The sequence below is a fragment of the Halorubrum salsamenti genome, assembly GCF_007671685.1.
GTDB classification, from domain to species: domain Archaea; phylum Halobacteriota; class Halobacteria; order Halobacteriales; family Haloferacaceae; genus Halorubrum; species Halorubrum salsamenti.
The window spans coordinates 273,072-388,414 of sequence record NZ_VCNL01000002.1; the positions used below are offsets into that span (position 1 = coordinate 273,072).

The 115,343-nt window shown below is 58.9% G+C and carries 103 protein-coding genes, 2 tRNA genes and 4 pseudogenes (2 of these 109 cut by a window edge); 65 read left to right on the forward strand and 44 right to left on the reverse strand.

Features of this window, described 5'->3' with window-relative positions; translation table 11 throughout:
- Nucleotides 1–120, forward strand: partial view of an MmgE/PrpD family protein gene (locus FGL94_RS05995; RefSeq protein WP_144922135.1) — the 3' portion only. The gene continues 1,263 nt to the left of window position 1, outside the view; only the last 120 of its 1,383 coding nucleotides appear in the window; its start codon lies off the left edge, out of view; it ends in the stop codon at nucleotides 118–120.
- A 71-nt stretch (nucleotides 121–191) separates the two neighbouring features.
- Entirely contained in the window at nucleotides 192–968 is a 777-nt protein-coding gene (locus FGL94_RS06000; protein ID WP_144922138.1) for an IclR family transcriptional regulator, read from the forward strand.
- Nucleotides 969–1,949: 981 nt separating this feature from the next.
- Here the strand turns inward: FGL94_RS06000 and pdxS are convergent.
- Nucleotides 1,950–2,858: a pyridoxal 5'-phosphate synthase lyase subunit PdxS gene (gene pdxS / locus FGL94_RS06005; RefSeq protein ID WP_144922140.1), complete on the reverse strand. Its 909-nt coding sequence runs from the start codon at nucleotides 2,856–2,858 to the stop codon at nucleotides 1,950–1,952.
- A 153-nt stretch (nucleotides 2,859–3,011) separates the two neighbouring features.
- On the opposite strand from pdxS, the gene mobA reads away from it, so the two are divergent.
- Nucleotides 3,012–3,701 carry a molybdenum cofactor guanylyltransferase gene (mobA, locus tag FGL94_RS06010; protein ID WP_144922143.1) on the forward strand — a complete coding sequence of 230 codons (690 nt, stop codon included), beginning with the start codon at nucleotides 3,012–3,014 and terminating at the stop codon, nucleotides 3,699–3,701.
- 26 nt (nucleotides 3,702–3,727) lie between these two features.
- Here mobA and FGL94_RS06015 read toward each other — a convergent pair whose 3' ends face one another.
- Entirely contained in the window at nucleotides 3,728–4,297 is a 570-nt protein-coding gene (locus tag FGL94_RS06015; RefSeq protein ID WP_144922145.1) for a J domain-containing protein, read from the reverse strand.
- Between the two features lie 103 nt (nucleotides 4,298–4,400).
- The gene (locus tag FGL94_RS06020) at nucleotides 4,401–5,126 is read right to left on the reverse strand and encodes a hypothetical protein (RefSeq protein WP_241659136.1); all 726 of its coding nucleotides are present in this window, start codon (nucleotides 5,124–5,126) and stop codon (nucleotides 4,401–4,403) included.
- 100 nt (nucleotides 5,127–5,226) lie between these two features.
- On the opposite strand from FGL94_RS06020, the gene mutS reads away from it, so the two are divergent.
- Nucleotides 5,227–8,088, forward strand: coding sequence for a DNA mismatch repair protein MutS (mutS, locus tag FGL94_RS06025; protein WP_144922148.1), 2,862 nt, complete (start codon nucleotides 5,227–5,229; stop codon nucleotides 8,086–8,088).
- Entirely contained in the window at nucleotides 8,078–9,811 is a 1,734-nt protein-coding gene (mutL, locus tag FGL94_RS06030; RefSeq protein ID WP_144922150.1) for a DNA mismatch repair endonuclease MutL, read from the forward strand. The genes mutS and mutL overlap by 11 nt, the downstream gene beginning before the upstream one ends.
- Before the next feature lie 99 nt (nucleotides 9,812–9,910).
- Here mutL and FGL94_RS06035 read toward each other — a convergent pair whose 3' ends face one another.
- On the reverse strand, nucleotides 9,911–11,152 hold the full coding sequence (locus tag FGL94_RS06035; RefSeq protein ID WP_186313341.1) for a mechanosensitive ion channel family protein: 1,242 nt from the start codon (nucleotides 11,150–11,152) through the stop codon (nucleotides 9,911–9,913).
- Between the two features lie 91 nt (nucleotides 11,153–11,243).
- Nucleotides 11,244–12,533 carry a DUF7115 domain-containing protein gene (locus tag FGL94_RS06040; protein ID WP_144922153.1) on the reverse strand — a complete coding sequence of 430 codons (1,290 nt, stop codon included), beginning with the start codon at nucleotides 12,531–12,533 and terminating at the stop codon, nucleotides 11,244–11,246.
- 160 nt (nucleotides 12,534–12,693) lie between these two features.
- On the opposite strand from FGL94_RS06040, the gene FGL94_RS18200 reads away from it, so the two are divergent.
- The 3 genes from FGL94_RS18200 (at nucleotide 12,694) to FGL94_RS06055 (ending at nucleotide 13,984) form a co-directional block, all read left to right on the forward strand.
- A tRNA-Met gene (locus FGL94_RS18200) sits at nucleotides 12,694–12,847 on the forward strand.
- A gap of 115 nt (nucleotides 12,848–12,962) precedes the next feature.
- Nucleotides 12,963–13,457, forward strand: coding sequence for a CBS domain-containing protein (locus FGL94_RS06050; RefSeq protein ID WP_144922155.1), 495 nt, complete (start codon nucleotides 12,963–12,965; stop codon nucleotides 13,455–13,457).
- 62 nt (nucleotides 13,458–13,519) lie between these two features.
- The gene (locus FGL94_RS06055; protein ID WP_144922157.1) at nucleotides 13,520–13,984 is read left to right on the forward strand and encodes an OsmC family protein; all 465 of its coding nucleotides are present in this window, start codon (nucleotides 13,520–13,522) and stop codon (nucleotides 13,982–13,984) included.
- A gap of 32 nt (nucleotides 13,985–14,016) precedes the next feature.
- On the opposite strand, the gene FGL94_RS06060 is transcribed toward FGL94_RS06055, so the two are convergent.
- Nucleotides 14,017–15,153 (reverse strand): zinc-dependent metalloprotease, encoded by a 1,137-nt coding sequence (locus FGL94_RS06060; protein ID WP_144922160.1) that lies wholly within the window; start codon nucleotides 15,151–15,153, stop codon nucleotides 14,017–14,019.
- Nucleotides 15,154–15,298: 145 nt separating this feature from the next.
- Between FGL94_RS06060 and FGL94_RS06065 the strand changes: the two genes are divergently transcribed.
- From FGL94_RS06065 to FGL94_RS06075, 3 genes are all read left to right on the forward strand, one after another.
- A complete protein-coding gene (locus tag FGL94_RS06065) occupies nucleotides 15,299–16,363 on the forward strand; it encodes a M20/M25/M40 family metallo-hydrolase (protein ID WP_144922162.1) in 1,065 nt (354 codons plus the stop codon).
- A gap of 121 nt (nucleotides 16,364–16,484) precedes the next feature.
- Nucleotides 16,485–16,559: transfer RNA gene (locus tag FGL94_RS06070), tRNA-Glu, on the forward strand.
- A 244-nt stretch (nucleotides 16,560–16,803) separates the two neighbouring features.
- The gene (locus FGL94_RS06075; protein ID WP_144922165.1) at nucleotides 16,804–17,904 is read left to right on the forward strand and encodes a tyrosine-type recombinase/integrase; all 1,101 of its coding nucleotides are present in this window, start codon (nucleotides 16,804–16,806) and stop codon (nucleotides 17,902–17,904) included.
- 12 nt (nucleotides 17,905–17,916) lie between these two features.
- On the opposite strand, the gene FGL94_RS06080 is transcribed toward FGL94_RS06075, so the two are convergent.
- Nucleotides 17,917–19,029 (reverse strand): tyrosine-type recombinase/integrase, encoded by a 1,113-nt coding sequence (locus FGL94_RS06080; protein WP_144922168.1) that lies wholly within the window; start codon nucleotides 19,027–19,029, stop codon nucleotides 17,917–17,919.
- Between the two features lie 678 nt (nucleotides 19,030–19,707).
- Between FGL94_RS06080 and FGL94_RS06085 the strand changes: the two genes are divergently transcribed.
- Entirely contained in the window at nucleotides 19,708–20,061 is a 354-nt protein-coding gene (locus tag FGL94_RS06085; RefSeq protein ID WP_144922171.1) for a hypothetical protein, read from the forward strand.
- Between the two features lie 99 nt (nucleotides 20,062–20,160).
- Here the strand turns inward: FGL94_RS06085 and FGL94_RS06090 are convergent, their stop codons facing one another.
- The 3 genes from FGL94_RS06090 to FGL94_RS18550 all read right to left on the reverse strand — a co-directional run bounded on the left by FGL94_RS06090 (nucleotide 20,161) and on the right by FGL94_RS18550 (nucleotide 22,596).
- Complete coding sequence (locus FGL94_RS06090) at nucleotides 20,161–20,808, reverse strand: ribonuclease HI family protein (protein ID WP_144922175.1); 648 nt, start codon at nucleotides 20,806–20,808, stop codon at nucleotides 20,161–20,163.
- Nucleotides 20,809–20,974: 166 nt separating this feature from the next.
- Nucleotides 20,975–21,523 carry a hypothetical protein gene (locus FGL94_RS06095; RefSeq protein WP_144922178.1) on the reverse strand — a complete coding sequence of 183 codons (549 nt, stop codon included), beginning with the start codon at nucleotides 21,521–21,523 and terminating at the stop codon, nucleotides 20,975–20,977.
- Nucleotides 21,520–22,596 (reverse strand): hypothetical protein, encoded by a 1,077-nt coding sequence (locus FGL94_RS18550; protein ID WP_241659137.1) that lies wholly within the window; start codon nucleotides 22,594–22,596, stop codon nucleotides 21,520–21,522. The genes FGL94_RS06095 and FGL94_RS18550 overlap by 4 nt, the downstream gene beginning before the upstream one ends.
- Nucleotides 22,597–23,034: 438 nt before the next feature.
- Between FGL94_RS18550 and FGL94_RS06105 the strand changes: the two genes are divergently transcribed.
- The 4 genes from FGL94_RS06105 (at nucleotide 23,035) to FGL94_RS06120 (ending at nucleotide 26,841) form a co-directional block, all read left to right on the forward strand.
- Complete coding sequence (locus FGL94_RS06105) at nucleotides 23,035–23,868, forward strand: hypothetical protein (RefSeq protein WP_144922181.1); 834 nt, start codon at nucleotides 23,035–23,037, stop codon at nucleotides 23,866–23,868.
- Nucleotides 23,869–23,932: 64 nt separating this feature from the next.
- Nucleotides 23,933–25,303, forward strand: a complete 1,371-nt coding sequence (locus tag FGL94_RS06110; protein WP_144922184.1) for an Eco57I restriction-modification methylase domain-containing protein — start codon at nucleotides 23,933–23,935, stop codon at nucleotides 25,301–25,303.
- A 337-nt stretch (nucleotides 25,304–25,640) separates the two neighbouring features.
- Entirely contained in the window at nucleotides 25,641–26,333 is a 693-nt protein-coding gene (locus FGL94_RS06115; protein WP_186313342.1) for a nucleotidyltransferase domain-containing protein, read from the forward strand.
- A complete protein-coding gene (locus FGL94_RS06120; RefSeq protein WP_144923714.1) occupies nucleotides 26,326–26,841 on the forward strand; it encodes a HEPN domain-containing protein in 516 nt (171 codons plus the stop codon). The genes FGL94_RS06115 and FGL94_RS06120 overlap by 8 nt, the downstream gene beginning before the upstream one ends.
- 17 nt (nucleotides 26,842–26,858) lie before the next feature.
- On the opposite strand, the gene FGL94_RS06125 is transcribed toward FGL94_RS06120, so the two are convergent.
- The 3 genes from FGL94_RS06125 to FGL94_RS06135 are packed head-to-tail and all read right to left on the reverse strand — an operon-like array spanning nucleotide 26,859 to nucleotide 28,667.
- Nucleotides 26,859–27,767: an ADP-ribosylglycohydrolase family protein gene (locus FGL94_RS06125; protein WP_144922187.1), complete on the reverse strand. Its 909-nt coding sequence runs from the start codon at nucleotides 27,765–27,767 to the stop codon at nucleotides 26,859–26,861.
- 43 nt (nucleotides 27,768–27,810) lie between these two features.
- Nucleotides 27,811–28,080 carry a hypothetical protein gene (locus tag FGL94_RS06130; protein ID WP_144922190.1) on the reverse strand — a complete coding sequence of 90 codons (270 nt, stop codon included), beginning with the start codon at nucleotides 28,078–28,080 and terminating at the stop codon, nucleotides 27,811–27,813.
- Between the two features lie 56 nt (nucleotides 28,081–28,136).
- Nucleotides 28,137–28,667, reverse strand: coding sequence for a DUF7342 family protein (locus FGL94_RS06135; RefSeq protein ID WP_144922193.1), 531 nt, complete (start codon nucleotides 28,665–28,667; stop codon nucleotides 28,137–28,139).
- A 287-nt stretch (nucleotides 28,668–28,954) separates the two neighbouring features.
- On the opposite strand from FGL94_RS06135, the gene FGL94_RS06140 reads away from it, so the two are divergent.
- The 6 genes and pseudogenes from FGL94_RS06140 to FGL94_RS06165 all read left to right on the forward strand — a co-directional run bounded on the left by FGL94_RS06140 (nucleotide 28,955) and on the right by FGL94_RS06165 (nucleotide 33,731).
- Nucleotides 28,955–29,170 carry a hypothetical protein gene (locus tag FGL94_RS06140; RefSeq protein WP_144922196.1) on the forward strand — a complete coding sequence of 72 codons (216 nt, stop codon included), beginning with the start codon at nucleotides 28,955–28,957 and terminating at the stop codon, nucleotides 29,168–29,170.
- Nucleotides 29,171–29,237: 67 nt separating this feature from the next.
- On the forward strand, nucleotides 29,238–29,927 hold the full coding sequence (locus FGL94_RS06145; protein ID WP_144922199.1) for a P-loop NTPase family protein: 690 nt from the start codon (nucleotides 29,238–29,240) through the stop codon (nucleotides 29,925–29,927).
- Nucleotides 29,927–30,208 (forward strand): hypothetical protein, encoded by a 282-nt coding sequence (locus FGL94_RS06150; protein ID WP_144922202.1) that lies wholly within the window; start codon nucleotides 29,927–29,929, stop codon nucleotides 30,206–30,208. The genes FGL94_RS06145 and FGL94_RS06150 overlap by 1 nt, the downstream gene beginning before the upstream one ends.
- Nucleotides 30,192–32,399, forward strand: a complete 2,208-nt coding sequence (locus FGL94_RS06155) for a type B DNA-directed DNA polymerase (RefSeq protein WP_144922205.1) — start codon at nucleotides 30,192–30,194, stop codon at nucleotides 32,397–32,399. The genes FGL94_RS06150 and FGL94_RS06155 overlap by 17 nt, the downstream gene beginning before the upstream one ends.
- Nucleotides 32,400–32,495: 96 nt before the next feature.
- On the forward strand, nucleotides 32,496–33,125 hold the full coding sequence (locus FGL94_RS06160; RefSeq protein WP_206664912.1) for a DUF7437 domain-containing protein: 630 nt from the start codon (nucleotides 32,496–32,498) through the stop codon (nucleotides 33,123–33,125).
- Nucleotides 33,126–33,318: 193 nt separating this feature from the next.
- A pseudogene (locus tag FGL94_RS06165) lies at nucleotides 33,319–33,731 on the forward strand (winged helix-turn-helix domain-containing protein).
- An 86-nt stretch (nucleotides 33,732–33,817) separates the two neighbouring features.
- On the opposite strand, the gene FGL94_RS06170 reads toward FGL94_RS06165, so the two are convergent.
- Together FGL94_RS06170 and FGL94_RS06175 are read right to left on the reverse strand one after the other, a co-directional pair.
- Nucleotides 33,818–34,327 (reverse strand): hypothetical protein, encoded by a 510-nt coding sequence (locus tag FGL94_RS06170; RefSeq protein WP_144922207.1) that lies wholly within the window; start codon nucleotides 34,325–34,327, stop codon nucleotides 33,818–33,820.
- Nucleotides 34,328–35,201: 874 nt separating this feature from the next.
- On the reverse strand, nucleotides 35,202–36,335 hold the full coding sequence (locus FGL94_RS06175; RefSeq protein ID WP_144922210.1) for a serine hydrolase domain-containing protein: 1,134 nt from the start codon (nucleotides 36,333–36,335) through the stop codon (nucleotides 35,202–35,204).
- 544 nt (nucleotides 36,336–36,879) lie between these two features.
- On the opposite strand from FGL94_RS06175, the gene FGL94_RS06180 reads away from it, so the two are divergent.
- Nucleotides 36,880–37,692, forward strand: coding sequence for a hypothetical protein (locus FGL94_RS06180; protein WP_144922213.1), 813 nt, complete (start codon nucleotides 36,880–36,882; stop codon nucleotides 37,690–37,692).
- A gap of 469 nt (nucleotides 37,693–38,161) precedes the next feature.
- Here the strand turns inward: FGL94_RS06180 and FGL94_RS06185 are convergent, their stop codons facing one another.
- From FGL94_RS06185 to FGL94_RS06230, 12 genes are all read right to left on the reverse strand, one after another.
- Nucleotides 38,162–39,565: an ATP-binding protein gene (locus tag FGL94_RS06185; protein WP_144922216.1), complete on the reverse strand. Its 1,404-nt coding sequence runs from the start codon at nucleotides 39,563–39,565 to the stop codon at nucleotides 38,162–38,164.
- A gap of 215 nt (nucleotides 39,566–39,780) precedes the next feature.
- Nucleotides 39,781–39,945, reverse strand: coding sequence for a hypothetical protein (locus FGL94_RS18205; RefSeq protein WP_186313343.1), 165 nt, complete (start codon nucleotides 39,943–39,945; stop codon nucleotides 39,781–39,783).
- 154 nt (nucleotides 39,946–40,099) lie between these two features.
- Nucleotides 40,100–40,273, reverse strand: coding sequence for a hypothetical protein (locus FGL94_RS18975; protein WP_394348593.1), 174 nt, complete (start codon nucleotides 40,271–40,273; stop codon nucleotides 40,100–40,102).
- 149 nt (nucleotides 40,274–40,422) lie between these two features.
- On the reverse strand, nucleotides 40,423–40,803 hold the full coding sequence (locus tag FGL94_RS18870) for a DUF433 domain-containing protein (RefSeq protein ID WP_321168821.1): 381 nt from the start codon (nucleotides 40,801–40,803) through the stop codon (nucleotides 40,423–40,425).
- The gene (locus FGL94_RS06195) at nucleotides 40,700–41,104 is read right to left on the reverse strand and encodes an HVO_A0114 family putative DNA-binding protein (protein WP_144922220.1); all 405 of its coding nucleotides are present in this window, start codon (nucleotides 41,102–41,104) and stop codon (nucleotides 40,700–40,702) included. Before FGL94_RS06195 ends, FGL94_RS18870 begins: the two co-directional genes overlap by 104 nt.
- A 23-nt stretch (nucleotides 41,105–41,127) precedes the next feature.
- Entirely contained in the window at nucleotides 41,128–41,433 is a 306-nt protein-coding gene (locus tag FGL94_RS06200; RefSeq protein ID WP_144922223.1) for a toxin-antitoxin system TumE family protein, read from the reverse strand.
- A 98-nt stretch (nucleotides 41,434–41,531) separates the two neighbouring features.
- Nucleotides 41,532–42,386, reverse strand: a complete 855-nt coding sequence (locus tag FGL94_RS06205; protein WP_186313344.1) for an HNH endonuclease — start codon at nucleotides 42,384–42,386, stop codon at nucleotides 41,532–41,534.
- A 175-nt stretch (nucleotides 42,387–42,561) separates the two neighbouring features.
- Nucleotides 42,562–43,215 (reverse strand): ribonuclease H-like domain-containing protein, encoded by a 654-nt coding sequence (locus FGL94_RS06210; RefSeq protein ID WP_241659148.1) that lies wholly within the window; start codon nucleotides 43,213–43,215, stop codon nucleotides 42,562–42,564.
- Between the two features lie 14 nt (nucleotides 43,216–43,229).
- Nucleotides 43,230–44,168, reverse strand: coding sequence for a hypothetical protein (locus tag FGL94_RS06215; protein WP_144922232.1), 939 nt, complete (start codon nucleotides 44,166–44,168; stop codon nucleotides 43,230–43,232).
- Between the two features lie 433 nt (nucleotides 44,169–44,601).
- Nucleotides 44,602–45,453, reverse strand: coding sequence for a hypothetical protein (locus FGL94_RS06220; RefSeq protein ID WP_241659139.1), 852 nt, complete (start codon nucleotides 45,451–45,453; stop codon nucleotides 44,602–44,604).
- Entirely contained in the window at nucleotides 45,450–45,734 is a 285-nt protein-coding gene (locus FGL94_RS06225; protein ID WP_144922235.1) for a hypothetical protein, read from the reverse strand. Before FGL94_RS06225 ends, FGL94_RS06220 begins: the two co-directional genes overlap by 4 nt.
- A complete protein-coding gene (locus FGL94_RS06230; RefSeq protein WP_144922238.1) occupies nucleotides 45,731–46,675 on the reverse strand; it encodes a hypothetical protein in 945 nt (314 codons plus the stop codon). Before FGL94_RS06230 ends, FGL94_RS06225 begins: the two co-directional genes overlap by 4 nt.
- A gap of 680 nt (nucleotides 46,676–47,355) precedes the next feature.
- On the opposite strand from FGL94_RS06230, the gene FGL94_RS06235 reads away from it, so the two are divergent.
- The 15 genes from FGL94_RS06235 to FGL94_RS06305 all read left to right on the forward strand — a co-directional run bounded on the left by FGL94_RS06235 (nucleotide 47,356) and on the right by FGL94_RS06305 (nucleotide 65,171).
- A complete protein-coding gene (locus FGL94_RS06235) occupies nucleotides 47,356–47,586 on the forward strand; it encodes a helix-turn-helix domain-containing protein (protein WP_144922241.1) in 231 nt (76 codons plus the stop codon).
- A gap of 86 nt (nucleotides 47,587–47,672) precedes the next feature.
- Nucleotides 47,673–48,311 carry an IS6 family transposase gene (locus FGL94_RS06240; protein WP_144922243.1) on the forward strand — a complete coding sequence of 213 codons (639 nt, stop codon included), beginning with the start codon at nucleotides 47,673–47,675 and terminating at the stop codon, nucleotides 48,309–48,311.
- A gap of 215 nt (nucleotides 48,312–48,526) precedes the next feature.
- Entirely contained in the window at nucleotides 48,527–50,701 is a 2,175-nt protein-coding gene (locus FGL94_RS06245; protein WP_144922246.1) for a DEAD/DEAH box helicase family protein, read from the forward strand.
- 98 nt (nucleotides 50,702–50,799) lie between these two features.
- On the forward strand, nucleotides 50,800–51,003 hold the full coding sequence (locus FGL94_RS06250) for a DNA modification system-associated small protein (protein WP_144922249.1): 204 nt from the start codon (nucleotides 50,800–50,802) through the stop codon (nucleotides 51,001–51,003).
- Between the two features lies 1 nt (nucleotide 51,004).
- On the forward strand, nucleotides 51,005–52,993 hold the full coding sequence (locus FGL94_RS06255) for an AAA family ATPase (protein WP_144922251.1): 1,989 nt from the start codon (nucleotides 51,005–51,007) through the stop codon (nucleotides 52,991–52,993).
- Nucleotides 52,993–53,469: a hypothetical protein gene (locus tag FGL94_RS06260; protein WP_144922254.1), complete on the forward strand. Its 477-nt coding sequence runs from the start codon at nucleotides 52,993–52,995 to the stop codon at nucleotides 53,467–53,469. The genes FGL94_RS06255 and FGL94_RS06260 overlap by 1 nt, the downstream gene beginning before the upstream one ends.
- Nucleotides 53,470–53,758: 289 nt before the next feature.
- Nucleotides 53,759–55,264: a DNA phosphorothioation system sulfurtransferase DndC gene (gene dndC, locus FGL94_RS06265; protein WP_144922257.1), complete on the forward strand. Its 1,506-nt coding sequence runs from the start codon at nucleotides 53,759–53,761 to the stop codon at nucleotides 55,262–55,264.
- Nucleotides 55,264–57,345, forward strand: coding sequence for a DNA sulfur modification protein DndD (gene dndD, locus FGL94_RS06270; protein WP_144922260.1), 2,082 nt, complete (start codon nucleotides 55,264–55,266; stop codon nucleotides 57,343–57,345). Before dndC ends, dndD begins: the two co-directional genes overlap by 1 nt.
- Nucleotides 57,338–57,724 (forward strand): DNA sulfur modification protein DndE, encoded by a 387-nt coding sequence (gene dndE, locus FGL94_RS06275; RefSeq protein ID WP_144922262.1) that lies wholly within the window; start codon nucleotides 57,338–57,340, stop codon nucleotides 57,722–57,724. Before dndD ends, dndE begins: the two co-directional genes overlap by 8 nt.
- A 12-nt stretch (nucleotides 57,725–57,736) precedes the next feature.
- Entirely contained in the window at nucleotides 57,737–58,918 is a 1,182-nt protein-coding gene (locus FGL94_RS06280) for a cysteine desulfurase family protein (protein WP_144922265.1), read from the forward strand.
- 432 nt (nucleotides 58,919–59,350) lie between these two features.
- Nucleotides 59,351–60,571, forward strand: coding sequence for a transcription initiation factor IIB family protein (locus FGL94_RS06285; RefSeq protein WP_144922268.1), 1,221 nt, complete (start codon nucleotides 59,351–59,353; stop codon nucleotides 60,569–60,571).
- 4 nt (nucleotides 60,572–60,575) lie between these two features.
- Nucleotides 60,576–62,564: a DEAD/DEAH box helicase family protein gene (locus tag FGL94_RS06290; RefSeq protein WP_144922271.1), complete on the forward strand. Its 1,989-nt coding sequence runs from the start codon at nucleotides 60,576–60,578 to the stop codon at nucleotides 62,562–62,564.
- A gap of 3 nt (nucleotides 62,565–62,567) precedes the next feature.
- Nucleotides 62,568–62,765, forward strand: coding sequence for a hypothetical protein (locus tag FGL94_RS06295; RefSeq protein ID WP_144922274.1), 198 nt, complete (start codon nucleotides 62,568–62,570; stop codon nucleotides 62,763–62,765).
- Nucleotides 62,749–64,707, forward strand: coding sequence for a coiled-coil domain-containing protein (locus FGL94_RS06300; RefSeq protein WP_144922277.1), 1,959 nt, complete (start codon nucleotides 62,749–62,751; stop codon nucleotides 64,705–64,707). Before FGL94_RS06295 ends, FGL94_RS06300 begins: the two co-directional genes overlap by 17 nt.
- A gap of 2 nt (nucleotides 64,708–64,709) precedes the next feature.
- Nucleotides 64,710–65,171, forward strand: a complete 462-nt coding sequence (locus FGL94_RS06305; protein ID WP_144922280.1) for a hypothetical protein — start codon at nucleotides 64,710–64,712, stop codon at nucleotides 65,169–65,171.
- Nucleotides 65,172–65,443: 272 nt separating this feature from the next.
- Here FGL94_RS06305 and FGL94_RS06310 read toward each other — a convergent pair whose 3' ends face one another.
- Together FGL94_RS06310 and FGL94_RS06315 are read right to left on the reverse strand one after the other, a co-directional pair.
- Complete coding sequence (locus tag FGL94_RS06310; RefSeq protein ID WP_144922283.1) at nucleotides 65,444–66,397, reverse strand: O-methyltransferase; 954 nt, start codon at nucleotides 66,395–66,397, stop codon at nucleotides 65,444–65,446.
- Nucleotides 66,398–66,399: 2 nt separating this feature from the next.
- Nucleotides 66,400–67,722, reverse strand: a complete 1,323-nt coding sequence (locus FGL94_RS06315; protein WP_144922286.1) for an ATP-binding protein — start codon at nucleotides 67,720–67,722, stop codon at nucleotides 66,400–66,402.
- Nucleotides 67,723–67,816: 94 nt separating this feature from the next.
- Here FGL94_RS06315 and FGL94_RS18555 point away from each other — a divergent pair.
- Nucleotides 67,817–67,992 (forward strand): annotated as a pseudogene (locus FGL94_RS18555) (CopG family transcriptional regulator).
- A 54-nt stretch (nucleotides 67,993–68,046) separates the two neighbouring features.
- Here FGL94_RS18555 and FGL94_RS06325 read toward each other — a convergent pair.
- Nucleotides 68,047–68,793, reverse strand: a complete 747-nt coding sequence (locus tag FGL94_RS06325) for a hypothetical protein (RefSeq protein ID WP_144922289.1) — start codon at nucleotides 68,791–68,793, stop codon at nucleotides 68,047–68,049.
- A gap of 499 nt (nucleotides 68,794–69,292) precedes the next feature.
- Nucleotides 69,293–71,332 (reverse strand): amylo-alpha-1,6-glucosidase, encoded by a 2,040-nt coding sequence (locus FGL94_RS06335; protein WP_144922292.1) that lies wholly within the window; start codon nucleotides 71,330–71,332, stop codon nucleotides 69,293–69,295.
- Between the two features lie 162 nt (nucleotides 71,333–71,494).
- Between FGL94_RS06335 and FGL94_RS06340 the strand changes: the two genes are divergently transcribed.
- Genes FGL94_RS06340 through FGL94_RS06360 form a run of 5 tightly spaced genes read left to right on the forward strand, consistent with a single transcriptional unit; the run spans nucleotide 71,495 to nucleotide 77,055 of the window.
- The gene (locus FGL94_RS06340; protein WP_144922295.1) at nucleotides 71,495–72,904 is read left to right on the forward strand and encodes an ABC transporter substrate-binding protein; all 1,410 of its coding nucleotides are present in this window, start codon (nucleotides 71,495–71,497) and stop codon (nucleotides 72,902–72,904) included.
- Nucleotides 72,904–73,824 (forward strand): carbohydrate ABC transporter permease, encoded by a 921-nt coding sequence (locus FGL94_RS06345; protein ID WP_144922298.1) that lies wholly within the window; start codon nucleotides 72,904–72,906, stop codon nucleotides 73,822–73,824. Before FGL94_RS06340 ends, FGL94_RS06345 begins: the two co-directional genes overlap by 1 nt.
- Nucleotides 73,821–74,717: a carbohydrate ABC transporter permease gene (locus FGL94_RS06350; protein ID WP_241659140.1), complete on the forward strand. Its 897-nt coding sequence runs from the start codon at nucleotides 73,821–73,823 to the stop codon at nucleotides 74,715–74,717. The genes FGL94_RS06345 and FGL94_RS06350 overlap by 4 nt, the downstream gene beginning before the upstream one ends.
- 3 nt (nucleotides 74,718–74,720) lie before the next feature.
- Nucleotides 74,721–75,896 carry an ABC transporter ATP-binding protein gene (locus FGL94_RS06355; RefSeq protein WP_241659141.1) on the forward strand — a complete coding sequence of 392 codons (1,176 nt, stop codon included), beginning with the start codon at nucleotides 74,721–74,723 and terminating at the stop codon, nucleotides 75,894–75,896.
- Nucleotides 75,889–77,055, forward strand: a complete 1,167-nt coding sequence (locus FGL94_RS06360; RefSeq protein WP_144922301.1) for an ABC transporter ATP-binding protein — start codon at nucleotides 75,889–75,891, stop codon at nucleotides 77,053–77,055. Before FGL94_RS06355 ends, FGL94_RS06360 begins: the two co-directional genes overlap by 8 nt.
- Nucleotides 77,056–77,108: 53 nt before the next feature.
- On the opposite strand, the gene FGL94_RS06365 is transcribed toward FGL94_RS06360, so the two are convergent.
- Nucleotides 77,109–78,170, reverse strand: a complete 1,062-nt coding sequence (locus tag FGL94_RS06365; protein WP_186313346.1) for a TrmB family transcriptional regulator — start codon at nucleotides 78,168–78,170, stop codon at nucleotides 77,109–77,111.
- Between the two features lie 300 nt (nucleotides 78,171–78,470).
- On the opposite strand from FGL94_RS06365, the gene FGL94_RS06370 reads away from it, so the two are divergent.
- Entirely contained in the window at nucleotides 78,471–79,232 is a 762-nt protein-coding gene (locus tag FGL94_RS06370) for a hypothetical protein (RefSeq protein WP_144922307.1), read from the forward strand.
- A gap of 213 nt (nucleotides 79,233–79,445) precedes the next feature.
- Here FGL94_RS06370 and FGL94_RS06375 read toward each other — a convergent pair whose 3' ends face one another.
- A complete protein-coding gene (locus FGL94_RS06375; protein ID WP_144922310.1) occupies nucleotides 79,446–80,681 on the reverse strand; it encodes a hypothetical protein in 1,236 nt (411 codons plus the stop codon).
- A 119-nt stretch (nucleotides 80,682–80,800) separates the two neighbouring features.
- Between FGL94_RS06375 and FGL94_RS06380 the strand changes: the two genes are divergently transcribed.
- Nucleotides 80,801–81,226, forward strand: coding sequence for a DUF6884 domain-containing protein (locus FGL94_RS06380; RefSeq protein ID WP_144922313.1), 426 nt, complete (start codon nucleotides 80,801–80,803; stop codon nucleotides 81,224–81,226).
- Nucleotides 81,227–81,445: 219 nt separating this feature from the next.
- Here FGL94_RS06380 and FGL94_RS06385 read toward each other — a convergent pair whose 3' ends face one another.
- Nucleotides 81,446–81,913 (reverse strand): RING finger protein, encoded by a 468-nt coding sequence (locus FGL94_RS06385; RefSeq protein ID WP_144922316.1) that lies wholly within the window; start codon nucleotides 81,911–81,913, stop codon nucleotides 81,446–81,448.
- A gap of 351 nt (nucleotides 81,914–82,264) precedes the next feature.
- Between FGL94_RS06385 and FGL94_RS06390 the strand changes: the two genes are divergently transcribed.
- The 3 genes from FGL94_RS06390 to queC all read left to right on the forward strand — a co-directional run bounded on the left by FGL94_RS06390 (nucleotide 82,265) and on the right by queC (nucleotide 84,304).
- Nucleotides 82,265–82,726: a 6-pyruvoyl trahydropterin synthase family protein gene (locus tag FGL94_RS06390; RefSeq protein ID WP_144922319.1), complete on the forward strand. Its 462-nt coding sequence runs from the start codon at nucleotides 82,265–82,267 to the stop codon at nucleotides 82,724–82,726.
- The gene (locus FGL94_RS06395) at nucleotides 82,726–83,502 is read left to right on the forward strand and encodes a 7-carboxy-7-deazaguanine synthase QueE (protein WP_144922322.1); all 777 of its coding nucleotides are present in this window, start codon (nucleotides 82,726–82,728) and stop codon (nucleotides 83,500–83,502) included. The genes FGL94_RS06390 and FGL94_RS06395 overlap by 1 nt, the downstream gene beginning before the upstream one ends.
- Nucleotides 83,503–83,614: 112 nt before the next feature.
- Complete coding sequence (queC, locus tag FGL94_RS06400; RefSeq protein WP_144922325.1) at nucleotides 83,615–84,304, forward strand: 7-cyano-7-deazaguanine synthase QueC; 690 nt, start codon at nucleotides 83,615–83,617, stop codon at nucleotides 84,302–84,304.
- 142 nt (nucleotides 84,305–84,446) lie between these two features.
- Here queC and FGL94_RS06405 read toward each other — a convergent pair whose 3' ends face one another.
- Nucleotides 84,447–84,965: a hypothetical protein gene (locus tag FGL94_RS06405; protein ID WP_144922328.1), complete on the reverse strand. Its 519-nt coding sequence runs from the start codon at nucleotides 84,963–84,965 to the stop codon at nucleotides 84,447–84,449.
- A 216-nt stretch (nucleotides 84,966–85,181) separates the two neighbouring features.
- Between FGL94_RS06405 and FGL94_RS18560 the strand changes: the two are divergent.
- Nucleotides 85,182–85,250: pseudogene (locus tag FGL94_RS18560) on the forward strand (CopG family transcriptional regulator); the annotation flags it as partial.
- 80 nt (nucleotides 85,251–85,330) lie between these two features.
- Here FGL94_RS18560 and FGL94_RS06410 read toward each other — a convergent pair.
- On the reverse strand, nucleotides 85,331–85,699 hold the full coding sequence (locus FGL94_RS06410; RefSeq protein ID WP_144922332.1) for a hypothetical protein: 369 nt from the start codon (nucleotides 85,697–85,699) through the stop codon (nucleotides 85,331–85,333).
- Nucleotides 85,700–85,826: 127 nt separating this feature from the next.
- On the opposite strand from FGL94_RS06410, the gene FGL94_RS06415 reads away from it, so the two are divergent.
- Entirely contained in the window at nucleotides 85,827–87,389 is a 1,563-nt protein-coding gene (locus FGL94_RS06415; protein WP_144922334.1) for a hypothetical protein, read from the forward strand.
- Nucleotides 87,390–87,558: 169 nt separating this feature from the next.
- On the opposite strand, the gene FGL94_RS06420 is transcribed toward FGL94_RS06415, so the two are convergent.
- Both FGL94_RS06420 and FGL94_RS06425 read right to left on the reverse strand, forming a co-directional pair.
- On the reverse strand, nucleotides 87,559–89,448 hold the full coding sequence (locus tag FGL94_RS06420; RefSeq protein WP_186313347.1) for an ATP-dependent nuclease: 1,890 nt from the start codon (nucleotides 89,446–89,448) through the stop codon (nucleotides 87,559–87,561).
- Nucleotides 89,449–89,500: 52 nt separating this feature from the next.
- A complete protein-coding gene (locus FGL94_RS06425) occupies nucleotides 89,501–89,713 on the reverse strand; it encodes a KTSC domain-containing protein (protein ID WP_144922340.1) in 213 nt (70 codons plus the stop codon).
- Between the two features lie 70 nt (nucleotides 89,714–89,783).
- Between FGL94_RS06425 and FGL94_RS06430 the strand changes: the two genes are divergently transcribed.
- The 7 genes and pseudogenes from FGL94_RS06430 to FGL94_RS06460 all read left to right on the forward strand — a co-directional run.
- Entirely contained in the window at nucleotides 89,784–90,101 is a 318-nt protein-coding gene (locus FGL94_RS06430) for a hypothetical protein (RefSeq protein WP_144922343.1), read from the forward strand.
- Between the two features lie 102 nt (nucleotides 90,102–90,203).
- On the forward strand, nucleotides 90,204–91,721 hold the full coding sequence (locus FGL94_RS06435; protein ID WP_144922346.1) for a metallophosphoesterase family protein: 1,518 nt from the start codon (nucleotides 90,204–90,206) through the stop codon (nucleotides 91,719–91,721).
- Nucleotides 91,718–94,429, forward strand: coding sequence for an AAA family ATPase (locus FGL94_RS06440; RefSeq protein ID WP_144922349.1), 2,712 nt, complete (start codon nucleotides 91,718–91,720; stop codon nucleotides 94,427–94,429). The genes FGL94_RS06435 and FGL94_RS06440 overlap by 4 nt, the downstream gene beginning before the upstream one ends.
- Complete coding sequence (locus FGL94_RS06445) at nucleotides 94,429–95,694, forward strand: DNA double-strand break repair nuclease NurA (protein ID WP_144922353.1); 1,266 nt, start codon at nucleotides 94,429–94,431, stop codon at nucleotides 95,692–95,694. Before FGL94_RS06440 ends, FGL94_RS06445 begins: the two co-directional genes overlap by 1 nt.
- A 73-nt stretch (nucleotides 95,695–95,767) precedes the next feature.
- The gene (locus FGL94_RS06450) at nucleotides 95,768–96,433 is read left to right on the forward strand and encodes a hypothetical protein (protein WP_144922356.1); all 666 of its coding nucleotides are present in this window, start codon (nucleotides 95,768–95,770) and stop codon (nucleotides 96,431–96,433) included.
- The gene (locus tag FGL94_RS06455) at nucleotides 96,433–98,076 is read left to right on the forward strand and encodes an ATP-binding protein (RefSeq protein WP_144922359.1); all 1,644 of its coding nucleotides are present in this window, start codon (nucleotides 96,433–96,435) and stop codon (nucleotides 98,074–98,076) included. Before FGL94_RS06450 ends, FGL94_RS06455 begins: the two co-directional genes overlap by 1 nt.
- Nucleotides 98,077–98,098: 22 nt before the next feature.
- Nucleotides 98,099–98,215: pseudogene (locus FGL94_RS06460) on the forward strand (7-cyano-7-deazaguanine synthase QueC); the annotation flags it as partial.
- 90 nt (nucleotides 98,216–98,305) lie between these two features.
- On the opposite strand, the gene FGL94_RS18875 reads toward FGL94_RS06460, so the two are convergent.
- Nucleotides 98,306–99,352, reverse strand: coding sequence for a C2H2-type zinc finger protein (locus FGL94_RS18875; RefSeq protein WP_144922362.1), 1,047 nt, complete (start codon nucleotides 99,350–99,352; stop codon nucleotides 98,306–98,308).
- A gap of 708 nt (nucleotides 99,353–100,060) precedes the next feature.
- Between FGL94_RS18875 and FGL94_RS06470 the strand changes: the two genes are divergently transcribed.
- Entirely contained in the window at nucleotides 100,061–101,152 is a 1,092-nt protein-coding gene (locus FGL94_RS06470) for a site-specific integrase (RefSeq protein WP_186313349.1), read from the forward strand.
- 431 nt (nucleotides 101,153–101,583) lie between these two features.
- Here FGL94_RS06470 and FGL94_RS06480 read toward each other — a convergent pair whose 3' ends face one another.
- Complete coding sequence (locus FGL94_RS06480) at nucleotides 101,584–102,201, reverse strand: carboxymuconolactone decarboxylase family protein (RefSeq protein ID WP_144922368.1); 618 nt, start codon at nucleotides 102,199–102,201, stop codon at nucleotides 101,584–101,586.
- A 207-nt stretch (nucleotides 102,202–102,408) separates the two neighbouring features.
- Here FGL94_RS06480 and FGL94_RS06485 point away from each other — a divergent pair, with 207 nt between their 5' ends.
- Nucleotides 102,409–103,773, forward strand: coding sequence for a restriction endonuclease (locus FGL94_RS06485; protein WP_144922371.1), 1,365 nt, complete (start codon nucleotides 102,409–102,411; stop codon nucleotides 103,771–103,773).
- 1,664 nt (nucleotides 103,774–105,437) lie between these two features.
- On the opposite strand, the gene FGL94_RS06490 is transcribed toward FGL94_RS06485, so the two are convergent.
- A complete protein-coding gene (locus FGL94_RS06490) occupies nucleotides 105,438–106,655 on the reverse strand; it encodes a CaiB/BaiF CoA transferase family protein (protein WP_144922376.1) in 1,218 nt (405 codons plus the stop codon).
- A 307-nt stretch (nucleotides 106,656–106,962) separates the two neighbouring features.
- Entirely contained in the window at nucleotides 106,963–107,589 is a 627-nt protein-coding gene (rdfA, locus tag FGL94_RS06495) for a rod-determining factor RdfA (RefSeq protein WP_144922379.1), read from the reverse strand.
- A 444-nt stretch (nucleotides 107,590–108,033) separates the two neighbouring features.
- On the opposite strand from rdfA, the gene FGL94_RS06500 reads away from it, so the two are divergent.
- The gene (locus FGL94_RS06500; RefSeq protein ID WP_206664913.1) at nucleotides 108,034–109,548 is read left to right on the forward strand and encodes a phosphoenolpyruvate carboxykinase (ATP); all 1,515 of its coding nucleotides are present in this window, start codon (nucleotides 108,034–108,036) and stop codon (nucleotides 109,546–109,548) included.
- Between the two features lie 265 nt (nucleotides 109,549–109,813).
- Here the strand turns inward: FGL94_RS06500 and FGL94_RS06505 are convergent, their stop codons facing one another.
- A complete protein-coding gene (locus FGL94_RS06505; RefSeq protein ID WP_144922382.1) occupies nucleotides 109,814–110,065 on the reverse strand; it encodes a hypothetical protein in 252 nt (83 codons plus the stop codon).
- Nucleotides 110,066–110,131: 66 nt separating this feature from the next.
- On the opposite strand from FGL94_RS06505, the gene xacR reads away from it, so the two are divergent.
- On the forward strand, nucleotides 110,132–110,887 hold the full coding sequence (gene xacR, locus FGL94_RS06510; RefSeq protein WP_144922385.1) for an HTH-type transcriptional regulator XacR: 756 nt from the start codon (nucleotides 110,132–110,134) through the stop codon (nucleotides 110,885–110,887).
- 253 nt (nucleotides 110,888–111,140) lie between these two features.
- Here xacR and xacF read toward each other — a convergent pair whose 3' ends face one another.
- A complete protein-coding gene (gene xacF / locus FGL94_RS06515) occupies nucleotides 111,141–112,589 on the reverse strand; it encodes a 2,5-dioxovalerate dehydrogenase (protein WP_144922388.1) in 1,449 nt (482 codons plus the stop codon).
- A gap of 142 nt (nucleotides 112,590–112,731) precedes the next feature.
- Here xacF and gfo6 point away from each other — a divergent pair, with 142 nt between their 5' ends.
- The 3 genes from gfo6 to FGL94_RS06530 all read left to right on the forward strand — a co-directional run.
- On the forward strand, nucleotides 112,732–113,817 hold the full coding sequence (gfo6, locus tag FGL94_RS06520; RefSeq protein ID WP_144922391.1) for a D-xylose 1-dehydrogenase Gfo6: 1,086 nt from the start codon (nucleotides 112,732–112,734) through the stop codon (nucleotides 113,815–113,817).
- A 96-nt stretch (nucleotides 113,818–113,913) separates the two neighbouring features.
- Nucleotides 113,914–115,152, forward strand: a complete 1,239-nt coding sequence (locus FGL94_RS06525; protein WP_144922393.1) for a mandelate racemase/muconate lactonizing enzyme family protein — start codon at nucleotides 113,914–113,916, stop codon at nucleotides 115,150–115,152.
- Between the two features lie 141 nt (nucleotides 115,153–115,293).
- Nucleotides 115,294–115,343, forward strand: the start of a protein-coding gene (locus tag FGL94_RS06530; RefSeq protein WP_144922396.1) for a fumarylacetoacetate hydrolase family protein. The gene runs 826 nt beyond the window's last position; only the first 50 of its 876 coding nucleotides appear in the window; it begins with the start codon at nucleotides 115,294–115,296; its stop codon lies off the right edge, out of view.

The following is a 115,343-nucleotide window of genomic DNA, read 5'->3' on the forward strand; positions in this document are numbered from 1 at the left end:
CTGGCGCACGGACTCTCCGGTGATCAGGGAGATAACGCCCGCGTCGACGAGGCGCTCGACGCCCTGGACGCGGTCGCCGAGCGCCCGATCCGAGAGACGGTCGCCGCGCTTCGGCCGTAATACTGAACAAACGTTTTGTCAAGCCGAACACACTCGGTAGATATTTCACTCGAGCGCGCGTTCCACCGAGTATGGCACGCGACGACACACCGAACGCGGCGTCGGTCGGGACGACAGAACGATCGTTCCGTATCCTCGAACGTCTCGGCGATCGGGAGGGGTGCGGCGTCTCGGAGCTGGCGGACTCCCTATCGATCTCGAAGAGTACGGTCCACAACCACCTCCAGACCCTCCGGGAGCTGGGATACGTCGTTCAGGACGGCGACGAGTACCGGCTCGGGCTGCAGTTCCTCGGGCTCGGCGATCGAGCACGCCAGCACCACGATCTGTACCACGTCGCCAAGCCCGAGACGGACAGCCTGGTCGAGGCGGTCGGCGAGCGCGCGCAGGTGATGGTCGAGGAGGACGGCGTCGGGATCTACGTTTACCAGTCGCTGGCGGACCAAGCGGTGCGGACGGACTCGCACATCGGGACCGTCGTCGACCTCCACGCGACCGCCGTCGGGAAGGCGTACCTCGCGCACTTCCCCGACGACCGCCTCGACACGGTGCTCGACCGGCTGGTGTTCGACGAGCAGACGCCGCAGACGCTCACGGACGCGGAGGCGCTGCGGACCGAACTCGACGAGATCGCTGAGCGCGGATACGCGTTCAACGACGAAGAGCGGACCGTCGGCATGCGAGCGGTCGGTGCGCCGATCCTGTCGGCGGACGACGGGCATGTCCTCGGCGCTATCAGCGTCTCAGGACCGACAACGCGGATGAACGGGACATGGTACCACGAGGAGGTCCCCGAGATGGTCGCGCAGTCCGCCCAGATAATCGGTATCCGCGCGACGTACTCGTAGGCGTTTTGCTCTGCAGAACTGCCGTTCGTCTCTACGTCCGATCGTGCGAGGCGTCGAAGTCTCCTCGTCAGTACGGCACGTCGGGAGTACGTATCATTACGGTAGTAAGATTGTAACGGAGATCGGCAGCGGACGCCGATCGGCTTCGGGGGAGACTCGAAGCGCTGTCGACGATCGATGACCGTAATGACCGCACGCGATCCGAATAATACCAATATATAGTATATGATCGAAATCCGGTAGATAGTGGTCTCTGAGATCGAACGCCCGCGTGATCGAGCGCAAACGATCGAGCGGAGACGACCGAGCGACGGTCACCTATGATGACCGTCTCGATCGCGTCGCAATCTCACCCACGGCGGCCTGTTCCGACGTCGAAAAGCGCTGATAGCGCGGTATCGACGCTCTTGAGCATCGACATCCCGCCGCTCGCGTCTCGGCCGACGTGCGCGGCTCCGACTGGGGTCCGCCCGTATCGATCGAGGAATGCGACCTCACAGACGTCCACAGCAGTCACCGATCTCCACACAACGAACGGTAGAAGGACTATCTCCCGTCAACACGGCATTTCTTCCAGTTACAGTGACAATTCTGAACGAACGCGCCGTGTGGACCACGTCCCGCCTCAAAGTCCGCGGCGATCGGAGGCTCTACTATATTTAAGAATAAATTCATATACCATAAATACTCAGTATTCAAACTATTCAAGTGCGCCGGCTCGCGGACCACAGGAACGCGGTTCCAGGCTTGCGCACCGATCCGGGCGGTCGAGGGGACCTGAAGTCCCGTTTCTGCCGCCGAGAAGGGTAAATATATAAATGTGTTTGGGAAAAGCTCCGATCCGAGATCGTATATTTAAGCAGCCGTCCCTGAGTGCGCCTCTCAGAGACGGTACCGGGTCTCAGTCATCAAACGGCTTACGTCGCCCGTCAGAGTCCGCCGTGAGTCACCGTTCGAGTCCGTTCGCTTATAACTCGGCGTTCAAACGCCGCGGCCCTGCAGTTTCTCCTCGTCGTCCATGTCCTCGTTCGACTGGCCCTTCATCCCCTTCCCGATGCCGGATGCGATATCGGCGAGTTCGTCGGGGTCGTCCCAGTTGTTGACGGCCTCGACGATCGCCGTGCCCATCGCCTCGGGGTCCTCCGCGCCGAAGATACCGGAGCCGACGAAGATGCCGTCGCAGCCGTGGTGCATCATCAGGGCGGCGTCGGCGGGCGTCGCGATGCCGCCGGCCGCGAAGTTGACGACCGGGAGCCGGCCCGCCTCGGCGGTCTCGTGGACCAGGTCGCGGGGAGCGCCGTGCTCGCGGGCCCACTTCTCGCGCTCCTCGTGGTTGAGTCCGGTGAGCGTCCGGATCTGGGTTTTGATGGTTCGCTGGTGTTTGACCGCTTGGTTGACGTCGCCGGTGCCGGCCTCGCCCTTCGTTCGGATCATCGCCGCGCCCTCGCGGATGCGCCGGAGCGCCTCGGGGAGATCGCGAGCGCCACAGACGAACGGGGACGCGAAGTCGCGTTTGTCGGTGTGGTACTCGTCGTCGGCGGGGGTGAGCACCTCGGACTCGTCGATCATGTCGACGCCGAGCGACTCCAGGATCTCCGCCTCCTTGCGGTGACCGATCCGCGATTTCCCCATCACCGGGATCGACACCTCGTCGATGATCTCGGTGACGTTTTCGGGGTCGGGCATCCGCGCGACGCCGCCGCGCTTGCGGATGTCGGCCGGGACGGCCTCGAGGGCCATCACCGCGACCGCACCGGTATCCTCCGCGATCCGAGCCTGTTCGCGGGTGACGACGTCCATAATGACCCCGCCCTTCTGCATCTGTGCGAAGCCGCGCTTGACTAGGTCGGTCCCCCGCTTCAGCTCCTCCAGATCCGTGGCCTCTGCCATATCGGAATGCTGGACCGCCGGCCACTTAACGAGTCGCTTTGCCGGGAGTTGGGGCGCCGTTCCCGACTCGAAACACCGGCTCTCCGCTCGCGGCTACCGCAACCGCGAGATCCGACCGCAACCGCGAAGTCCCTCGACGCAGAGATATGACCCGTGACAACCGGAGCCATCCTCGCCGGGGGGCGCTCGACCCGCTTCGGCGACCGAGACAAGGCCGTCGCCCCGCTCGCGGGCGTGCCGATGGTCCGCCGCGTCGCGGACCGGCTCGCCGGCGACGACGACCCCGTCCCGCCGGGCGCCGACCGCGCCGCCGGCGGCGACCCCGTCGTCGACGAGCTCGTGATCAACTGTCGGCCCGATCAGCGAGACGCGATCGAAGGCGCGCTCGACGGACTCTCCCTTCCCCTCCGCTGGGCGGTCGACGACGAGCCCGACTTGGGACCGGTCGCCGGCATCCGGAACGCCTGCCGGGCCGCCGCCGGCGAGTACGTCGCCGTCGTCGCCTGCGACATGCCGTTCGTCGACCCGTCGTTTCTCGACACCCTCCGCGGGGACGCCGCGGGCCACGAGGCCGCGATCCCCCGGCTGGACGACCGCTGGCTCCAGACGACGCAGGCGGTGTACCGCGCGGAGCCGACCGCGACCGCCTGCGAGCGCGCCCTCGCCCGCGGCGACCGGAAGGTGCTGGCGCCGATCGACGACCTCGACCGCATCGTCGTCGGCGACGCCGAGATCCGCGAGCGCACCACGGAACGGACGTTCACCAACGTCAACACGCAGGCGGAGCTCGCGGAGGCGGAGACCGCGATCCAGGAGGCGCTCAACGGCGCCGGCACTCGGTGATCGGATGGGTCCCGAACGGATCGCGGTCAGTCTCTCAACAGCTCGTACGCCTCGTTCAGCTCCTTGAACGCCGCCTCGTCGCCGCGCTCCCCGTCCGGGTGGAGCCGCTTCGCCCGCTCCCGGTAGGTGGACCGGATCGTCTCGCTGTCGGCGGTCCGATCGAGTCCGAGCGTCTCGTACGCCTCGCGTTCGGACATCCCGCTCGTCGGCGGCGCGCGGTCGCGGGGATCGCCGGCCTCGGCGCCTCCGGCTCCGGACGCGGATCGATCTCCGCGACCGCGAGTGCCTCCCGTCGCTCCCCGGCCGAACCCGCCGTCCGTCGCGCCGGCCGAACGGTACGCGGACCGGCGGTGTTCGGTGGCTCGCGCGCGCTGACGAGCCCGCGCGCGCTCTCCGGGGCCCACCTGCGCGGCCTCGCGTCGGACGCGGTCGCGGAGCCGACCGCTGGCGTGGTACCAGAGGAAGTACGAGACGATACCGAACGGAACGGCGACCGCCAACAGGACGGGGGAGACGACGACTCCGGCGACGAGCAGGAGGGCCGTCAGTCCGATGAACGTCGCTGCCATGCCGACGACGATCGCGCGGTTCGTCACGGGCTCTCTCGGGGCTCCAGCGTTGTAAGCGCTCGGGCGAGAGCCGAGCGCTCCCGTCGGATATCGGGAGGACGGAGGTCGTCCGATCGCGTGGGGCGTCCGGTCAGGCGAGCACGTCGTTTCCGCCGGAGCCGTTCCCGGAGTGACGGACGTACTGGACCGCGATCCCGGCGACGAAGACCGCCGCGAACGCGGCGTTGGAGAGCGCAGCCTGCTCGACGAACGCCACGGGTTCGCCGGCGGCGACGGCCCGCCAGACGGGGACGGTCATGGCCACGAGCCCGGACCCGAGCGCGACGAGCGACAGCGTGATGATGTAGTCGTAGTACCGCATCGCCAGCAGTCCGGCGACGGCGCCGACGACGACGGCGATCAGCAGGAACTGCTGGAACTCGGGCTGGGAGAGCAGCGACGACTCGACCGCGGCGTCGACCGCGACCGCGTCGAGCCCGGACGCCTCGGGATCGTAGAACCGCCGCAGGAGCGATTCGCCGGCGGTCATCACCAACACCGCGAGGGTCGCGAAGACGAACGCCGCGATCGACACCGCGAACCGCGCCGCCAGCGGGATCAGGATCCGGCCGAGCACGGTGCCGATCAGCACGGCCGCCCCGGCGAGGACCACCCGCTGTCCAGCGGCCGGCGGGGCCGCCATGAACTCGGGGAGCACCACCCAGCCGACGAACCCGCCGACGATCGCGCCGCCGAGCCAGCTGATCCACCCGAGCACGTGGTCTTTGAGGTCGTACGCGCTGACGACCAACACGGCTCCGACGAGGGTGTTCACCGCGAGCACCGCAAGAGATATCGGATCTAGTGAAAGTGACATACGCTGACACCATTCGTCGACCGACTTAGTTGTGCGGATTCGGGCGATTCCACCGCCCGGCTCCGCACCGTTTATGCCCGCGGGCGACCGGATCCGTGGTATGCCGACTGCGGACCGCGAGACGGTGACCGGGCTCCCGCCGGGGATCGCCGCCGCCCGCGAGGAGCTGACGCCGATGCTCTCGCAGTACGCCGACCTGTGTGCGGCCCACGAGGACGCCCTCGTGCTGTTCCAGGTCGGCGACTTCTACGAGGCGTTCTGCGAGGCCGCCGCGGCGGTCGCCCGCGTCTGCGAGGTGACGCTGACGGAGCGCTCCGACTCGACCGGCGACTACCCGATGGCGGGGATCCCCATCGACAACGCCGCGCCCTACCTCGAATCGCTGCTCGACGCGGGCTACCGCGTCGCGCTCGGCGACCAGGTCGAGGACGCCGAGCAGGCGTCCGGCCTCGTCGACCGCGCGGTGACCGAGGTGATCACCCCCGGGACCGTCGTCGAGGACGAGCTGCTGGAGGCGGGGACGACGAACTACGTGGCGGCGGTGGCGGCCGGAGATAGGGACGGTGGAACCGCCCCCGAGCCGGACCCGGTCGGCCTCGCCGCCGTCGACGTTTCCACGGGCGAGTGTCTCGTCACGTCGGGCGACCGCGACGCGGTAGCGGAGGAGCTCGACCGGATCGCGCCCGCGGAGCTGATCGCGGGACCGGACGCCCCCGACTTCGAGCCCGCCGACGCCCAGCACGGGTGGACGACCCACGCCCACGACCCCGGCGCCTTCGAGCGGCGGGCCGCGACGGAGCGGCTGGAGCCGTACCTCCCGGCCCCCGACCGCCGGTTCGACGGCGACGCGGAGCTCCGCGCCGCCGGGGCGGTGCTCGCGTACGCCGAGTACACGCAGGGCGACGACGGTCCCCTCTCGTACGTCACTCGGATCCGGCGGTACGACCCCCGCGACCGGCTCCGGCTCGACGCGGCCGCCCAGCGCAGCCTCGAGCTGTTCGAGAACCGCGGGCTGGGCGCGAGCGACACCCTGTTCGACGCCCTCGACGAGACGAGTTGCGCGCTCGGCCGGCGGTGTTTAGAGCGGTGGCTCCGTCGCCCCCTCGTCGACGCCGACGCGATCCGGAGCCGCCACGACGCGGTCGGCGAGCTGGCCGACCGCACCCTCGTCCGCGAGGGGCTCGCCGACGCGCTCGGAGCCGCCTACGACCTCGAACGCCTCGTCGGCCGGATCTCTCGGGGACGCGCCGACGCCCGCGACCTGCGCTCGCTGCACGCGACGCTCGCGGTCGTCCCGGAGCTGAAGGCGACGCTGGCGGGGGCGGAAGACGGCGCGGGAGGACCGGAAACCGACGGTGACGCCGACCTCCCCCGCACCGACCACCTCCGCGATCTCCGCGACCGCCTCGACGAGCTGACCGAGGTCCGGGAGCTGATCGACGACGCGATCGCGACGAATCCCCCACCGGAGATCACCGAGGGCGGCGTCATCCGCGAGGGGTTCGACGACGACCTCGACGAGCTCCGCGCCACCGAGCGCGAGGGGCGCGAATGGGTCGCCGACCTGGAAGCGAGCGAGCGCGAGCGCACCGGGATCGACTCGCTGTCGGTCGGCCACAACCAGGTCCACGGCTACTACATCGAGGTGACCGACGCCAACCTCGACCGCGTCCCCGACGACTACCGCCGCCGACAGACGCTGAAGAACAGCGAGCGCTACTACACGCCGGAGTTGAAGGAGCGCGAGGAGGAGATCGTCGGCGCCGCGGAGCGCGCGGACGCCCTCGAGTACGAGCGGTTCGTCGACGTCCGCGAGCGCGTCGCGAGCGAGACGGAGCGGATCCAGGGGCTCGCGGACGCGGTCGCGGAGCTCGACGCGCTCCGCTCGCTGGCGACCGTCGCCGTCGAGGGCGACTACGTCCGCCCGGAGATCGTCGACGACCCCGACGCAGGCGTCGAGATCGAGGGGGGTCGCCACCCGGTCGTCGAGCGCGCCGAGGAGTCGTTCGTCCCGAACGACGCCGACCTCCCGCGCGGGTCGATCGCGGTGATCACGGGCCCGAATATGAGCGGGAAGTCGACGTACATGCGGTCGGTCGCGCTCGCGGTCGTGCTCGCGCAGACCGGCTCGTTCGTCCCCGCGCAGGCGGCCTCGCTCCCCGTCTTCGACCGGCTGTTCACCCGCGTCGGCGCCTCCGACGACATCGCGGGCGGGCAGTCGACGTTCATGCGCGAGATGAGCGAGCTGACGGAGATCCTCCACGACGCCGGGCCGAGTTCGCTCGTCCTCCTCGACGAGGTGGGGCGCGGCACCGCCACGACCGACGGGCGCGCCATCGCCCGCGCCGCCGCCGAGTTCATCCACGACGAGCTGGGCGCGACCGCCCTGTTCGCCACGCACTACCACGACCTAACTGACCTCGCGGAGGAGCGCGAGCGCGCCTTCAACCTCCACTTCACGGCGACCCGCGAGGACGGCGACGTGACGTTCCTCCACCGGGTCGTCCCCGGTGCCTCCTCCTCCTCGTACGGCGTCGAGGTCGCCGAACTCGCCGGCGTACCGGCCCCCGTCGTAGATCGGTCCCGAAACCTCGTGGCCGCGGAGACGGGCGACGCGGAGGCCGCCGACGCCGAAGGGACCGATACCGGGACGAACGGAGCCGATCCCGCGGCCAACGGCGACGGGGGGGACAACGCCGACGGGGGCGACGACGCCGACGCCTCGCTGCGGGAGTTCCTCGCGGAAGAGGAGGGGACGGAGAGAGGAGAGGAAGACGAGGGCGACAGAGCGTCCTCTCCCGACGCGCCCGCGAGCGACGACGACACCCATACCGACCGGTCGGCCGGTTCCGCGGTCGACCTGACCGCCGCCCTCCGCGACCTCGATCTCGCCCGGATGACGCCGATCGAGGCGCTGAACGCCCTCCACGACCTTCAGTCGCGAGTCGACGATGACGGGTGAGGAGCGCCCGGTCGGCGGGAGCGAGCGAGAACCGGACCGCGTCCGCCGGCTCGACCCCGCCACCGTCGACCGGATCGCCGCCGGCGAGGTGGTCACCCGCCCGGCCCGCGTCGTCGGCGAGCTGATCGACAACGCGCTCGATGCCGGCGCCTCGCGGGTCGAGGTCGCGGTCGAGGGCGACGGCACGGACCGGCTTCGGGTTGCCGACGACGGTCGCGGGATGAGCCGCGAGGACGCCCGGATCGCCGTCGAGCGCCACGCGACGAGCAAGCTCGCGCCCGACGGCGACCCCGTCGGCGTCGACTCGCTCGGCTTCCGGGGCGAGGCGCTGGCGGCGATTTCCGAGGCCGCGCGGCTCGAACTCGTCACGAGCGACGGCGACGCGGTCGGGACGCGGGTCGTCGTCGACGGGACGACGAGCGACGGTGGTGCTGAGGGTCCGACCGTCAGCGACGCCGGGCGCGCCCGGGGGACCACCGTCGTCGTCGAGGACCTGTTCGCGAGCCGGCCCGCGCGCCGGGAGTCGCTCGCGGGGTCGGCGGCCGAGTTCGCGCGGATCTCCTCGTTAGTCGCCGACTACGCGCTGGCGAACCCCGCGGTGGCGTTCGCGCTGGAGCACGACGGGTCGCGGACGCTGTCGACGCCGGGGTCCGGGATCACGGAGGCGCTGCTCGGCGTGTACGACCGCGAGACCGCGAGCCGGTCGACGGAGGTCGCTGCGAGCGTCGAGATCGAGGGGGACGGGGGCGCGTCGACCGGGATCCGGGTGTCCGGTGCCCTCGCGTACCCCTCGGTGACGCGCTCCTCGCGCGACCACGTCCGGGTCTCGGTGAACGGACGTCCCGTGCGGAACGACCGGCTCGCGGCCGCGGTCCGGGCGGGGTACGGCCGCCTGCTCCCGGACGGTCGCGAGCCGGTGGCGGCCGTGGACGTGTCGCTGCCGCCCGCCCGCGTGGACCCGAACGTCCACCCGGCGAAGCGCGAGGTCGGGCTCCGCGACGCCGACGCGGTCGCAGACGCGGTCGAGTCGGTGGTCGCCGACGCGCTCACGGGCGCCGACCTGCGGCGGACGGCCGAGGTCGACACCGGACTCGAGGGTGCGCTCGGTCCGGTCGGCGGCGACGAGGGTGAGCGTCCGGCGCCGTTCACGGACGCAGAGCCGATCGGGACCTTCCGCGACCTCTACGTGCTCGTCGAGGCCGGCGACGAGCTGCTCGTGATCGACGGCCACGCCGCTCACGAGCGCGTGAACTACGAGCGGCTCGCCCGGGCGTTCGACGGCGAGACGGTGCCGACCGCCTCGCTCGACCCGCCCGCGACCGCCTCGCTGTCGGCCGACGAGGCGGCGGCCGCGGAGGCGCACGCCGACGCCCTCGCCGCGCTCGGGTTCGAGACGGAGCCGTTCGGCGGCGGGACCGTCAGGCTCCGGACCGTCCCGGCGCCGTTCGGGCGGGCGGCCGACGCGGACGCGTTCCGCGACGCGCTCGCGACCCTCTCTGACGGGGAGTCGCCGCGGGACGCCCGCGAGGCGCTGCTCGCCGATCTGGCGTGTCACCCGTCGCTGAAGCGCGGCGAGATCGGGGCACTGACGCGCGAGGAGCTGCGGTCGCTGCTCGACCGGCTCGGCGAGTGCGACCGCCCGTACGCGTGTCCGCACGGGCGGCCGACCGTCCTCTCGGTGGACGAGGCGACGTTCGCGGCGGGGTTCGGTCGGGACCGGTGAGCGGTTCACCCCTTCGGCGGCACCGGAGGCGTTCGGATGATAACCGCCGGGGACGACGACGGCCCGGGGACGATCGCCGGACCGACGACGCGGAGCCGGTCAGGTGGGGCGCTCGCTCGCGCGTCCGTCGCTGCCGTTCGAGCGCTCGTTGTCGGCGTCGAGACGTTCGACGCGCTCGACGGTCTCTTGCGTCTCCGTCGTCTCCGGCGGGTACGAGACGGTCCGCTGCGGGTAGGGGATGGAGATTCCGGCGTCGGCGAAGCGGTCCTGGATCATCTCGACGGCGGTCGCCTTCGAGCGCCACCGCGCCTGCGGGGTCGGCGGCTCGATCCAGAAGCGGAGGTCGAGTAAGATCGCGGAGTCGCCGAACCCGGAGGGGATCACGTACGGCTTCGGGTTGTTGGCGATGGTGTCGATCTCGGTGAGGACTTCCTCGGCGATCTCGCTGGCCGCGTCGGGGTCGTCGTCGTACCCGATCCCGACCTCCATGTGGATCCGGAGCCGACCCTCGCGGCTCCGGTTCGTGATCGCCTGGTTGGTGACCAGATCGTTCGGGACGACGACGTACTCGCCGTCGAAGTTCCGCATGTGGGTGTTCATGATGGTGATCTCGGTGACGAACCCCTCCTCGTTGCCGATCTCCACCCAGTCGCCGATCTCGAACGGGCGCGCGAACATCAGCACGAAGCCGGCGATCAGCGATCCGAGCGTCTGGCGGGCCGCCATCCCGAGCACGATCCCGAGGAACCCGGCCCCGACGAGGAGGCCGCCGAGGTTCACGCCCCAGATCCCGAGGACGGTTATCCCCGCGATCACCAGCACGCCGACCTGCATGATCCGGCTGAGCAGCTGCTCCTGGTGGGCCGTGATGCGGTCGCTATCGGCCGAGAGGTCCTCGACGTACTCCTCTAACACGTCGCTCGCGACGTAGGCTGTGCCGAGGAGCAGCAGGGAGAGGAACGCCTGCGCGCCGACCGTGAGCATGTTCTCCGCGACCGGCAGCACCGCCACGACGACCGCGAACCGCCCCCACAGCGCCAGTATCGCGACGGCGGCGAGCGCGAACAGCGCGAGCTGGAGGAGGCCGACGAGCAGCCGCAGCCCGAAGGAGACCGGGACGGCCTCCCGCATCGCCTCGATCGAGTTCTCGCCGCGTCCGTCGAGGAATCGTTCCAGCCAGCGCGTCGTGACCCGCTCACCGGCCCGGACGGCTCGGGGGAGGAGCAGCCAGCCGATCGCGAGCGTCGCGAGCAGGATCCCGGCGGTCACCGTGACGCGGGCCTCCGTGGTTCCGACGCTCCCCAACAGCGCGTCGAGTTGCGTTCCCAGTTGTGCGGTCACTGTCCGACGGTTTTCCCTCGCAGTTAAAAATGGTCCCCCGCGAGTATCGCCGGAGAGAACGGGTCGCGAAGCCGGAGTCACTGACCCCGGGTCAGCGGCCGCGACGGAGCTCCTCGATCAGCTGTTCGATGAGCGCGGACTGCCTGTCGAGCCGCTCGGACTGCTGTTCGACGGTGTGACGCAGCTCGGCCACCTCGGTCGCGAGATCCTCGCCCTCGACGCCGGCGCTCTCGAACGGCGAGCCGTCGAAGGCGTCCGCGTCGGCCGGATCGGCCGGAGCGTCGGAGTCGGTCGACCCGATCTCATCCGCCGTCGCCTCCCCCGCGGCGCCGCTTTCGAAGTCGGTCTCGGGCCGCGCGGTCCGATCCACGTCGACGCCCGGATCCGTTTCCGGGTTGTCGGCGAGCGGATCGTCGGCAAGCGAATCGTCGGCGAGCGAATCGGCGTCGCCCGCGCGGCCGGCGACCGGCTCCTCGACGGAGTCCGCGTCGCGAGCGTCTCCTGGATTCTCCGCGACCGACGAGGCCGACCCCTCGCCGCGCGTCGGCTCTCTCCCGGCCGCCGCCTCCTCTCCCACCGCCGGTTCGCCTCCGGACACCGGCTCCGTTTCCGGTACCGGTTCCGCTTCGGGTTCCGCCTCCGCGTCCGCGACCGGCGAGGCCGACAGCGGGTCCGGTCCCTCACCGAAGTCGGTCGTGCCGCCGGCATCTCCCGCGTCGGTGGCCGCGCCGTCGTCGCCCTCGTCGGCGACGGTCACGCGGAACTCTTCGAGGCTGTCGACGCCGTGGTACGCGCAGACGGCGTCGACGAGCGTCTCCCGGACCGCCCGGGCGGACTCGTTGGGCGCTTTGAACCGCTCGGAGCGCCCGTCGTGGGTCAACACGATCGCGGTCGCGACGGTCCCCTCCTCGAAGTCGAGGTCGGTGAGGTCGGCGTAGGAGAACTCCTCGAACTCCTCGTCCCAGACCGCGGATCCGACGTGTTTGACGAGGCGGTCGCTGGTGACGACGAGCGTGAGTTCGGAGAAGCGGAAGGTCTGAATGACGGACTCGCCGGGGTCGGTGACGCCCGTCGCCGAGAGAACGCCCGCCAGGATCGGGTGGAGCACGTCGTCGGCGCGCTTGGCCGGCACCGATATCGTCTCGTCGCCGTCGAGGCCGTAGCCGAGGGTGAGTTTCGCCTTGCGGCGACCCGTCGAAACCGCGATGCGCTCGACGTCGTGAGGGTACTCCGCGACCGACTCGTCCGAAAGCAGGCCGTCGCCGCGATAGACGAGCGTCTGCGTCGGTGTGACCGCGAGACGGTCGGCTCCCCCGAGCGGGACTTCGGCCACGATCTCCTCGTCGCCGACGGTCCCCGCGAGCAGTTCGGGAAGGCTCATATCCCGGATATCCGACCCGTCGGCCATAAATCCGCGGGGTCCGCGTCGGCGGCGGTCGCGGAGCGATCGGAGCCGGACTCTCGCGCCGACTCTGTCACGGATTCGCAACCTTCCGACGGATGGGAAGGTTAAAGGGTTTCATCGCGGTACGGGAAGGTGAGGCCGGGTGGCTTAGCTGGACATAGCGCCGCACTCATAGGGTTCGGAGATTCGGTGCGGTGACGCCTTGGAAGCGTCCGCGTCCTTCCCGTGGCTCCGCCGAGCCTCGGACCTGGGACATGCGGAGATCGTGGGTTCGGAGCCCACCCCGGCCACTCTACAGTTACTCAAGCCCCGAGAGGCGTCGACGTCCCGTCGCGAGTGACAGCCGATTCCCCGAACGCGGTGCCGGCCGAAACGCCTACCCATGAGCGACGCGACGGCGACCGTATGCAAGCGCGTGACCTGATGGAGCCCGACGTAAAGACCGTCGCTCCCGACGACGACGTGGCCGACGCGTTCAAGAAGTTCGCTCGGTACGACTTCAGCGGGTTCCCCGTCGTCGACGACGAGGAGCGACTGGTCGGCGTCGTCACCGAGTCTGACCTCGTGGACCTGTTCGAGCCCGACGACGAGACGCTGTGGATCCCGATCGGGCTCCCCCCGTTCGTCGACACGCTCACCTATCAGGTGAAGGCGCCGTGGGGCGACATCGATCTGGGCGTCGACATGCTCCGGAACGCCGACCGCCCGATCTCGGACGTGATGAGCATCGACGTGGCGACGGTGACGCCCGACACCGACGTGAACGAGGTGCTCGACCTGCTCGCCAGCGACGATCCGAACATCAACCGCGTGCCGGTCGTCGACGACGAGGATCGGATCGTCGGGATCATCGCCCGTCAAGACGTTATTCGGGCGTTCCGAGATAAGCGGCTGGCGTAGCCGATCTCTCGGCGTGAGAACGGTCCGGGGGTTTGATATTCAAATGACACGAATCGGCACGTATGAGCGACTCAAACCAAACTACGACGTTCGACGCCCGTACGGAACTCAAAGACGGCATGCAGGTCCACGCGGAGACCCGTCACTTCGAGTTCGTAGTCGACGAGCCGGAATCGCTCGGCGGCACGGACGCGGGGCCCAACCCGGTCGAATACCTGCTCGGCGCCTTGGGCGGCTGTCTGAGTATCACCGGACGCGTCGTCGCCGACGAGATGGGCATCGAGGTCGTCGAACTGAAGCTCGATCTCGAAGGCGATCTCGATCCGGCGAAGTTCCAGGGAGCTGATGTCGACGCCCGCGCCGGCTTCCAAGAGATCCGCGCGTCGGTCCAGGCGGAATTGCGGTCGAAAGACGGCGACCACGTCGACGACGACACCCGCGACGAGTGGCTCGATCGGGTCGAGCGGCGGTGCCCCGTGAGCGATAACCTCGCCGGAGAGACGCCGATCGCGCTCGATCGGTCCTAACTCGGTCCGGGGCTCTTTCGGTTCGACGGAGACTACGACGGATCGACTCGCACCAGCCACGCCGCGGGGTCGTCGAGTTCGGCGCGCGTCGGGAGGTTCTCCGGGCGCTCCCAGACGGCGCCCGCCGCCTCGATCCCGCGCGCGTCGACGACCTCGCGGAAGAAGGCGGCGCCCTGCTCGTACTGTCGGCGCTTCAGTCCCAGCCCGAGCAGCCGGCGCGCGATCCGCTGGACCGGACCGCCACCGCCCCGGCGCTCGTCGAGCTTCCGACGCAGGTCGCCGTACTCGCCGTCGAAGGCGCGGTCCATCAGCACCTCGGCGTACCCCTCGACCGCCGTCATCGCCGCCTGCAGCTCCGCGAACGGCTCGGTGTCGAGGGCGTCGACCGGGAGGCCGCCAGCGGTCAGCCCGCCGCGACCGGTCTCTCCCGCGCCGCCCGCGAGCCCCTCGATGCCGCGCTCGACCCGCGACTCGAGGTACTCGGGGAGCCACGGCGCCGCGCCGAACTCCGCCGCGTGCGTCACCTCGTGGAAGGCGATCCAGCGCCTGAACCGCGGAAAGTCGACGTCGAGCGACGCCGCGACCGCGACGATGTTCGGGTGGACGAAGTAGAGCCCGTGGTCGGCGTCGGGCTCGTCGGCCAGCAGGAGCGGGTCGTACTGGCCGAGCACGTTGCGCGCTAAGAATCCGAGCGTGAACGCCATCGACCCGGTGTTGGCGATCCGCGAGAGGTCCCGCGCGAACCCCCGCGTGAGGTCGCCGGCCGGGAGGTCCACGGGGCCGCCGGCGGGTTCGACGATCCCGCCGGTCGACCCGCCGACTCCACCGGCCGATTCGCCGACTCCGCCGACCGACTCCTCGTCGCTCCCGGTCGCGGCCGCCTCGATCGGCGCCATCACGTTCCGGAACGTGTCGACGCTGGCGTCGATCCAGTGGTGCCGGTTCTGCACCTCGATCGCGTCCGGCACGTCGAACTCGATCCCGGCCACCTCGCGGAGCCGGGAGCGCGCGTCGCGCACGTCGGTTGCGTACCCCGCCCGCTCGGCGTCGGTGAGCGCGAGCGACCCCGGATCGGTGCTCGCCTTCGCGGCCACCGCGGCCCGCTCCCAGTCGACGACGCCCGGCCCGCTGGCCTCGGAGACGGTCCGGAGGCTTCGGAGGATGTCCATACGAACCGGAGGAGGGCGCGCCTCAAGTCCCTTGTGTCGGTGGCGGGAGCAGCGCGGTGCCGCCCCACTGTCGACCCGCCACCGTTCGTTACCGCCCCGCCGACCGTATCGGCGGTTTCTTGCCGGCCGCCGGATCAGCCAGCGTATGCGCGACTCACAGAGGGCGTTCCTCGACGACCTGCTCGCGACCGCCAGCCCCTCCGGCTTCGAGACGCCGAGCCAGCGGGTCTGGACCGACTACGTCCGCGGCTTCGCCGACGAGGTCTCCGTCGACGCCTACGGCAACGCCGTCGCCGTCCACGAGGGCGATCCCGACGCGCCGACCATCGCGCTGACGGGCCACGCCGACGAGATCGGCTTCATCGTCCGCGACGTGCTCGACGACGGCTTCCTCCGGATCAGCCGGATCGGTGGCTCCGATCGCACCGTCTCGAAGGGCCAGCACGTCACCGTTCACGCCGACGAGCCCGTGCAGGGCGTGATCGGCCAGACCGCGATCCACCTGCGCGACCCCTCGGAGGACGAGTACGAGGAGATAGCCGGCCAGTTCGTCGACATCGGCGCGGCCGACGCCGAGGAGGCCCGCGAGCACGTCGAGATCGGTGACCCCGTCACCTTCTCGACCGAGGTGGAAGAGCTCGTCGGCGACCGGATCGCCGCCCGCGGGATCGACAACCGGACCGGCACGTGGGCGGCCGCCGAGGGGCTCCGGCGCGCCGCCGAACGCGACGCCGACGCCACCGTCTACGCCGTCTCCACGGTACAGGAGGAGGTCGGGCTTAAAGGGGCGCAGATGGTCGGCGTCGATCTCGACGCGGTGGACGCGTTCGTCGCCGTCGACGTCACCCACGCCACCGACAACCCCGACGTCGACGGCGAACACCGGGGGCCGGTCGAGCTCGGCGCCGGCCCCGTGATCGCCCGCGGCAGCGCGAATCACCCAGTCCTCGTCGAACTCGCACGCGACGCCGCGGCCGACGACGACGTCGACGTGCAGCTGCAGGCGGCGGGCTCCCGGACCGGCACCGACGCCGACGCCTTTTACACGTCCCGAGGCGGGGTCCCGTCGCTCAACGTCTCGATCCCGAACCGCTACATGCACACGCCGGTCGAGGTGGTCGACACCGGCGACCTCGACGCGGTCGCCGACCTCCTCGCCGCGATTGCGGACGGCGCGAGCGACGCCGCGCCCTTCACTGTCGACGTGTGAGCGACGCGATTCACCGACGATAGTGGAGCAGTTAGGCACGGTAAACCGGGGCATGGAAGGGTCGAAACGGAACTGTTTTACAATATCCTGCCATACCGGTAATTGCGTCGAACGGACGTGCGCTCTGGTGGTGTAGTCCGGCCAATCATATTGCCCTCTCACGGCAATGACCTGGGTTCGAATCCCAGCCGGAGCATCCTTTCCTCCCGCCGTCTTGTGGTTTTAGCCTGCGCTGTCACGTATGTTCGACTCAACGCGCAGACCACGTAAGTTCGAAGGATTCACACACAACCGTGCAGTCATGCGATTCCCCGGTTTGCGATACCTATCGGGTTCGCAGGACGCGGTCCTCTCCCCGTTGCTGTCGTGCGATTCGGGTATTTGGTTAGCGGGCGAAGTGCCATCCACTCACCGGGAGGCTCGGTCTCTGGAGGGGGCAGATGGACCTTGACGATTACCCGGTCGTCACCGAGCCGTCCGAATCGTATCTGAACGAGCGGCAGTTGCTGGATTACCGCTCCGAACGCGAGGAGTGTCTCCGGTGGCTGCTCACCTACGGGAAGGAGCCGGAGAAAGCCGAGGGGTACGCGAAGGGAACAGTCAAACCGCGGTCGTATCGCATCGACCGGTTCTACCGATGGGTGTGGGAGCAAGAGGGCGGCTACACGGTCAACCTCATGCACGACCACGCGGACGGGTGGATGGACCACCTCGCACATCGGGACGTGAGCGCCACGCACAAGGTGAACTGCCAGAAGTCGCTGAAGATGCTCTACAAGTGGCTTCACCACGAACGCGGCTCCGGACAGTGGGAGCCCGACATCACGTTCTCGGCGGACAACAGCTCGAACCCGCGGGACTTTCTGACGAAAGACGAGCGGAAGGCCGTCCGCAACGCGGCGCTCGAATACGGATCGGTGCCCAGTTACAACAACTTGACTCCGACCGAGCGCGAGCGGTGGAAACGCTACCTCTCTCAGCGGTTCGAAAAGCCGAAATCGGACGTGACCCCCGACGACTGGGACCGCGCTAACGGCTGGAAGATCCCGTCGCTGGTGTGGGTCAGTCTAGACGCCGGGCTCCGACCGACCGAGGTCAACCGGTCAACGATGGACTGGATCGACACCGACAACAGTCTCCTTCGCATTCCGAAGGAAGACAGCGCGAAAAACACCGATCACTGGCGAGTCGGCCTCAGCGATCGAACGGCGGAGATCCTCCAGAACTGGTGTGCGGAGCGACGCGCGTATCCAGCGTACGACGACACCGACGCGATTTGGCTGACACGGAAAAAGAATTCGTGGGACGTCTCTTCGCTCCGCTACCTGCTGCATCGCCTGTGTGACATCGCCGGCATCGAGACCGCGAACCGACAGATGAGCTGGTACGCGATCAGACACTCCGTCGGGACCTACATGACGAGAGAAGAAGACCTCGCGGCGGCGCAGGCCCAGCTCCGTCACAAGTCACCGGAAACGACCATGAAGTACGATCAGACACCGGTCGAAGACCGGCGAGACGCGTTAGACAGAATGGGGTAGACCGGTTCCCCGTCACATTAGTTCCGCCACTTCCTGTTTCCGCTCGGGAAGCGGGTGGATGTAACGATCCGCGGCGGCGAGACTGTTCTGCCGGAGCGCATCCGCCACGACCCGCAGATCCGTGTACTCGTGATAGACGTACGTGCCGACGCTGTGCCGGAACGAGTACCACACCAACTTGCGGCCGCGCTGGTTGATCCCCGCGTCCTCCATGAGGTTATCGAGTAAATCGTTCAGCGTCCCTGACCCGTACGGGTTGCCTTTCCGGGTGAGCCACACCTCGTCACGCCCGTCGTACAGCTCCATGTTCGACCGCTGGTCGAGCCAGTTCTCGAAGGCGTTCGCCGCCTCGGCCGAGAGTTCCTGGGTCCACGACGAGTCGTTCTTCGGTGCCTCGCCGGCCGGAATGTGAATCGCTTGGTCCTCCGGGTCGTACCATCCGACTTTCAGCCGCTCGATGAGGGCCGGCCGCCACCCGGCTTCGCGCGTGGTTCGAACGAGTGACGGGATCTTCCAGTCGTGGTTGAGTTCGTCCCAGTCGCTGGGCCGGACCTCGTCTTTCGGTTTGCCGAGTTCTTGCGCGATGTGGGTCTTCCACCGGTCCCGGTCCTCCGGAGTGAGGTTGTTGTAGCTGGGAACGCTCTTGTATTCGAGCGCGGCTTGCCACAACTGCCGGAGTTCGTCCTTCTGAAACGGGTCGGCGTGGTTTTCGCTCCGTTCGTCGGTGAACGTGTGTTCGGGCTCCCACTCGGTATCGCAGAATGCGAACCAGTTCCGCAACACGTCGTTGATTTTCCGTTTGCTGCCTGGCGCGTACCGCTTGCCGTCGAGGCGGCGGAGCCGGTCTTCGACTAGGGCTTCGTTGACTGCGTCGGCGGCTCCCGTCGTGAGTTCCGTCGTCACCGTCTCGTTGTCCCAGACCCACTTCACCGCTCGGTGGAGCCGTGAGATGCGTTGAGTGACGTTGCTGTAACCGAGTTCTCTCTTCGGGTCTTTCCCTTCGGTCTCCAGATACGTTGCAAAGCGGGTTAGCTTCGCGCGGTACATCTCCCGTTGGCGGGCGTTGAGCGGCTTGAACTGGTGATCCGATAGGATTCGGCTCTCACTGTCGTCCGAGCTACTCATCGCTCACCTCCGTGGGCGCGACCACGACTCGGGTCGAATTGCGCTGGTCTTCCGACGGGGCACAGGATAGGGATAGATACGGCCCGCGTCTCCACGATTCTACGTCCCGGTGCGAAATCATCATTTAGCTCAACTGCACCGGCATAAGATCCTATTTAAAATAAATCTCTGCCTCAGCGGCGGTCAGAACTTTCCCCTAGAAAAGAAACATCCACACACAGCATACAGAGAAAAGACCGTTTTCCTCCTCCTTAGGGGTTCTATCAGAGGATGACGAGAACCCCGCTCCCGCAATCGGAACCCATCCGCGTAACGACCGCGCATCGAAAACACGCCTCTCGGACCCGGTTCGCTTGCAACGAAATCTACGTAATCACGGGACGGAAGTTGGTTCTCGAACCGCGATCGGCTCCGGTCAGCGACTAACTAAGATTCCGTTGTTCAGACCGTGCCGAATCACGATTCTCACTTGCTATCGATGGTGACACGTCCGCCGTCAGAGGATCGGGTGTTCTCATCGAAGGTGTCGAACACACACGATTCACTATCGAATCCACCACGCGGCATACTTCCACAGTGACACCGTTCTGGGCTCGCTCCGTCGCGGCGCGATCAGTCTGACCGCACTGCAATAAAGACGTGTCCGGCGTTCAAGTACGTAGAGCCCAACACGAAACCGTGACTGACGACGCGTTCGCTCCCGACAATACCGGTGTCCCAACCGTCTCCTGTACCCGGTGTGGCCGCGAGTGGGAGCTTGACCACGAACTGGACGACCTCCACGCCGGGAACCGCGCGGTCGAACAGTTCGCGCTCGATCACGAACGGCACACCGGTCACTACCCGGACGACGTGACCCCGTGGACCGTTCGGTGCCAGCACTGTCCGGACGGCGAGCAGTTCCTTTCAGAACGCCCGGCCCGACGCTGGGCGACCACCCACGCACGCCACACGCGCCACACCGTCCAGCTCGAAGGTCCAGACGAAACGGCCGACAGCATTTCGCCCGAGAGCAGCGAGTCGCAGCCGTAAACACCGACAGCAGCATCGCAGGCGAGATAACCGCTTCTCTGCAGACTGCGCTTTCATCACGCGCGAGTGCCGAATGTGCGACGGGAGAGTGTCTCCCTGTCATCCCGGGCCGAGCGCGGCGATATCGGCTCCGACCGCGGCCCGCGCGTCGGCCGGATTCGGTTCGTGATCGGCGAGATGCGTCCACTCACACGCTGGCAGCGCGGACAGGTGATCCAGGATCGCCGGGCGATACGGTGCCGCCGCAGCAACACCGTCACCGTCCCCCCAGATATCGTTAATCACCGTCATCGAATCGATACGGATCTCCACCGTGCCCGGATCACACCGCGAAGCGAGCGCCTCCAGCCCGAGGTGAAGCGCCGCGTACTCCGCGGTGTTGTTCTCCGCTCTCGAGCCGACCGGCCGCCCCAACTCCGCAAACGGCTCACCGTCAGCTCGGAGAACAGCGCCCGCACCGGCCGGCCCGGGATTCCCACGCGAACCCCCATCAACGTACAGCACAACGTCACTCCCGTCAATCTCACGGCGTCGTTCTCCTGTGGACGGCGGATCCCTAGCGAGTATCTCATCGATCGCCGTTCGAATCTCACCGTCAGTCGTCTCCGGATCAAACAACCCACCGAATCCGGAGACGGCCGCATCGATCGCGTCGATCGCAGCCCGAATCTCGTAGTCGTACACTGTGAGCACCTCATCGACCCGACTGGCAAGCGGCGACAGCGTCGCCGTCGGTAAGCGATCCATCTTACCTGTCGATCCCCCTCCACCGATCTTGCCAGTCCATCCTCACACTCACACTAGGTAGAACGGGGCAAAAACACGCGGGTCCCGACCGTCCAATGCTGAAGTCTGGAATACACACCAGACGCGACGCAGAATAACGCGAATCGCCCAACACGAACCGTTACACTCACTCTCTCCCGTATTTCTCGCCGAACGCCGCAAAGTGATCCACGAGGTCTGCCTGCGCCGCTTCCAGGTCATCGACTGACCCGATGTGTTTGTAGAACACCGTGTTCGAGTCGAACGGATTACTCGCGGTTGAAAGCGACCAGTCGCCCTCTTGGGTGCGATCAACAATCTCCTGGTCTACGTCTTCGGGAGCGCCTTTGACTTTGTACCCGAAGGCTCGAAGCGCGCCGTCAACGTCCGTGCGATCATACTCCGTCGGCGGCATCCAATACAGGTGCACATTCAGTCGCTGCGTCCGATCCACCGGGGCACTCGGACCCTCCATTTCGTGGTTGAGGCGGTGGATCGCAAGTGCCGATCCGGAGTTTTGATTTGTCTTTACGTTGATATTCGTCTCTGAATCGAACAGCTGAGGTTGTTCATCGACCAGTGCCTGATCGAACACGCGGAGCCGCGCCTCAATTTCGTCTTCGAACTGCGAGATCAACTGAATCGCTTTCAAGTACCGATCCGACTGCAGCCCCTCGGTCAGAAACTCATCGGTCATACGCTGACTCTCGCCCGGAGATACGTTAACTGTTCGTCAAGTGTACCCGAGACGGCGATCGGCCGCACCGTCTCAACAACACCTGCGGGATCGACCATTCTCTCGATCATCGGTTGCGGTTGGAAGCCTGCGACGTACTGTTCGATTGCCGCACAGAAGAGATACGCGTTGGCCGCCCAGTGGTCGTCAACGATATCCCCTCGCCGTAGTACCGACCGAACCGCTGCCGCGATATCCAGCCAGTACAGGACAGTAATCGGACCCGGGTCGTCCCACTTAACCTCCCGTCTCCCGTCCGCTGACGCCTCAATAGGCGGTGACACGATTGTCTCAAGACGCCCACGCTGCCGCTTCGGTAACAGCAGCACGTGGTCCCACTGCACATCGTCGAAATGTCGTTCGATGAGGGATGCCGTCTCCGGAGTTTTCCGATAGTTCTCGTCGCCGAGCTTCACCTCGATCGACACACCGTACTCGGGATGCCGGACCAAAATATCCGCTTGACGCCACCCGCCGTTCTGTTTCGGGAGCTGAACCTCACGGCGCACCTCGTCAGGCGGCGCTTCGATCGACTCATCAAATAACTCACTGACCAGCGCCGCAGACGGTTGCAGTAGCTGCGCGAGCCACTGCGACCAGTCTAATTCACCGTTCGGTCGTAACGGCCCTCTGAACCCTTGTGAACCCGAGATATCCGCGGCAAGTGGATCCGTTTCGAACGGTGCGTCCGATGCCGCCCACAACTCGTTCGACCGGTCGAGTAACTCACCGACTTCAACTGCTGTCTGGTGACCCGTCGCAGTGAATGTCTCCCACCACGGATCCAAGTCACCCCACCACTGAGTCACTCCACCTGGATTCGTCACCTGCAACGCGGCACTGCACACCACTGACGACGCCGGTTCCTCACCCGTCTGCGTCAGTGCGTCGATAGCCTCCCACTCTCGTTCCGTGTCACGCAGCACTCGCTGCCGATCGGAGCCGTACGCACTTACACCGCTCCCGGCGTCCAGATACGCGTCAACCCACGGATCGAGGCGCGCCCAGTCATCCGGTTCCACGTCAACAGTCACGCCCAGACCGACTCACCTAAATTATATAACTGCTTGGCAGGCGACCACGCCGATACACCGACGAACGCCACACTGTGCACACTTCTTATTCGAACCTTGCACATGCTCGGGCGGACAGATGCCACATGAGAGCGAGAGGATCCGGTGGCGAGTGTGTTCGTCGGGTCATGAGTGCTGGAACATGGAATGTACAGAACTCGGTACTGGGTCGCCGGCACACATTACGAGGTAAGCGGGTTACAGCGGAATTTGCTGGGACTGAAGCTGCGGAATTCAATTTTTTGCGGTGTACTTCGCTCGGACCGGGGTGGCCGGAAATCACTTCGTACACGCGTTTTCACGTCGATCCGCCACGGCACCGTGGGTTTCCCGGTATCCCGGTGAGAGTTCTAAGGCAAGTCTTCAAAAGTCGGTGGTTCAAGCTAAGTAGTTAGGGAAATGCCAGACCGCATTTCCACGACGGCGTTCACGAGAACCGATTCATCGACGCATTACGCGTCTCCAGCACCCGCTCAGTTCGATTCGACGGTCGGAGTTACAGGTCCGCGCGCGCCGATCAGCACGACTCCGCCGGAACTCGACGAGGGCAGTCCGGACGACCCGATACCGCCCCTGGAGGTTCATGCCGACATCGAGGCGCTCGAAGAGACGCTTACGGACGCGGCGGAGTCGTTCGCGGAGGCGTTCACCGCAGATGCGTCTGCGGAGCTCCGTTCACGAGCCGAGACGTGGGCTGTTGAGCGTGACTTCGACGACGACGTCATGAAGACGCCCGTTACGGAACAGGCTGCGCTCGCTGTCCTGTTGCGAGCGACGTTGTATGAGCCTAATCACGACGAAGAGTTGCCGCTTGAGAACGCAGAGGAGGCGTTTCGCGCGGCTGCGTCGAACACGACGAACTCGGCACCGGGCTGGTGTGTCCTCGATGACGTCGCGTGGCTCGCCGCCGACGCGGCACTCGCCCCAGTGATTCGCGCACGACACACGCTCCAGGAGTCAACGTGCCCGTCCGAAGACCTCGGACGGCTGTACGCCGCTATCGTCACGAGTACCGATCGGCAAACGCTCAGCCAGTTCCGCGCCCCTCGATGGGCTGGCCGCGCCATGCGGGTCTGGGCTGGCGGCGACGGCGATACCGTGCTTGACGCCGGCATCGGGCCGGTGCGTTGTCCACACCGTTACACCCCTCGTGGCAGGTCTGCGACGAACCCGCCGAAGTCATCGGGATCGACCGGAGCCCGCTGTCCGTGCTCCTCGGAACGACAGCGTTAGCGCTCACCAACCACACACCGTACTGCGAGGTGACTACCTTGACACCGAAGCTGACGACCTGCCGGTGAGCGTCGATGGAATGGTGTGTAACCCGCCGTACGCGCACATTCGCCTGTTGACGGAGCCGGAGAAAACGCAGTGGAACGATCAAGCGGAAGCGGAAGCCGGCGCTGACATCAGCAAGCAGTCGCCGCTGTACGTCTACTTCATGATTCACGCAGCGGAATTCCTCGATGACGGTGACAGAGCGGCGTTTCTGGTTCCGCAAGCGTTCCTCGGGACGCAGTACGGAATCGCACTCAAGCGGTTCCTGAAGCAGAACTTCGACATCAACGCGCTGATTCGAGTGGATCCTGACGGGGGCTCGCTGTTCGCCGACGCGGACACGGCAGCCGTGTTCGTGTTACTCGAAGCGGACGGTGATCCGGCCCCTGGAAGCAAAACTCGGTTCGTCACCGTCGATGATCGAGACTTCACTTCGGTTCGAGCTGCGATGTGTAGCACGGCCACCGGGGTAACGGACTGGGGCGAAGTCACCACCGTCGCGCAGGCGGCGCTCAATCCGGAACTCAACTGGCAGGCGCAGTTCGATCCGGTCGGCATTGACACGGGCCACCTCCCATCGCTATCGAAGCTCGGGGCGGTTCACGTGGCACCCCCAGCCGGGGAAGCCGGTGCGTTCTGCTTGACCGCAGGTACTGTCGAGCAGTACGGAATCAGCACGCAGCACCTGTCACGCGTAGCCCGTCACCCGGAAGACGTGCCAGGGTACGAGGTGCGGGAGGCCGACTGGGTAACGGCGCGCGAGGCCGGTACGGAAGTGTGGCTTCTTGACCCTGAGGACCTCCCCGTGCTCCCCGCCAGCAACGAGGCGTTCATCGAACAGTACGACGACGGAACCCTCACGGGAGACGCCGTCGATACTCCGCACGACAACCTCCTACGGTACCTGCGAGACAACAGCCGAGAGTACGATCTATCCAATAGCTCATGCACGGAGCGACAGCACTGGTTCCGGCCGTCGAGACACGCTCCGGCGCCGATCCTGTTGACGAACGCCAGCCAGGACCAGTTGCGGTTCATCGTGAACGAAGCCGCGCTTCGAGTCGTGAATAACTTCTACGAGGTCGAACTCGGACTGACAGGCGCTGAGCGAAACGCCGTGCTCGCGTACTTGAACAGCGGTGTCATGGGAGACGTGCTTCGACGATACGGTCGCATCCGAAGCGGCGGGATGATGAAAATCAGCGTCAGGGCTGCCGAACAACTCCCGGTCATCGACCCGTCACGCCTGCCCGAAAACCTCGTCCAGAGCCTCGCCGACGCGTTCGACTCCCTACGTGGAACCGATCGAAGCAGCGACTCACACGACCAGATCATCGACACCATCGACACGCTGGTTCACCGGGCCATCGAAGAAATGCGGCCGGCGTAACTAACTGTACGCGACAAATCCCACTCCCGGTGCTCAAATTAGTGACGAAGGCTTAGGTCCTGTCGGTATAGGAGGACTTTCAGGGCGGATCTTACTGCGTCTCTCGATGTGCGTTGCGAAGGGAACGGACACCAATCGACACTTCCTGAGGAACGCACGCGGGACCGCCAGACCCTGAATCAGGAGCGGTGGCTGCCAGCATGACCATATTGCGTTTTATGATTGTAACAGTTGAGACTCATGACTCTATTCTGGGATGGGCTTTCCTTGGTGTGATATAAATGAGTGACCAGATTTTATATGAACTTTAAGTGAATAGAGTAACGAATTGTTCTTTGTGAAAACTGAACCGAACACTGATACTGGCGCTGGCGCGAGCATCTTGCTTGATATTCCCGCGCAAGAGACGGGTCTGTTTAAAAGCCAGGCCGTTCACGATGTGCTTTCTTTCTTATCTCGATATCACGAAGATGAGTTCTCTATCACGGAATTGGCTGACGCGGTGGACTACTCTCGCCCAACGATCACAAAGGCGGTTGACACGCTCGTCGCTAACGACCTTGTCACCGATCGACGGGACGGGAACGCCCGATTAACCCAGATCAACCGGGGACGGTTGTCTCGCCCCGGCGACCCGTTACTCGAAATTCCTCAAGCCGAGTTTCACGCGCCAGTCCGCACTGCTCTCGAACAAGTACGTGACCAGTTAGACGGCGTCATCGGCGTCGTTCTGTACGGGAGTGTTGCGCGCGGGACCGCCGACCGGCGGAGTGACATTGACCTCTGGGTGCTCGTGACAGAAGACCGCATGGCGAATCAGCGAACCGCGAACACAATTCGGCAAGACCTCGAAGCACAAGAGTTCGACACGGGTCGCTACGCGTACGAGATCGACGTCGAAGCCCTGCCAGCCATTCCGAACTACACTGAGAACCTCCAAGAGATACTCAGCGACGGCATTGTCCTCCACGACACGGATAAGTTCGAAACAGTTCGAGGGATGGTGTTCCATGGTGACCTCGATGAGTAGAGACGCTGACCCACAGGCCATCACGGACGCGCTTGCAGCGGCGATCGATGCGTTCAACGAAGAAGGATACGGCATCCCCACGCGTGAGGACGAGATCGATTCAGACGCCGAGTGGAAAACCCAATTGACGAAAGCGTGCCGGTTGTTGGCCGCTATCGAACACATTTCTAGGCAAGGGTTCTACACCGCTGCGATTGAGTTGTGCTTCGGTGCGACCGAACGGTCCGTCGAAGCCTACGCGCTCGCCGAAGGCGGGGACGAGCTCAATGACTTCCACGATCATACCACGTGCTACGACCGAGCGACCGAACTCGGCTTGCTCTCTGACACGACCACGCGAGAGCTCCGGCGACTGTACGATACCAACCGCACCGATAGTTACTACGGCGGCCGCCGACCCACAGAACAACAAGCAGAAACGATGCAACAACTCGCTGAGAGCGTCCACGAGTACGTTACAAACCAAATCAGAGAAGGCGGTGTTTGCGTCTGCAACAATATCGACTAACAATCTCGCACCAGAATTCACTGTACTTTCACAAGCTGTGTCGCCAGTGATTCGAGTTCGTCCACTTCATCGATAGCAGCAAGCCACCGGTCCGGAAGGGTAGATGCTCCAAATCGCGCACCTGCGACTGCACCCGCAATCGCTCCGATCGTATCGGAATCTCCGCCACGACTCACCGCCGTCGCAATCGCTTCTTCGGCGCTCTCCGCGAATAGTCCGTCATGGAGCGCCGTCTGTAGCGAATATACGACGTACCCTGACGTTTCCAACGCGGCAGGCGTGTCGCCACGAGCGAGTGGTTCGAGCGCCGCTACGAGCTCGCCAGGCGCGTCTGCACTGATGTAGTCAAGCGCGTCCTGCAACGGCGTGTCTGCACCTTCAAGAAGGCCTGCCACCGTGAGATTCAGGACCGCACAGCCGTCCATACACCGCGGGTCGGCGTGCGTGATCTGCGATGACTGCCGACTGATTTCGGCGAGTCGGCCCCAGTCGGTGGCGTAGGGGACGGCGAGCGGCGCACACCGCATCACACTCCCATTCCCTGCGTTCTGCCCTTCTCGGCTCTGCTCCCACACGTGCTGTCCCGCCTCGTCCCACGCGTCGCCATGCTTGAGACGGTCGAGCGACCGCCTCGTCATCCCTCCAATGTCGAACGGACCGCTATCGAACCACGCGACGAACCGCTCAGCAACGTCCGCTGGATCGAACCCTTGCTGTTCGACGAGGCTTCGCGCGATGCACAGCGCCTGCTCGGTGTCGTCCGTGATCGTCCCGGCGGGCTGATTCCACGTCCCGTGCCCGATCATCTCGTCAAGCCGCCCGTGTTCACGCTGGATCGCGGGCGCAGACTGGAATTCGACCGGTCGGCCAAGCGCATCCCCACACGCCAACCCGAGCATGACTCCACGGGCACGATCCGGATTCATACACAACTCAACGATGACGTCCGAGAAAAGTGTAGGGTGGTCGTCACTCGTCGGGTTTCGATCCGGTACGGAGATTCTCCCGGTACGCGGCCCACGCTTGATACATCTCCACTCGTTCCGCCTCCGTCATCGTCTCGTGTTCGTCCGCATCGTAGAACGGGAGCTCCTCTTTTTCCGGCATTGCCATCACCTGTCTGAGCGGATAGAGTTGCTCGTAGTAGTTCTCTAACACCCAGTCTTCGCCGTGCTCGTCGACGGCTTTCTGGATGTACGGGGCAGCTTCCGGATACTCGTCAGCGAGCGTCTCAGTCATTAGGAGTCACGTTGTTGGTAGGGTATCTGGTTCGTGCGTCGCTTCCTCAACTTCCGTTACCCGGACTCAGCCCCGTCGTCGCCGTCGGTGACTTGCTGTAGGGCGCGTTCACACTGCCCCCGTTGTTCACGCGCGGTCGCCCAGTCACCGAGATCGACGCGTACCTCGTCGATCGACCGCTCACTCGTCTCCGTAACGGCGACGGCATCGACTGCGGCAGGTGACCCAGCGTCGTATCGCTCCTCGTACTCAACGATCCGCGCCGTTAGATCCTGTATACGGTCCCGTAGCTCCGCATCGGAGTTAGTCGCCGCCAGTTCATTGACGCGCCGCCAGTCGAAATACGCGTCATTCCGTGCGTACGTGACTTGCGGTCCGTCGTGACGGGTGACGATCCGTAACTCGGTGAACCAAGTCAGGAACTTCCGTGCGGTCTCCGGATCACAGTCGGCGGCATCAGCGATCGCTTCCACCGATGTCGGCTCACGAGCCTGTAGGATCGTACCGTAGACGCGTTGTTCAACGTCGTCACTGGCGACGGCATCCTCAAACGGTGGCGGCCCATCGGAACCGCTTGGATCGGGCACACCCGTTATTACGGCTCAACAGGCATAATTCCCATTTCAAAAATTCGTTCCGACGGTACCGTCGCTAGCAATCAACGTCGAAGACGGAATACGGCGAGTGCGAGACAAACTCGATTCACTGAGTAATCCAGCACCACCACCGGTAGGCAGTTAGTGCTCGTCAGAGTTCCACCCATCGCAGTACACTGGGAGTGAGTGTCAGCAAACTCCACAACGCAAACAGCCGTCTCAAACGAACCTGGAATCGGAATACAAACAGCCGAGTGGTCGTAACGTGAGATATCTAGATGGCAGAAAATAGTGGTTCCAACCAAGTGCCTAGCCAGCCAGTTGTTGTTCAAGAAGACACCCATCAGAACGAGATTCCAGAGAATATCGACTCAGAGCTGTACAAGACAGACAGCCCGACCAACTCGTTCCACGAATTCAGAATCGAGCCCGATGACGAGCTCGTTGAAGCACTTCGCAACAACGGTCACACGGTGAAATTCAGAGACCGGTAATTCCACTTCCAGTTTCACTCCGCGTGTATGGCTCACGCCTTTGACTATCACGTGGCAGGTAACGAGTATGAACACGTCTCAACGACAGCCACGCGTTGAGTTACCGGAACTGGATGCCGGACTCACGCTCGTGGACGTGGGTTCGGATCTCGGCGTAACGCCAGTCCAGTCCTTGCTGCTTGACTCCATCTTCGCCGGGGACGGCGACGCGTACTGGGTTGACGCGGCCGGCACGGCACAGACCACACGGCTTCGTGAACTCGCTCCCGATCGGCGGTACCTTCACCGGGTGCACGTCGCTCGCGGGTTCACCGCGTATCAACAAACGTCGCTGCTTGACCGGCTCACCGGTGAGCACGTCACGGCCCCAAGCGTCGTGGTTGCGACCGGGATCGACCGGTTGTATCGAGACACCGACGTACCGGCAACCCACGCGCAGGACCTGTTGGTCCGGTCAATCGCCGCACTCGCTCGCGTCGGGCGTGTCCACGACGTCCCCGTCATCGTGACGCGGTCGCGTGCCGACGAGTTCACGCAACCGCTCGTGAACGCGGCGCAGACACACCTTCGGTGTGAGGACACGCAGTTCGGACCGCGATTCACCGACGCGACCGGAGACGTTGATACGCTCGTGTATCACCTCGGCGACGGGTGGGTGCAGACGACGCTCGCGTACTGGCAAGAGGTCCTCACTCACCGAGCACGGATGCATGACGCCCCGGTCGTGGGTGAAGAGGCGACGTCGGGAGTCGTCTGATGGGCCGGACCAACCCGACGTACCGTGACACGCTGCGCGCGATCGAGGACCGCTGGGGCCCGTACCGCCGGACGCTGCGCCGCCGCGATCAACCGCGATTTGACCAGTTGTTCGTGTACGCCCGCAACCACGCTGATGCGGCCGGGATGTTGAATCACGAAGACCGGTTCGCACCTCTGCTGGTGAGCATCGCCATCGAACAGGAACGCCGGATCGACGAGCTCGAAGCTCGCATCACCGACCTCGAAGGCTCCACCAGTCCCGATGGTGCTGACCGTTGATTTCCACTCTGCTGGTGACGTCGTTCGCTGGTCACTCACCGATGACGGCGTCACCCGCACAGTCCATGAAGGGTACACGCCGACGCTGTTCGTCGGCGACGCAGCTCGTGATCTGTACGGGCGGCGCGGCGGCCCGACCCCGACACCACCGGACCGTGATGGACTGTCCGACTCGCTCACTGAACTCCAAGCGTTCCTCACCGGGCAGGACGCTGTCGCCAACACGGGATGTGAATCTTACCGGCAGACGTTTCGAACGGCACCGCGGCCGCTCCTCCGAATCGATGCGGCCAGCGTGGACGCGGTGCGGCAAATCGCACAACGCGTCCAGCAGTTCAACAGACCGGCCGAGTACACGTGTTACAACGTCGATCTGACGCGGCAGTTCCGGTACTGCCTCGAAACCGGGACGCCGGCGAGCCCCGACCAGTCTGTCCGGCCACTCCGCACACTCTCCCTCTCGATCCCACCACACAAATCAGGGCCTGACGCCCTGACGCACCTCACGATCGACGGTGACGCTGCCGGGCAGACACCCGAAGCTGCAGTCACCGCCGTTGACCGTGCCGTCCGCGAACGAGATCCCGACGTCATCGTCGTGTCCACAGCGGACCTCATCCCGCTGCTGTTCGACGCCGCCGACACGCACGACGTATCTGGTTTCGAACTCGGCCGCGAGCCCGGGTACACGAAACTCGCCGGGGAATCCACGTACACGAGCTATGGGCAAGTCGGGCATTCCCCGGCCCGGTACACACTCCCCGGCCGCGTCGTGATCGACGAGTCGAACACGTTCTTCTACCACGAAGCTGGGCTACCCGGCTGCCTCGATCTCGTGAACCGCGCCGGACTCCCGCTCGAAGAACTCGGGTGGGCGTCGATCGGACGCGTCCTCACCGCCATGCAGATCCGCGCCGCCCGCGACCGTGACGTCCTCGTCCCGTGGCAAGCGTGGCGACCGGAACTCTTCAAACCCGCAGCCACGCTGGACGCCGCCGACCGCGGTGGCACCACGTTCGCCCCCGCAGTCGGCGTTCACGAGAACGTCCACGAACTGGACTTTGCGTCCCTGTACCCGAACATCATTCGCACACGCAACATCTCCCCGGAAACCGTTCGATGCGGGTGCTGCGACACCGACGACGTTCCCGGCCTGGGGTACTCGATTTGCGACGCTGATGGGTACCTCCCGACGGTGCTCGGCCCGCTCATCGACGCGCGCAGCCGGATCAAAGACCAGATCGAGGAAACGACCGACGACGCCGAACGCGACCGGCTCGAATCAGCGTCGGCAGCGATCAAATGGATTCTCGTCTCGTGTTTCGGGTACCAAGGCTTCTCGAACGCGAAGTTCGGCCGCATCGAATGTCACGAAGCGATCAACGCGTTCGCCCGCGACATCCTCCTCGATGCGAAAACCGCGCTCGAAGCCGTCGGGTGGCAAGTGCTCCACGGCATCGTCGATTCCATCTGGGTCACCCCGGCCCCGGACCGTGACCAACGCCCGCTCGAAACCGTCGCCGCAGAGATCTCCGCAGACACCGGGATCGCGTTAGAATATGAGTCCGCGTTCGACTGGGTCGCGTTCTGCCCGATGCGGAACGGCGACAGCGGCGCACTCACCCGATACTTCGGAAAACGACGCGTCGAAACCACACCGTCCACTGGCGAGCTCGGTGACGCGATCAAAACGCGTGGCATCGAAACCCGGCAGCGAAACACCCCGCCGTGGGTGAGTACCGTCCAGGAAGACGCGCTCCGCGTGTTCGACGCCACGCGGTCACCTGACGCCGTGTGCGACGTGCTCCACCGGCACCTCACCGCACTACGCCGCGGCGACGTCGCAACGGACGACCTCATCGTCGCCAACCGCGTCTCCAAACGGGCGGACGCGTACACGCAGGAAACACTCACCGTCGCCGCACTCCGCCGCACCCAACACCACGGGTCAAGCCTCGCCCCAGGGCAAACCGTCCGCTACATCGTCGTCAACGCCGACGGACGCGGCATCGACCGCGTCCGCCTCCCGTTCGAAGACAGCGAGTCGTACGATGCTGACTGGTACGAAGACGCCGCGATCCGCGCCGTCGAAAGCATCGTCTCGTGTGTCGGCTGGGACCGCACAGACATCGACCAGTACCTCGCAGACACTACCGAAACCACTCTCGGGAGTTACAATACACAACCTTGAATTCAACCAGAGGCAGCAGCTCCGCCACCTCTCCGCTCCTAACCGAATCGTCGTCCGACCAAACTGCTTAGTTCGTAGTCCGCGTACCTCTGAGCCATGCTGGGCACTCCGGGTTCCATTCAGCCACTGGATGGGAGCCACACAGCCCGCCGGTTCTTCGCCGTCCAGGAATTACTGGGTACTCCGGAACTCGCCCGGTTTTACACGGACCTCCTGATCAACTCTCCGACGACGATCACGGCAGCGCGTGAGCGTCACGGTTTCTCCGAACGCACCGCGTACGAGTACGCCAATAAGCTTGAGGAGTTGGGCGTCGCGGAAGAACTGGACGAATACCAAGACGGGTCTGCACTCTGGCGTGCCGACCCAGTAAGCGGCGAGTGGACCGATGAGACCACGGTCGAATTCGGCCCCGCCATTATCGCCGTCTACGGGGCAACAAGCGTTGATGACGATCTCGAACGCTACGTGGACCGTCACGGAAAGGCGGCGCTGACACCCGCGGTGACGGCAACGATCAACTACCTACAGGGCGAGACGACCCGCCGCGGTATAGCCGACACCCTCAGAGTCCCACCTGTCGAAGCCATCGCAGTCACGCAAGCAATTGAACGGATCGTGGCCGTAGTGACAGACTTCGATCCGACGCTTAGCGACGTTACGTTCACCGTAGACGTTCACGACCGGGCAACCGAGCAAAGCCCATACCAACGTGTCGATGAGTGAGAACCTGAATGCCGGGAACCAACCGTCCCCGCCCAGTATCGAAGAAACGACGCAAGGACACCTCAAATGAGGTCGCGCGTGATCTCCACAGCCATGAGAGATTAAGACCGTCGCCAATGTTCACAAGCCGATGTTTTTGAGAAATTTCGGCTTGAGAACGCCTAAGCGTCTCTTCCCCGCACGGAACACTACGATGGCGACGAATCACTCGCAGACCGCCGGCGCAGCGTTCTCGGAGGACCCCGAAGACCTGCTGCCCGAGGACAGCGCCCTCAGCCTTAACGAGTACCTGGCGATGCACGCAGCGGTCGGGCACCGCATCAGATACGAAATCCTCTACCGACTCGTCCACAGCGGCGACATGAGCCCCACAGAACTGGCGGACGCGATCGACATCGACGACAGTACCCTCCACTATCACCTCAACAAACCCGCGACGTGGAACTCGTCGAAAAACGCCAACACACCGAGCGAGAAGCAGACGGCCTCTAGACGTACTACCGAGCGACAGTGCTCGGCGAGGTAACGCTCACGAGCGGCGTTGACGAACTGATCCGCGGCGAGAAAGACTTCGAAGCGATGTACGACAGTTCGACCGAGAACTGAGAGACATCGCCGAGGGTCTCGTCAACTTGTGTTCTGACTAGTACGGTTGAACGATCAGCGTGGTCATCGATGTACTGGCAGGCGCTCTACGCTGCGGGACCAGAGGAACTCGTCTCTTCTTCGTCGTCAGATCTGACTGTGATTGACACGTCGATGTCCTCTGACGGGTCAAGTCCCTCTACGAAGGCAGCTCCCATTCGAATACTTAACTCAAGCCCCGCAGGTTGGAACGCCTCGTACAGAAACGCCGAAATTCGGGCCCACAGAACAAAATCTTCCATCGCCTCATCAGGCGGGTCCTCTTCAAACACTTCTTCTTCCAAGAAGAGCCCCAAGATGGGTTCTTTATCGAACCAGTCCCACCGTTGAAGGATTGCGAGGTCTGTGAGCGATTTCTTCACGCCTTCTTCGAGGTACCACTGATAGGGTTCAGCTGGCGGTTCTTGCTCACCGTTCATCGAATCGAGGATCGACTGGACATCGTATCCATCCAAGAAACCACTCAGTTCATTCTGAGCTGATTCTCTCACACGCTCTTCGCTTAACTCATCGAGTATCGGAAACCCGCAATTCCCACAGTAATTCGCTTCGGCCATGGGCAGCTCTTCTCGGCAGCGGATACACGTTACCATACAACGCAGTATCTAGCTTAGAACATAAACCAAGACCCAGAAGAAATACGGAATTACGCTGACGATCCCACACGGTCACCAGTCCCTCCTCTACGGACTCGCTGCCAGTCAGCTGCCGTCCCATTCTTCGGGGAACATTCTAGGGTGTTTGTGATCCGGGGAAATCTCAGCGAGAACTTGTTTAATATCGCGTTCAGTCTCCTCACTGTGAGAACTGACGAACTCAACCGTCGCCATCCCGATGTTGTACGGATTCGCGCCGGCTACGTCTTTTTCGACACGCCGGAGTTTCCGTTTGAGTTGCTCTGTCCCCACATCATCGTAGACATACGCACGTAACCCGGTATCTGTCCGGTTTCGAACTGTCCCATCAAATTCTCCTCATATGCGTATAGCCACCACTGTGAAAAACGCTGCCTGGGAACGTCGCTAAAACCTCACTTTTGCCGCCGAACCAGCCCGAGCCGCGTGATATCATTCGCCGCGATAAGTCTTTCAACCCCGTCTCACGCCAGGCTCCTCCATAGTTTCCTGGCGAGTCTGCGCCGCAATTTCTGACCTCACACTACGCGTGGGACAGAAACCAATTTCCCAATACCACCGTGTTCATCCCGTAGAACACGGTTGTTGAACCCCTCACTCCGTAATCGTGTTCAACAGTCCTGCTGTATAGCGGGGCGCATATCTCACCCGAGACTGCGCCAGAATAGGAGTGTTCAACTCGGGACCGACAGGCGTGCGCCGTGGCGTCTTCGGTTCGTCTGCGCGGTCAGGTATAATTGCCACGTACAGATCGGTCGAAGATCTCTTCTCCCGGACCGTCAACTCCCACGATACGTTACTCGTGGAGCGCTAATCGGACGGCATCGGACATTCCACTGACGCGAGCGGCATGCTCCCACGATTCCTCGCGGATGCCGTTGGTGACGTATGCGAAGCCGACGTTCAGTTCCGGGTCACCCCAGCCGAAAATACTCCCGAGCCCGGCATGCCCGAACATCCGTTCGCGGCTGAACGATCCGAACATGTTGTTCGCTAACCCGCCAGTCCAAAACCCGAGCGCATACCGGGCCGACCGCGAGAGTGTCCCGTCAGCGTCTGTTTCGGCGTGGGTCCGCGTCGCTTCGGCAACCGTCTCCTCATCAAGCAGGCGTGTGCCATCGAGTTCACCGCCGTTGGCCATACACGCGTAAAACCGCGCCATGTCTCGCGCAGTACCGATCCCGTTTGCCGCCGGGATCACTGCACGCCGCACAGCTTCAGTGTTAAACGCGTCCGCGGATTCGGACGCCGGGATACCTAACCCTTCACCGGGATCCCGGCAGCGGTCGAACACCTCGAACCCGGCGAGAGTAGCGACATCGTCGTCGTCATCCGAGTCAAGCCCGATCGACGACCGATCCATTCCTAACGGGTCAAACACGTGTTCGGCGACATACTCATCGACGTGCTGCCCGGACAAACGGTGAATGAGTTCACCGACGACCCAGCCGTAGTTGAACGTGTGATACGCCGGTTGCTCACCCGGGTCGAACACCGGATCGATGTCTTCCATAGCCTGGACGACTGCGTCCCAGTCACCCCATTTTTCAGGCTGATCATCGAAGTCACCAAACGGAATCCCGGCAGTGTGGCTCAGCACCTGTCGAATAGTGATCTCGGCTTTCTGCGTCCCGTTGTCGGCGAACCCAGGCCAATGATCGACAACCGGGTCGTCGTACGCGGCCTCGCCCTGCTCGATGAGTTGCTGCAGGCCAACACCCGCATACGGTTTCGTACACGAAAAGATGAGATGACGCGTTTCTGCGGTGGTTTCACCGCCATCCGGGCCAGTTGTCCCGCCGGCGAAATCCACGACGAGATCCCCGTCAACGTAAACCGCGAGTTGCGCGCCATGATGCAGACCGACATCGAGGTGACGGTCAAATTCAGCTCGAAGTCGCTGTCGATCACTCTCGGTGAGTGCTACCATACCACTACTCACAAACAATTGTCAATTAAGATTCGGTGGCTTCGTTGAAGTCTGATTATCCAGACACATCATCGCCTGAAACAGCCAGTCGCTGAAGAGTGCTTGTTGATTACTGTAGTTTCTGCCAACTTGACGAGGTTATCTGGTGGCGGTGCGAGATACAAGGCGCGAATCGGTCACCGGACTCCCAATAAAAGTGTACACCTGATTTGATCAGTGCAGAAGAAGTAGTGATCACTGACACACAGCGTATTGTCAGCAGTATAAAAATCTTGCAAACAAATTATAGGAATAGTACCAACCTATGGTACCAATCCGATACCAATCTTAGGCCTCCTCCATAGCCGATCTCCCCAGCCATTCGCGGCTTCCAGCACACATGTCGATCATCATGGTTGCCATCTGCCGTGTAAAACCACTCTAACTCCAACTTAGCATCTATTCAACACAGCAAAAATATTATGTCGATTGGTTGCTTACTTTCATACAAGTTAGCATGTCCCACGATAACCAGATGCTGCCCAACTCTACTCGTCGGCAAGCGATGAAGACGCTGGGCGGGGGTCTAGGTTTCGCGGGAATGGGTGGAGTCGCGGGTGCCGCCGAGGACGTTGATCAAGGTCCGACTAGCTTGTTGCCCGTTGATGAAGCAGATTTTGCTGAACCAACAATAGAGAAATCAAGCATAGGGCCAGATACGTACGTTGCAACCCCAATCCGCGAAACAAGAGTTAGAGATAATGGCTATGCAGTGATCAATCTTCGTGGCAGGGTGGGTTGGGGTAAGGGCGAGTTGTCAATGGGAGGTACTGCTTGGCTTGACTCAATATGGGAGGCGCCCAGTACGGGTGAGTACAAACTAGAGGCTGAGTATGAGCATGGGGGCAGAAATAGCGACCAAATTTACAATTCTGCAGGGATAACTATTACTAGAGAGCCAAGTATTGCGGTTGAAAACGTCCGAACGGGAGAAATTGTCGGTTGGGATCCAAAAATTGGGAGTAGTCTTGTTTCGGCGGAAATTACTGAGCAGACTATCGAATTCCTTCTTACTCGGATCACGTCCTATCTCATTTTCCCCAGCGCAGGTTTTATTGCAAGAAGGTTAGCGAATCATATTCTGGGAGAAGTTTTTGATCATCTCATTGAGGTTCGTCCACAGGGAACTACCGGGAGGTGGCTAGATTCGGGCGCTACCAGCTTCTGGGCAGAAGAAGGTGAAAAATACCGTATTCGATTTGCTGTTGATAACAATTTATCAGGTCAATGCCAGAATGATGATTCTGCATTCGTGGGACATTCAGCTGTGTATTATCAACTCAACCAATTCCAGATCTCACCGGTCAATAGTAACTAAGGTATTCCGTGCAGAAACACCAAATCTGTGCAGCTGCACAAGCTGTCTCGGAAAGCAAAGTGACAAATTCTAGCCCCAGTCAAAATTAATAGAATTGAATAGTTGTCAATCGTAATCCATGGTATTCTCACACTGGGTGGGAGTATCGCGGCCTCAATCGTGTAAATGACCCGGAGTTAGTGCGATGGCAATATACTCCTGATTAACATTCCTATCTCATAAAAGAATAGAATCTACCTCCGTCATTCCGATGTGTCAGTATAAACGAATGTTGTTCAGTATGGAAGTAATCGAAAGAATCGAGACCAGTGTGCTGACTACACCCTCTGTATTCAGCAGCCGTATTCTGACAGCATCCAGAAATATCGATAATTGCTCCGGTAACTTGTTGCCCTGTACTGGCCGAGACTGGGTCAGAATCTGTCACTTGCTGAGGATTTCAACAGAGCCGCACTCCGGTAGTTGAACATCAGATCTCGGTCGGCCTTTCCAATATTCGGTTTATGCTGCCTACATCGAACAGGGACCACGAATCATCGACCTCCTGATCGAGTCCCTCCACAAATCCACTCCTCGAAAACAACGCGAATCGTTCAGTCCGCGAATTCGGTCCCCACTGTACGTGTTCGGCTTTCGCCCGGAGATCTTCGACGAGTCCCCGGCCAACCGGCTCTGAAGTCCACTTACACTCGGCAAAGAGAATTCTATCGTCAGCCGGCGAAAGCCCGACGATGTCGATTTCGTTCTCACTGTACCACCATCGACCGATCTCCGAGTACTGCTCGAACTCTCCGCGTCGAATTCCGTCCCAGATCGCCTCCTGACAGATGTCTTCGAACGTCTCGCCGACGAGGTTCGGGAGATCAGGTTCGATCGTGTTCTCGTACACGATCCCCGGTGCTTCCTCGATACTCGATCGGTTCGGCCCGACGTAGCGGAACCAGAACCGGAGGAACTCGTCTGCGACGTAGTACTTGGAGCGCTTCGACTTTTTCGCTGACGCAGTCACGGGAATTTCCCGCTCGATGAGCCGTAGTTTTTGGAGCTTGCGAAGGTATTTGGAGAGTGGTCCCGAGTCGATCCCGGTCGCTCCCGATATTTCGTTCGGTGTCGTGTGACCGAGGGCAATGGACTCCAAGATGCTCATGTAGCGTGCTGGACTTCGGAGCTCCGTCCGTAGCAAGAACTCTGGCTCGTTGTAGAGTACTGCTGACGGCGAGAGGATCTGCGATCGAATGTTGTCCGCGAGTGAGGAGTCGAAATAGTCGAACAGCGTGAGATACATCGGTGTTCCCCCGGTGACTGCGTAGGATCGGATGGCGTCCTCGATATCGTACAGGATGACCTCGCGTGCTTGCTGGAACGAGAATGGCTGGACGTCGAATTGCCCGGTTCTGCGACCATAGAGGGGGCTCTCGTGACCGAGCACTTCTGATTCCATCGTACTGATGCTCGATCCACAGAGAACGAGCATCGAGTCCGTTTCCTGCAGATGTTCGTCCACGAACGACTGGAGGTAGGACGGAAGTGAATCGTTCTCTTCGACGAGATATGGGAACTCGTCGATGGCGACGATGAGATCTTCGTCTGCGATCTTTTCGCCTAGGTACTCAAGCGCCTCGTCCCAGCCGTCGATTCTTGGTACGCGATCGTCGAAGTAATCCGCTACTTGTTCAACGAACTTCTCCCGTTGTCGTTCCTCAGCCTCCTGAGCGGAGAGAAAATAGATATGAGGTTGCTGTCGGCAGAACTCTTTCAGGAGTTCGGTCTTTCCGATTCTCCGCCTTCCATAGACCACGTAGAAATCGTGCCCTGGTGACTCGAATGCCGTGTTGAGTGTCTCCAGTTCATCGTTCCTGTTGTAGAAGGTCATTCTTCACCTAATGATTACTTGGATAATGACTTATTCGTTTTGGGCGGTTCTTTGGAATGTGGGTTGAGAGAACAATAGGCAGTTCAATTCCATTCTCAAAATAATCATTACTTAGATAATGAAGCCTCGATGGGAATTATCGACCTGGCGACCCCACTTCACTCTGCCCCGCTGTTTGGCCGTTCACCCACCCACTCAAATCCCCTTCAACGACGCTACATCGACCCGTCCCCGTTCACCAACTCACTCACATCACTGTACACCTCATCCGACTCCCCACCCCACGTCTCCACCCGCCCCAAGTCACCGTCCGGCACTTCACCGTCATTCCACGCCGCCACGACGGCTCCCGCCTCGTTCGACTCGGCATCACGTTCCACTGGCCGCCCACCACGATCGAATCCATTTGAACCAACCGGTCGATACCCCACCCGGAGATGACCACTCGGATCTATCGAATGCTCCCGAACAAACGCGTTTCACACCATCCACCGCTCAGCATCGGCGAGCTCCCGTCACGGAATGACTGATAGACTACACGTACTGAATCGACTGGTCGTCTTCGAATCGGTTCTGTAGGTGCTCATCAACGACTTTCACGACATCGCCAACCTGCCGTCCCGCCTGTTGTACATAAATCACGCCCCGATGTTCCAGCCCCTGTCCTTCGACGAGCGTCAAAAAATCGTCATCGAATGTCAGGAGCACCCACTCGTTTGCGACTGCGTACCGCAACTACTCGCGGTCTGGATCACCAAGCGTGCCTTCATCTCGGGCGGTGTGAACCGTCCACCCGCGTCTGCTGCGTCCGTCAGCAACCGGCAGCCAAATACTCTCGTCACAGTACAGCGGCCCTGTCATACGGATGCCGGTTCAGACAACGCCGACCGGAAATCATCGATGTGATCGTAATAGTACGCAAGCGCCCGATGCACATCACCAAGACTACAATCAGGGTACGGTTGCGTAATCTCGTCAGGATCGTACCCGCTGTGTTCGTACGCCGACGCGATATCTTTGACACGGATTCCCGTCCCCTCGATTGTCGGCGCACCGTCACTGTGTTCAGCGTCCTGGACGATACTCATACCACAAATTACCCGTGTACTAGCTTGAAACACGTGGGCGATCGGGTCACGGCGCTGCCGCGCCGACGTTCCCGTTTGAGGTCGCAAACGGAATCTCAATTTCGAGGCCATCGTAGGCCAGCATCGGTTTTTTGGCGTGACCCGATCCATCACCTTCAAACTCGATGACTCCAATATCGTCGAGCTCAGAGAGGTTTCGATGGACCTGTTTGTAGTCCCGATCCACCAGTCCGGCAGCTTCGCGGATACTGTCAGGGTCGTGCTCAGCGATCGCTTCTAGCAACTCCAAGTTCTTTGGACTGAGGAGCTGGCTGAGTTCAGCGTACGACCCGAAATTCAGTACCGGCTGGGCATCGTCGAGTTTCTCACCCTCCTGAGCGGCCTTAATACGACTGCGCGTCCGCTGATCGAGGCGGTCGCGTTCGCCGACGGTGACTTTGAGCGTGGGCATAGTATGGTACTCCTGGAGGCGTCCTATTCCGACCAGCCCCACGAGACGGGCGTCAATTCTTCAACTTCACGCTTGAAGCGGTCGTACAGCGCTAGCATTCCCGGAAATTGGATGATTTCAACATCACCCTGCGTGTGGCGCTCATGGCCGTTTGTTCGTTCGTGAGCGTTGTCATACCGGAGGATCGTGTCGCCGCCGACTTCCCCGAGATGCAGGCCGTAATCCCACCCGCTCGGGTACTGTTCATCCTCCGTCTGCCGGATGGTCACATCGATGACGTAGCCATCTTCGACATCATTCCACTCTTCGATAGTGGTGTCGGACGCCATCCACCAACCTATGTTATCAACTCCATAGACATAAGCCTATGGGCCCTACTACATAGGTTCAGCAGCGATCCACAATTGAGGGACTGAATTCCACACCCCTATTCTGACCCGTCCCCATTCAACAACTCACTCACATCCCCGTACATCTCATCCGGCTCCCCACCCCACGTCTCCACGCGACCTAAGTCACCGTCCGGCACCGCCCCATCATTCCACACCGGCACACCGTCCTCGCCCTCGCTCACCTCATCATCACTGCCGGCGGGCCGCCCGCCACGATCGAATTCGTCAAGCGGGAACGCGTACGCTGACGCCCTGTACTGCTTATGAAACGTGTTCCGCCGCGTCACCCCGAACACCGATGCGACGAGCTCCCGGTCACACCCGCGGTCAAGCGCGCGCCTGACGAGCTCGTCTTCAGCGCGTTGCAACGCTAACGCGCGGTCGCCCGGCACGTACCCGCGCGCCGACTCAGCCACGTCTTCCGGGAACCCCCACGCACCAGTCTTCGCATCCTGATCGACGAGCTGCTCATCACGCCCTGCCACTAACCGGTCTACCCCCATCAACACCCACAGGCGCTCCCGCACCGCCGTCTCCGACAACAACACTTTCACGCGAACGAACACGTCACGGAACGGCGCCGGCCCAACCTCATCGAGCACCTTTAGCAATAACACGTCATGCGGCAACAACACCCGCATATCTGCCTCCGTCAACTCAACCGGTGCATCGAGGCGGGTCGGGCGGTGGTGGAACCAGTTGTGACACGCCCGGCACGTCACCGCCAAGTTCACCGGATCGTCTTCCGCGACGTCACTCGGCTCCCGCTCAATATGGTGAACGTGCAGCGCCGCATCGCCGCGTGGCGGTCCACGCAACGCACACCACTGACACCGATTCCCCCTGTCACGCAGCATCACCGCGCGCGTCCCTGCATCCACCGTGTCCACCCCGCGACCCCACCGCCTCATAGCCGGACCTCCACAGCGCCTCGCACACTCACTTTCGATACGCCTCGCACACTGCGTCGCGTTCGTTGCTCACTCATTGGGTTCGTCAAACCGCGTTCACTTGCCGCGCTCCCCAGCACCTCGTGGCGTATCGCTTCAATCCCGATCTGCGCCGCTACTCGTTGAGCACCGTCGGCGTCAACGACTTGAGTTTGAAATCCGATTTCGAGCAGTACTGTTCCGCAAGCAGCGTCAGCGCCCGCGTCCGCAACGTATCCACTGCGTTATGCTGCACTAACGCCGCCGTCTGCCCCTCGTTGAACGCCGTCACCGCCTCCGCACTCTCCGTGAACGGATCCGCCGCGTTCACCCCGTCACCGACCAGCGCCGCGTACGCCCCCACCAAATCATCGCGCGACTCTCCATCTCGCGACGTGTTAAACAGCTTCTCCACCACCGGCAGCACGTCCGCATACGGTACATTCTGAAACGGCCACGCCACCCCGGTCGCCGCCAACCTGGTTCGAAGGAACGGTAAATCAAACCCGCCGCGCCACCGCTCCCTATTGTACGCCACCACCAACACGTCCTCCCCGTTAATCCGCTCCGCCGCAAACTCCCCGACCGCCCGCAACAACGCCGCCTCCGACGCGTGCACCGACAGCGACACGGCCTCGCCGACCGCGTCGCGCACCGTCGCCGCCACGCCCTCGGCGTCCATGCCCTCGTCTCCCCGCACGAACACGCGGCACCCGAGCGGCAACGCGAACCCGACTACAGTCACTTCATCCGTCACGTCAAATCCGGTCGTCTCAATATCGAACGCCACCACCTCAAGTGCCGTCACGACCCGTCACCTCGCCCCGGTACGCGATCCTCACCAGCCGGCCTGACCCGGAACTCACCGAACCCAAACCGCGAGTGCGTCCCAACACGCGTCACGCCATTCTTCGCCGTCCCGACCGGGTCGGTTCCAGTGTACGGCACCACGTGCCCGTGATCAACCGCCGCCAACTCGAACACCCCATCACTCGTCGCGAACCGCTCCTCACGCCGCCGCAACCCATCACCACTCACCGCTTCTGCCGACCGCGACTCGCCCCACCACGACGGCACCGACTGCCGATCTGCACCTGAAACCCCGCTTTGCAACACGAACGGCGACACGAGTTCAACAGTGTACGCGTCATGCCCGCGTAACCCGTCGAACGACACGTCATCAAGATCCACGACCAGAGTGTCCGCCACCGACAGCTCACCAAACCCGTAGTTCCGCTGGCCCCCAACTTGGACCCCGTCCAGTGCATCCGCCGACACGGGCAGTACCGAGTCGTCGCCCGGGGCGTGCACGTAACAGTGCAGGAACCACGAAACGCGGCGCTTCGAATTCCGATGATGGTCCGGCACCCCGAAGAACGACTCCGGCGCGAACGCCCACCGCCCACCGTGCGTCTGCACGTCGAGCGTATTCTGCGCATCTCTGGGGCGTGAGTCCAGCAACCACCGGTGCGCCGCATCCCGATACAGGAACAAATCCGCGTACGCCTCCACATCAGGCAACGACCCGCCGAGCTTCCCCGCATACCCAGGCGACGAATGCGCCGCCGGGAACTCACCATACTCCGACGGAACAAACACGCCGTGACTCACATGCACCGCGCCCCGCGCCGCATCACCAAGCCGATCCGCGAACGCGTTAAACAACGCATTCCCCGACGCGTGGTATGGCCGCCCCGCGTACGGCGACTCCAACTCGAACAACAGTTGCTGCAAGCGCGTCACGCAACCACCCCACCACTTCCACTGCAGATCGTGACATGATCACATACCACATGATCAACACGCCCCGTTTTCAGTGTTCTCCACGAGGCACTCTCTCCGGAGTCCACACACCTCGTTTCCAGTGTTCCGCGTGCGTCCCGACGGCAGGGTCGAAGCGCCACCACGCGTCCCGACCCGCACCACCGGTTTCCAAGCCGCGCGCCGGCCCCGCGTCGTCCCACCACGGACAACCCGGCACCAGACCCGCGACCCGCGTCACGCGCCCACCGTGACTGCGAGCCAACCACGACCTGCAGCCCCGCACCCACCCCACACTCGCGTCGCCCCACCACGAGCGACGCATCCCAACACTCCCCCACGAACACCACGCCCCGCACGCAGCGACCCACCACGGGCGCTACGTTCCCACGCCGCGCCCGCCCACCCGTCCGGATCACCTCCTCACCCCGTCACGCAACTCAACAGCCGCACCGCCCTCCACGACATCCTCCACGTATTGGAGTGCCGTCGAGAACGACCGGATGCGCCGCACCTGCGAATCTAGGACACGCAGCCACTCCCGTTCGAGGTTCAACGGTTGTTCTGTCAACCGCGACCACGTCCCCGCAAACGACCGGACCGGCCCCGGTCCCATCGACGCCACCGCCCCCGACAACGGCGGCTCACCCGTCACCCGCACCGCTAACTCCGACGTCCACAACACCGTCCGGCACGGCACCACCACATCCGCGGCTAGCGCCGCCCCCACCCGATCCCCATCCGACGGCGGGCGGCGCTCCGGCCGCTCCGCAACCACGAACAGGTCGTCGAACGCGTGCCCAGCTCGGTAATTATCCAGCAGCGCCGCGACCAGCAACGTGTGGTATTTCAGTGACGTGTACGGGAAATACACCGACTCGTTAAACCGCGCCGCCACGTCACTCGTCAACCACGTCGCGTGCAGCCGCTCCGGATCCGAACACCCCGGCACTACTAACTCACACACGTCACCCAGTGGTGCCGGCACCTCGGCACGCTCCGCGACCGTTGACCCAGTCACGAGCGAGAGGCGCGCCGGCGACGCGTGGTTCTTGACTGTTTGCTCCGGCTCCCCCTCCGGGCGACTCAACAACGCCGCATCCCCATCCGCCCCGCACGGCACCGACTCATTCACCGCCACTCCACACACCACCGACTCACCGGCCTCGTGCTTCCGCCCCCTGAGTTTGTGCACGTCATGCCGAAACGCCGCCACCAACACGTCCGACTCACCAGCAGGCTCCTGAGCGGACTCCGCCTCCGTCACGACCCGTCACCCTCCGACCCCGACTCACGCTCATCATCATCCGACGCATCCTCACCGCGACCCGCACGCACGCTATCCGGCGGCTCCTGCACCGGCTCTGTCGCCGTCGACGGCGGCCGTACCTCATTCAACTCCCCCTCCAACTCCGCACCGCCCTCGCTTTGCGCCTCCCAATCAATCGGGTCCTGCACCGGCTCCGTCGCCGTCGATGGCGGCCGCGGCTCATCGAGATCAACCGCATCATCCTCACCGTCACCCGGCTCGTCACTCGGACCCGTCACGCCGCATCACCGTCCGAGACTGGCGCGTCAGCATCACGCGCCGCCACACGCGCCTGCAGCGCCGCCACGAACTCTTCACCCACCGACTCCCGCCACACATCATCCTTCCACTGCATCCCCGACGTCGCATCCTGCGCGCGATTATACACCCGCTTGATCTCCGCGTCGGTATAGAGCGGGTTGATGACGCGCGCATCAACCATGCCCGCCCCGAAATTCCGCGCGCCACCCAGCTGCAACTCGAACTCATCACTGTGCGCATCGAGGTAATCGACCGCTTCGACGAGCAACCCAACGTACTCCGGCTTCAATTCTCGAAGCGAGAGTTTCCACGTGCCGACGAGGTTCCCGACGACGTCCCGCGACGCCATTCGGAGTGGTTGTCCGTCATCCTCGGCGTTCCGTGAGCGGACTTGGGTGTTCAACTGCCGGTAGTGCGCTTCCGCTTCGCCCTGCAACACGTCCACCTGCCGGCGAATCGGGGAAAACCCGATCGGGCGACGGACCAGGCGACCTGCCCGGTCGTTGAACCCGCCGAACAAATCATACAACATGCAGCCGGCGTCGCCATCCACGCACGACCCTTTCTCGTGATAGCCGGCATCGAGATCGCGCTCGTACACGTCCTCGAGCATGTAGTCCCCGTTCGCTGCGCCCGGATGGCACGCCGTGCCGCCAGCCGCTTGGACGACGCGCTCACACCCGTGCCGCAACCACCCCGACAGCGGGAACGGCGACACCATCCCCCCAATCTGATTCTGTGGGTCGTCTGCTTCGTACCGGTCAGCCGACGCGTGGTGTCTGTCCGTGACGATCCCATCGCCCGGCGCGAGCAACGGGATTTCAAGCCCCACGTACACATCCGGGAGCGTGAGTTCTTCGACGTCGTCCGGGAGTGTGAATTCGTGATCGAGGTGGTCAGCATCGAACTCCGGCAGCATCACTCACCACCCCCATCAGCCCGCGTTCGTTCGCGGACAGCTGTCAGGAGTGGAGTCGGTCCATCCCGGCGCTCAGCACTCTCAGTGTACTCAGTGTTCCCGCCACGCGACGCATCACCCACCGTGCGAGCCGAGCTCGACGACGCCACACTCACCACCACCGGCGACGGCTCAATGAACACCAACCACGACGACTGCGTCGACACATCCGTACAGAGACCAATGCGCCCGGTGACGACCAGTTCACGAACACCACGCGTAAACACCGATGGATGCTCGTGTTTGTCCGCCCCGCACATCACGTACCCAACCTCAAAAATGAGGTTGCCAGCCGCCCGGAAGGCATACGCCGTTACCCCATCGCCTTCCCGCAGCTCACACCCGCACACCTGACACATCGCGGCCCCTTCCCCGAGCGCAGTCCCATTTAAGTGGATTATATCTTCAATAAGCTTCTGGCCGGTACCGTCTTGACGCTGTAACCTGTTGGATCTCATGGGTTCTTGGTTGACTGTTTGGGAACCCAGTCCGGGTGTTCCAGCACCCGGGCATTTCTGATTAATACCAGTGGACTGCGTTCCCAACCATTAGTCGAACGTCTAATGGCATAAACCTTTGGCTGTTCGTCTAATGGATTGCGACCCAGCAGCCATTAGTTAGATGGCCTCAATTAGGCTAGTATGGGTGGGAAGAGTCGTGATGAAGATAGCGGTGAGTTTACTGAGACATATCCCTTAGAGGATTTTCTTGCTTCGTTGGAGGAGATTGGGCCTGCAGGAACTACTGATATTGCAGATCGTGTCGGCTGCGATCGGCGTACTGCATATATAAAACTGCAATCTCTCGAAGAAGAGGGAGTAGTACAGAGTCAAAAGATCGGCAATGCTCTTCTTTGGCAATTAACGGATTAGATCCACGAGATACTGTATAAACAATATTCCCTCTGGTGGCAGGTCGCGTTAAGTTAGAGAATGAGGCGGACGATTTCTGAGTGTCTATGGCAGAATTCGACCGCCTCAGCGAACGTATCGCGTGGATCGACTTGTCGTTTGTGGAGCGAGATCGAACTCCGCGTTGGGCGATTGAAGTAGGGATCCGCTGTCATTTGGCCGGTATGTCACTGCGTGAGGTAAGTAAACATCTCGAAAGGTTTGGGATCAAACGGAGTCATGTTGCCATCCATAACTGGGTTCATAAAGCCGATCTACAGCCGATCTCGACCGTCTCCGAGGATCAGCTCGCGGTTGACGAAAAGATGATCCGCCTCCACGGCCAGAAGTTCTGGCTGTACGGCGCGGTTGATCCACAGACGAACGAGATCCTTCACGTGAGCCTCTATCCGACCGCAAATAAACAGACGACGCGATGGTTTCTGACCGATCTACACCAGCGCTATCAGCTCGATAACGTGGAATTTCTCGTCGATGACGCAGACTATCTCGGATCAGTTCTCGCTGAAGACGGCTATCGATTTCAAGTCATTCAACATGGAAATCGGAATACCATCGAACGTATCTTTTGGGAAATAGAACGACGAACATCATCGTTTGCGAATAGTTTCAGCAATATCGAGCTAGAGACAGCTCAAAACTGGCTGGAAGCCGTCGCCGTCTACCACAATTCACGTCAAACTTAACGCGACGACGGTGGCATTCACTTTTTAGATTATATGATCACTCGTAGTCCAACTCAGACCGGCTAAAACACGATTTATGTAGATGAAATATCTAGACATACACCTGTTATACCAAAATTATGGATGAATACATACTAACGGGCCATTCTAATTGATTCGTTAGATGGTTACGGCGAAAGTTTTTGTCCCCTGCCCGGTCACTCATGTGGTATTGAATGCCCGATGATGACTCATCTGAGGCCAACCTAGCGTCTCTTTCTCTCAAGCGAAGCTATCGAACTGGTAGCGACCCGCTGAACGAATTCTATGTTCCGTGTCTATCTCGTGCCGTCAAATACGACCGAGCGGCCGGCTTCTTTGATAGTAAATCGTTGACAGTTGCTGCAAGAGGCATTGCGGGATTGATTCGGAATGGTGGATCGATGCGGGTGATCTGTAGTCCCCGCTTCAACGACAACGACTTCGATATACTCCAAAATTTGACTGAGGACGTGGGAGAAAGTGATGTCTTAGAGTCCGCACTCGCACGGGGAATTGATCCCGAAAATCCAGATGTCGAAGAATATCTACAGACAGACCGATTCAAATGCTTGGCGTGGATGGTAGAGAAGGGCCATTTAGAAATCAAGGTGGCCTATATGCCGGCAGATAAGGAGAAGAATCCGTATCGGATGTATCACGAGAAGCTCGGGATAATCACTGATGGGAGCGAAAACCGGGTCGCGTTCACTGGTTCACTTAATGAGACAGAATCTGGGTGGACTGAAAATTATGAATCCTTTGAGGTTTTTCGATCGTGGGTCGGAAATGAAGACGAGCGGATTCAGGACAAACAGGACGCGTTTGACCGATTGTGGACAGACCAAGACCCCGAAGTAGAGGTATATGACCTCCCAGAGGCAGTCGAACGGAGCGTTACTGAGCGAAGTCCCGAGACAGTGGATGGGAAGCCAGCGCTCAATCTGTTCTTGACTGAGGAAGGCTCTAAGACCGACGCCGATGAAATAATGGAATTGTGGCCACACCAGCAGGAGGCGATCGATTGGTGGCGCGATCACAATTATTGGGGTATCCTCGCGATGGCTACTGGCACGGGGAAAACGTACACAGCACTCCGCGCAGCACGACTTCAAGCTGATACAAGACTCACAATTATTGTCGTTCCAACAAAAGTGCTGATCGACCAATGGCTCGATGAATTGGTCGATGTGTTTGGTGAAGACACAGAGATTCTGGAGTGCACAGGGCGTGAAAATTGGCGTGAACAAATTCTCGAAGTTGTCGATCCGTTTCGACTGGGGGACCTTGATCAGATCGCAAAACGAGATCGAACCGTCCTCATCACAACACCACATACTGCATCTTCAGATGCCTTCCGACGCGCGGTGAAGCACATTCCGGAGAACCGCCTCCAGATGATCATTGACGAAGTCCACAATATTGGATCTGAACAATTCCGAAAGACACTCGAAATCGATGCTGGCCGTCGACTTGGACTATCTGCCACCCCAAACCGACAGTGGGACGAGGAAGGTACTCGAATTATTTATCAATATTTCGGTGGTCAAGACCCGTTCCGATTTACCACTGAAGAAGCAATTGAAAACGGATACCTAGCTGAATACGACTACAACCCGTTGTTGTGTGAGTTATCCACCGAAGAGTACGAAGACTATCTCGAGTATACGAAACAGTTGGGTCAAATTGAGGCACAACTCAAAAGTAGCAAATCCCCCCCACAGCGGCTGTTCGATCGCCGCGAGCAGATACTGCGTGACCGTGCACGAATCAAAAAGCGAGCGATCCGAAAACCTGCACGATTCGGAGCCTTCCTCGATAGTGAGCATCCAACACCAGCAATCGTCTTCTGTGAAGATAACGAACAGATCGATGAGCTGCAAAACGAACTAGAGAAACGAAACAAACGGTACGGTGTCTATGTCTCCGATCGGCCTGAGGAGCAAGCTAATGCATTTCATAAATTCGAGACAGGTGCCATTGACTACCTTCTCGCTATCCGATGCTTAGACGAAGGAGTTGACGTCCCCGACTGTCCGACTGCTGTAATTATATCAAGCTCGACAAATACACGGGAATTTATCCAGCGGCGTGGTCGGGTCCTCCGAACCTCGGATCGGAAGGATCACGCTGTCATCTACGATCTGTTTGTACTTCCTGGAATCAATGCTCAGCCGAATGATCCCGCGGCAAAAAAGATAATCAAACAAGAGCTCAGACGGGCGAAACTCCTGATGGACGCTGCTCGTAACGGTGATGAGGCCGAAGTCCAGTTAGCGAAGGACCTCGCCGAGTATGGGGATGGATTCAAATCGCTAGTATATGCTGTTAAGGCTCCAGACGCGTTTGAAGGCTCTCCTTTGGAGAGCTGATGACGCGACTACTTTGTTTCAAATAGCGTAGTTGACTCCAAAAAACCTGAATGCCAGAGTGGACAACATTTAGATACGCACCAGTTAATGTGCTAGTTATGAGCTATGCGGAAGGAGAGGTTGATGACGAAGAAATTCGGAATCTCATCGAAAAATATGCAGAGGAACATTCGGTCCCCGCAGAACTTCTCACCGAGATCTACAGGGCTGAAAGCCAGGTAGTTGGCATGGATCGCCGGTCTTCGATTCATAAAGACGTGCAGAAAGCGATCGAATCCTACGTTGAGGACGGAGAAGAATAGAATGAAAATAACTCAGATACTATTGCAAAATTTCATGCCCTTCAACGGGGAGGTGACTGTCAATCCATACACCGAGGAAGGTCGTCCGTTGGTTCTCGTAAAGGGAGAGAATGACACCGGGAAGACCTCATTGCATACCGCAATCAAATACTGTTTCCACGGGGTCGATGATCGTTCGCTGAGAGATGAATTCATTAACCGCCAAGCAGCCACTGAAGCTGACGGTATCTCAAAAGTCGCCATTTCGTTTGAGGCAGATGACGGTGATGTCTATACAATAAAGCGCGGTGTTGAGTTCAGCCAAGTAACCGAGGAAGACGATCGCTCAGCTGACAAATTCTTTCTTGAAGTGCTTGATGCCGAAGGAAATGAAGTGGTCAGTAGTGATGACCGACGTGACGAATACAGTCGGTTCATCAACCAATTCATCCCAGATAACGTGGCGGACTTCTTCTTCTTCGATGCAGAACAGCTGGAGAAATTCGAGGAAGCGAATGACGAAGAGGTCCGCGACGCGATCGAAACAGTGCTCGGAATTAAGGAAATTGAAAACTCGGTTGACGACCTCGAAAAGCGTGAGAAAGAGTATGAACGCGAATACTCAAAGATAGAGTCTACCGTCGCTGAAGTGCAGCAACTCCAAGAAGAGTTGAATGAAATTCTTGACGAAAAAGACAAGCTGAACGGAACTGAAGAGCAGAAAGGAGAGATCCAGACAAAGAAAGATAAGATTGAGACGAAACGTGAGCAGCTCGATGGCATTCAATCCGAGCTTGCAACGATTGAAGAGGGTGATGAGAAACGAGAGAAACTCGAAAAAGTTCAAGAGGACCTGGATAAGGTTAGTGGGACTCTAGATGACCGAATCGCAGAACGAGACGTTCTCCGGCGTCGTGCGGGACCCCTTGTCGCAGCTAACTGCGCGGGGACCATCCAGCAGCTGTATGATGTTGAAGGGACAGCTGACGAAGCTTCGGTGATTAATGATATTATCATGAACCGAGATGAATGTCTCTGCGGTCTTAATCTGGAAGATAACCCAGAGCATCGGGAGAAACTCACAGAGCGGTGGACAAAGTTGGGATCCTCAGAACGAAAAAAGATTGCAAGTCTTCTCGAGTTAGCAAACGAGGGTCTGAATATTGGAATTCGAAAAGAACTGGACAGGTATCAGCGACTGCAGTCGGATATCCGCTCTAAGAAGGCACGGTTGGAAGAACTGAGTGATGAGGAAGCGGGATTAAAGCAGGACCTCGAAGAGATTGAGCGGGCTCACCTATCGAACCTGAAAGATAGAGAAGAAGAAGTCGAATCGGAGCTTGAGAAACTTAAAGAGGAACGAGATGCGCTACAGACCCGGCTCGGCGAACTCAACAACGAACACGATCAGCTGAAAAGCCGGATCTCCAGTCAACAAGAGGCTTCATCTGAAGAAGAGAGCTATCAGAAACTTATTGACCTTACGTCACGGTGCCGTGCTGCGATGGAGGACATCCGGTCTGAGCTCGTGGAAAATCGACGAAAGACTGTCGAAAAGCATGCCTCAGATACGTTCTTAGAACTTACCAATCGCCCGAATTATTATCGCGGGCTCAAAATCACCGAGAACTACGAGCTTCGGGTGCTAACTGAGGAATCTGAGCGGTCGATTGCTGAGCAGCGCCCGAGTGAGGGTCAAAAGCAGATCATCGCATACGCATTTATCGCCGGGCTTAGTGAATACGCGACCCGGAACGCTCCAGTTGTTGTGGATACACCGATTGGTCGGCTTGACCCGACTCACAAGAATAATCTTCTGGACTACTATCACCGTTTCAGCGATCAAGTCATGATCCTCTATCAACCCAGTGAGCTCGAGGGAAGCGACATTGAACGGATACGCGAACGAACCTCGAGACACTTCCAGATTACATATCAAAAAGATAATCAGAACTCATCCACGATAGCTGAGATGGAACCGTCAGTAGATGCAATTGCGGGGGACGATTGATGGTCCGAACACTCAAAACATCACGCCAGGATATCTATAAACGATTAGTCTCATCATCAGCTGATGATGCAGAGGACGGTAGCGATGACACGGTATTCAAATATAACTACGAATTGTTCAGTCTTGGCGCCATTTACGGGTTCCTGAATGGAGAACGTCGGACAGATTACGATGCGATGAGCCAAGATTTCACTACGGTCTCAAACATCGGGAGTGACGAACACCGCCAGACTATCGATCTAGTCCATCAAATGGTGAAGATCGAAACGGGGAGGACAGATGAGTCAGAAATCTGGGAAGCAGTACTCGAGTACGCAGACGGTGGAGCTGAACTCATCAACGAATTGGTAAAGACGCAAGGCGATTTCGATCTTGTAGGTGTCGTTGAAGATGCCGAAACAGAAGCATGGGAGCCTCGATTAATTGATGCTGTTGGCGATCCTCAAGAATTAGAAGGAGTCCGACCACGTAGGTGAGCAGATCACTCCCGAGGAGTTATCGCCGCCTCGTTGTAACCGAAATAAGTTAACTCTGCGATCGATTAGCTAGTAGGCAACATTATTAATATCCCAACAGAAAGAGAAGAAAATAAACGTACAGAGGAAAGCTATGGCGCTCAGCTGTCTGATTCAGATATGATTATACCAGTTTTTGATGAATGAATAAATATCGGACTCAATATCTGCTGGAGGTCTATATTCGCAAGATCACGGTCGGTTCCTCAGGGATAGGTTCAAGTGTCTCCTCGACTACCGCCAAGACAACATGGGAACGACGAGTGGGGACCCCGAATCTGCCAGCTCCGATTCCGATTCGGGCCCTGATATTGATACCTCCGTCTTTGAGTATCGCGACCTCGAAGAGATACATAAAGAGATTCAGGAAACATACCTAGCCGATGACCGTCCGTGGGTGATTGGATACAGTGGAGGGAAAGACTCCACTACCACCCTCCAACTCATCTGGTATGCTATCTCCGAGCTCTCCAAGGAACAGCTGGACAAGCCCATTTATGTAATATCCAGCGATACACTCGTTGAGACCCCCAAAATTGTTAATCATATAACGTCAACCCTTGATAAAATAAATGAATATGCGGAAAAAGAGGATCTCCCATTCGAAGCGCACAAGGTATACCCCGATGTGTCAGATTCATTCTTTGTCAATCTTATTGGTCGCGGATATCCCGCCCCAAATCAGACTTTCCGATGGTGCACTGACAGACTAAAAATCGACCCAGCAGATAACTTCATATTGGATAAAGTATCGGAACATGGAGAAGTAATTGTTACTCTCGGCGCACGGAAGGCTGAATCGGCGACGCGTGAGCAGGTGATGAATCTCCACAGCATCGAGGGCTCGAACCTCTCTCGACACTCAAAATTTGCAAATGCATTTGTTTTCACTCCCATTGAAGATTGGATTGTCGATGACGTCTGGGACTACCTGCTCCAGGTAGAGTGTCCATGGGGGAAAGACAATCGAGACCTTGCAGCACTGTATCAGGAGGCGGATGATGAGTGCCCGATGGTGATCGATACGAGTACCCCGTCATGTGGGAACAGTCGGTTCGGCTGTTGGACGTGTACAGTCGTCGAGGAAGACAAAGCCATGGAGAACATGATCGACGCGGGTGACGACTGGATGGAGCCGCTGCTCGAGTTCCGGGATCTCCTCAAACGGACCCAAGACCCCGAAAAGAAGCCGAAGTTCCGTGAAATGAAGGGTAGACGGTTCGGCGATATCCGAGAAAAAACAAACGGTGGTGAGGGAATCATCCCCCGGACATACAAACTGGAGTTCCGAAAGCACCTGCTTCGTAAGCTCCTAGAGACAGAAAGAGAAGTTAATGAGCGCAAAGATCCTGATGAGGAGTACTTAGACCTCATCCGAGATGCTGAACTGAAAGAGATTCGCCGCCTCTGGCGGGAGGAGGAAGCAGATTGGGAGGACTCAGTTCCCCGCATCTACAATGATGTGATGGGGGAACATCTCGATTGGATTCAAGACGATCTGGGATCGTTCAGTGCGGAAGAAGCCGAGATTCTGGAAGAGGTGGCTTCGAAGCACGATGTTCCGCCAAAGTTGGTAAAACGCCTCCTCGACGTTGAACTCCGTCACCACGGTATGAAGCGCCGTGCGTCGATCTACAATAAGATCGATGGCGTGTTCAAAGAAGACTGGCGGACGACAGCGGAAGTCGTCGAGGATTTCGATGGTGAAGATGCTGATGACTGGGAATACGATATAAAGTATGAGGAGTTGATATAATGCGGATCCAGCGAATCGTCCTCACAGATTACGGTCCATATGGTGGCCACAACGAGATCAATCTTGAAACGACCAAAGACCGTCCAATCATTCTCTTCGGTGGACAAAATGGGTCCGGGAAGACAACCCTGTTTAATGCGATACAGATCTGTCTCCATGGACGAAGTGCTTTCGAGGAGACGCTGAGCCGGCGCGAATACGAGGAGCGAATGCAGGCCCTACTCCACGAGTCGGGCGGCCAAAAGGCCGAAGAGGCATCGATCCGCCTAGAGTTTGAATATACAGATTTCGGCCAAACAGAGCGGTATACCGTTGAACGATCGTTCCGTGACAGAGGCAAGAGTCTGGTCGAGGACGTCTCGATTCGTCGTGATGGAAGCGAGCTAAGTGAACTTGAGGAAGAGCAGTGGGAAGATTTTCTCAAGGAACTCATTCCACCGGGGATCTCACAGCTGTTTTTCTTCGACGGCGAGAAGGTCGAAAACCTTGCCAAGGCCATCGAGGACGACAGCAGCTTTACAGAGTCGCTGATGTCTCTACTCGGATTGGACTTGGTCGAACAACTCGAGAACGATATGACCGTGTATCGGTCTCACAAGCTTGATGAAGACGGTCATGAGGAGCTTGCTGCTGAGATTGATGAATATCGAGAGAATATTGAGCAGGCCGAAACCGAAAAGTCACAGCTCGAAGACAAAATCGAGCGCAAAACCAAAGAGTTCGAAAATATTGAGGCGGAGATCGAATCGGCAGAACAACAACTCGCAGAAGAGGGAGGGACCTTCGCGGAGAAGCGTGATGAATACAAAGAGAGACGCACTGAGCTCCGCACCGAGATCACCAGGCTAAAAGAAGATATACGGGATATTGCAACTGGCAGCTACCCGTTCGCACTTGCTCCAGGACTCTGCAGGGATGTGATTGAGCGGCTTGAAAACGAGAGCAAGATTTCCCAACAACAAGCGGCCCGCTCGGAAGCAGTCAACGCGCTTAGTGATGTTGCTGAGGATGACGCTGTCTGGGGAGACCTGGATGTCCCAGAAGGAGCTTCCACAGAGGTTGTCGAGCGTCTGCAAGATGCACTTTCCGAGCAACTTACTCCAGAGAATGTTCCAGAATACGAACTCTCAAGTGAGTTCTCTCAACGTGAGCAGCAGGAGATGACGAACGCTGTCAACCGCGCACTCAATGAAATTCCAGGCGAGCTTCAGGAGTTAACAGACGAGCTCGAAAAGAAGATGAGTGAGCTGAATGATGTGGAGGCAAAAATCTCGAACGCTCCCGATCAAAGCGTTATTGCTCCGCAGCTCAAGAAAATCAACGAGCTAAATAAAAAGCGAGGCGAGCTCGAATCGGAGGTTGAAAAGCATCGAGAACGGCTCGAGCAGGTTGAAAATAACCTGAGCCGACTTAATTCGGGTCTGGAAAACCGTCTTGATAGACAGGACGAATTCGATGATATCTCCCGTCGTGCTGACTTATCGATGAAGGTCCAGGAGACGATTAGGGATTACCGTGAGACACTCACTAATGAAAAATTAGATCGGCTTGAAGATGTTTTGACCGATCGTTATCTTGAATTGTCAAACAAATCTGAGTTCTACGAGCAAGTTATCGTAGACAAAGAAGATACGACAATCTACATCGAAACACAGGCCGGGGATACAAAACACCAATCCCAGCTCTCAGCTGGCGAACGGCAAATATTTGCAACGGCCCTCCTGTGGGCACTGGCAGATATCTCTGGAAGGCCACTCCCGTTCATCATTGATACACCACTGGGGCGGCTTGACAAAGAGCATCGATCCCGCCTCGTGGAGAACTTCTTCCCGAAAGCCTCCCATCAGGTGTTCTTGTTCTCTACTGACACGGAGATCACCGACACGTATCATGACGAGTTGCAACAGTACATCGCCGCTGAGTTCAAATTAGAGAATAGCCAGGAGACCGGTGAGACGACCATCTCTGCAGGTTACTTCAATATAGATTCAGAAGACGCGGTGCAGGATGAGAACCGATACAGAGTCTCGTCATCAGAGAATCCAAATCAAGTAGACATCGAGGGGTACACAGATGACTGACAAATTCAACCGGGTCAGCCTCGATTCGGATGTCACAAACAAACTGGAGCGAATCCAAGAAGTAACACAGCTGACACCCAACTTTATTGCTCGTATTGGGTTGTGCTATTCGCTTAATGAACCGCGTGCCCCAAACACGGCCCAGTACGACACTGAGGGCCAAACAATCAATCGGTACACGCTACTCGGCGAACACGACGCACTGTACATGGCACTGGTCCGTCAACGAATGCTAAATGAAGGGCGTGATCCGGATGAAGATCTTTATGACTATTTCTTAGCCCATCTGAACCGCGGCGTCGGGACATTATCCGGGCGGCTCAGTGGACTTGATGATCTTCAAGAGTTGATACCCGATGAACTGAAACAAGAGGAGTGAGATTGGGTCGATATGAGCGCGGATAACGCAGGAATCTATCTTGACCATCATGCGACGACACCTACGGACCAGCAAGTCGTTGATGTGATGGAATCTGCATTTACGACAGAGTACGGAAATCCCGCCAGTCGAACAAATCATAAAGCTGGCCAAGACGCCCATGAGCTGGTCAGTGCTGGGCGTCATCAGCTAATGGATGCGCTCGGGGCAACCCGTTCAGAAGAAATCATTTTTACGAGCGGTGCAACTGAGTCGGACAATCTCGCTCTCAAAGGAGCGATGCGAGAGGCTCAGAAACAGAACGAGGGAAACCACCTTATCACTGCTGCTACTGAGCATGAAGCGGTATTAGAAGCGTGTGAGTCCCTGAAAGAAGATGGATTCGAGGTGACGATCCTTCCCGTGGATGAGCATGGACTGGTCGATCCAGATGCCGTTGAGGCTGCTATCCGTGATGAGACCGTGCTCGTCTCAATCATGGCCGCAAACAATGAGGTTGGAACGATTGCTCCGCTTGAGGAGATCGGTCTTATCACCGACGAGCACGATGTACTCTTTCATACGGACGCTGTCCAAGCTGTCGGGTATGTCGATTTAGATGTCGATAGCCTGAATCTCGACATGATGTCTATTTCTGGACATAAGATCTACGGTCCCAAGGGAGTAGGTGCGCTCTATGTCCGGTACGGAGCCGCTCATCTTGAACCGCTATTCCACGGCGGGGGCCACGAACGGGGGTGGCGGTCTGGAACGCTGAATGTGCCTGGTATCACAGGGTTGGGCAAAGCGATCGAACTCGCAGTCGAAGAACGTCCAGCGCGTACAGAAGATGTTGGATCACTACGAGACCACTTTCAAGAACGACTCATTGACGAGGTTGATGATGTGCTTGTGAATGGCCATCCCGATCAGCGGTTACCCAACAACCTCAACATGAGCATCCTTGGGACGAATGACCAGCGTCTGGTTGCGAGATTGAGTGAAGACGGTGTCTACGCCGCAACGGGCTCTGCCTGTTCAACGATGGAAACGACAGAATCGCATGTGCTAACAGCCATGTTCGATGACCAGGACCGGATTCAATCGTCTGTGAGATTCGGATTCGGGAAAGAAAACACACTGAAAGAAGTCGATGAAGCAGTGGATATTGTCAAACAGAACGTGAACCGGCTGCGAAAGTTCAGTTCGTTTTGAGCGGGGAGAATCTTCAGAATCTCAGAGGCTCCAGAAACATTTATGCGGACCTAGTGGTTCCAACCGCGTCAGACAAAGGTCGATATGCTTCGGTGCCAACGTGGATGCGCGATCGTTGTCGTTACTGGTGCGATTTTATTCCAGCGAGCCTGTCGCAAACGCGGCCACGATGTCAAATTCGAACGACATAAAGATTAGAATAGAGCTGAGCGTTTTTGTGAGGTGAAACACAGAATTACCAATTTCAAATTCATTTAACAAAACCGAACAGAATTTGGAAATGAGTGACTCAGATCGTCGTCAGTGTATAGGGGCCGCTGACCTAAATATTGCCAATATCATTACCAAAAAAGTCAAGTATATTTACACTGACTTTATTCTCATGTTACTAACAACTACATACTCTGGCCGACTTGATGTCTTTCGCTGATCATGGACTCTACAGACGACATCAATCAGCAGCTGGATGATATGCTCCTTGACGATTTAGTCGACGCAGAGGAAGAATTGAATGACGGTGCCGGTGCTGGAACTCTGACACCTGGGCAAACCGTATACGAAGAGAGACGTGAGGAAATTGTCGATTCTGAGCTCGCGCGCCTCGCAGAGGAGCTGGGGATCGAAGAGTCCACTCGGACGACAGCAAAATCACTTTTCGATCAGTTTGCCAATGAGGAAGAAATCTATGGGCATGCGCTTGAAGTGCTCGCAGCTGCCTGCCTCTATACGGCGTGCAAAGTCGAGTCAATTCCTCTGAGTCCGGACGATTTTGCTGCGGTGCCCCAGACGGCCTGTACGCGAGTGATCTTGTTGCGGCGGGTCAAAGAAATCTCTCATACCCTGGGACTGGACCCTAGCGCGTTCTTCGATCCACATGGCTATACCGACCGGTACTGTGATGAACTCGGGTTGAGTGAGCAAACCACAGAGCGTGCACATGAGGTGATCGATGTAGCAGATAACGCCGGTATTGGTGGAGGGAAAAGCCCAACTGGTCGTGCAGCCGCCGCGATCTACAATGCAGTACTCGATCATAATCTTAAGGTGACACAGTCGGATATTGCAAACGTCGCAGACGTCTCCGAAGTAACGATCAGGAACCGATATCGAGAACAGCGCGAGTTGCTGACAGAAGTCACTGATTACCGCCCAAGTGGCGATTCGGTCGATGATTCGTCTGAAGACGATGGATCCACTCTCGATGATTCGTCTGAAGACGATGGATCCACTCTCGATGATTCGTCTGAAGACGATGGATCCACATCACACGGTGGCGAGTCTGGCAGCCCGACTGTTTCGGAATCAACCGAGACGGGTCAAAAAGAGATGTCTGTAGACTCGCAACAGGAGATGGCCCAGTATATCGGTGATGCTGTGGCGGAAAACATCGCAACTGCTCTCAGGAGGCTCGATGACACACCGGAAGAACTGGAGGCACAGACGTTGGATGCCTGTCAACGCATCAATGACCCGCAGCCGCAAAGGTGGTTCGGGACCGATGAGGTGACACTTGCGTTGGCGATTATTCGCTTTGCCAGCGAGGAGCTCGGAGACCCGATTTCGCGTGCAACACTTGAGGGCACGCTCGATGGTGGAAACTACCAGATATACCATGTTACAAAGACTGTGGCAGATAAGGTCAAACAACGGTAGATAGATGCAAGACAACCAGCCATCTCAGAGATCAGGGAGACTTCGCGACATCGAATATTCGCTCCTCTACGAGACAGCGACCGCAGACCTCATCGATGACTTCTACACACCGAGTTTAGAGGCCGCGAGTGAGTACAAGCGGGCAGTGGGCTACTTCACCAGCAGTTGGTTCGAAGAGGCAGCTGCTGGCATTGCAGCGTTTGCCGACAATGGCGGCACCGCAAAGTGGATTATCAGTCCAAAGCTCACCGAGGATGATTGGAGCGCTATCGAACACGGTGACGCCGCCAAACGAGATCCGTCACTGTACGAGCAAATGGAGACGCTCGTCGACGATCTAGAATCCAATCTCCAACAGGACACTCAGAACACAATTGCATGGCTCATCGCTGATGGGCTACTTCGCATCCGTATCGCCGTGACTGACGAGGCACTTGGTGGAGACTTCCACGACAAGTGGGGTATCTTCATCGACGGTGAAGACAAGGTCGCGTTCCACGGCTCGCAAAATGATAGCCGCAAGAGCCTCTCAAATTACGAGGCGAATTCCGTGTTCACTTCTTGGGGGGCGCCTATTGACCAGCAACGAGTCGCCCAACACGAAGACCGGTTCGACAATATCTGGGGCAATACAAAACCGGGCGTCCACTCGTTTAGTCTCCCAGATAGCATTTCACTCGGAATTGCCGAGCTTCGCAGTTCTGACCGACCATATAATGATCCTGGCGAGAAAACAAAGCTCACCAGCCCTTATCGCTGGCGCCATCAGGAAGAGGCCGTGGAGGCGTTTCTGGAGGCGAAGACAGGGTTGCTCGATATGGCGACTGGAACCGGCAAGACCCGGACGTCGCTGAAGATTATTGATCAGCTCCTGCGAGACGATGCGATCGGAACGCTGGTTATTGCCACTCGTGGAAACGACTTGCTGAATCAGTGGAATGAAACGGTACTTGACCACTTCTCTGCCGAGGAGATGTTTCTCTACCGGCAGTACAGCAGTCACAAAGAGCTTGGGAGTTACCTCATGAACGACAGCGAGCGGTTAGATATCCTGCTCACCTCCTATGCCAATCTGGAGGACGCAATTGACGGCGATATGGATGACAAGCTCGCCAAAGGGTTGTTGATCTGTGACGAGGTGCATAATATCGGCGCTCAAGGGAAACAGGAGGCGCTTGGTGGGAAACTCGATGTTTTCCCGTATCGGTTGGGCCTGAGCGCAACTCCCTTCGATCCGTATGATCCCGACCGGAATGAGTTCATCCGAAATGAGATGGGCCCGGTGGTGTACGAGTTCGGACTGGAGCCAGCGATCAAGCGGGGTATTCTGACTGAATTCGATTACACGCCGATTACCTACGAACTCTCGGAGGAAGACAAGGCCCGACAAAAAAAGCAATTTAAGAAGTTCGCTGGGCTGAAACGGCAGAATCCGTCCGTCCCTCAGAGCCAACTGTACATCATGCTTTCACGGGTCCGCAAGGAATCCGAAGAGAAGTTACCGAAGTTCCAGCGTCATCTCGAGCTTAACCCCGAGGTTCTTGAAAACGCAATCATCTTCGTCGCCTCGAAGGATTACGGCACGAAGGTTCAGGAGATTATCTACGATTATGTCGATGATTTCCATACCTACTACGGCGAAGATGACGAGTCCAAGCTCGACGAATTCTCGACAGGCAAACTGTCGACGCTCGTCACGAGCAAGGCCATTTCAGAAGGGATCGACATCCAGTCAGTCAAAAATATCATCCTCTTCTCCGCCCCCCGTTCGAAGGGGACAACGACCCAGCGCATCGGCAGAGCGCTCCGAAAAGATCCATCCAACCCAGACAAAAGGGCTAATGTGATTGACTTTGTAGTGAAAAATGATATTGAACAGAAAATAATGGACGACGACGACGGCGCCGATGGGGCAGGTGAAGACATGAAACCGCCGGACCGAGAGCGATACGAGTGGCTTACAAGGCTCAACAAGGTAACACAACAAGAGTAATACATGAGTGATGATTTCCCCTTTGAGGACATTGCCTCCGACGTTCTCAGAGAGCACGACCAGGATAACGCGTTTAAAACTCGCTTTGTTGGCTTTTGCGAGAACGCGATGCAAGGGAGTGCAGAAGACGGCGACTTGACCAGACTAATTAACAACGTGACACTCACCGAGGAGGATACAGCTGATGAATCTACGAATTGAGGAGATTCGCTACGAGAATATTCGTGATATCGGGAGTCTTCATCTTGAATTTACAAAGCCGGGCACGAGCGAGCCACGACATATCTCACTCGTGCAGATGCCCAACGGGACGGGGAAAACCACGACTATGGGGCTTATTCGGCATCTGATCCTTGGCTCAGAGCTCGACGACGAGACTGTGATGGGATATGAGCCCGAGACTGGTGCCTCAGAAGGTGAATTTACTATTGGCTTCGCCGCCGGTGATGATCGGTTCCGGATCCACATGGATCTTGATTACGACCTAGGGACTGTTGGTTACCGCCACTCGTACCCGCAGCGAGAAGATGGCGGAATGAACAGCGGCCACTTCCTACCGCTAGAATTAGAGAACATCCTTACAGAGGAATTTGTCGACCTCTTCGTTTTCAACGGCGAACTGACGGACGACTTCATCGAAACTGGTGAGAACAAAGCTGAGAATGCGCTGAAGATCGTAACCCGCTTAGACCGGGTTGAGGCGCAGCGAGCAGCTATCGAGCGTGTTGTGGAAGAACAGCAGGAAGAGGACGGAGCCAAGACAGAGCAGGGTCTGAAACAGGTCAAATCCCTGCTCGAAAATCGAGAAGATCGACTTGCTCGTCTCAAAGAGACTCGAGATCGTCTAGAAGACGAGATCAGTGAACACGACTCCACAATCGAGAGTCTCAAAGAAGAGCGTGAGAAGATCATCTCGAAAGATAAGGAAGCCCTCAAGAAATATCAGGAATACCAAGACGAAATCAAGGAGCTCGAGACAACCCTGCAGACCAACTCGGCGAGTCTGCTTGATGATATGCGAGTCCCCAGTAAACTCTCATCCAGCTTTCACGAGGACTTTACCACGCTTCTCGAGCACATGCGGGTCCTCAGATTGCCTAAATCTACGTCAAAGGAATTTTTCTCTGAGCTTGCTGAGCAGGATACCTGCGTCTGTGGGCGGGACCTCGATGAAAAACACCGCGATGAGATCCGAGAGAACGCTGAGCGGTTCCTCTCAGACGAAGACGTCGGCGTCCTTAATGCGCTAAAGGAACGATTGGGGAGTATTAGCGAGCCGGTGGCACTGGACGAGGAGTTAGAGGAACTGCGAGAGACTCGCAAAGAGCTCAAAAAATACCAGACGCAGCGCGATCAATTGGGCCTCAGTGATGAAAATCTTGAAGAGAAAAAACAGGATCTGACCAGGCAGATCGAGTCTGAAAAGACAGATCGTGAGAACAAAGAACGAAAAGTCGAGCTCCTCACCACCGACGACAAAGGTCTCAGACAGCGACATAATCTTGACTGGGAGAAGAATATCCCCGAGGCGAAGCGAGAGGTCACAAAGTACAAAGAGAAGGTTGAGGCTGCGACTGACACTGTTACGTTTAGCGCACAAGCAGAGAAGCTGGACATGATCCTCGATGATTTCGTCAGCCAAGCCGTCGCGGAGGTGAAGCGTGACCAGATCAACAAAACGAACCAGCGGCTCAGCCGGATTCTCAAGCGCTCTAGCGTACAGATTGACTCGATCGATGATTCGATAAATCTCAAGAACAAGAGCGGTTCCTCAGAAGGTCAATCGCTGGCTGTCGCCTACGCATATCTCTCAACCCTGTTCGAAGGATCGGCGGTAGACATGCCATTCGTCATCGATAGCCCGGCGGTGAGCTTGGACCACAAGGTTCGGAGCGAAGTCGCACCAATCATTTCGCAGTTGTTCGATCAAGTTATCGCGTTCATTATCTCGACAGAAAAAGAGGGATTCGTTGAGAATCTTGAGCCAGCCACTGACAACGATATTAACTACTACACCGTGTACAAAACAGACTCGCCCGGCGAACTGCGGATGCATGATGACAAGGACTTCTTCATGGATTTCACATCCGAGGAGGAGGAAGACGGCGATAGCCGGATGCAGTCCGCTACGGAGGGTGAGTAACGATGGCCTTCCGACTCAGTGATACCGCCCGCGAGTACTTCGATAATATCGAGGAGACAAGTTCCACAGGCGAATTCGACAGTATGTGGGACAAGTATTACTTCGCAGCGATGGTCGGAATCAAGGCTCGAGATCGTGAGGTCACTAACGATGAGCCAACGGCCGATCCATTCGTCGAAGGCGTTATTGAGGACTACCAGGACCAGAAGTTCGAGATCTACGCTGCGCTCATTACCGCCGAAATTGATCGCCAAAATATTCCCCAAGATGCAGAAGACGAAATCCGCGAGCTCATGCTAAGTATCCTTGATTCAAGTGACCCGACACAGCTGTCGGACTACGGTAAACAGCTACTCAACTGCTATGCCGAGCGTGGTCATAAACGCCTGCGAGATGCTGGCCCCGCCCCCACGGAATTCGACGAATTCCTCCGGAAGTACCACAAGGTGCTCGAGCAGGCGTAGGGTTCCGCACTAAAACCCTCATGTCCAGACCAACAGCACATACCGTCTGTTTTTGTCCTATATGATCTCATATTGTTTTCAATCTTTTCGGGAATGGTTTGATCTACGGTTTGGATCTGGGAATGGTAGCCCTATGGAAGGAGTTGACAAGTAGTGGGTATTGCCAAACAAATTGGAGACGGCTGAGAAAGTTCAGTTAGTTCTAATTAGGCATATCTCCAAGATTCGGAATATAATCAGAATTGTGTACTAAAATAGTAAAATTACGACATTTACATCTCAGATTCTACAAATCGAGGGAAATATCGATATACATTAGCATATCTTTCTTTAATCTCATCAGAAACAGGAGCCTGACTCAGCGTTGGAGATGACGGTAGTTTCTTTTCAATGTCTCTCATTTCAGCAAAAGTTAATTTTGGCGGATTAATGTGATATTGGTCCTTCTCTCTTTTCACAACATCAAGTTCGTCGAACGATGCTTTCTCATACTGCCTGACTATCTCTTCAGAATATAACATACCGCCAATAGTCATCATTTTCTTACTATCTTTGTATGTAAAATTCGCTAATTGCTCGAAACTCAGATCGTACTCGCGACGATCATTACGAGGTAATAAAAAGTCTGTTTTGATTTTCTCTAATAGAATTAAACGGTATGCCTCTGCAAGCGACCAACTCTCTCTAAGATCGATATCATGCACATCTGGTGGGATATTATCAATACCTACATCACTTTCCAATTTTTCAAATCTATTGTCATAATTTGAGTCATTCAACTCCTGATAGCTCATCCTTCCAGCACGTAACGTAATAAAGATCACACTCCCTGGTGGGGCTGAATAACAGAAATTCTCAATATCTTCAAACATATATCTTTTTAATTCTGTTGTGTAATCTAGCCATAAAATAGTCTCTCTGTTCAAGTCTATGTCTGGAAGGACCTCATCAGACCGACCGTATTCAACATCGATACAATCAAATGGCTTATTAAATTCAAAGCGTTTTTTGAGATCTTCTTTTTCCTCGATACTAATCATAGATTCTAGTCCCAATTCTTTGTGAAATAGCTTAAAATCACTAAAAAATGGGGAGCTAAAACCTATATATTGATAATTCGTAACAGGGTTAATATGAGAGAGCTTTCGCAATATTTCAACCATCATTTTTCGTTCAATATTTTTTGCAGGCCGTAGTCTGTAATTCACCTCGAATTCATCAGACATACTTACTCACCTACCTCATATTTGTAGAAATACTCAAAAGTCTTAATCCCAACCGCTTGATTCGTATCGACGCCCAATATTTCTTTTACCTCATCTACCTCCGCCTCCTCCCTAGTATATTGAATGTGAACCTCGTTTGGTTCGTCATCCTCTTCTTCTTCAGGATTCGGGGAGCTGAACGATTGTTCCCCACTTGACTCGATCTCACTAATTTTGATAATTGAGGAATTTGCGATTTTTTGCTCAACAGTTGACTCACCTCTTTCGCTCTTTTCAACGGCAATTTCACGTAGCGTGGTGATAATTGGATTCATCATTTGTTCCATTTCTTGACGGGCATTTCGGAAAACTGGGGCATCTGGATTCACGTCCGTCTTCGTTGTATTCCATGGTAGCGCACCGGGAGATTCGCTTTTGAAATTCACAGTGCCCCTAAAACGGCTAAAGTTATTGTGATACTGGGGAACTGTGTCGCTACCCCAGCCAGTAGTTTCTTGTCTGTCTGCTCGGAGAACCAGCCTTCCATTACAGAAGATGTACCATCCAGCATCATCGGGAGACCGTTCACCAAGGCCAGCTTTCAGTTCGACCTGTACCTCATCATCTCCTTGCTCAAAACTATATTCTTTATACGCGGGTATTAGCTCATCAGACTGATATATTTCAATTGCGGCGTATGTAGCTGATTCGCGATTTACCGTAATATCTAATCCCTTTCTAATTTTATCTCTATTCTTTGATCCGAGTTCGTTTTTTAATCTAGTAGCAAACAAATCCTGTCCAAACTTCCGACTTACTTCTGGGAGAAGATCATCGATTCGAATGTACGTACCAGTGGTAGATAGTTGAGATCTGTCGTCGTCTTCTGATATCATCTCCATTTCAAAATTCCATTCATCACTTTCCAACCACTCGTTTACATTAATATCTATAATAAAATGACTACTATCTGTCTTTGATTCCACAATAAAATGCCTTCCCAACTTGAAAAGAGAACGCTTCATACCCACCCCAAATATACCAATAACTGACTCTAGGTCATCTTGAACATCAACTGGTCGACCAAATCTAAAGGCATACTCTTCAGCAATTTCTCTTTCAATTCCTCCACAGTTATCTTTAATTACAACTTTGTCGGCTGAAACTCTCACATCAACAAAGAAATCTTCCAAGCTTTCGCTGTTTGTAGAACGAGTTGCCCCATCAATACTGTTATCTACAAATTCTGGAATAGTATCAATCAATTCAACATCCCGAGTAATTACATCAATAAAGAATTCTTTTACTGGTCTGGCGTCAACTTCAATTGTACTATTATCACTCATTATATTGGCCTACGATTCAGTGTTCAGATTGTATAATAATAGTACTGACGGCCATGCAGTAGAGAATTATGGCTCTGTTGAACTGAGTGTTGAAATGCCGCAGGAATTGCTTGATGATCTTGACGAGCACGTTGGTGTTGAGGCGAGTTCATGAATTGGGGTGACGCAATTCGCGCATCAATCAGGAAGACGCTTGATATGCTTGATGAGATCGACAAGCGACATGGACGAGTAGATTCATCTGAGAATGAACACGATACTAATGACTGATGGTGGGCGTGTGTCGGTTGATTCCCCAACCCGAGCCAGACGTAGGCTATAAACTCAGGTACTGTAGTCGATTTCGGTTTGTGTTCGGCGGTACGTCTCGTCAAGCGTTGGACCGCCGAGTGTCGTGTATAGTTCAATAAGATCGGCGACGTCACTCTGGCAGTAATCTTTGAGAAGTCGGGTGAGTTCTCGGTGGACACTCGTGTCTTCGATGCCGGCAGTGACGTTGTCTATGTACTGTTTACCGACCACTTGACCGATGTGTTTGCCTTGGACGCCGCTTTCGTCTATCTCTGAGAGGTATGTGGCTGGGAATTCGTAGTTGTCGTACCAGACGCTGTCATTATCGATCCCTGCGAGGTTGTATGCTTTCCAGTCAGGGAGGATATGCTGGTCGTCTCGGAGTTCGTCAGCATACTCGTCAGCTGCGGCGAGCGCGACGTCAACATGGTTTTCGAACAACGCTTCGGTGCGTCCAAGGAAGCCATGATTTGTCGTGGCGTCCATTTGTTGAGCCCAGTTGAGGAGGTGTTTCCCGTCGAACCAGGCACCGTTGTAGGTGAGGAGGCGATCGATATCTCGCTGGTCACACCACTCGAACATTCGTTGGTAGAGATCGATCGTATGAGGGTCTTCCCAGTCCCCGCGACGGAATAGCACCTCGGTTTCTGGTGTGCCCTCTATGTCATCAGCGTACGCGAGACTGACGGCAAACCATTCGTAGTACTTCGTGTCGTTCGAGTTCTCGGGTGGCTCTTCGAAGGGGCTCGCGGTTTCGATGTCAAGTACGAGTGTCCCCATATTACGAAAGTTTCCCCCAGATCTTCAAATCGAACTTGTCAGTTGGAGTCGCCATAGGCACGCCACATGGGCTGTCATGATAAATATCCCTTTTAGATCGAGAGACTGCGAGATAATCAGCGCTCAAACGCTCCGTTCACTGACGGTATCTAAGCGAGTGAGAGCGAACAGCTCTCTATTTGAGATTCTCTCTTGAGTCAGCGCGATCCGGATGCGCCACCAATCGGTTGCTCTAACCGCCACGTGTTGCTCAACACGTTGCTTTTGTCGTCGGTGCCGCCGGTGGTGAGGGTTCCGAGGTGGTAGAGTTGGTATTTGAATTGGGAGTGGGTGCCGGATTTGTACATTGTTGGATCGGTCTGCCCGAATTCGTTGATGTCGCTGTCAGCGGTGAGGGCGTCGTCTCGCCGGTGCTGCGTGGAGAACGCTTTGGCGGCGAGTGGGTGGTTAGGTCAGACCACGCCAGGTGCACTGATCGCGTTTGCCTGGGATCTGGGAGTCAGTCATTGGGACTTGTTTCGGCGAGCCTGGTCGACGATGCCGCTTCTTCGGTGAGTTGGTCGATGACGCTCGCGGCGAACAGATCGGAGGAGCGAGTTACAGTTGGGTGACCGTTTTTGTCCGGTCTGAGCCCAACGGTTGCCCGGAGAATTGCAAACGGTGCGCCGGCACCCCAGGCTTGCGGGGTGCATGCGGCTGGGTATGGTGTTGGGGGGTCTCTGCGTGCGAATCCGCAGTACAGTTCGGGGAGTCGTTGGTCTTTGAATGTCGCGGCGGCGTCGAGAACGTGTCGGCCCAGTTGCTCGGCTTCGTCCGCGTATCCGTGTTCGGCGAGGCCGAGCGCGGCTAGGGAGGTGTCGTGGGGCCAGATCCCGCCTGCGTGGTAGGAGACGGGGCTATATCCTGCGTCGTCGGCGCTCATTGTTCGGAGGCCCCAGCCGCCGCGCATGGCTGTCCCGAGGAGGGTCTCGGCGACTGGTTCGACGTGGTCTTGGTCGATGAGACCGGTCCATAGGCAGTGGCCGACGTTCGAGGTGATGCTATCGACGATGTCGCCGTCGCCGGTCTTGGCGACTGCGTAGAAGGAGCGCTCGGGTAGCCAGAATTCGTTGGTGAACGCGGTTTTGATGGCTTCGGCCCGGGAGCGATACGCGTCGGGGGGTTCAGCTGTGTCGGGGGTGACGTCTCGGTCTTGGAGTCGGGTGAGTAGGTCGGCGCCGTCGGTCAGTGCTGCGGCCGCGTACCCTTGGACTTCGGCGACGGCTAACGGTCGGTCGGCCGGTGTCCCGTCGGTGTTGCGGATGCTGTCGGCGGTGTCTTTCCAGGCTTTGTGCGTCAGCGCGTGGTCAGAGGAATCGTAGTAGATGAACGGGTCTTCGGGACCGGTACAGCTCGCTGTGTACACCCAGTCGAGTGTGTCTGCGAGTGTCGCGGCGAGTTCCTCTGCAGGGGCTAGTGATCCGGTCCAGGTGCAGGTCTCTTTGAGGAGGAGTATCCACAGCGGTGTCGCATCTACGGTCCCGTAGTACGGGGTGTGCGGGATGAGTCCTCGGTGTGCTAGTTCGCCTTGGCGTTGTTCGTGGAAGATCTTTCCCGGTTCTTCTTCGGTGATCGGGTCGGTTGATGTGCCTCGATGGGCTGCGAGATATCGGAGTGTTCCGAGCGCGAGCGCGGGAGCTACCGGCAGTGTTTGCAGCGCCGTGATGAGTGCGTCTCGTCCGAACGGTGTGACGAACCACGGGGTTCCGGCGAGCGCGATGGGTCCGTGTTCGGTCTCGGTCGTCAACGCTGCCAGGTCGGCTGCCGCTTGGCGAAGGACGTCGTCGTACGTTTCGGTGGCCGTCGATATCACGGGGAGTTCGATCGGTCGGTTTCGGTCTGGCTGTTCGGTGTCGGTCGGTGGGTCGGCGCCGTCGATCCCGACGGTGAGCCCGCAACTGGCTGTCCCCTGCGGTGGGACTGTCAGTTCGATCGTCGCTTCATGTTCACTGAGCGAATCTGGCGGAGAGGAAAATGAGAGGGTGGTGGTGTATTCGGTTTGTTCGCCGTTATTCTCGAACGAGTAGGCGGTCTGTACCGTGTCTTGGCTGACGGTTGTGCGCACTGTTCTGTCGATGTTGGTTTCGACGCCTCGTACTTCGAAGATGTCTGCGTAGTCGGCGTCGAAGTGGACGGTGAGGGGCACCGTTCGTGTCGTGGCGGTGTGGTTGTGGACGGTGATGGTCTGTGAACAGCCGGCTCCCTCGTAGACTCGCGTTTCGAGTGCGAGGACGATGTCGGTGTGTTTGGGAACTGTTTCGCCGGACATTGCGTTGACTGTCGTTTCGACGGGGGCCAGTAGCTCTCGGGTGACTGCCGGTGATTGCAGCGTGGACTGGAGCGAACGGAGTGCGGCGTCGGCAGTCGCCCATTCGAGCGTCGATAGGTACCGGGTGTCTTGGTGGTAAAGCCCTCCGGTGGTTGCCGTCGAGAGCTGTGCACTCTCTCCGTCTGGGAGTACGAGATACGTGTATCCGTCGACGAGCGTCTCGACTGGCATACGTCAGTTCACGCTCGCTTGATTCACCGTTTGGTTTCTATTTTGGGTCCGATTCATGCTCTCTGTTCTCTGAGCCAGTGAAATAACGCTTTGGGGGATAACAACAACTCTGAGTAGTTGTTGGCCGGAAGATTTAAGTCAGTTCTCTAACGTGTGTCTGCTATGGCACAGCATGACACTGGTGAACGGGCGAGTACGGGCGACGCACTGACACGACGCCGACTCATTCAGGCCGGTGGGGCGGCCACTGCAGTCGGGGTCGCCGGCTGCATGGGCGGTAACGACGGCGGTGACGGCAGTAACGACGGTGACGGTAGCGATGGTAGTGATGGTAGTGATGGTGGTGACGGTAGTGACGGCGGTGGTGTCGACGAGCTCGATTACTGGAATATCCACAACGGGGATCCGTTCCGGGACCCGATCAACACAATCGTCAGCAACTTCCAGGAGGAGTCTGGAACGACCGTGAACACGCGGTACATTGACAACGACGCCATTGAGGAGCAGATATCGAGCGCGGTCGCTTCCGACACCCTACCGAACGTCGGGTTGTTGGCGATCCAGACGATCCAACGACTCGGGGCTGATGGGACACTGGCCCCGGACAGTACGACGTCCGTCATCGAAGATATCGGTGAGGACGACTTCCGGGACGGGCCCCTGCAGTTCATGAGCACCGGTGAGGGTGGGTACTACGGAGTCCCAGCGGACGCGTGGGTCCAGGGTCTGTGGTACCGGAAAAGCGCTTTCGAGGACGCGGGGCTTGACGAACCGGTGACGTGGGACGCGATCCTCGAGGCGGCTGAGACGTTCCACGACCCCGATAACGACACGTACGGAATCGGATTCGGGACGCAGATCGACGCCTACGCGCGACAGTGTTTCACCCAATTCGCACGGTCAAACGGCGCACTGGTGTTGGACGCGGACGCGAACGTCGTCTTCGACTCGGACGCGATGATCGAGACGCTCGAGTTCTACCAGGAACTGGGACAGTACACACCCGGATCGGTCACGTTCGACGACACGCGAAACCTCTACGGCAACGAACAGGAACACATGTTCTTGTACTCCTCGTACTTGCTCCCGGACCTGCTCTCGGACAAAGGCGAGGAGATGGTGTCGGATACGGGGCTCGCCCCGGCGACCGAGAACACCCGACGGAGCACCTACGGACAGGTACTGGGCCACGTGATCTTCGACGCCGGGGACGGCGGTCTGTCGGCTTCGGAGAACCTGGTGAATCATATCATGACCGGTGATTCGTACGTCAGTTGGGTCCACACGAACCCCGGCGGCACGATGCCGGTTCGACAGTCGACCGCCGAGAGCGAGGCGTACCGTGACAACGACATCATTTCCGCTTGGGGCGAGACGATCGACCAGATCTCCTCGGCACTAGGCAATATGGAACGTTTCGACGTCGTCGAGGGGACGCTACTGCCGGAGTTCGGGCAGATTTCGAGTCAATCGCTCGTTTCCGAGGCCGTCAACCGCGTCGTCATCGAGGGTGACGATCCGGAGACCGTGGCTACGGAACAGGCGGAGAAGATGCGAAACGCGATATCATAATGTCAGTCGGGAGCCGTCTCACTGCGGCGACCGGCATCGACCGTTATTTCGAGTCGCCCGCTCAGCGACGAGAGGCGCTCCTCGGGATCGCGTTAATCCTGCCGTCGGTCCTACTCATCAGCGCCGTCATCCTCTACCCGATCGTCTATAATGTCTACCTGAGTTTCACAACGGTTCCGCTGAACCCGAACCAGGCGCCGACCTGGGTCGGCCTGCAAAACTACCTCGAACTCGTGACCAGCCAGCGGTTCTGGGGTGCGTTCAGAACGACGATGGTGTTCACCGTCGGCAGCACCGTCTTTTCGACGCTCGCGGGGCTGGCCGTCGCTCTCCTGTTCGACCGCGAGTTTCGCGGGCGCCGCCTCGCACGCGGGTTGGTGTTGCTCCCGCACGTGACACCGATTATCGCCGTCGCGTTCGTCTGGCAGTTCATGCTGAGTCCGCTGTGGGGCGCCATTCCGAACATGCTGGCCGAATGGGGACTGTACAGCTCCCAGACCGGTTTACTCGACCAACGATCGACCGCACTCCCGACGGTTGTGGCCTTCGGTGCGTGGCGGAACTTCCCATTTGCGTTCCTGCTGTTCGTGGCCCGCTTACAGGCGATCCCCGAATCGATGTACGAGGCGGCGCGTATCGACGGCGCCGGGGCAGTCGCTCAGTTCAAGGACATCACGCTGCCAGAGCTCAAAGGAACTATCGCCATCGTGGTGCTCTTGCGGTTCATCTGGGAGTTCAACGCCTTCGCACAGGTCTGGCTGCTCACTAGACGGGTCGTGACGCTGCCGATCTTCGCCTACCAGACGGCGTTCGCCAACTTCGAGCAGGGGCTCGGTGCGGCTATTTCGCTCCTGCTGTTCATCATCCAAGCCATGTTCGTCGTCGGGTTCATCACGCTGTTCGGGGAGGACAAACTATGATCGGGACGATCGTAGCTCAGGCCAGCGCGAGCCTCCGCGTTCTCAAGACGGGGTACCGGAACGACAGTTGGCTCGGCCGACTCGGATTCTACGCCGCCCTCGTGTTGACAATGGTGGTTGCTTTGTTCCCGTTCTACGTCATGCTGGTGACGAGCCTGTCGCCGGACGACGCGATCTACTCAAGCGACCCGTCGCTGCTACCGGAGGCAGTGACACTCTCGCACTACACGGTGCTGTTCGGTTCTGAGACGTTCGCCTTCACGAGCTACTTTCTGAACAGCGCCATCGTCGCGTCCGTGACTGCGTCGTTCTCGCTGGTGGTCGGCGTCATCGGGGCGTACAGCTTCACGCGGCTCACCTTCCCGGGTAACGGGTTCGTGCGCCGAGGGGTCGTGGTCGTGTACATGTTGTCGTCGATCACCGTCATCGTCCCGCTGTTTCAAGTGATCGCGACCCTCGGGTTGGTGGACACACGACTGAGTCTATTCATCACGTACACCGTGAGCACCCTGCCGCTGACGCTGTACATGCTCTGGAACTACTTCGAGAGCCTACCGGTCGAAATCGAGGAAGCCGCGATGCTCGACGGGTACTCACGGCTTGAAACTATCTTCCAGATCGTCGTTCCCCTGAGTCTCCCGGTGCTCGTCGCAGCGTTTCTGTTCGCGTTCAAGATCGCTTGGAACGAGTACATCTTCGCGTCCGTTTTCCTCAAATCCCAGGCCAAGCTCACTCTTCCGATCGGAATCGAGCAGATGAACGCCAACTTCCAGAACGTCTGGGGGCAAGTCATGGCCGCGTCGTTCTTAACCACGCTCCCGATCATTATCATGTTCCTCTACCTAGAACAGTACATGGTCGAAGGACTCACCGCCGGCGGGGTGGAGGGCTGACCGGTGCCGTACAACCCGTCCCAAAGCGAGCAGCCGGCCAACCACACCGGTTCACCACACTCCCGAGCACCGGCAAGCGAGGACGACGCTTCGCAGTCAGTCGAGGCCACCAGAGTCGCTCTCTCGGCGTTGACCAAGCGCTTCGACGACGTGGTTGCGGTCGACAGCATCGATCTCGAAGTCAACCCCGGTGAACTTCTCGTCTTGTTGGGTCCCTCTGGCTGTGGCAAGACGACTACCCTCCGGATGATCGCCGGTCTCGAGGCCATTTCGGACGGCGTGGTGGAGATCGGTGGCGAGGACGTCACCCGGACGACACCACAGGAACGAGACGTCGCGATGGTGTTCCAGAGTTACGCGCTCTATCCGCACAAGACTGTTCGTGAGAACATCGAGTTCCCGCTCAAGAAACTCTCACTCACCGACGACGAGATGGCTGAGCGGGTGACTGAAACCGCGTCGCTGCTCGATATCGACGACTTGCTCGGCAAACAACCGTCGGCACTCAGCGGCGGCCAGCGCCAGCGCGTCGCCGTCGGCCGCGCTCTCGCGAGACAGCCGTCAGTCCTGTTAATGGACGAACCGCTGTCGAATCTTGATGCGAAGCTCGCGGTCACGACACGCTCGGAGCTACGTGACCTTCAGCAACGGCTCGGCATCACGACAGTATACGTCACCCACGACCAGGAGGAGGCGATGAGTATCGCCGACCGGATCGCCGTGATGAACCAGGGTCGGATCGAACAGATCGGCTCGCCCCGAGAGGTGTATCAAGAACCGCGCTCGGAGTTCATCGCCACCTTCCTGGGCGACCCGTCGATGAACGTGTTCGATGCCGACGGCCCAGCCACTCCCCTCCGCAGAACGCTCACTGAGACGGCACCGACCGCTACAGCTCGGGTTGGCATCCGGCCAGAGGGCGGTTATCTCCTCGGAGACGACGGGCCGATCGGAACGCCAGCTACCGCGGTCACCGAGGCTGTCCAGTGTACGGTCACGGTCGTTGAGCCGATCGGTCGCGCGTACGAAATCACCTTGCGGGCCGGGGACCAGCAATTTGTTATTCGGACGCGAACGCGCCCGGAGTGGGTCGAGGCCGACGCTGACGTCCAGGTCGTGTTCGGTCAGTCTGAAATCACGTTTTTCGACGAGACGGGCCGGAGGATCGAAGATGGTTGAACTCAAGCTTGAGGACGTCACGAAACGCTACGACGACGCACAAGGAACGGAGACGGCCGTCGACGGGGTCTCGCTCGTCGCCGAGGACGAGCTGGTCGTCCTGCTGGGGCCGTCAGGTTGTGGCAAGACGACGACGCTGCGGATGATCGCCGGGTTGGAGTCGGTCACCAGCGGCCGGATCCGGATCGAGGGTGAGGACGTGACCGATCGGCATCCGAGCGACCGGTCGATCGCGATGGTCTTCCAAGATTACGGGCTTTACCGGACGATGTCTGTCGGTGAGAACATTGGCTACGGGCTGAAACACTCGACGGATCTCTCAGCGCGTGAGCGCCGCAATAAGGTCGACGCAATGGCCGCGAAGTTCGGAATCGAGGACTTACTCGACCGGGACGTGGCGGAACTGTCCGGCGGACAAAAACAGCGCGTGGCCTTGGGGCGGGCGATGGTCCGTGAACCCGACGTGTTCCTGCTCGACGAGCCGCTGGCGAGTTTGGACGCGAAGCTCCGCTCGGAGATGCGGACGGAACTCCAGCAGCTCCAAGCGGAGATGGATATCACGACGGTGTACGTCACTCACGATCAGAAGGAAGCGATGACGATGGCTGACCGTATTGCCATCCTCGACGACGGCGTCCTCCAACAGAGTGGTTCACCCGAAGCAGTGTACAGGAACCCGGCCTCGCGGTTTGTCGCCGATTTCTTGGGCAACCCTCCGATGAATCAAATTGAGGTCGTCGCTGCGCCCTGCGGTGATCCTGACCGCCTCGCGCTCAGGTGTGTGGTCAACGGTGAATCGGTGACTCTACTCACGGTGGCCCGCGACGACCAATCCCTTTCACCGGGCGACGAAGTCGTTCTCGGCATGCGGCCGGAGACGCTTTCGGTCACGTCACCTCCGGCGGAGGGCCCGGGCTTCGAGGCCATCGTCGCGATGACCGAGTACCAAGGCAACGATAACTTCGTTCACCTCCGACTGGGTGAGATGGAATTCACTGCGGTCGTTCCGCCGTCGTCACAGCCTGCTTCCGGTGAGCCGTGCCGGGTCACCGTCGACCCGCAGGAGATCTACCTCTTCGATTCGGAATCGGGTGACGCGATCCGGACCGCCGGCGAGTCTATGATCGACCGGACCCTCGCTTCGGAGTCCTCGTCGTAACGCTCCGAAACTGTTCGGCATGGTCTCCCGAGGGATTTGCGGTCTGTGCTTGGTTACGCGACCGGTTCTTGAAGCGTGATACTCGTTGCCGCAACATCTTCTATCGTCGCATGCCAGCCACCGACTGTGAGGGTCTCCCCGTCGATTTCCAGCGTTAGGGACGCGATCGTCGGTGGTGCGATGCCGTAGTCGCTCTCGACTGGTCCGCTCAGCTCGTAATCAACGACCGTTCCGGTCCAAGTCCCGTCGGTGCGCGAGTCGGTACGGTAGCCGACGACGGTTGCGACGAACGGGGTCCCGGCAGCGAGGGCATCTTGGTGTGCGACGATGAGACGACGTGGATCCAAGTAACACCGGGGGAGCGACGCCGTGTTCTGGATGCGTGCGGAGGTTGTCCAGATAGTTTCCGTGTAGTCTTGCAGTAACTGGACTAACGTCGCTTCTTGGGTGATCAGATACGGCTGCTGATCGTTCTGGGGGTGGGTGCTCGCGTAGATCCCGTACGCCCGGTCGGCCGCGACGAACGTGTCGGCCGCGCTTCGGAACCTGACCGGTAACGACTCGGGAAACTCGAGATCGGGCGGATCGTCCACTCCACTCAAGAGCAGGCGGACACTCACGCCATCGGCAACGGCCTCGGCGACCTCGTTCTGGATCCGCTCGTAAATCTCGACCGAAACCGAGACCAGTAACCAGCACTCGGCAGCCTCGATCGCTTGGCGCACGTGCCGAAGGGCCGTCTCCTGCCGGCGAACCATCGTGACGTACCCGTCCGTGTCGGCATCGGTCTCATCGTAGAGCTCTACGAGGCCTGCACTCACGGCATCGATTCGCTCACTCACCTCGGTTACTCGGCGACGTTTGAGATCCTCTAAGACCGTCTCAGGTGGTGGTGCAGTCACAACCTTGCCCTGCCCCTGTGACCGAATCTCGAGCAGTCCCATATCGGCTAAGTCATCGATGACATCGTAGATGCGTCCCTGTGGGACTCCCGACATGTCGACCAGATCGTTCGGCCGTGCCTGACCGGCCTGAACGGCTGCTACGTACGCCTTCGACTGGTAGGTTGTCAGCCCGAGTTCCTGAAGTTGGTTTGTGAGTGCTGGATCGCTCATAAGCGTAGGCTCGTGGTCCGTGCGCCCGCGTGGTGGCTCTGTGTTGTGCGTCGTATCATTGATGATCGCGATTCGCGCACCTAGAAATCCGCCCGTGGTTATATAAAACCACGAATCGTGGTTGTCTTTATGCCGTCGTATGCTCAACCGCCGGACGTTGATTTCGGTGCGGCAACGACTCTGTTCACGCCTACTGGAACCGGTGAAGGGTACTGGGTCGGTGCGCCTTGCGTCCATCGACACGACGGACGGACTTACCTGGCGGTCCGCTGGCGAACACCAGACGATCGTGGCCACGAGGTGACGATCCACGAATACGACGACGGCGACGTACGGCAAGTAGCGAGCATCACCGCCTCCGATCTTGGCGTCGTGAGTATTGAACGGGCGGCGTTGTGTACGAACCCTCAGACGAACGCACTCCAGTGTTACCTGCCGGTCGATCGCGGTGGGAACGATTGGGTCATCACCAAACTGGCCGATGTCGCTACCCCCGCCGAGCTGGATCCTGGAACTGCCCGGACGGTGCTGACGCCCGACCCCGGTGGGACAGACTCAGGCACGGTGAAAGACCCAGTTATTGTGACCGTCGGTGGTCGATACTACATGTTCTACGCCGGTTTCGACGGCGTCTCCGAACGAGCCCACTTAGCGACTAGCGTCGACGGGGATACCTGGCGAAAACACCCGGACAATCCACTGCTTGGCCGCGACTACTGGCATGACCACCACACCCGCGTCTCGACGGTGATCCCGGCATCGAGCGCGCCGACCTGGCTGGTGTTCTACGATGGTAGCGGCGTCTCGGACACCGGTCGGACCTGGAACCTCCGAACTGGCGTCGCGGTGTCGCCAGACCTCGAACAAATAACAGATACCTGCTCCGATGGGCCAGTGTACGCCGCGCCAACTGCAGATCGGGCGACCGGCATTTCGACGTTCGGAACCTGTCGGTACCTGGACGTGCTGGTACACGAGGATCGGTGGGAGCTCTTCGCCGAAGTTGCCCGCGAAGACGAGTCCTTCGAGTTACGGCGGGCCGTAACCCCGACTCCTGAGTGACCAAGTTCGAACCCGTTTTTCACTATACGAACCGGGGCCCTACTTCCTCAAATACAATCATCTCCTTTGCTGAGCGATAGTGTTCAGATACACTGATTACACCTGAACACGAAGACCTGAAGCCCATTTTCGCATGGAGATAATTTATCTGAACGTTATCTGCTGGATGCGACTTTCAGAAAGAGGGGAATACGAGACTCAATCCTTGAGTCGTTATTCTACGCCAACCGGATGTTCTAATTGCCACTCGTTTTCAAGAAGTATGTCTTTGTCGTCAATACCGCCGGTGGTGAGGATCCCGAGGTGGTAGAGCTGGTATTTAAACTGGAAGTGGATGCCGGACTTGTACACCGTTGGATCGGTCAGCACTGGCTCATTGATGTCGCCGTCTGCGGTGAGAACGTCGTCGCGGCGATGCTGGGTAAAGAATACTTCGACGGCGAGTGGCTGGTTGATGCGTGTGGCTTCAAGTGCGACGTCGGCGAGCGTCGCGTCCCAGACCCCGTCTTGATGTAGGCGTTCGAGCGCGGTGATGATGAGGCGAGTCGGCTCGTATTGGATGGCGACTGAGCGCGCGAGTTGTGCCCATCTCGGGGCGAGCTCGGTGAACCTCGTTGATTTACCGGTCCAGGTGTCGAACTCGGCGAGTGCAGCCGCCACACTTCTATGCCGATCGCGGGCGAAGCGAACGACTTCTGCGCCGAGGTGCGTGAGTGAGTCGCCGGTGGGCTGGTCGTCGACGAGATTCAGCAAGATCGCGCCGCGCCGCCCACCAGAAATAGCGTTGATGACGTTGTCGGCGTAGACGGTGTCGGTGTCGTCGTCTGCTGCGAGTGCGAGGGCGTACCCGAGGTAGTTTTTCGGGTGATTGACTGGGAAACTCCCGTCGGTGAGGCGGTGCGTGGTTGCTTGGAGTCGCACCGCGTCAATCGTCGTGGAGAACTCCCCGGCCCCTGTGACGCGAGCGGGCTCAACGACACGCGCAGAGTCAGTATCTTCCACGGCGATGATGCCGACGTTGAGGTTCCTGGCTTGTGCGCGTGCCGCGTCAGTAATACTGGGGGCTGGCGCGGCGACGTAGCCGAGGTTGACTTCGGGGAGGTGGGCGTGTGCTTGGGTGATTCCGCGAGCGACGTCTGCGTCACCTGGGTTAGTGTTGTGGCCTTTCGCTTCGATGACAGTGACTGGGGTCGTGGCTGCGTCACCGTTCAGAACGTCGATGGCTGGCATGCCAACGCCGAGTAAATCGGGTTCGCCGGCGGCGAGTCGAATCGTGTTGTACGGCGCGAGCCGGTCACGAAGCGCCTGGGGAATGGTCCACCCGCCCCACGTGGATTGTGTAAACTGTGTTTCCGTGACCGCGTACTGATCCGGGCTCGTGTCGATGTCAGGGTACAGCGTGTCTTTCGCGGCAGCAAGTACCGTTGGTTCCGCAAGCGAGACAGCCATTACCATGTCTTCTCTTGGTTCACCAATATAATTGGAGGGTCGGGTGCTCACCAGCGTACAAGGCGCGTGGTGACGCGCTACGGAGTAATATTATAGGATCGACGACACAACGAGGTCGTATGGAGATCGGGCTCGTCAGCTGTACGAAAAGCAAGCGTGAGGAGGTGGCGAAACCGAAGGATCTGTATCTTGAGTCGACGTTTTTCAGAAAGGCCCGCCAGTACGTTGAAGCGAATCACGATGCGTGGTATATTCTCTCTGCAAAACACCATCTGCTCGACCCGGACGGAGACCCAATCGAGCCATACGATGAGACGCTGAGCGGTGCGTCCGTGGATACGAAACGAGAGTGGGCAGAAACCGTGTTCGAGCAGTTGCGCGCAGACGGCTTGCTTGTTGATGGGAATCAACTCGTGTTCCACGCTGGGCGAGATTACCACGAGGAGCTCACACCGTTGCTTTCTGAGACGAGTGTCGAATTCACGATCCCGACGGACGGGTTGCAGTTCGGTGAAACGCTTGCGTGGTACAACGATCGTATCTAAACGCGTCGCTGATTATCTTGCTGTAGTTTCGACGCTGGTTCCTAACTGTGGTTGGGTGTTCAAGACCGAGTCACACCACATACGACTACATGGTCTCTGTTGAAGTCTGCTGAATCTGATAGGAATACTGTGCGAGATACAGAGGATGAATCTAGCGTTAGTGCGATCTGATGTTCAAGTGCTGATTCAACGGCTAAATCTCCGATAATTGTCGGTGAGTCATCGACGCCTCCAACAGTCTTGACAGACAATATGCGAATCGGCTTCAGGCGGGAGATTGCGTGGCGTGAATACGTCGCTGGCAGGGAATGTATCGCCACAGAGGCCACATGTCTCAGTCGGGGATATTTTGGCCTCCTTGGGAATCCACCACGGAGGGTCCGCTTTATCGATGGTGCTTGAGTCTAGTGTCCAGTTTGGAACGCCTCGTGTGTTCGTCGTGAGAAGGGCACCAATTTCTTCAACGCCGCCTCTGGTCACCTGTAATCGGCCGAACTCATATCCCCAGTAATCAAGCCGGTAGACATTCTCGGTGTCGGTCTCGATAACCGCGATGAAGTCGATGCCGTCGCTCATTACCGTGGGCTGTGTGTTGTTGTACCGTAGATGGACACCCGGCGGGTTATCGTGGAGATCCCGCTCGTCAACGTCGATCCGTTCGACGATGTGGTCTTCTGAGACGAGCATGATTGTAGTTGGAAATCCGGATAGAAAGAGATGCCCTTCACAGATTTCGCTCCTGACACCGTCGCTCTATTTTATGCTTGTCCTCATTCGTCTGTTATCGACCAGTCGGAGCTTCCAGCCTATGTAGCGTGCGGCCTACTGAAACGGACCCGACTGCGAGAATCCTGGCTGATACATTCGCGCGATGTATCTCGCACTACCACCGGAACATCTCCCTGAGTTGACGGAACACTCGGTAGTCAATATGCTCGTGTTGGTGAACAACTGCTTGCTTACTAACGGTCTGAGGACTAGAATCCGATTGAGCCGATGAAAATCAATGCTTATATTTGCCCTTAGTATTCTTTGAATATGTCCCAAAGCATACCTCAAGATGATTCTACAGCGGTAGAGCTGACCGAAGCAGGCCAGCGAACACTCCAAATCGGGGCGGACAACCCGATTCGGATTAGCTCGGGTCATCGAATCCTGCATCATGATGGGAAGTGCTCGCGGCCGCACGGCCATAACTACGAGATCACTGTGGAAGTGACTGGGGAACTCACTGAGGAGGGGTGGGTCGTCGACAAAGGTGACGTCACGGACGTTATTGACGCGTGGGATCACCGGTTCCTCGTCGAAGAAGGCGACCCGCTTGTCGGCGCGTTCGAGGCGTCCGGCGACGGCGACGCACTCGTCGTGTTGGAGCATCCGCCAACGGCGGAGGTGATGAGTGTCTTGCTCGAACAACGGATGCTCGATGCGTTCCCGGATACTGTGTCGGACGTGTCGGTGTCGGTGAGCGAGACTGAGGAGCTCTGTGCGTCGTACTGATGCCGGTCGCTAGCGATATTGAGGAATCCACGACGGACGCTGACGCGGCTGGTGAGGGTCTCCCGATTAACGAGGTGTTCTACTCGTTGCAGGGCGAGGGAACGCTTGCTGGCGTGCCTTCCGTGTTTGTGCGGACGTCTGGGTGTAATCTGCGGTGTTGGTTCTGTGATTCGTATCATACGTCGTGGGAGCCGACCGGGGCGTGGCGCGACGTCGAGTCGATCGTGGAGGAAGTCCAGTCACACGAGCGGGCTAGCCATGTTGTGCTGACGGGCGGGGAGCCCCTGATTCATGAGGAGTCCGTTGAGCTCCTCGACCGACTGGCTGCTGAAGGGTATCATACGACGGTGGAGACGAACGGGACGATTTACCGGGATGCGCCGATCGATTTGGCGAGTATCAGTCCGAAGCTGGCGAGTAGCACGCCGACACCGGATCGGGACCCGAAGGGCGACGGCGAGTGGGAAGAGAAGCACGAACGGAACCGGATCGACATGGACGCGCTGTCCCGCATGGTCGATGCGTACGAGACGCAGCTGAAGTTCGTCGTGACAGACGAGTCAGATCTGCCGGAGATCACGGACCTAGTTGAGCGGGTGCGGGCAGCGACCGCGACGACCGTGGCGGACGATGGCGTCCTGTTGATGCCGGAAGGGATGACGCGGGAGCAACTCGATGGGACGCAAAGCGAAGCCGCGGAGTTGGCGATGGAGTACGGGTACCGGTACACGCCGCGACTCCACGTGGACCTGTGGAACGACGCGCCTGGAACATGAGCACGACACGACGTTGCCCCGGTCAAAGCAGTGTGGTGCCACGAGAGCGGCGCGGATGTCGCCCGTGGCGTGGTGGACAGGATAGCAATCAATTCGACGAGGCTGACAATTCATGAGTAACGAGAGCGCGGTAATTCTGGTGTCGGGCGGGATGGATAGTGCGACAGCGGTGTACGAAGCGATGGAGCAAGGGTATGAGCCGTACTTCTTGCACACGTCGTACGGGCAGCGCACCGAAGACAAGGAGTACGAGTGCGCACAGGCGCTTGCTGAGGAGGTTGACGCGGCGGATTTCCTACACATCGAAACGGGGCACCTCTCGAAAATCGGGGCGTCGAGTTTGACGGACGAGGAGATGGACGTGGCTGACGCGGATCTGGAGAGTGACGAGATTCCGACGTCATACGTCCCCTTCCGGAACGCGAATTTGTTGTCGATGGCGACCTCGTACGCGGAAGCGACTGATTCGGAGGCGCTGTTTATCGGAGCGCATTCCGAGGATTTCTCCGGGTACCCTGATTGTCGCTCGGCGTTCTTCGACGCCTTTCAGAACGTAATCGACGTCGGGACAAAACCGGAGACAGAGATCGAGTTGAAGCCACCGTTCGTCGAATGGTCGAAAACAGAGATTGCGGAGCGTGGGTTAGAGCTCGGTGTACCGTACGAGATGACGTGGTCGTGTTACCGTGACGAGGAGCCGGCGTGTGGGTCGTGTGATGCGTGTGCGTTCCGCCTTGAGGCATTCCGGAATGCTGGGTCACGTGATCCGATCGCGTATGCTGAGCGGCCGGAGTTCTCGTAGTCTACTGGTCAATACCGGCTCCGTTGAAATCCGGTCATCAGATCCATTCTCGTATGAAACAGCCACTCACGGAATCCTGCGAACATATAATCGGTTACATATGATTGAAATAGACATATACACTGGAATGAATATTGAATAATCAGTCGAAAAATAGAGCGCACTCTGCGATCTCAGGTTCACTATCGGTCCTCAACTGGAGAAAGATACCATACTTATAGCACAAATCCTCTCGGAAACGCACTATCTTTTCTTTGTCGCAATCGCCTGATTCAGTAGAGGATGTTTTCTTAAGTTCAATTACAAGGAGGTTATGATCACTTGATTCCCGCTCGTGAACGATGATGTCCGGAAAAACGGTTTGAGCATCTGTGTCATCGTCTTGTATTCTTCTGCCTCTGCACGAATCGGTAAGTTCATCATATGAAACGCGTTTTTTTATAGAATCGGTCGCACCGTTTTCCTCAGTCACCCTATTGTATTCTACATCAACCACATAGTCTGGTTCCAGATCTTTAATTTCTTGTTCCAGATAGATGGCAAGCCTGTGGGTAATACTTCGTTCATTAGAGTCATTGACGAGGAGCGGTCTATCATCCTCAAATAGTGTTTCAAGAGCATCCTCCACATAGTTTACAACGGTATCCGGTGATGGTGTCATAGGAGCGAATGCTCACTAAAATAATAAAAAACCTAACCCCCACTGTTACACTGAATCTCTGTACTGACCGCACCCGGATCAAACTGTATTAGTTGCTGTGAGTTTCCACAGACCAGACTAACCACATCGGTACTCTACTGTGTATTAGAAAGAACTGCTAGTGAGTTCGGTATGATGTGCGACAACATGAAGATATTCCTCTGCGAATACGGGCGTATGCCGAAGGTCAGCGTCGAGATTCCACAGGAGCTGCTTGATGATCTTGACGAGCACGTCGGTGATGAAGAGTCGTTGTGGTCGTTGGATTTGGATATGGATCTGTTTAGCCCGGAATACAGTGTCTGAATCAGTGAAGGTGTGGGCGCTTACCAGATGGAGAAGAAGTAATTGATGGCGGCAGATAGCCCGCCAAGGTCACGGAAGAACTTCGCCAGGGTGCCGAGCCCTATCGTGCCGAGGATACCGCCGACCAGCGGGTCGACCGCCATCCCGATCCGGAGCAGTGTCCCGAACTGGAACATATCGACAAGTAGCAGGCCGCCGGTGAACATGGCGAAGTCGACTGGGACGGCGATCCCTTGCTGGTAGAGGATCCATAGGATAGCGACGCCACCGACCAGTATCCAGAATAGATACTTGCGGCCTCGCTGAATGGCACTCTCGGGGTCACCATTCCGCCAGTTCCGGAAGTAGTTCGCCGTCTGTAGGAGGGCTTTGAGCAGTCCCGTCGCCATCTGATGTGTCAACCAACCGCTGAAGGACGTATAAGCTTTATTCCGGTCAAAATCTCGAATGCGACCCGCACGTAGACGGTCTGTATTAGGATCAGATATTTAATGAAACATAAGGTATCATAGGGAAATGACGGTGTTCGGTCGTCTTGGCACCCTGTTCGTGGTCCTCGGTGGGGCAGCCTTCCTGCTCGTCGACGGCTTGCGTTCTCCTCCCGGTCTCTGGTACGCGGCCGCAGGTATCGCCGCCGGGACGACGATGGTCCTGTATACGGTGGTTTCGTCACCTTCCCCTCCTCGGCGTCCACAGCCTGCTCCTGAACCTGCGCCTCCGGGCACATCCGAGGAGTCCACGACGGAGTCGGGGACGCAGCAGATCGACTCACAGCCGACGGAGACGGAACATACGGCCGAGTCCACAGCATCTGCCGAGCAGGAACCTGAGCCAGCAGGCGACAACGACCCGAATCCACCGAAGCCGCCAATATCGGAAGAACCAGAGCCGCTGGCCTCGGAGGAACCAGAACCTGCGTCGACCACGGTGAATAAGCCACGGTCACTCCCGGACGACATCGAGACGGCGCAACGAACCGCTTCGTACACCGATTTCTCTCGGGCGGGGAAAAGGACGAGCACGTCAACCCACCGGCAAAGACACGTCACCGCCACAGCGTCGCCACGCCGGAACCTATCCACCGAGACCGACAACCCATATTTCAAGCCGGTCGATTCAAGCCGCGCGATCAAGTTTATCCAGGTCGACACGAGATTCAGTTACCTCGACGTCGACTGGGGACCGGAATTCATCAGTCTCGATCCGATCCCGGATCTCGTTGAGGTCGATGTCGGGCCGAGTGCCGTGAGTCACGAACTGGTTCGCAGTCCGATCGAGATCAAGATTTCGTCGTTCATCAAATCGCTCTTCATGCCCTCGCCCGGGAATTCTGGCGCCGATGCTCGGGACGAGACGATGCAGTCCGTGGATGCATCGGACGGTCGCGCACATCACTGGAGAGACGATACCCGTGCCCGGCAGAGACAGGTTACCCGCGATACCCAGGAAACGCGGCACCGTGAGCAGGACTGGCACGTGGACCGCCGTCGTAACCCGCTGACAGCCGCCGATAGACGGCAGCAACCGGCGGAAACATGGCCGCGGTCATCCGACCGGGAACCGGTGGATGACAGCCAGGCCACCGCTGACACAGCCGGCTACGACAACTGGTCAGATGCCACCGCACCGAGTTTCGGCCGTTTCGGTGACCGTCGCTCCCCTGGCTGGGAGCCAGTCATGGACGAAGGGCCGATTGAACCGCAAGACGTGGGTATAGTCGATGAGCCGACGGTCGATGCGGGTCTGGATCGTTCACCTCTGCGGTGGGATGGCGATCCCTTCGGACTAACCGACGTCGCCGCGGGATTCTCCGGAGTCGAGGAGCCAATGGTGGAACCGGTTGAACAGCCAGGTCTCGGATTTGGAATGTCTGACTTGGATCCCGATGTGCCGATGGAGGAACCCGTGATGGATCCGGAACTCGGTGCAGAGATGTTAGGTCTAGACGAGTTTGCGGAGCCGCCGGCAGATGGATTTAGTATGCCCGGCGTCGATGCCGAAAGCGGGTCGAACCCGTTGCTCCCCGACGCAGAGAGCTTCTTCCCGGAAGAGGCAGAGGACGACTGGCTGACGTTCTGACGTGTGTTAAACCCACGGCAGCCTCTGTCACCGATAGCTCCAGTAGAAGAGATTGACTGTAACTGCGACTACAATGCTTTTTCAAGGTCCCCCGTGGTATCCAGTGAATAGTGGAAAGATTTGCGCTTGTTCTTAAAACTCCAGCCCCACCTCAATATAGAACTAATCTCTAACGTTCTCGATTACAGTATTCATGCACATGTTCCAAAAGATCGACAATCTCTGTGGGGTGATCCACATCTTCTAATCTTCCCATCCTAAGTCCAATATTTGGCTTTGTCACACTAGGGCAGTCTTGAATATTGCGTGCGCAACCACTTTGAATAACATCAACTATTTTTCCACTCGGTTTCTCCGCTTCGTCTACTGACTGAAAATGGATTTCCTCCCAGTCGTTGCCATCTGCACGCGGCCAGTGTTTTTCAGCGAGTTGGACTAAGTCGTCCTTCTTCCACGTGTCCTCAAGTTCTTTGTCACCGACCCAGGCGAGTTCTGGTTCTGAACCACCGACTTCGTACATTTCCTCAAGATGATCTTCAAGAGTATCCTCAGAATAGGTTCGCTCTTTTGCATCGGAATCCAAGATGACGAACGTTCGTGCTCGGCCGCTATCCTGAAGTCGTTTGAGAGTTTTAACGATATGACCACACCCTTGGCTATCCCAGATCTGGACTCCATCCTCGACGAGAGTACTACCGGTGACTCGATGGTATAGTTCTTCGATATATTTGTGTTCAGTTGCACCCTCTACGACAATCATCGCTCGTTCGAGATAGACCCAGCTAGCAGAGAGTCCCAAACCGGCCATGATGTTGCCCATGAAATCCTCAGCCTCTGCTTCGTCTTTCGAAACTAGCGGCGCTCGTTCGTCGTTCGTATCCACTTCTTCAGGGAGATATACTACTTCGTGTAAGGGGGTCCCATCGACCATAATCAAACTATGAGTCGAGACGATACACTGGGAGAGATAACTATCTTCATCCGAGATGTCGCTCCGGAGAAGATTGACCAGCCTCCGTTGGACGTCAAAATGGAGGCGGTGATCCGGTTCGTCCATCGTCCGGATGACGGATTCTTTTCCTTCATTGGCCTCTGCGCTCCATTCAAGCATTGAGAGGGCCGAGCGGGCATTAGTTCCCCCACCCAGTTCTTGAAGCGGGATCTGTTCACCATCTCGGCGAAGCACGATATTGGAGAGATCTGCTCCGTTGACAAAACTCCAATCAGGATCTACTGTGATCTTATCCAGACCGGGAAGGTATCGCACCATCCTGTCGGAGAGGCTTTCGAGTCGTTCGTTAAGCGCATCCGTCGCCTGTTCCTCAATTTCGACAAGTTCGTCAACTCCACTCTTCTCACCATCCTCATCCTCGGCATAGAGGAAGGATTTGGTTTCTTGACGGAGTAGTTTTGAGAGTAGCTTGATTGGACTGTCTACATCCTCGGTATCGATTTGCTCACTGGCTGGAGCTAAACGACTGAATTCTCTGGTTCCGCAAGAGACCCAATCAAGACCGGTGTCTTCGGGATTTTCGAGGATCTCAGCTTTCAATTCCTCAAACTGTTCTTCCCGCTCATCAGCGTTGCTTCCTGGCTCAATATCGTAATCCTCCAGAATCTCCTTTTCGCCATCCGCATAATAGTCCCATTCGTGGAGCCGTTCATCTTCGGGAACCCGCTCTCTCAGATAATGGTCTGGGGACTCCAAATAAACATCTTCTTCTGAATCTCCAGTTACTTCCCATTCCATCTTCAGCCCTGCAGCATCACCCTCTTCAAGATTGGCACGATCTGCCAGATCATCCGGCGGGTTTTCAATGACCGCCTCGATTGAGGCGTCGGGTGCTCTTCCAGTGTCTCGTGTCACATCACGCCGGATCTGCTTAATGTCCAGACTCGAATGATCGCATACAGTCTGTAATGCCTCCAAGAGAGTGGTTTTTCCAGCGTCGTTAGGACCCACTAAGAGTGTGAACGGAGTCAGCTGGAGTGTTAAGTCTTCGAATTTCCCGATGTTCTCGACTGAGAGTCGTGAAACGTGAGTCCGTCTGTCACTCACGGCTCCGCCCTCTCGATTTGAGAATCTTGGACACGGACTAAATTGACACGCATTATTTGATCTGATCGTATCGGTATTTATCTTCGATATTCCGGTGGAAGTATTTCCCGTGCGAATTGGCGCTCATGAGTTCCTGGTGAATTCGTTTGGGGACATCGAAATACTGGTAGACTCTTCCACCGTGGAACTCAATCTCTAGAACTTGGTTCGACTCATCATACCCAACACTGCTGAGGTTACTTGAGGAGACGGGGACCCGTTTCATACTGCGTTATGTGGCAGAATAGTCATTTAATTCTATCCATTAAATGATGGTTTGTCTAGCCTCAATTGCTGTGTTGGGTGAGGCAGTAGAGGAGTCCTTTGACTTCGACGGCTTCGACGTCAGGGGCTTTGATGGCGGCTTGGCCTTTGCCGTATATTTGGGGGTCTTGTTCGTAGCCGCGGGGGATGGAGGGGACTTTGGTGATGACTTCTTTGCGGAGGCCGAGGAAGATGTTGGTGTTGGTTTGTTTGAGGATGTCGCCGTCGATGTCTTCGGGGGTTTGGGTGATTATGAAGAGGCCGAGTTTATCTTTGCGGCCTTGTTTGACGGCGTCACGAGCGCGGTTGATGATTGTATGTCGTCTCTAATTCACTTTCACCCTGGTTGACTGGCATTTAATAGCCGTCCGATTACACGTAGTCACATACTTTCAGGCCCGTGATTTGGTAGCACGCTCGGCTGAACAAGTACCCTCCACGATACACTGAGAATGTTGACACTCACGCACATCGCTGATACGCACCTTGGCCATCGACAGTACGGGTTGAAACAACGCGAGGACGACATGGTATCGACCACGCGTGCTGCGTTCCAAGAGATGATTGAGGAGCGCGGGACGGATGCGATTCTATTACCGGGTGACCTGTTCCACTCGCGGGATCTGCGGCCGAAGATCCTGCATCAGATCGAACAGGAACTCGAACGGATTCCTGATGAGGTGCCGGTGTTAGTCTCGCGTGGCAACCACGATGAAAATCTGACGCCGCGTGACGTGACGTGGTTGAATTACCTGCATCAGCGCGGACACATCGTGTTCTTGCAGGCCGAACTGAATGCGGATCCCGAGACAGCGTGGTTCAATCCGTACGATCCGGAAGAGCCGGGGCAGTCTGCAGGGTTTTATGATATTGATGTCGCGGGCGTAGACGGGCCGATTCGCGTGTTCGGCCTGCAGTGGCGCGGTGCGAAGACAGACCAGGCGCTCCAGCAAGTGGCGAAGGGGATCAAGGAGACGAATGAGATGCATGGGGAACCGGCGTGGACTGTGTTGCTGGCGCATTTTGGGATGGAAGATGAGGTGCCGACGCTCGGCGGGACAGTAACCCACGGCGAACTGCGGGACGTGAAAGAGGTGGTGGATTACCTGGCGCTTGGGCACATTCACAAGCGGTACGAGTCGGGCGAGTGGATATACAATCCTGGGTCACCGGAAGCGCATAACACGCGGGAAGGGCGACCTGAGTGGGAGCACGGCTACTACTCGGTCGCGCTTGACGTCGGAGGCTCCAGGGCTGGTGGTGACGCGGTTGGGTTCGACGTGGAGCATCATCTGACGAAGCGACGGCCGTACTACCGGATTGAATTCGACGTGACGGCGCATGAGTCACCCGGTGATCTCGAAACCGCGTTTCAGGAGCATGTTCGGGATGAGCAGGCTGCGATGACAGAGTACTGCAGTCAGGACGAGTTCACGGCACAAGGCGAGCCGCGAGAACCGATTATCGATCTTCGGTTCACCGGCACGTTGCAGTTTAGCCGTGGAGATTTCCGAACCGATGAACTTGCGGCGTGGGTGGAAGACACGTGCGACGCGTTGTACGTACAGGTGAATACAGGGATTCGGACGGCGAACGTACAGCAACTTCTCTCGGAGATCGACGAGGACGAGGTGTTCAAAGATGGGCAGCTGAACACGGCTGCGTTAGAACACCGTGTCTTCGAGACGATTGCGAAGGAATCGATCTACGATGATCATGCAGGCGATGTCGCTGACGTGTTAGGGAACGCGCATCAGATGGCGCAGGCTGACGAAGCCGTTGAGGATATTCGTGACTCGGTGAGTTCGGCGCGCCAGGAGTTGTTCCCGGACTTGGCGGATGACGTGGTGCTGGATATCGAGGAAGACCCGTTCGCCGATGCCGAAACGGACGAAGAGGCGTCCGGTGACACGACGGGCGGCGACGAAGCAGACGTCGAGACGGAGGCAGGAGAGGTGGTAGAACAATGAGAATCACGGAAGTTGCGTTGGAAGACATCAAGTCGTATGAGGATCGGACTGTCGTACCGATCGAAGGCGGCGTGACGGCAATTCTCGGTGAGAATGGCGCGGGGAAATCGACGATTCAGGAGGCCATCGGTTTCGCGTTATTCGACTCGCTCCCGTTCAACAACAAGGAATTCATACGGGAAGGCGCGAGTTCGGGAACTGTCGAAGTCACGTTCGAGCAGGACACGCCAAGTGGGACGGAACGGTACCGAGTTGTTCGCTCGGTCGGCCGGTCGAAGTACGGCGTGCACCGGTATGACCCCGATGCTGACGAGTGGATCGATCAGGATATCGATTCGAAGAAACAGTTGGTGGAGTGGTTGTGCGTACGCTTCGATGTTGAAGATGGAGATGAACTTAGCAGTCTCTGGAGTTCCAGCATTGGGGTACCCCAAACGCGATTCCTGTCGGACTTCTCGCAGACGCCTCGGAATCGCACGGCGACGTTCGATGCGCTCCTGAATCTGGATGCGTATGAGGAGTCGTGGGAGACGCTCAAGGATGTCCCGGACGCGATCGAGAGTCAGCAGCAGGATCTCCGCAGGGATATTGATACGCTCACCGGCGAGGTACAGGGGCTGCCGGATGAGCGAGCGGAAGCGGAGTCGTTGGCCGATGACGTTGCGACAATTGAAGCGCAAATCGAACGGAAAACCGGCGAATTGACGGAGAAAGAGTCGGAGTACGAGAATCTGGAAGCCGTTGAAGAGGATATCGACCGCCTGGACCAGGAAGCTGACTCACTGGAAGGGGAGATCGATTCGACTAAAGACAGTTTGGAGACGGCGAAGGAGGAACTCGCGGCTGCCGAAGAGGCAAAGGAGAAGTGCGAGGCGAACCGTGAGGGGTACAGCCGGTACAAGGAAGCGCGCGAACGACAGGACGAGTTAGAGGAACAGAAGGCCGAACGGGACGCTCTCGTTGAGGATCGAGACGAACAGGAAGATACGATCCAGGCGATCGAATTTGAGGTCGAACAGCTGGAAGAGGACTTGGAAGAACTGGAGGCTGCTCGGGAGACGTTGGAGGCACGTGAAGCGGAGAAGGAACGGTACGAGGAACTCGATGACCGTATTGAATCGCTGAAAGACCGCGAAGACGACGTAGAGGCGTTAGAGGAGGAAATCGAGCAGTTGGCCGAGAAGATCGAATCGAAGGAGAGCGAGATCGAGGCGAAAGAGGAGACGATTGCGGAGATAGAGGGCGAGTGGGAAGCGACGACGGATCCGGAAGCGCTCTCCGATGAGATCAACGACCGGGAGGCGAGCCGGAAGCAACTGGCGAGCGAACGGGAGCGGCTTGAAGAACAGCTGGACAGGTTGCGTGACGCGGATGCTGATGCGCCGTGCCCGACGTGTGACCGCCCGTTAGACGAGGATCACCGGTCGAAGACGATCGAACAGCGTGAAACCCGGATCGAGGAAATCGAGACGGAACGTGAGGAGCTCGCCGAGGAACTTGATGCATTGCGTGAGCGGCGGGACACCGCGAGAGAGATCAAGCAGCGCGTTGATAAGATCCCTGTTTATCGGGAGAAAATCGAGTCGTTGGAAGGTGAGATTGAAGACCTGCGCGCCGAGAAAGAAGAGACAGAGGCGGAGTTAGCGGACTTGAAAGACGAATTGGCAGAGCTCCCGGATCTCGAAACCGAGCGAGACGACTTGGAGGAGGCATACGACGAGTACCAGACTGCTGAATTCCGTGTAAAGGAGCATGCTGATGTCCCTGATGAGTTGGAGGCAAAACGGGCGGAACTAGAGGAAGAACAGTCGGCGCTGGCGGAGATCGAAGACGAGTTAGAGCAGTTCGAGGGCTTGGATGAGGAGTTGGAGGAAGTCCAGGAAACGCTGGAAGAGACGGAGTCGGCACATCAGACGTATATCAAGCACGAGCAGCAAGCCTCGCAAGTGGAGGAGCGGCAGGAGAGAGTCGAAGACCTGGAGAGCGAGCTTGCAGACCTCGAAACGAATCTCGAAGAGACGGAGGCAGAACTGGAGGAGACGAAAGCGTCGTTCGATGAAGAGCGATTCGAGACGCTGGAGTCAGACATCGAGGAGCTCAGGGAGGAACTGGCAGGTGATCGGCGGTCATTAGAGCATAAGGAGGAGAACCTGGAGGAGGTTCGTGAAACGATCGAGGAGTTAGAGGAGAAGCTAGAGGAGCGCCAGGAGAAACTCCAGCAGGTGAAGGAACTGAAATCGGACCAGCAGTTCGCCGACTGGGTACGGGAGAACGTCCGCGAGGCTGGGCCAAAGATGCGGGAGATCATCACCGACCGGATTGGTTCCCGGGCGAATGAGTTGTTCCGGTCGATTCGCGGCGCGTCGGCTGAGACGCTGGAGTGGACGAGCGACTACGAAATCGTCGTGCACGATGCTGATGTCCGGAAGTCGTTTTCGACCCTGAGTGGCGGGGAGAAGATGGCGGCTGCACTTGCGGTGCGACTGGCGATTCTCGAACAGTTAGCGTCTGTGGGGATCGCGTTCTTGGACGAACCGACGGCGAACCTTGACCGGCAAAAGAAACGGAATCTCGTCACTCAGCTCAAACAGCTGGATAGCTTCGAGCAACTCACGGTCATTAGTCACGACCAGACGTTCGATTCGATGACTGACTACACGATCACCATCGAGAAAGATCGGCAGACCTCGGAGGTGTCGGTCAATTAATGCCGATCGATAAACGCGGTGTTGCGTCTGAATTGGAGGCGAACGTTGATACGATTAAGACGTATCTCGAAGACGATACGGGGATCGTGGAGCGGTATCAAGACGCGTTTCAGCGGTTGCCCGATGAGTGGACGAGTGCTGAGATTCGGGCGTCGCTTCAGGACGCATCATACCCGGGGGCGTATCCGACGGACGAGTTTGATGACGTGGATAGTCTCATCGTTCCGTACCCTGAGAGTGACGGGTGGGAGAATCACGAGGAGGTCAACGAGTGGGCACGCGAGATTATTCATAACGTACCGGTGATGGCTGTCGATGGGTCACAACTCCCCCCGACAACGCAATTCAACGTCCCGCTCGCGTACATCCAAGCGGCATGGGCAGTCAACCACCATCACGCCGAGGGACGGCTTGACCGCGGCGTTGAGGGGCGACTCTTGACGCCTGACGAGGTCACACAAGAATCAGAAGACGGAGACTATCGGTTCGTTGATTCCCAACTCGTTGGACATCACCGGTTCGAACACGAAGGACAGCTACTCATCAACCAACTCTCGGAGTTAGCTGACGCGCGTGATGCAGGTGACATCGACAACACGCCGGTCGTGTTCTATGACGGGCCGTTGATCGCGTCGTTTGCGAATCCGTTGAAGCCAGAAACCCGAGAGCGGTACATCTCGACGCTAAGCCGAGTTATTGCAGCGAGTCAGCACCACGAGATCCCGCTGGTCGGGTACGTTGCCGGGTCGAGCGCGACTGAACTCGTGAAGATGACGCGACTCCTGTTACGTGAGGAGTTCGGGACGGATCGCGTTATTCCGGATGCGCACGTCTTGACGGAGTTGATGAGCCCGTGGGGTGACACGACGATCCCATTCATCTCGAAACGTGATGGGAGCATCGACGCGTTGCAGACAACGTACAACGGGCAAGCGTACGAATTCCGCGATGACATCTTGTTCTCGTACCTGAACGTGCCGCCAGGCGCTGGACTCGATCGAATCGAATTCCCCGGGTGGTTGTGCCGCAGTAACGGTCCCGATGGGTACGATTCGATGTACGAGTACACCGTCGACATTGTGCGGGCAGAAGCAGGCATCGGACGTGGCTATCCAGAAATCCTACAACAGGCCGACAGCGACGCTGTGTTAGACCATCAGGACCGTCAACAGTTCCAGCGCGTCGTCCAACGCTGGGCTGAATCGAACGACGTACCGCTGGAATGGGACGCCAAAGCACTAAGCAAGGAACTTCGACGACGATGATTCACCACCACACCCCACACGCACCAGCAGGATGCACCGCTCGACGACCAGACAACAGTACGGAGACGAAGCTATGACAGACACACCAACTAACGTAGACAGTCCGGATCTCGATTCGTGCGTTCGGATTGGCAGCATCGTGTCCTCGAACAGCCACTTGGATTACGTCGCCGAGGTGTACAAGGAACGAGACTGTGATCGTCCACCGGAACTGCACGAGCGCGAATTCGGGCAACCCGTCTTCATCAAGAAAACTGTCGACGGAACCGAGCACGCAGTCATGGGCGTGATTTATGACACGCAGTTAGTCGATCCTGACCAGGGACGAACCGGACCGCGATTAGCGCAGGACGACCAGGCCCAATTCACGCCGGGATACATCGAAGAGCGCACCACGCTCGCTGGCGTGGCGCTTCTCGGTACCGCAGAAATCGCCGAAGACGGGGGAATACAGGAGCCAACGCATCAAATGCCGCGGTGGACGTTAGAAGTCGAGGATACTGTCTTCCAGTGTCCTGATCAGGTCACGGTTTCCTTCCATACCGTCGACGATCAGATTCAGTTGGCGTACATGGATCGACTCTTAGACATTGCTGGTGACCTCGGGTCGGAGGTCATCGTCGCTTTGATTGGCCGGTTACGAGGGATGCTCCCGGATAACGATCCAAATCAGCGAGTACTAGATGTGGTTGAACAGAACGTGCAGTGGCAAGCGCGTGAACAGCGAGGGATGGTCTAATGGCTGATCGATCAGACGTGGTCGGAACCGTTGCTGGACCGGGTGACGATCCGAACGAATTCGTGTTCGTGACTCCGTCGGACAAGTCGATCAAGACGGGGGAGTTCATCACGTACACTGTCCCGGTTGAAGATGAGCCACGATCGGTGTTCGCTCGTGTGACAAACCGAGAACTGATTCGGGGGCTTCCTGAAGGGTTCCTTGCGGATCCAGAGGTCGGGCCGGAGACAGTTGCGGCGACACTCGGTGTGCCGACTGATGACACTGAATTGTACCGGTTGACAGCGACGGTCATCGGGTACTACGACACGAACATGACGACGTTCGCTAATCCTCGCCAGTTGCCTGACCCGGGGACGCCACTGTCGATTGCACCACACCAGCAACTTGAAACCGTGTTGCCGAACCTCGGCTGTGAAACTGACAGCACGGATGTCACAACACTTGACGGAGTGGCGCACATCGGATGGCTGTTGAATCGACCGGCAGAGGCGACAAATCTACACATTCCGATCGAAGAATTCGCTTCGACACACCTAGCGATTCTCGCATCAACCGGGAGCGGGAAATCCTACACGGCATCGGTCTTGATCGAGGAGATGATGCGTCCGACCTCGCGTGCATCACTGCTCGTGTTTGATCCGCACGGTGAGTACGACACGCTGGCAGAAATGCAGGGTGAAGAGGCCTTTCAGGGGGAGGATGGGTATGAACCAAGTATCGAGTATTACGACCCGGAGCGTCTTCGAGTTCGCATCTCTGAACTTGAGATTGGTGACGTGATGGCAATCTTGGACAACCCGAGTAATCGGATGCAAGAGCGGCTTTCGACGGCGTGGCGTGCGATGCAGAGACAAGAGAGTCGGACGTGGGGTATAGACGAACTCATTGCCGAAATGGAGCGGATCTACGGCGATGATGACGCGAGTGTCGGGGCATTAGAGTGGCGACTCCGACGATCGATTGAACGGAATGATCTCTTCCATCCCGAAGAAAACGTTCCGCTGGACGAGATTGTAGATCCGGGGCAGTGTACGGTGCTTCAGATGGATACGTTGGATCGGCGGGATCAGCAACTGATTACGACCGTTCTTCTGCGGCGAATGTATCGAGAGCGGCTCGGTGACGTGCGGGACCGGGATTCGGATATCGAGCATCCGATTTTCGCCTTGTTCGAAGAAGGGCACCGGTTTGCTCCGGCCTCAGGTGAGGCCCCATCGCTAGGGATCATGCGAACGATTACGTCTGAAGGTCGCAAGTTCGGATTCGGACTCGGGATTATCAGTCAACGTCCGTCAAAAATCGATCAAGATGTTCTGTCGCAGTGCGGAACGCAGATCTCGATGCAGATCAAGAATCCGAGTGACCAGGACGCGATCAAAAACTCCGTGGAGGCCGCTGGTGAAGACGTGCTTCGGGAGTTGCCCGGTTTAACCCCAGGGCAAGCGGTCGTGTCTGGTGATGCAATGAACACGCCGGCACTGATCCAGGTTCGGCAGCGACGCACATCGCACGGCGCTGGAAGTCGGCCAGTCATCGAGGAATGGCGCGAAGCATACGACGAACGGCAACGTGAACCGACACAATCCGAATCTGCGGATTTCGGGGAGGGTGACTCGACTGGCGTTCAGAGCCTCGATTAATGTGACCTGACTGTCGTGCTAACGTGACGAGGAGCCGGCGTGTGGGACGTGTGATTCCTGTGCGTTCCGGCTGGAGGCATTCCGAAACGCCGGATCACGCGACCGGATCACGTACGCAGAGCGGCCGGAATTCTCCTGAATCGCACGTTAATTACGCCGGAAAAGACGGAGACGCTGTCACCTGATCCAACGACCCGGTGTGGTTCTGGATTCTAGCCGCGGTGCGGTGCTACTGTCCGCCCCACCGGGTGCGTGTGCTGGCGAATGGGTCGTCTGGTTGTTCTGTTCGCGGTTTGTGTGTGATGTTGATGGCTTTGTATCCGCGATCGGTTTCTCGAATGTCGTATTGAAGATAGTCGTCTTCTTCTGGTGTGCGGCCGTCCACGTCGGTTCTATGAAAGAAGACGTCGTCGGGGACTTCGCTCGTTGAGATGAATCCGTAACTGTCCTGTGCGTTGTAGTGGGTGACGAACCCGACGTCGTTTCGCGCGACAAATGCGTCGTTCGTCTGGCGATTTTCCGATCTCGAATCAGAGTGTGTTGTCCTATGTTCAATCAGGGCTGTTGCTGAGTCGAACGTCGCATTACAGTCGGAACAGCGATGCTCGGTCTTCTCTGTGTTCGTTGTGTTGTGGCTTCGGTCGAGGTGTTTATCGAGAGCGTATTGGGAGTGGTATGTCCGAGAGCACTGGTCGCAGGAAAACTGTACTCCTGGGGGTTTGTCGGGACAGGAGGTGAGGTGCGACATGAGTTCACGATCTGTCCCAAACTGATTAGTACAAAACTCGCATTCGTACTCACCGTCCGAGGCCGGCTGGTCAGTACTTGTTTCTGAGGAGTCTGGAATGGGCGGTGTAGACTGTTTTTCGTCAGTAGAAGTGGTACTTTTGGTGGGCTGGGGTGTCTCGGTAGTACCAGTCCTATTGGTCCCAGGTGCGTTCAGACCTGAGTTGGAGAGGATACGCCCGATTGTTTGTTTCCGATCGGCGGGGAGTGTTTCACGGACTTCGCTCAGCACCCAGAGTATGCGTTCAACCGTCTCCGCGGGGACCTCAGCTTGTGGTGGGTCCGTGACCGATCGGGCGATTGCTCGGTGGCGCGACGCGTTCCCGCTTACAGGGACAAGTTCCTCAGTCAGTAACCCGATCAAAACGAGTGATTTCGGGACTTGCCGATCTGGAAGCGAATCGAGCACGACTTGAAAGCGTTCAGAGACTCCGTAATTACTCCCTCCAGAAATTTTGATCTGGCTTTCACCATCATATTGGAGAGACATCGCCGATTAGGTTTCCCTACGACAGTCAGTTGTATTATCATTTGGGAGGGGTCAGTTCTCAGTGGCGGTGTCTCCACTCACGATCTTAATTTGGACTAATTAGCATTGGGAACAGGACTGTCAGCTGGTGTTGTTAGGTGTAGATTGGTGGTCTTGTGGGTTTTCGGAGGAGAGCAACTGTAAAAGAAGGTTTCCCGGTCGTGTGAGTGGGCGTCGTCAAGTGAACCCCTGCTTCAGTCTCAACCTGATGGGAGTGAGAGGCTCTCTGTTGATTCCGTGTCATGGTGGTTTGTCGGGGCCATGCTGATTGCGGGGGGCGTCTCGCACGCGAAGTTCTCACTGGATTTGATCGGTCGAATCGAGCGATTCAGTCGGCTTGTTGTCTCCGCTCTTGCGGAAGCATAACTATTTGTCTGCTTACTGTTCTGCGTGTTCGCGTCGGGTCTGACTGGCACACACCACTATCCTATCAAATTCGTTAGTAAACTTCGCATTTGTTCGCTCTCCGGAAGAAACCCGAACCGATATCCTCGGAATCGACGGACTACGGAGGATTTCGCATTTCTTCTCTTATCGGAAATCGCACGATGGGGGGCGGGGGTACTTTCCGAACTTTACTACCGATTCGCTGGGTATCCGTGAGTGAACCCGTCAGGGTGTGAAACCATCATGCGATTGAAACCATTAGACAAGGAAGTTCGCGTCTTCATGGCACCTTCCGAACTCCAAACATATCTTCAGTCTTGCCAGCGTCGGATAGCCATCGGTGCCCGAATCGAAGCACGAACATCGGCGCGGCGAGGCATCGTTGTCGGACTCGAACGTCGGGACTTTTTCATCCCGGATCACCCGGACGTTGACCTCGCGTTCGTACGACTGCGGGAGACAAAAGACCCGACCGAGGGAGAGAACGCGCTCAACGGTCAAGTCCGGATCTCTTGGGTTCCCTGGTCGCTGTACGAGGATATTCAACAGTACTGCGACGACGAGGGGATCGGTCCGGACGAGGAGATCATAGACATCGGGTACAGGCAATACGGGAACCTCATCGAGGACGCGGCAAAAGACGCGGCCGTTGCGACGGGCAACTCCGACTACGAACACATCCGCTCGCACGACTTCCGCGCGTTCTATGCGACGCACATGATTCGGAGACTCGGCGTGGATAAACACGTCGTCATGGAGATGGGCGGGTGGGGTAGTGAGAAGGCGATTGAACCGTATCTCGCCTCGTCGTTACCTAGGGATCTTCAAGATTCGCTGGTCCGTGCTGGTGCGGTCGAAAAGGATGTCGGGACTCCGCAGCGGCAGGACGCGCTCGGGGAGATTCTCGAACGCTTGACAAAAATAGAGACCGCGTTGGAGTTGGATACGGTCGTTGACGACGTGGGCGAAATCTCGTTGAGTGAGGTGCGGAAGCTAAAACAGACCGCAGAGGGTCTCGATGAGAACTCGGAAGCGGACGAGACGAAGCCCAGTTCACTGAACGAGTTCATGGGCGTGATGTCGCCTGCCGGCGTGGCGTGCTACGGAGCACTCATCGGCGCTCACCGGTCGGTGACACGGGCGAGTGTTGAGCGACGAGCCATGGCGACCGACCCAGTCGCGCTGTCACCGACGCTTGGAGCAGCGGTCTATTCGATGGCGCTACTGCTACTGTTCCTCGCCACGATGACGGCCTCCGGGTCCGTTGAGTCGATCGATATCGTCGCGGTAGCATTCGGGGCCGTGATCGGATCGGGACAGTTCGACTTCGACACACCGGCAGGTCAGGAGTTTCAGACGAGATTTAAATCGTAGCTGCGGTGGACGGGCGGTCCCGTTGAATCATCATACAGATCCGAACCCGAACGATCAGCAGGCGACCCGCACGTCAGTCAAGAGCGCCGGCGAAGCCGTACGTGATGAACTACCGGGACTCACGCCCGAACAAGGTGTCGTGGCCGGAGACGTGATGAACACGCCGGTCCTGGTGAACGTCCCGGAACGTCACACCGAATACGGTGCCGATAGCCCCGAAGTGACCAAAGCGCGGGAACCAGCGTGCGACCGAAGTGAGAGCGAACCAACGAGCGTGACGCTCGCATACGATAATAACGACATGAACGAAACCCCGCCGTGACTAGCGTACAAACTCGTCGTCTAGGATCATAAGATCAGTTCCGGCCAAAATCAATCCACAGCCCTGCAAGACGAAAACTCATGACTTCGGCCGTCGCCACTACTGTCTTTTAGATATCAAGCGTTAGAGCGAAATTAGCGAACTTGGCAGCCGTCCCGGCGGTCGTCGTGAGCTCCACGATGTCAGCGTCATCGTACCCGTGTGCTCGCAGTTCAGCGACATCCGCGTCAGTCACGTCGGCAGGTGATTCGACGCTTTTACGAGCGAATTCAATTGCGACGCGCTCGTCCTCCGGGAGCTCGTCCTTGCGGGCGTCGAAGTCAGCAGCGATAGCGAAGCGGTCTGCGTCCACGTCTTCGATGGCGGCACTCGTAGTGTGCCACGCGATACAGATCGCCGCTCCGCGTTCGTGGGCTACAACGGCACCTAAGAGCTCCTTGAATCCACGACTGAGATTCCCGCCTTCGAACACTTGGCCTTCTTCAGCCCACCAGTTCTTGAACGTCTCGGGATGCTGTGCAAGCACCCCCGTGAACGCGAATCCCCACTCGCCCTCCGTGTCGTACTTCTCAGGAACGTCGTTCTCGTCTAACGCACCCAGGATCGCCTCGGCACGCTCCATATTTGCCTGCGCGGCATCCGGTGCGTCCTTGAGTATTTCTTGGACGGTTTCTGGTGGTTTCGGCGTGACGCGGGGTCCGACTTCGTCAACTGTTTCTGAACTCATCACCGGATATAACGCGGTAACAGTAACTACCGTTCCGGCCACGCCAACAGTTCTCACTACCTATTAGATACTCACGCATCGGAATTCGACGGAGCCGGCCTAGAGACACGCTAAGCAACGAGAACACCTGATATCTCATGCATGAAATTGCAGCAATATTTTCAATAGAGCCTTTACCGCGGAACTGTCACAATCAGAGCACATTCGATGCCCGTCCTGGATGATCTCTCCGGATTCGAGTTCGAGGACGTGATGGAGGACGTCTTCCGGAATCTCGGGTACGAGAACGTTCGGCAGGCGGAACGGACGGCCGACGAGGGGCGCGACGTCCTGATGGAAGAGGTCGTTGACGGGACTCGGCGCGGTGTCGTCGTCGAGTGTAAGCACACGGGAACCGTCGGGCGGCCGGTCGTGCAGAAACTGCACTCGGCGATTGCGACGTTCGAGTTCGACGGGCCGAAACGCGGGATGGTGGCGACGACCGGTCGGTTCACCGGTCCGGCTATCGAGTACGCCGAGCGGCTGCAGCGGAACGACGACCCGTATCCGATCGAGCTGATCGACGGTGCGGACCTGCGCGAGATCGCCGACGAGATCGGACTGGACCTGTACAACGGCCGGATCGAAATCCTGTGCGACGAAACGCTCCGACCGTACGATCCGGCGACGTCGGTGGCGGCACCCGTCGAGGAAGCGTTCCACGACATCGACAACATCGAGTCGGCGGACCTTCCCGCACCGCATTCCCACGTTACATTCCGACCGGTGGTCGCCGTGACGGCGGACACGAACGCGGTCTTCGAGACGTCGGTCGGCGTGATTCACCGGGTCAACGATCGGTCCCGGTTCGTCGTTCACGCCGAACGTGGCCAACCTAGAACCGCGTCCGGTGACGTCTCGAACCTCGTGGTGGAGAACCTTCACGCGACCGTCGATCTCGAAGCGGATCGGTTCGAAGATCAGTTCGATGTAGTCGAAGAGCGGCGGTTCGGGCAGACGCAGACCGAGTACAAAGACTGGGCCGTAGACCGGATCAGAAAACGCCACACGACGACGGTCTCCTACACGGGAGACAACAACGTCACGTACACGAAAACGTGCGAACCGAAGCGCTCCGACGTCTCAGTACAGTCGATCGAACCGGTGTACCTCCCGCAGGTACGGCAAACGACTGAACTGCAGGAATACGCGTACCCGTACGAGTACTTCGCAGCCGGACCGTCACGCGTCACGACCGAAGACGGAATCCATCAGTGCGTTCACTGCGATACAGCTGGGGACGACACGACTTACACGTACTGCGCGAACTGCGGGAGTATCAACTGCGACTCGCATATCAAGACCGAGCGGTTGGAGGGCACTCCCGTCTGTACCGGCTGCGCGGTGACCGAGCGGTTCGCGTTCAAAACGAAGTACTTCTACGACGCGGAGAACCGGGACGCGTTCCGCGAGGAGTACGCATCGATGCCGTTCTACGAGAAAGCGATGGAAAACACGCCGCTCGCCCTCGGCACAGTCGTTCTAACCGTGCTCGTCTTACTCGGACTGTTCGCTAGCGGCGGCGGCATCTAACGCTATCCTAGACACGATCGCTGCTGACTCTCAATCTTCCCAATTGCGACCGCTGGAGTGTGTCACGCCTCTTTGTTCCGATCCGGTAGATTCGGTATCACTACCAACACCAGTTTCGGCCACTGAACAACGAGCTCCTGACAACAACTACAGTTATACGACCTTCCCTCACTACTGACGCCACCCCATGGAGGAGTGTAAATACTGCAGTAGGAGACAGGTGGTCCCCGTGCTTGACGAGGAGACAGAACAGCTGTCCCGGCCCGGGAACAAATTCCGTAGATTCTGTCTTGCCTGCGGGCGTTGGCTACCGATGTGTTCCGCGAAATACTTTCGAAGCCATCCCGATCCCCATGTTCTCCCGATCGGAGAAACTGAGATAATTCCGATCTCTGAATCGGAAGAAACGGAACCCCATCCAGTATTGGATCTTCCCGATAGAGATGCCGACAGTAGTGATACGTCCCGACTGGCTGATGGTGGACACAGAGCAGCTCAGGACCGTGAGTTACGGAACGAGATACTCCTCGAATGTGTTTTTGATCTGGTTCTTGAGGGAATTGTAGACAGAGAGCCAGCGATCCGGTACCTGTCTCAGCAGTTCAGAGAGTAGATCGAGAGCCGTTCTTCGATAGCGGCTGATCTCATCGTTTCACATCTGGAGTCGATTCCCGCAGTGTGTTCGTGTACTGGCCTCTGACCGGTCGTGGCCTCGATTTTGGAGCGGCTGTGCTGTATCCGCGATCGATCTCACAGACACTCGTCGCTATCTCCTCTCGATCCGGCATACCGACCCATGGAATCCTTCGAACCGCACTTGCCCAAAGGACAATCATCTGGGTATTTTATATACATATAGCCGTAATAGGGTATCTGAAGCAGGCGAAATCACGGTTTCGGCGGTGGTTAGTTGGGATGATCTCGGAGAGCGCCCGGCGGAACATTGAGGCCTCTCACGGCAATGACCTGGGTTCGAATCCCAGCCGGAGCATCTCACTTCGACGCTTTCTCCCGGCTTTTCATCGCGAGTAGGACCTGAAAGCGTCAGGTCCGATATCGTCCTGTCACGCGAACGCGTAGAGCCGTCGAGAGGGGTTCGATCGGCTCGTAGTTCCGCCGTGGTCGATCAGCCCTGTGGCCGCAAGCGACGAGTGCCACGTAACCGTCTGCGTCGATCGTCGTCTGAACAAATATCAATTTCAAATATAAAGAAGTATTTTTATAATTTGGGCCAACAGAGGAATCCAGACCGTCCAACGACGAGACACAGCAGTGATCTGCGGCCGTACACGGGAGATGGTGTCGACGACGAAGCAGAATATAAAGTATATAAATGAACTAGATTTGTTAATTTTAAGTATGAACTATACGGTCAGTGTCTTAAATACATAAATAAAGTACCATGGACAGCGTACCCGTAGATCGTGGAGTATACCCAGAACGCGCAGAAGTATATCTGAGCAGATAACATACAGAAATGCACAGATATAGTATGTTTTTGGAGTCGATGAAATCTCGCCGTTCAACCGACGCCGGCTGATCGCTTCCCGGCAGTGACCTGATCAGCGCCCGGTCCGCTGCCGTCGCCGCGAGTGCGAGGAGTTCCACCCCGGCAGCGGTCTGAAACCACGTCGTCCCGATCCGCGGGTGACGCTCATCGGCGCTCAGTCCGCGTCGCCCTCGGAGCCGAACACGCCCTCCCTCGCGAGTTCGTCGATCTCCTCCTCGGAGTAGCCGAGCTCACGGAACACGTCGCGGTTGTGCTCGCCCAGCGTCGGCGGCGCGCGGTCGAACCCGCTCTCCGCGCCCTCGTAGCGCAGCGGGTGTTCGATCACCGGGATCTCGCCGAGCTCCGGGTGTTCGATCTCGGTCACGGTCCCGCGCGCGTCGATCTGCGGGTTGTGCAGCGCCTCCTCGACCTCGTACACCGGCCCCGCGGGGACGCCGGCGTCCTCGGCGATGATCTCGATCCACTCGTCGGTCGTGTGTTCAGCGAGCGTCTCCTCGATCTCGGCCTCCAGCTCGTCGAGGTGCTCGACCCGGTCGGCGTTCATCTCGAACCGGTCGTCCTCGGGGAGGTCAGGCCGATCGAGCGCCTCGCACAGCTCGCCCCACAGCTTCTCGTTGAGGATGCAGACGTTGATGAACCCGTCTTTCGTCTCGAACGTCTGATACGGGGCGAGGACGGGGTCTTTCGTCCCCATGCGTTTGGTCTCCTCGCCGGCGAACACCATTCCGGCCTGCTTGGTGAGCCACGGCAACGTCGCTTCGAGCATCCCGAGATCGATGTACTCGCCTTCGCCCGTCCGCTCTCGGCGGTACAGCGCCGTCATCGTCCCGAACGCGGCCCACATGGCCGTGATGAGGTCCGTCATCGGCAATCCGACTTTGACCGGCTGGCGGCCCTCCTCTCCGGTGACACTCATGATCCCGCTCATCCCCTGAATCAGGAGATCGTACCCCGAGCGCTCGCGCCACGGTCCGGTCTGGCCGAACGCGGAGATCGCGAGGTACACCAGGTCGTCGTTGTACTCGGCGAGCGTCTCGTGGTCGACGTCGAGCCGCTCGGCGGTTCCGGGGCGGAAGTTCTGGATAAACACGTCTGTCTCCTCGACGAGCTCGTACAGCGCCTCCTTGGCCTCCGGATTCTTCAGGTCGAGTTCGAGGCTCTTCTTCCCGTAGTTCAGCGACCAGTAGTACGGCGATTCGCCCTTGATGAACGGGGGTCCGGAGTGACGAACGGCGTCACCGTAGCCCGGTTGTTCGATCTTGACGACCTCCGCGCCCTGGTTCGCGAGCATCGCCGAACAGAAGCCGCCGGTGACGAACGTGGAAAGGTCCAAGACGGTCACTCCGTCGAGTATCTTTCCGGTGTCAGTCATGCTCGGCTCCCCGTAACGATCGCGTGTGTCGCGTATTCCTGTATCATGAACTTCGTGGACGCCCGCAGATCCGGATGGCCGTCGGTCGCGGAACCGGAGCCACGGTCTGTCGTGTCGTCGCCCGTGCGACGCACGTTGTCTTACCAGATAGTAAAACTACCGGCGAGCGTAGCCGGCGATCCGCTGGTTCGTTGCCAAAACATCAGATCCGGATATTGTTTCCGTATTTGGTAGTTATCGGATGTACGGGAGAGAGTGACGCACTCGCGAAACGCGCCGAGCGTCCGTGGATCGACGTGGCCCCGACTCACTCCTCGCCGTCGGTTTCGGCTTCCACCGTGCAGCCGCAACCGCCTCGCCGGATCAGTTCCCCGACCGGCGCGTCGGCCCCGCAGTTCGGGCAGACGGCACGCACATCGACGAGTACGTCGTAATCTCCGCGGTCCAACTCGTCCGCGTTCGCGAGCGACGACATGGCGGACTCGGCGACCGCCGACACCCGTCCCTGAAGCTTCTCGATGGTCTCGACCTTCCGATCGGCCATGTCGTCGTCCGCCGCCGGGAGGCTCGCCTCGCGCTCCTGCGTGAGGTACGTGTGGATCGCCTGGTGGGTGACGAAGTCGCCGGTCAGCTCGTCGACATCGACGCCCTCGCGTTCGAGACGGCGACTCGCCCGCGTCGACGACGACCCGGACTCGCCGCGGAGGGCCTCGTACGTACTCGATACGTCGACGCTGAGCGACGAGACGCTGGCCTCCCGGAGGGCAGCCTCCAGTACCGCCTCGTTGAACTCGTCGGCGAGATCCCGCAGGCTCGTCCGCTCGCCCGCCTCGCCGGTCCACGCGGCCTCCAAGTTCGCGCCCATGCCATCGAGGTCGTACTTCCGGATCACCCGTGCGACCTTCGTGTTCGCTCCACTCGCTTCGGTGGTCATACCCGGACTTCGACCCCAAGCGTGACAAAAACATCGGTGTACCGACCCATCGATCCGGTGTCCCGACCTCGCGGATCTGCGGAGCGCAGTCGACCGAACACCCCCCGGCGAGGGGTGTCCGTCACCGGAGCGGTCCGGGAGTCACGGTCCCGCAAGGGAACGGTGGACTGCTTGATCACGGCTCACAAATACAACAGAATCCATATAGATCTCACATAAGAATTGTGATGTTTTAGGCGGAGTGTCCGTTTACTCACCGATCGCGTCCGACGCGCCGCCGCCACACGGCTCCGGACAGACGGAGACACCGATCGTTCGCGGGCTCTCGTACCTGCGTCGGAGACGATCTCACCGCCGGAGCGGGCGCGTCGACGGGAGGGCCGTCTCTGGATAGTGTTCCACCCTTCAGTACGCTTATTATCCCCTCTCCGAAAGACGAACCACATGGCTGCTCACGAGGCGATGACGGAGCCTGCAGACTACCCGGACCCAGCGACGACAGATCACGTCACGTACAATCCCTCGTTCGCGGAGCTGCGCGAGCTGTCGGCGGACGACGAGGTGACGACGGAGTACGAGTCACCGTCGTACGTGAGCGAACACCGGTCGCGGAGCGCAGAGGCGACGGCGAACGCCGTCGACGACGACTTCGACGACGCGGATTACGACGTGTTCGCGCGCGGCGTCGAGTGGGTCAACGACTCGGACAACGACGTGGTCTGCGTCGACCGGGTCGTCGGTCGGCACCCGGAGACCTCGTACGTCTGTCGGCTGTATCTCCCCGCGGAGTACGGTCGGATCGCGCTCTCGTGGGCGAAGCTCCTCGAACCCGCTCACGGCCGGCCGGCGGACTTCGTCACGGTGCAGTTGCCCGACGCGACAGCCGATCCGCGGATCCGGGTCCACCCGGACGCGGGAATCACGACGGTTCTCGGCAGCGACTACACCGGCGAGGCGAAGAAGTCGTTCCTCCGGCTGTTCATGCACCGCGCGAAACGGCAGGGCGGGTTAGGCCTCCACGCGGGAAGCAAGCGCGTCACGCTCGCCGGCGGAGACGGCACCCGCGACGTGGGACAGCTCTTCCTCGGGCTCTCCGGGACGGGGAAGTCGACGCTGACCAGCCACGGCCTCTGGCTCGACGACCCGGAGGGCGTCGAGATGATCCAAGACGACGTCTGTGCGCTCCTCCCCTCGGGAACGGTCGCCGGGAGCGAGGGCGGCGGCCTCTACGTGAAGACGATCGGACTCGACGCGTCGGAACAGCCGGAACTGCACAGCGCCGCGACGGACAAGAGCGCCGTCCTGGAGAACGTCGCCGTCGACGAGGACGGGACGGTCCGCTTCGACGAGCCCCGCTACGGACGCAACGCGCGTGCGACCATCCGCCGGGACCGACTAGAGAGCTCGGCAGACGACATCGACCTGGATCGCGTCGATCAGGTGTTCTTTATCACCCGGAACCCGCTCATGCCGCCGATCGCGCGCCTCGACCACGAGCAGGCCGCGGTCGCGTTCATGCTCGGGGAGTCGGTCGAGACGAGCGCGGGCGACCCCTCGCGGGTGGGCGAGCCGATCCGGGTCGTCGGTACCAACCCGTTCATCGTCGGCTCCGAGGGCGAAGAGGGGAACCGGTTCCGCGACCTCATCGCCGACCTCGACGTCGAGAGCTACGTCATCAACACGGGCGCAGTGGGGACCGACGATCCGATCGACGTCGGCGTCGAGGAGACCGTCGCCGTGCTGGAGGGAGCGGCCCGGGACCGCGTCGAGTGGGAGCGCGACGACGACCTCGGACTGACCGTCCCGAGCGACGTTCCGGGGATCGACATCGACCGGTTCGCCGTCGCCGACCGCGTCGCCGACTTCGAGACGGCTCGGGACGCGCTCCGCGAGGACCGCCGCGAGTACCTCGACCGGTTCGACGACCTCGACGACGAGATCCGCGACGCGATGTACTAGCGGGGCGATTCGGAGCGAGTCGAGGCGAGTCGGAGCGAGTCGAGGCGAGTCGGAGCCATATCGAGCGCGACGAGGCTCGTCGCGGGAGTCAGTCGGCACCGTGTCGCAGCGTGCGGCCGCAGTTTCGACAGACGAGCGAGCCGTGATCTCTCGCGACCGTCTCTCCGCATCGGGGGCATATCGAACGCATACGCGGGTAGTGGTTCGACGGACACATAACTCTTGCTCGTCGATCGTCGATTAGCGTCACGCTTACTACGTCTAGTCACGACGCGTCGGACGACGGGGTCACGGTGAGCACCCGTAGAAAGCACTTCACCTCACCGTCGACGACGCTCCCTCGGCGATCCTCGACGAAACGTTCGACGCGCTCGCGGCCCGCGACGTGCCGGCGCTCCCCCTCTGGGAGGGACGCCGTCCCGACCGCCGAGCACGCGACGCGGTACTCCGCCGCGTCGAGCGGTCTCGCTCCATGGTCGAGGCCGCGTCCGGGCGTACAACACGATAGTCGGGCCACGTGATTCCGATTTTTCGTTCTGCCATCCAGAACACTTAACACCGATGTGTGTGTTTATCAGTCAGCATGGACGCCAAACATCCGGTGCGAACCACCGAGAAAACCCTCGCGCTGGTCGAGGAGCTGATGGACCGCGGGCCGTGCGGAGTGACGGAGCTGGCAGACGGGCTAGAGATGGGGAAGAGCGCGGTGCACAACCACCTGACGACGCTCCAGAAGCACGGGTACGTGTTGAAGACCGGCGACGAGTATCAGCTCGGTCTGAAATTCCTCGAGGTCGGCGGCTCCACCCGAAAGTCGATGGAGTTCTATCAGGTGGCCGAGCCGGAGGTGAAGTCGCTCGCGAACGAGACCGGGGAACTCGCGAACCTGCTCGTCGAGGAGCAGGGGATGGGCGTGTACCTGATGCGATCGAAGGGCGAGGAGGCCGTCGACCTCGACACCTACGCCGGGCTCCGGACCCACCTCCACACCACCGCGCTCGGAAAAGCGATCCTCGCGCATCTACCCGAGTCCCGCGTCGAGGAGATCATCGAGCGGCGCGGCTTAGAGCGGAAGACCCCTCGCAGCGTCGGCTCCCGCGAGGAGCTGTTTGAGGCGCTAGAAGGCGTTCGCGACCGCGGATACGCGATCGACGACGGCGAGCGGCTCGAAGGGCTGCGCTGTATCGCCGCCCCGGTCAAGGACTCCTCAGACGAGGTCCTCGGCGCGATCAGCGTGTCGGCGCCCGCTAGCCGCGTCAGCGACGAAGACCTCCACGGGAAACTCCCCGAACGGGTGCTCAGCGCGGCCAACGTCGTCGAACTGAACATCAACTACTGACTTCCGTTCCTCTATACAGAACGGCTTTTCTGACGGGACTCGAGCGTCGATATGAGAGGTATTGCGCTCAATACGCCGTTTTCGACCGAATTAGGTCAGTTCCCGCGATGAGAATCACAGCCATACTTTTGTAATGCGGATCGACGTCCCCCTCTTCGCTTTCTGTTCTATTTTTCAGAATGTCGAATCCGCGCCCCGGAAGTCGCTCGCGCCCCGAAAGTCGCTCGCGGGGCAGACGGGGCCGGTGACCGGTTCAGTAGTTGTCGTAGACGGTCTTCTCGATCGTGTAGAACTCCAGTCCCGCGTCGCCCTGTTCGCGCCAGGTCTCCGACGAGGAGTCCTTGAATCCGCCGAACGGCACGTGGAGTTCGAGCCCGGTCGTCTTCTCGTTGACCTTCACGACGCCGGCCTCCGACTCGTCGATGAACCGCTTGGCCTCGGTGTGGTCGTCGGTGACCACGCTGGCCGAGAGCCCGTACTCCACGTCGTTGGCGACGTGAAGCCCCTCCTCGTAGTCGCTCACCTTGATGACGGCGACGACCGGGCCGAACACCTCCTCACAGGCGATCGTGTCGTCGTTGTCGACGTCGGTCAGGACGGTCGGCTCGACGAAGTGGCCGGTCTCGACCGCGTCGCCGGTCGGCTTCCCGCCGCCCGCCTCGACTGTCGCCCCCTCGTCGCGGGCGATGTCGATGTACTCGAGCGTCGACTCCAGCTCGTCGGCGCTGACCTGCGGTCCCATCTCGTGGTCGAGCCCCGGACCGATGTCGATGGCCTCGGCCGCGTCGACGAGTTCGTCGACGAACTCGTCGTACACGTCCTCGTGGACGACGGCGCGGGAACACGCCGTACACGACTGGCCGGTCGTCCCGAAGCCGCCGCTCGCGACGATCTCGGCGGCCTCCGCGGGATCCGCGGAGTCGGTGACCAGCGTGGGGTTCTTCCCGCCCATCTCGGTCTGGACCCGCTTGCCGGCGTCCGTGGCCTGATCGTAGACCATCTCGCCGACCTTTCCGCTCCCGGTGAAGGAGACCGCGTCCGTGCCGTCGTTCGTGATGAACTCGTTGCCGACCGAGCTGCCCGGTCCCGTCACGACGTTGAGCACGCCGTTCGGGAGCCCGGCTTCCGCCAACGCCTCCGCGATCGCGAGGACGACGCCCGGGGCGGCGCTCGCGGGCTTGATGACCACGGTGTTGCCCGCCGCGAGCGCGGGGGCGAGCTTCCACGCCGGGATGGCGATGGGGTAGTTCCACGGCGTGATCAGCGCCGCGACGCCGACCGGCTCCTTGCGCGTGTAGAGCGTCGTGTCGGGGCTGCTCGACCCCTTGACCGTCCCGCCGAGGTCGGACGCCTTCCCGGCGAAGTAGTGGAAGATGTCGATCGCGCGCTGTACCTCACCGGCCGCCTCGGGACGGGCCTTCCCCTCCTCCTCGACGAGCATCGCGGTGAGCTCGTCTTTCCGATCGGCGAGGACCGACCCCGCCTGCCGGAGGATCCGACCGCGCTCCGGACCGGGCGTGGTCGCCCACTCGTCCTGTGCGTCGGCCGCCGCCTCGACCGCTTCGGCGGCGTCGGCCGCACTGGACTGCTGGTAGCTCGCTATCGTCTCGTCGGGAGCCGCGGGGTTGTGAACCTCGAACGTCTCTCCCGTCTCCGAGGAGACCCACTCTCCGCCGACGTAGTTCCGATTGGGCTCTGTCACGTGCGCCCGTTCGCGGCCGACCCATACTATTCTTACGGTTTCAGCGATACGCGAGGAGCGATCGGAACCCGAGAGTGTCGTCCGCCACCCGCCGAACCGCGCCGTCCAATACACTTTTGCAGATAGCTGCGAACGTCGAGCCATGTCAGCCGCCGACTACCTCGAGAGCGTCAGGGACCGGGACTGGGAGCAGTTGGAGTCGGGGACGCTCCGGATCGCGATGATCAGCCTCGGGTGGTGGACCCGCGAGCAGGCGATCCCCGCGGTCGACGACTCGAAGTTCTGCGAGACCACCGTCCTCGTCAGCCGGAGCCGCGAGAAGGCGTCCGCGGCCGCCGACGAGATTCCGACCGTCGACGCCGCGCTCACCTACGAGGAGTTCACGGACGGGGAAGCGACCGACGAGTACGACGCAGTGTACGTCTGCACGCCGAACGCGCTCCACCTCCCGTACGCGGAGGCCGCCGCCGAACACGGGAAGGCCGTCCTCTGTGAGAAGCCGATGGAGTCGACCCGCGAGCGCGCCGAACGGCTGGTCGAGGCCACCGAGGAGGTGCCGCTGATGGTCGCCTACCGGATGCAGACCGACCCGCAGGTCCGCCGGATGCGCGAGCTGATCGCGGAGGGCGCCATCGGCGAACCCGTGGCCGTCCACGGTAGCATGAGCCAGCGGATGTTGGAGACGGTCTCCGGCGACCCCGACCAGTGGCGACTCGATCCGGATCTCGTCGGGTACGGCGCGAGCGTGATGGATCTGGGCATCTACCCGCTCAACACCGCGCGGTTCGTCCTCGACGCCGACCCCGTCAGCGCGACCGCTCAGATGCGGTCCGCGGACGAGGCGTTCCGTGACGTGCCGGACCAGCACGCCGCCTTCACGGTCCGGTTCGACGACGGGACCCAGGCGGCCTGCACGGCGAGCCAACACGCCGCGTACACGGGCCACTTCCGGGTCGTCGGCACCGACGGCGAGCTCGCTCTCGAACCGACCTTCCTCGGCCAGTCCGAACAGACGCTGACGCTCCACAGGGACGGCCGGCGCTTAGCGATCGGCGACGACCGGCGGGACGTGACGAAAGACGAGATGACCGAGGAGTTCGACTACTTCGCCGATCGCGTACTCCGAGAGGCGCCGATCCGCCCCGACGGTGACCACGCCTTGGTCGACATGCGCGCCCTCGAAGCGATCTACGACGCGGCCGAGACCGGGAGCACGGTTTCGGTGTGAGACGACTGAAGCCGACGCCTCGGTCCCGCAGCCGAACTGCGGGGCGGGACCCTATCCACAAGCTTTAGTATCGGGTTCGGGGATGTACAGACGCCAATGGTCGATCACGACAAGCTCCGCGACCCGAACGCGGAGTACACCATGCGGGACCTCTCGGCGGAGACGATGGACATCACGAATTCGCGGGGCGGTGTCCGTGACGCCGAGATTACGGACGTACAGACGACGATGGTCGACGGCAACTACCCGTGGATCCTCGTCCGCGTCTACACTGACGCGGGCGTCGTCGGCACCGGCGAGTCCTACTGGGGCGGCGGCGACACCGCCATCATCGAGCGCATGAAGCCGTTCCTCGTCGGGGAGAACCCCCTCGACATCGACCGGCTGTACGAGCACCTCGTCCAGAAGATGTCGGGCGAGGGCTCGATCTCGGGGAAGGTCATCTCCGCCATCTCCGGCATCGAGATCGCGCTCCACGACGCCGCCGGGAAGCTCCTCGACGTGCCCGCCTACCAGCTCGTCGGCGGGAAGTACCGCGACGAGGTCCGCGTGTACTGCGACCTCCACACCGAGAACGAGGCCGACCCGCAGGCCTGCGCCGCCGAGGCCGAACGCGTCGTCGAGAACTTCGGCTACGACGCCATCAAGTTCGACCTCGACGTGCCGTCCGGCCACGAGAAGGACCGCGCGAACCGCCACCTCCGTAACCCCGAGATCGACCACAAGGTCGACATCGTCGAGGCGACCACGGAGGCCGTCGGCGACGAGGCCGACGTGGCCTTCGACTGCCACTGGTCGTTCACCGGCGGCTCCGCGAAGCGCCTCGCTGAGGCTCTCGAGGAGTACGACGTGTGGTGGCTCGAAGACCCCGTTCCGCCGGAGAACCACGAGGTGCAAGAGGAGGTGACGAAGTCCACGACGACGCCGATCGCCGTCGGCGAGAACGTCTACCGGAAGCACGGCCAGCGGACCCTCCTCGAACCGCAGGCGGTCGACATCGTCGCGCCGGACCTTCCGCGCGTCGGCGGGATGCGCGAGACCCGCAAGATCGCGGATCTAGCGGACATGTACTACATCCCGGTGGCGATGCACAACGTCTCCTCGCCGATCGGCACGATGGCGTCCGCGCACGTCGGCGCGGCCATCCCGAACTCGCTCGCGCTGGAGTACCACTCCTACGAGCTCGGCTGGTGGGAGGACCTGGTCGAAGAGGACAATCTCATCGAGGAGGGCCGCATGGAGATCCCGGAGGAACCGGGTCTCGGCCTGACGCTGAACCTCGACGCCGTCGAGGAGCACATGGTCGAAGGCGAGACGTTGTTCGATCCGGCGTAAGCCGGAGTTAAGCGCGGAACTCTCCGATTTCCGTAGTTCGACGAAGCGCAGGACGGCGGAACCGAAGGAGTGCGGGGGGCTCCCCGGTCCGGCAGCCCCGTTGGCGGTACTCTTATAACGGCGTCTGCGCATCGGTATGATATGCGGTATTATCAACTCCCCGGCGGAAAGCACAGCGAGGGGTCCGACTC

Excerpts from the sequence above, each read along its gene's own strand:
- FGL94_RS06000 (WP_144922138.1), top strand. The coding sequence starts at position 192 with ATGGCACGCGACGACACACCGAACGCGGCGTCGGTCGGGACGACAGAA.
- pdxS (WP_144922140.1), bottom strand. The coding sequence starts at position 2,858 with ATGGCAGAGGCCACGGATCTGGAGGAGCTGAAGCGGGGGACCGACCTA.
- FGL94_RS06020 (WP_241659136.1), bottom strand. The coding sequence starts at position 5,126 with ATGTCACTTTCACTAGATCCGATATCTCTTGCGGTGCTCGCGGTGAAC.
- mutS (WP_144922148.1), top strand. The coding sequence starts at position 5,227 with ATGCCGACTGCGGACCGCGAGACGGTGACCGGGCTCCCGCCGGGGATC.
- mutL (WP_144922150.1), top strand. The coding sequence starts at position 8,078 with ATGACGGGTGAGGAGCGCCCGGTCGGCGGGAGCGAGCGAGAACCGGAC.
- FGL94_RS06040 (WP_144922153.1), bottom strand. The coding sequence starts at position 12,533 with ATGAGCCTTCCCGAACTGCTCGCGGGGACCGTCGGCGACGAGGAGATC.
- FGL94_RS06050 (WP_144922155.1), top strand. The coding sequence starts at position 12,963 with ATGCAAGCGCGTGACCTGATGGAGCCCGACGTAAAGACCGTCGCTCCC.
- FGL94_RS06055 (WP_144922157.1), top strand. The coding sequence starts at position 13,520 with ATGAGCGACTCAAACCAAACTACGACGTTCGACGCCCGTACGGAACTC.
- FGL94_RS06060 (WP_144922160.1), bottom strand. The coding sequence starts at position 15,153 with ATGGACATCCTCCGAAGCCTCCGGACCGTCTCCGAGGCCAGCGGGCCG.
- FGL94_RS06065 (WP_144922162.1), top strand. The coding sequence starts at position 15,299 with ATGCGCGACTCACAGAGGGCGTTCCTCGACGACCTGCTCGCGACCGCC.
- FGL94_RS06075 (WP_144922165.1), top strand. The coding sequence starts at position 16,804 with ATGGACCTTGACGATTACCCGGTCGTCACCGAGCCGTCCGAATCGTAT.
- FGL94_RS06080 (WP_144922168.1), bottom strand. The coding sequence starts at position 19,029 with ATGAGTAGCTCGGACGACAGTGAGAGCCGAATCCTATCGGATCACCAG.
- FGL94_RS06090 (WP_144922175.1), bottom strand. The coding sequence starts at position 20,808 with ATGGATCGCTTACCGACGGCGACGCTGTCGCCGCTTGCCAGTCGGGTC.
- FGL94_RS06095 (WP_144922178.1), bottom strand. The coding sequence starts at position 21,523 with ATGACCGATGAGTTTCTGACCGAGGGGCTGCAGTCGGATCGGTACTTG.
- FGL94_RS06105 (WP_144922181.1), top strand. The coding sequence starts at position 23,035 with ATGCCAGACCGCATTTCCACGACGGCGTTCACGAGAACCGATTCATCG.
- FGL94_RS06120 (WP_144923714.1), top strand. The coding sequence starts at position 26,326 with ATGAGTAGAGACGCTGACCCACAGGCCATCACGGACGCGCTTGCAGCG.
- FGL94_RS06125 (WP_144922187.1), bottom strand. The coding sequence starts at position 27,767 with ATGAATCCGGATCGTGCCCGTGGAGTCATGCTCGGGTTGGCGTGTGGG.
- FGL94_RS06130 (WP_144922190.1), bottom strand. The coding sequence starts at position 28,080 with ATGACTGAGACGCTCGCTGACGAGTATCCGGAAGCTGCCCCGTACATC.
- FGL94_RS06140 (WP_144922196.1), top strand. The coding sequence starts at position 28,955 with ATGGCAGAAAATAGTGGTTCCAACCAAGTGCCTAGCCAGCCAGTTGTT.
- FGL94_RS06145 (WP_144922199.1), top strand. The coding sequence starts at position 29,238 with ATGAACACGTCTCAACGACAGCCACGCGTTGAGTTACCGGAACTGGAT.
- FGL94_RS06150 (WP_144922202.1), top strand. The coding sequence starts at position 29,927 with ATGGGCCGGACCAACCCGACGTACCGTGACACGCTGCGCGCGATCGAG.
- FGL94_RS06155 (WP_144922205.1), top strand. The coding sequence starts at position 30,192 with ATGGTGCTGACCGTTGATTTCCACTCTGCTGGTGACGTCGTTCGCTGG.
- FGL94_RS06160 (WP_206664912.1), top strand. The coding sequence starts at position 32,496 with ATGCTGGGCACTCCGGGTTCCATTCAGCCACTGGATGGGAGCCACACA.
- FGL94_RS06170 (WP_144922207.1), bottom strand. The coding sequence starts at position 34,327 with ATGGCCGAAGCGAATTACTGTGGGAATTGCGGGTTTCCGATACTCGAT.
- FGL94_RS06175 (WP_144922210.1), bottom strand. The coding sequence starts at position 36,335 with ATGGTAGCACTCACCGAGAGTGATCGACAGCGACTTCGAGCTGAATTT.
- FGL94_RS06180 (WP_144922213.1), top strand. The coding sequence starts at position 36,880 with ATGAAGACGCTGGGCGGGGGTCTAGGTTTCGCGGGAATGGGTGGAGTC.
- FGL94_RS06185 (WP_144922216.1), bottom strand. The coding sequence starts at position 39,565 with ATGACCTTCTACAACAGGAACGATGAACTGGAGACACTCAACACGGCA.
- FGL94_RS18870 (WP_321168821.1), bottom strand. The coding sequence starts at position 40,803 with ATGGATCGGGTCACGCCAAAAAACCGATGCTGGCCTACGATGGCCTCG.
- FGL94_RS06195 (WP_144922220.1), bottom strand. The coding sequence starts at position 41,104 with ATGCCCACGCTCAAAGTCACCGTCGGCGAACGCGACCGCCTCGATCAG.
- FGL94_RS06200 (WP_144922223.1), bottom strand. The coding sequence starts at position 41,433 with ATGGCGTCCGACACCACTATCGAAGAGTGGAATGATGTCGAAGATGGC.
- FGL94_RS06230 (WP_144922238.1), bottom strand. The coding sequence starts at position 46,675 with ATGCTGCCGGAGTTCGATGCTGACCACCTCGATCACGAATTCACACTC.
- FGL94_RS06235 (WP_144922241.1), top strand. The coding sequence starts at position 47,356 with ATGGGTGGGAAGAGTCGTGATGAAGATAGCGGTGAGTTTACTGAGACA.
- FGL94_RS06240 (WP_144922243.1), top strand. The coding sequence starts at position 47,673 with ATGGCAGAATTCGACCGCCTCAGCGAACGTATCGCGTGGATCGACTTG.
- FGL94_RS06245 (WP_144922246.1), top strand. The coding sequence starts at position 48,527 with ATGCCCGATGATGACTCATCTGAGGCCAACCTAGCGTCTCTTTCTCTC.
- FGL94_RS06250 (WP_144922249.1), top strand. The coding sequence starts at position 50,800 with ATGAGCTATGCGGAAGGAGAGGTTGATGACGAAGAAATTCGGAATCTC.
- FGL94_RS06255 (WP_144922251.1), top strand. The coding sequence starts at position 51,005 with ATGAAAATAACTCAGATACTATTGCAAAATTTCATGCCCTTCAACGGG.
- FGL94_RS06260 (WP_144922254.1), top strand. The coding sequence starts at position 52,993 with ATGGTCCGAACACTCAAAACATCACGCCAGGATATCTATAAACGATTA.
- dndC (WP_144922257.1), top strand. The coding sequence starts at position 53,759 with ATGGGAACGACGAGTGGGGACCCCGAATCTGCCAGCTCCGATTCCGAT.
- dndD (WP_144922260.1), top strand. The coding sequence starts at position 55,264 with ATGCGGATCCAGCGAATCGTCCTCACAGATTACGGTCCATATGGTGGC.
- dndE (WP_144922262.1), top strand. The coding sequence starts at position 57,338 with ATGACTGACAAATTCAACCGGGTCAGCCTCGATTCGGATGTCACAAAC.
- FGL94_RS06280 (WP_144922265.1), top strand. The coding sequence starts at position 57,737 with ATGAGCGCGGATAACGCAGGAATCTATCTTGACCATCATGCGACGACA.
- FGL94_RS06285 (WP_144922268.1), top strand. The coding sequence starts at position 59,351 with ATGGACTCTACAGACGACATCAATCAGCAGCTGGATGATATGCTCCTT.
- FGL94_RS06290 (WP_144922271.1), top strand. The coding sequence starts at position 60,576 with ATGCAAGACAACCAGCCATCTCAGAGATCAGGGAGACTTCGCGACATC.
- FGL94_RS06295 (WP_144922274.1), top strand. The coding sequence starts at position 62,568 with ATGAGTGATGATTTCCCCTTTGAGGACATTGCCTCCGACGTTCTCAGA.
- FGL94_RS06300 (WP_144922277.1), top strand. The coding sequence starts at position 62,749 with ATGAATCTACGAATTGAGGAGATTCGCTACGAGAATATTCGTGATATC.
- FGL94_RS06305 (WP_144922280.1), top strand. The coding sequence starts at position 64,710 with ATGGCCTTCCGACTCAGTGATACCGCCCGCGAGTACTTCGATAATATC.
- FGL94_RS06310 (WP_144922283.1), bottom strand. The coding sequence starts at position 66,397 with ATGTCTGATGAATTCGAGGTGAATTACAGACTACGGCCTGCAAAAAAT.
- FGL94_RS06315 (WP_144922286.1), bottom strand. The coding sequence starts at position 67,722 with ATGAGTGATAATAGTACAATTGAAGTTGACGCCAGACCAGTAAAAGAA.
- FGL94_RS06325 (WP_144922289.1), bottom strand. The coding sequence starts at position 68,793 with ATGGGGACACTCGTACTTGACATCGAAACCGCGAGCCCCTTCGAAGAG.
- FGL94_RS06335 (WP_144922292.1), bottom strand. The coding sequence starts at position 71,332 with ATGCCAGTCGAGACGCTCGTCGACGGATACACGTATCTCGTACTCCCA.
- FGL94_RS06340 (WP_144922295.1), top strand. The coding sequence starts at position 71,495 with ATGGCACAGCATGACACTGGTGAACGGGCGAGTACGGGCGACGCACTG.
- FGL94_RS06345 (WP_144922298.1), top strand. The coding sequence starts at position 72,904 with ATGTCAGTCGGGAGCCGTCTCACTGCGGCGACCGGCATCGACCGTTAT.
- FGL94_RS06350 (WP_241659140.1), top strand. The coding sequence starts at position 73,821 with ATGATCGGGACGATCGTAGCTCAGGCCAGCGCGAGCCTCCGCGTTCTC.
- FGL94_RS06360 (WP_144922301.1), top strand. The coding sequence starts at position 75,889 with ATGGTTGAACTCAAGCTTGAGGACGTCACGAAACGCTACGACGACGCA.
- FGL94_RS06365 (WP_186313346.1), bottom strand. The coding sequence starts at position 78,170 with ATGAGCGATCCAGCACTCACAAACCAACTTCAGGAACTCGGGCTGACA.
- FGL94_RS06375 (WP_144922310.1), bottom strand. The coding sequence starts at position 80,681 with ATGGCTGTCTCGCTTGCGGAACCAACGGTACTTGCTGCCGCGAAAGAC.
- FGL94_RS06380 (WP_144922313.1), top strand. The coding sequence starts at position 80,801 with ATGGAGATCGGGCTCGTCAGCTGTACGAAAAGCAAGCGTGAGGAGGTG.
- FGL94_RS06385 (WP_144922316.1), bottom strand. The coding sequence starts at position 81,913 with ATGCTCGTCTCAGAAGACCACATCGTCGAACGGATCGACGTTGACGAG.
- FGL94_RS06390 (WP_144922319.1), top strand. The coding sequence starts at position 82,265 with ATGTCCCAAAGCATACCTCAAGATGATTCTACAGCGGTAGAGCTGACC.
- FGL94_RS06395 (WP_144922322.1), top strand. The coding sequence starts at position 82,726 with ATGCCGGTCGCTAGCGATATTGAGGAATCCACGACGGACGCTGACGCG.
- queC (WP_144922325.1), top strand. The coding sequence starts at position 83,615 with ATGAGTAACGAGAGCGCGGTAATTCTGGTGTCGGGCGGGATGGATAGT.
- FGL94_RS06405 (WP_144922328.1), bottom strand. The coding sequence starts at position 84,965 with ATGACACCATCACCGGATACCGTTGTAAACTATGTGGAGGATGCTCTT.
- FGL94_RS06410 (WP_144922332.1), bottom strand. The coding sequence starts at position 85,699 with ATGGCGACGGGACTGCTCAAAGCCCTCCTACAGACGGCGAACTACTTC.
- FGL94_RS06415 (WP_144922334.1), top strand. The coding sequence starts at position 85,827 with ATGACGGTGTTCGGTCGTCTTGGCACCCTGTTCGTGGTCCTCGGTGGG.
- FGL94_RS06425 (WP_144922340.1), bottom strand. The coding sequence starts at position 89,713 with ATGAAACGGGTCCCCGTCTCCTCAAGTAACCTCAGCAGTGTTGGGTAT.
- FGL94_RS06435 (WP_144922346.1), top strand. The coding sequence starts at position 90,204 with ATGTTGACACTCACGCACATCGCTGATACGCACCTTGGCCATCGACAG.
- FGL94_RS06440 (WP_144922349.1), top strand. The coding sequence starts at position 91,718 with ATGAGAATCACGGAAGTTGCGTTGGAAGACATCAAGTCGTATGAGGAT.
- FGL94_RS06445 (WP_144922353.1), top strand. The coding sequence starts at position 94,429 with ATGCCGATCGATAAACGCGGTGTTGCGTCTGAATTGGAGGCGAACGTT.
- FGL94_RS06450 (WP_144922356.1), top strand. The coding sequence starts at position 95,768 with ATGACAGACACACCAACTAACGTAGACAGTCCGGATCTCGATTCGTGC.
- FGL94_RS06455 (WP_144922359.1), top strand. The coding sequence starts at position 96,433 with ATGGCTGATCGATCAGACGTGGTCGGAACCGTTGCTGGACCGGGTGAC.
- FGL94_RS18875 (WP_144922362.1), bottom strand. The coding sequence starts at position 99,352 with ATGTCTCTCCAATATGATGGTGAAAGCCAGATCAAAATTTCTGGAGGG.
- FGL94_RS06470 (WP_186313349.1), top strand. The coding sequence starts at position 100,061 with ATGGCACCTTCCGAACTCCAAACATATCTTCAGTCTTGCCAGCGTCGG.
- FGL94_RS06480 (WP_144922368.1), bottom strand. The coding sequence starts at position 102,201 with ATGAGTTCAGAAACAGTTGACGAAGTCGGACCCCGCGTCACGCCGAAA.
- FGL94_RS06485 (WP_144922371.1), top strand. The coding sequence starts at position 102,409 with ATGCCCGTCCTGGATGATCTCTCCGGATTCGAGTTCGAGGACGTGATG.
- FGL94_RS06490 (WP_144922376.1), bottom strand. The coding sequence starts at position 106,655 with ATGACTGACACCGGAAAGATACTCGACGGAGTGACCGTCTTGGACCTT.
- rdfA (WP_144922379.1), bottom strand. The coding sequence starts at position 107,589 with ATGACCACCGAAGCGAGTGGAGCGAACACGAAGGTCGCACGGGTGATC.
- FGL94_RS06500 (WP_206664913.1), top strand. The coding sequence starts at position 108,034 with ATGGCTGCTCACGAGGCGATGACGGAGCCTGCAGACTACCCGGACCCA.
- xacR (WP_144922385.1), top strand. The coding sequence starts at position 110,132 with ATGGACGCCAAACATCCGGTGCGAACCACCGAGAAAACCCTCGCGCTG.
- gfo6 (WP_144922391.1), top strand. The coding sequence starts at position 112,732 with ATGTCAGCCGCCGACTACCTCGAGAGCGTCAGGGACCGGGACTGGGAG.
- FGL94_RS06525 (WP_144922393.1), top strand. The coding sequence starts at position 113,914 with ATGGTCGATCACGACAAGCTCCGCGACCCGAACGCGGAGTACACCATG.